Consider the following 114,997-nt stretch of genomic DNA (forward strand, 5'->3'; position numbering starts at 1 on the left):
CCTCGGCCCGGCACCAAGCGCCCCTACACACTGACAAGCCGGGTCCTGGCCACGCAAGGCTGATAGGGAGGAACGTATGCCGGCGCAAGTGACGGAACGGCAGTACCAGGGGCAGGTTCACGAGCAGTCGCGTCAGCTCATGTCCGCGTGGATGGACGAGCTGGCACGGGCGGAAGCCGAAGGGGTGGCCACCGGCGCCCTGATGATCTCGGGCAATTGCGTGGAGCTGCTCCGCGCCTGCCATGTCCTCCCCATGTTCCCCGAGGTTACGGCGCTCCAGAACGCCATCCGGAAGAAGTCGCTGCCGCTCATCCTCAAGGCTGAGCAGGCCGGCTACTCCAGCGACAACTGCGCCTACGTCAAGGCCGACATCGGGCTCTTCCTCGAGGGCGGCATGGGACCGGGCAGGCCGATCCCCTTCCCGACGATCACGGTCTGCAACTACGTGGGCTGCAACGTCTACGTCAAGTGGTTCGAGCACCTGGCTGACATCAGCGGAAGCAAACTCTTCATGCTCGATGTCCCCTTCGCCCGCACGGCCGAGCCCACCGAGCAGGACATCCGCTACGTGACCGCCCAGCTCAAGGAGCTCGTCGCGCTCTGCGAGAGCGTCTCCGGGAAGAAGTTCGACATCGACTACCTGCGGGAGATTCTGGCTCACGCTGCGCGGGCCGAGGCCGGATACGCCCGGACGAAGGAGCTGTGCAAGCGTCACCCGGCACCCTTCGACGCCTACTTCGACGCCATCAACATGATGGGCCCCATCAACGTGCTGCGGGGCACACGGGAGGCCGCGGACTTCTTCGACGTGGCCGTGACGGAGTTCGAGGGGCTCGTGGCCCAGGGGCTCGGGCCCCTGTCCGAGGAGCGCTTCCGCACGGTGGTGGAGGGGCCGCCGCCGTACCCCTTCTACAAGAGCTTCCGCAACCTCTTCGCCAAGTGGGGGGCCGTCGGGGTGGCCTCCACCTATTCCACGGTAGGCGGGATCTGGGAGTTCGGCTTCCGGCACGACCCCAGGCGGCCGCTGGAGTCCATCGCCGAGCAGATGCTCCGCGAGAATCTCACCAACCGCTCGATCGTAGCCCGCTACGCCCAGATCAAGCGCTACGTGGAGGAGTGGGAAGCCGACGCCCTCGTCATCCACTCGATCAAGTCCTGCCGGCTCTTCTCGGCGGGGCAGGGAGACATGCGGGAGTACTTCACGCGGGACCTGGGCGTGCCCACGCTCATGGTGGAGTCGGATCTCGAGGACCCGCGCTACTACGCGGAGGCGCAGATCAGGAACCGGATCGACGCCTTCTTCGAGTCCCTGGAGCACAAGAAACTCGTTGCCGCGGCTCGCTGAGGCGGTCGAGGGGAGCGGACCAATGGCGGAGCGCAGCGGGGCGGCGATCGAGAAGGTCCCGGTCTACTGCTACCAGTGCGTCGCCGGGCCGGACCTGCTCAAGGTCATCGTCAAGGACGGCGTCGCCGTCGGTGTGGAGCCGAATACCGAGTTTGCCGAGCAGCACCCGGCCTGCGGGAAGGTCTGCGTCCGCGCCTACGGGCTCATCCAGAAGCTCTACAACCCCGGTCGGGTCCGCTCCCCCATGCGGCGCACGAACCCGCGCAAGGGGCGCAGCGAGGATCCGGGATGGAAGCCCATCTCCTGGGACGAGGCGCTGGACATGCTCGGGGAGCGGCTCTCCGCGCTGCGGGCCCGGGGGCTGGTGGACGAGGCGGGCTATCCGCGGCTGGCGGTGACCTTCGGGGCAGGCGGCGTCGCCCCCGCCTTCCTCGGCACGATGGCGGCGTTCCTGGCGGCCTGGGGACCGGTGGACCAGGGGATAGGCAGCGGCCAGGGCGTCAAGTGCTATCACTCCGAGCACCTCTACGGCGAGTTCTGGCACCGCGCCTTCATCGTGGCTCCGGACACCCCCCGATGCGACTTCGTGCTCTCCTTCGGCCACAACGGTGACGCCTCCAGCGGGGTCGCCGGGGTCTACCGGCACTCCGAGGCGCGGGTGCGCGGGCTGCAGTGGGTGCAGCTGGAGCCCCACCTGAGCATCACGGGGGCGGGGGCGGTCGAGTGGGTGCCCATCCGGCCGAAGACCGACGCCGCCGTGCTCTTCGCCCTCCTGCACGCGATCCTGGTGGAGCACGACTGGCGGAGCGTCTGCGACGTGCCCTTCCTCACGAACATGACCAGCTCGCCCTACCTCGTCGGCCCGGGGGGGTACTTCCTCAGGGACCCGGCCACGAGGAAGCCGCTCGTGTGGGACCTGGACCGCGAGCGCGCCGTGCCCTTCGACGACCGGCTATGCGTGCGGCCGGCGATGGAGGGCGAGTACCTGGCGGCGGGCGTGGAGGTGGGCGCCGACGAGGCCGTCACCAGCGTGAGCGAGCGGGTGCGGCCGGCCTTCGCGCACCTGCTGGCGCACGTGGGGCCGTACACGCCCGAGTGGGCGGCCACCATCGCCGACGTCCCGGCGGACACCATCCGCCGCCTGGCGGCGGCCTACCTGCGCCACGCCCGCGTGGGCGCCACCATCGAGATCGAGGGTGCCACCTACCCGCACCGCCCCGTGGCCATCCTGCTCGGCAAGACCGTCACCAACGGCTGGGGCGGCTACGAGGCGTGCTGGGCCCGCACCCTGCTTGCGGCTCTCGTGGGCGCCCTCGAGGTTCCCGGAGGCATCCTGGGCACCGCGGTGCGGCTCAACCGCCCCGCGCAGAACCGCCTCGACTCCGTTCGGCCTGGGCCCGACGGCCTCATGGAGCAGTCGACCAACGCCACGACTCGCGAGGGCTGGAAGGGCTCGCCGCATATCCGGAACGCCTACCGGACGCTGGTCCCGCTGGCGAACAACTCGCCCTGGTCAGCGGCGCTCGGCCCCGCGCACCTGCCGTGGCTCTTCCTCGACAAGGACGCTGCGCCCGAGCACTGGCCGGCGCCCACGCTGCCCGAGGTCTGGATCACCTATCGAACCAACCCGGCCGTGTCGAGCTGGGAGACCGGCCGCATCGAGCGAGAGCTCGAGCGCTTCCCGTTCGTGGCGGCCTTCGCCTACACGCCTGACGAGACCAACTGGTACGCGGACCTGCTCCTCCCGGACGCCAGTGACATCGAGTCGCTGCAGCTCTACCGCATCGGGGGCACCAAGTACCAGGAGCAGTACTGGCAGCACTCGGGCTGGGCCCTCCGACAGCCGGTGGCGCCCACGCCGTTCGACACGCGAGACATGACAGACGTGGCCACCGAGCTGGCTGCCCGTGTCGGCATCCTGGACGGCTATCTCGACGCGGTGAACCGCGGGGCGGGGACGACGATCCCACTGCGCGACGCGGGGTACGACCACTCGTTCAAGCCCGGCGACAAGCCGGGCGTCACCGAGATCTGGGACCGGGTGTGCCGTGCGGCGAGCCGCGCCCTCACGGACGGCAAGGTCGAGCTGGACCTGGAGTGGTTCAAGCGCAACGGCGCCTTCTTCGTTCCGTTCTCCACGCGGCAGTACTTCCTGCACACGGCCATGGTGGCCCAGGGGCTGCGCTACGAGCTGCCGTATCAGGAGCGCATCAAGCGCATCGGCGAGGAGCTCGCCGCGAGGCTGCACGAGCGGGGCATCAAGTGGTGGGACGTCCAGCTCGAGGAGTACCAGGCGCTGCCCGGGTGGAAGGACTTCCCGGGCATCTGGCGGCAGACAGCGGTGGTGCGCGGACGCAGCCCGAAGGAGTTCCCGTTCTGGCTTCTGACCAGCCGGAGCATGCAGTACTCCTGGGGCGCGAACGTCTCGCTGCCCATCCTGGCCGACGTGGCGCGGCACGTGAAAGGGCATTTCGGCGTCATGCTCAACCGCGGGGCGGCGGCCCAGCTCGGCGTCCAGGACGGTGACTTGGTGGAGCTGGAGTCGCCCACGGGCAAGACCCAGGGGCGCGCGATCCTCCGGGAGGGCGTGCGCCCCGACGTGGTGGTGATCCTGCAGCAGTTCGGGCACTGGGCGACCCCCTTCGCGCGCGACCTCGGCATGCCCAACCTCAACCAGGTGGCGAGCATGGACCTCGCGCTCACCGATGCCACGGGCAGCGGTGCCGACCTCGTCCCCGTGGCGGTGAGGAGGGCCTCGTAATGCGCTGGGGCATGGTGATCGACGTCCGGCGTTGCGTGGGTTGCCAGACCTGCACGATCGCCTGCAAGCAGGAGCACGGCCTGCCGTCAGGCCAGGTGTGGCGCTTCGTCGCCGACTGCGAGGTCGGCGAGTATCCGGACGTGAGGCGGCTGTTCCTCCCCATGCAGTGCATGCACTGCGCCGAGCCGCCTTGCGTTCGCGTCTGTCCCACGGGCGCCTCCCGCCAGCGCCAGGACGGCATCGTCTGGGTGGAGTACGGCGCCTGCGTCGGCTGCGGCTACTGCGCGGTCGCCTGCCCTTACCATGCGCGCCACCTGATCCACGAGGCGCTGGGCTACTTCGAGGTCCTCACGCCGCCCGAGCGGGCGACGGCGCGCCCCGGGCGCACGGGGGTCATGACCAAGTGCACCTTCTGCCAGGAGCGGGTGGATGCCGGCCGGGCTCAGGGCCTCACCCCGGGCATCGACCCGGAGGCCACACCCAGCTGCGCCGTGGCGTGCATCGCCAACGCGATCACCTTCGGCGACCTGGACGACCCCAAGAGCCCCGTGGCGAAGCTCCGGGCGGAGACCCGGGCCCAGCCGCTCCTGCCCGAGTGCGGGACCGAGCCCTCGGTCTTCTACGTGGTGGAGTAGGCCATGCAGCCCTCCGGCACCGCCCGCTCCGTGGAGCTGATCCCGGCCACGCCCCAGAGGCTCTGGGGCAAGCCCGCCGTCGCCAACTTCGCCCTCGGCGGCCTCGGCGCCGGCCTGTACCTGGCAGCGACGGTCGAGGTCTGGCTCGGGGCCCCTGGCGCTGTCAACGTCGCCTCGTGGCTCGGCCCGGCGCTGGTCGTGGCAGGCTTCATCGCCGTCGCCACCGAGGCGGGGCGCCCGCTGCGCGGCCCCCGCGTCCTTGTTCGCCTGCGCACCTCCTGGATGTCGCGGGAGCTCTGGGTAGGCGGCGGTTTCATCGTCCTCGCGGGGGCGGAGCTGGTCTTCCGGCTGGTCTGGCTCCGCTACCCGGCGGCGGCCGCCGCCATCGGTCTCTGCCTCGCCCAGGGATGGATCCTGCGGCACGCCCGTGGCGTCGCCGCGTGGGACGTCCCGCTGATGCCGCTGGTCTTCCTCCAGTCGGCCATCGTGTCGGGGACGGGGCTGCTGGTGCTGGTCGAGGTGGCGGCCGGCCGCGGCCTCGACGGCGCATTCCTGATCGCCGCGGCGCTCGGCGTGGTGGCCGGCATGCTGGTCTGGCGGGGCTTCGTGGGCTGGCCCGGAGGGCCCGCGTTCGTCCGCTCCACCGCCGCGCTCAAGAGCGGCCGGGCGGGCGTCGTGATCCTCGCGGCGGGGTACCTGGCGCCGCTCCTGCTCGGCACACTGGCCGTCACTCTCCCGACCGGCGGGGCGGGCGCTCTCGCGCTCGGCGCGATCCTGATGGTCGCGGGCCAGGTCTACGCCAAGGCCGAGCTCATCCTGACGGCCGGTCAGCTCCGGCCGATCACGCTCGCGAACCTCACGCTTCGCAGGAGGACATCATGATATTCGGCGCGGGAGTCGATGTGGGCTCGACCCAGACCAAGGCGGTGATCCTCGATGAGTCCCGATCCATCGTGGCTCGATCGCTGATCGCCACCGGAGCCAATGTGACCCGGGCCGGCGAGAACGCCTTCGTCGAGGCCTGCAAGGCGGCGGGGCTGCCGCGGGAGGCCGTGGGGTACGTCGTCGGCACGGGGTACGGCCGGTACAAGGTGACCTTCGGGGATGCCCAGATCACCGAGATCACCTGCCACGCCCGCGGGGCGCACTCGATCTTCCCGCGCACCCGCACCGTGATCGACATGGGGGGCCAGGACACCAAGGCGATCAAGGTCGGGGCGGACGGCTCGGTCATGGACTTTTCCATGAACGACAAGTGCGCCGCCGGAACGGGGCGCTTCCTGTCGGCGGCGGCCGAGGTGACAGGGATGGGGCTCGACGAGATCGGCCCCATCTCGCTCGAGGCCAAGAACCCGGTGCGCCTGACGTCGGTGTGCACGGTGTTCGTCGAGTCCGATATCATGTCCTATCTCGCCCAGCGGAAGACGGTGCAGGACATCCTTGGCGGCGTTCACAAGGCCATCGCCACGCGGACCATGGCGCTCGTGCGCCGCGTGGGCGTGGAGGAGGAGGTCACCTTCACCGGCGGAGTCTCGCGCAACATCGGGATGGTGAAAGGGCTCGAGGCCGTGCTGGGCCGCTCGATCAACGTCCACGAGGAAGGGCACTACATGGGGGCCCTGGGGGCCGCGCTCTTCGCGCTGGAGCGCGCCGAGGTCGCCGCAACTGAAACCGCCGGGAGGGCCTAGCCATGCTCGTGGCCGGGATCGACATCGGATCGGGAACGACGAAGTGCATCCTCGTGGACGGCGACGGCCAGGTGCGTGGGCGCGCCGCCGTCCGGACGAAGGCGGACTTCGAGAAGGTGGCGCGCGAGGTGCTGGACGCGGCCCAGGCCGAGGGGGGCCTCGCCGGGGAGGAGGTGGCCTACGCCGCCACCACGGGGCTGGGCCGCTACGCGGTGTCCTTCCGGGACATCCAGATCACCGACCTGACGTGCGGCGCGCGGGGGGCGGCGACCGTGGTCCCCAGCACGCGGTACGTGCTCGACATCGGTGCGCAGTGCACGCGCGCCATCAAGCTGCGCGAGGGCGGGAAGGTGAAGGAGTTCCACATGAACGAGAAGTGCGCCGCGGGGTCCGGCGGCTTCCTCGAGCGGGCGGCCAAGTACCTCGAGGTCACCGTGGCGGACATCGGGCCGATGTCCATCAGGGCGGACAAGCCCCAGACGATCTCCAGCGTCTGCGCGGTGCTGGCCGAGTCGGAGATCATCAACCACATCTCGGAAGGCGCCGGGGTGGAGAACATCCTGCGCGGGATCCACAACTCGCTGGCGGACCGGGCCCTGTCCATGCTCAAGCGCGTGGGCCTGGACGGCGACGTCACCCTGATCGGCGGCGTGGCGCTCCAGGAGGGCATGGTGGCGGCGCTGCGCGAGAAGCTGGGCGTGCCGGTCCACGTGCCCGAGAACCCGCATCTCACCGCGGCGCTGGGGGCGGCCCTGCTGGGGCTCCAGCGCCTCCGGAAGATGTCCATGGCCAGTGCCGCCTGAGGAGAGCGCCATGAGCCGAAGCGATGTCACTGTCCGGGCCGTGGAGGCCTCGGACCTGCCCGCCATCATCCGGATCGACGAGAAGCTCTCGGGCCAGACCAGCAAGGAGTACTGGCAGCGCCGGCTCGAGATCTCGGCGCTGCGACCGCCGTGGATGTCCCTGGTGGCGGAGACCGACGGGCGGATCGGCGGCTTCCTGTTCGGCTGGGTGGCGGAGTCAGAGTTCGGCATGTCCCAGCCCACGGCGTGGGTGGACCTGATCGGCGTGGATCCGCCGTACCGGGGGCGCGGTGTCGCGCATGCGCTGATCGACCGGTTCGTCCGGAGCGGCCAGGAGCTGCGGGCGATCCAGAAGGTGGCCACCCTCATCGACCTCACGCAGGCCGACGTGCGCGAGTTCTTCCTGCGGCAGGGTTTTCACCACGGGCCCATGATCCAGATGGAGCGGGACGTCCAGTCCTGAGAGAGATCCTGCGCTCCTGCACGGCGAGGGGCGCCGAGGGTGACGGCGAGCATGGTCGAGGTGAGGGTTCACGGGCGGGGGGGACAGGGGGTCCAGGTCGGCTGCCAGATCCTGGCCGGGGCCTTCTTCCGGGCGGGGCGGCAGGTCCAGGCCTTCGCCGCGTACGGCGGGGAGCGCCGTGGCGCGCCCGTGACCGGCTTCGTCCGGGCCGACGACAGCCCCATTCGGCTCCGCTGCGACATCGAGCGGCCCCGCTACGCTCTCGTCCTTGATCCCACCATGCTCGACGGCGGGACCCTGGTGGCCGACGTGCCGTCAGGGGGCACCGTCGTCCTGAACAGCGCCGGGACGCCGGCGGTCACGCCGCCGCAGGGCGTGAGGCTCATCGTGGTGGACGCGACGGGCATCGCGGGCCGCGCCGGGCTCGGCCCCATCGTGTCCACGGCGCTGCTGGGCGCCTTCGCACAGGCCACGGGGCTCGTCTCGCTCGAGGGCCTTCTGGCGGCGGTGCAGGAAGGCAGTCCGGCTCGCCGGGGCGAGAACCTCGAAGCCTGCGCCGCCGGCTATCACGCTGCGGCCGGCGCCACGGCCGCCCCCGCCTCCGCCTAGCGCCATGCCCCGCGAGCTCGGAGCGCCGCGTCCCCTCGGCTGGTCTGAGCCGGGCCGGACGACGCTCGAGATCAAGACCGGCGGCTGGCGCACGAGGCGGCCCATGTACGTCGAGGCCACGGCGCCCTGCCGCGCGGCCTGTCCAGCCGGCGAGGCCGTCGCCCGCTGGATCGAGCTGGCGCGGCGCGGCGAACTGGCGGCGGCCTGGGCTCTGATCCGCGAGGCGAACCCTTTCCCGGCCATCATGGGACGCGTCTGCGCCCACCCATGCGAGTCGGCCTGCAACCGCCGCCAGCACGACGGCGGCGTGGCCATCAACGCCCTCGAGCGCTTCGTGGGAGACTGGGGGCTGCGCCACGGCGCCCGCGCGCTGCCGGACCTGCCGAGGCCAGGGCGGGTGGCCGTCGTGGGCGGAGGTCCGGCGGGACTTGCCTGCGCCCACGCGCTGTCCCGGCGCGGCTACCGGGTGCGGCTCTACGAGGCCGAGGCCGCGCTGGGCGGCCTCCTGCGGTACGGCATCCCGGAGTACCGGCTGCCGCGCGCGGTCCTGGAGCGGGAGATCGAGCTCGGCATCGGGCCTGGCGTGGAGGTGCTGACGGGCCAGCGCCTCGGGGCGAATCTCGCGTGGGAGACGGTGGCGGGTCACGACGCCGTCTTCCTCGCCACCGGAGCCTCGCTGCCGCTCGGCCTCGGCGTTCCCGGGGAGCAGGCGCAGGGGATAGGCAACGGTCTCGGGTTCCTCCGCGACCTCGCCTGCGGGACGCGCCCCACGCTCGGACGCCGCCTGGTGGTGGTGGGCGGCGGAAGCACGGCGATGGACGTGGCCCGTTCGGCCCGCCGCCTCGGCGTGCCATCGGTCAGCGTGGTGGCGCTCGAGGGGCGGGAGGAGATGCCGGCGCTTCCCGAGGAGGTGAGCCAGGCGCTGGCCGAGGGGGTCGAGATCAGGAACGGCCTCGGGGTGGCGCGTTTCGTGGAGGGGGGCGGCCGGGTCACGGGCGCCGCCGTGGTTCCGGCGCAGCTCGAGCGCGGGGGGGACGGCACGATCCGCCCCCTGTTCCGCCCCGGGCCGTCCGAGGTGATGGCGGCCGACAGCGTGCTCCTGGCCATCGGGCAGCGGACCGATCTCGCGGCGCTCCCGCCGCCGCTCAGGGGGGCGCGAGGACTGATCGCGGCGGGCAAGGACGGGGCGACGCCGACTGTGCCAATCTTCGCCGGGGGGGACGCGGCCTCCGCCGAGCGGACGGTCACGCACGCCGTCGCCGCGGGGATGCGCGCCGCCCGTCGGATCGACGCGGTGCTCTCCGGAGGGGCTCCGGCAGCGCCGGCTGCCCTGCCGGGGGTCAGGGCCCTGCCGGCTCACGTGGTCGCCTTCGCCGAGATCAACCTCGACTACTTCCCGCGCGCGCTGAGGGCCGGGCGACCCGAGCGACCGGCCCCAGGGCGGGTCGGTTCCTTCGCGGAAGTGGTGGAAGGGTTCAGCGCGGTCACCGCCCGGGAGGAGGGGGCGCGCTGCTTCACCTGCGGCCACTGCGTGGACTGCGACAACTGCCTGATCTACTGCCCCGACATGGCAGTGAGCCGGCGGGACGAGGGCGGCTACCGGCTCTCCACCGACCACTGCAAAGGCTGCGGTCTCTGCGCACAGGAATGTCCCCGCGGGGCGCTCCAGATGGTGAGCGAGCGATGACACCCATGCAGGCGGCCGCCCGCCAGCGGCGGATGCTGCTCACGGGCAACCACGCGGCGGCCTACGGCGCCCTTCTCGCGAAGCCCCAGGTGATTCCCGTCTACCCGATCACCCCCCAGACGCCTGTCCTCGAGAAGCTCCTGGAGCTGGCCGAGGCGGGTGAGCTCACCGGCGAGATGATCACGGTGGAGAGCGAGCACTCCGGCATGGCCGCGTGCATCTCGGCGTCCCTGGCGGGCGCGCGCGTCTTCACGGCCACGGCCTCGCAGGGCATCGCCCTCATGCACGAGATGCTCCACTTCGCGGCCGGCGCCCGGACCCCGGTGGTCATGGTGAACGTCAACCGGACCCTCGCCTCGCCGTGGGGGTTCTGGGCCGATCAGACCGACAGCCTCTCCCAGCGCGACACGGGCTGGATGCAGTTCTACTGCGAGTCGGGGCAGGAGGCGCTGGACACGGTGCTCCAGGCCTATCGCGTGGCCGAGTCCGTCCTCCTGCCGGCCATGGTGGTCATTGAGGCCATGTACATCTCCCATACGCTGGAGCCCGTGGAGGTGCCCGAGGCGGCGCTGGTGGCGGGGTTCCTGCCGCCCTTCGAGCCCACGCTGCGCCTGGATCCCGGGCAGCCACGCAGCGTGGGCGGCGTCACCACGCCGGCCCAGTGGCGGCAGAACCGACTCGCCATGCAGGAGGCCATGACGCTCGCCCTCGGCGCGGTGGCGGAGGCGGGCAGGCTGTACGGCGAGCTGACGGGCCGCGCCTACGGAGCCACCGAGAGCTACCGCACGGAGGACGCCGAGGTGGTGCTGGTGGCCGCCGGTGGCATGGCCGGCACGGCGCGCGAGGCGGTGGATCGGCTGCGCCAGGCGGGGATCGCCGCGGGGCTCCTGAGGCTGCGGCTCTTTCGCCCATTCCCTGGCGCCGAGATCGCCGAGGGGCTGGCCGGGGCGGCGCGGGTGGCCGTGGTGGACCGCAACTGCTCCGTCGGCAGTGGCGGGATCTTCTGCCAGGAGGTGCGGGCGGCGCTCAGCAGCCTGGGGCAGGGGGCAGTGCCGGTGCTCTCCTACATCGCCGGCCTGGGCGGGGTCAATGTCCCGCCCGAGCGCATGATGCGAATCGTCACGGACGCGCTCGGCCGCGACGGGATGAGCGCGGGGCCGATCCAGGCGGAAGAGCTCTGATGGAGCGCTTCCTGTCCGGGCACTCCTCCTGCCCCGGCTGCGCGGTGGCCCTGGCCGTCCGCTTCGTGCTGCGGGCGGTACCGGACGACGCCGTCGTGGTGGTGGCGCCCTCGTGCATCGGCCCCATGATGGGCCCTGTGCCGCTGTCCTCCGTGACGGTGCCGGTGTTCCACACCGCCTTCGAGACCTCGGCGGCCGCCGCCTCCGGTCTGGCCCGCGCCTATCGCGCCAGGGGGGAGCAGGCCACCGTCGTTTGCCTGGCCGGCGACGGGGGAACGTTCGATATCGGGCTGCAGGCCCTGTCCGGGGCGGCCGAGCGCAACGAGGACTTCGTCTACGTCTGCTTCGACAACGAGGCCTACCAGAACACCGGCAACCAGAAGTCCTCGGCCACGCCGTGGGGAGCTCGCACGGCCTCCACTCCCGGGGGCAAACGCACGCGCAAGAAGGAGCTCATGGAGATCATCGCCGCTCACCGGATCCCCTTCGCGGCCACGGCCTCGCCGGCGCACCCCGAGGACCTGATGGGCAAGGTGAGGCGCGCGGGCGCGCTGCGGGGGACGCGCTTCCTGCTCGTCACCTGCCCCTGCGTCCCGGGCTGGGGGATTGGCGATGAGGCGTCGCTGCGGATCCTGCGCCTCGGAGTCGAGTCGCGCGCCGTGCCACTGTACGAGATCGAGGACGGGACGCGCTACCGCATCACGCACGAGCCGGCGGGGATCCCCGTGGCCGAATATCTCCGCCCCCAGGCGCGCTTCGCGCACCTGGCGGAGGCGGACATCGCCGCGATCCAGGCCGAGGTGGACTGGCGCTGGGAGGGGCTGGTGGAGCGCGCCGGCCGCAGGGTGGCCGGAGGGGCGCCCATCGGGGAGGAGTCGCGCGCATGACTGATCTCACGCTGGTGGAGCGGCTGTCCCGGCCCGAGCTCGAGCGCCTGCAGGTGGCGCGGCTGCGGCGCCAGGTGGCGCGAGCCGCCGAGCGGGTGCCGCTCTACCGGGAGCGGCTCCGGGCGGCGGGGGTGACGGCGGCCGACATCGAGTCGCTCGGGGATCTCCGTCGCCTCCCGTTCACGGTCAAGGCCGATTTCCGGGACACCTATCCCTTCGGCCTCCTCGCCGTGCCCATGGACGAGATCGTCCGTATCCACGCCTCCTCGGGCACCACGGGCAAGCCCACCGTGGTGGCCTACACGCGGGGGGACATGGACACGTGGAGCGAGGTCATGGCGCGGACCCTCATGCTGGGGCGGGTGGGCCGGAGCGACGTGCTCCACAACGCCTACGGCTACGGGCTCTTCACCGGCGGGCTCGGCTTCCACTACGGCGGCGAGCGGGTGGGCGCCGCAGTGATCCCCATCTCCGGCGGCTTCACCGACCGCCAGGTCATGGCGCTCCGGGACTTCGGGAGCACGGTGCTCTGCTGCACCCCCTCGTACGGCCTCTACCTGGCGGAGGCCCTGGAGGAGGCCGGGATCGCGCCGAAGGACCTCCGGCTTCGCCTCGGTTTCTTCGGTGCGGAGCCGTGGACGGAGGGGATGCGGGCCGCGCTGGAGGCGCGGCTCAACATCGTGGCGCTCAACGTCTATGGCCTGTCGGAGGTCATCGGTCCCGGCGTCTCGTGCGAATGCCCGGAGAAGCAGGGCATGCACGTGGCCGAGGATCACTTCCTGCCTGAGGTGCTGGACCCGCAGACCCTGGAACCGGTGCCCGCCGGGGTGACGGGCGAGCTGGTGCTCACCACGCTCACCAAGGAGGCCCTGCCGCTGCTCCGGTACCGGACGCGGGACCTGACGACGCTCGTCACGGAGGCCTGCCCCTGCGGGCGGACGCTGACGCGGATCGGGCGAATCACGGGCCGCACCGACGACATGCTCATCCTGCGCGGGGTCAACGTCTACCCCTCGCAGATCGAGCACGCGCTCCTGCAGGTGCCCACCCTGGAGCCGCACTACCTGCTGGTGCTCAAGCGCGAGACGGCGCTGGACACGCTGGAGGTGCGGGTGGAGGCGACCGGCAGCGTCGCCGAGGCGGGGAAGGAGGCCCTCGTCGCTCTCGGCGCCGTGGCGAAGCGGAAGATCTACGAGGTGATCGGCGTCACGGTGGAGGTGACCGTCGTGCCGCCCCGCACCATCGAGCGCAGCGTGGGCAAGGCCCAGCGGGTGCTCGATCTCCGGGAGAAAAGGGAGAAGGTGCCATGAGCGACGGCCGCTTCATCAGGTACTCGGACGAGGGCGAGGTGGTCCGAATCACGCTGGCGCGCCCCCCGCTCAACATCCTCACGATCGACATGATCGAGGAGCTGGGCCAGACCATCGAGGCTGCCGGAGAACGCCCCGGCGTCAAGGCGCTGGTCTTCGCGGCCCAGGGGAAGGCCTTCTGCGCGGGAGTGGCCGTGGAGGACCACATCGGCGACCGCGCCAAAGCCATGATCGACGCTTTCCACGGCGTCTTCCGGCGGCTCCACGCCGTGGACTGCCTCACCGTGGCGGCGGTGCAGGGCGCGGCGCTGGGCGGGGGCGCCGAGCTGGCGACCTTCTGTGACGTGGTCGTCGCGACGGAGGACGCGAGCTTCGGTCAACCGGAGGTGAAGGTGGGCGTCTTTCCCCCGATCGCGGCGGCGCACTATCCGAAGCGCGTGGGGCTGGCGCGAACGCTCCGGCTGCTGCTGTCGGGCGAGACCATCAGGGCGGAGGAAGCGCTCCGCATCGGGCTCGTGGACCGCGTGGTCGCCCCCGACGCCCTGACGGCCGCCATCGCCGAGGAGCTGGCCCGGGTGACTCCGCAGAGCGCCGTCGTCCTGCGGCTCACCAAGCGCGCGGTGAAGGAGACCCTGGGTGTGGGCTTCGAGGAGGGGCTCGGTGCGCTCGAGGAGCTCTACCACACCGAGCTCATGACGACGGAGGACGCGGAGGAGGGCCTGCGCGCCTTCGTCGAGAAGCGCAAGCCGGTCTGGAAGAACCGGTGAGAGAGGGGAGGGGCACATGAACGGCAGCACGACGCTCAGGGGGAAGGCGGCCCTGGTGACAGGCGCCGGGCGCGGCATCGGCCGCGCCATCGCGGTGGCCCTCGCGCAGGCGGGGGCGCAAGTGGCGGTGCTCGACATCCTGGCGGACAATGCGGAGAGCGTGCGGCGGGAGGTCGAGGCGTGGGGCGTGAAGGGGCTGGCGGTGGCCGTCGATCTCACGAAGCGCGCCGAAGTGGAGCGCGCGGTGGCCGAGGTGGTAGGACAGTTCGGCCAGCTCGACATCGTGGTGAACAACGCCGGCTGGGACAAGATGGAGATGTTCCTCGACAGCGAGGAAGAGACCTGGGACAAGATCATCGCCATCAACTTCAAGAGCGTCCTCTACGTCTGCAAGGCAGCGCTGCCGCACCTGGTGAAGCGCGGTGCGGGGCGGGTGATCAGCATCGCCTCGGATGCCGGGCGGGCGGGGTCCACGGGGGAGAGCGTGTACTCTGGCACCAAGGGGGCCATCATCGCCTTCTCGAAGACGCTGGCCCGGGAGATGGCGCGCCACCAGGTCACGGTGAACGTCGTGTGCCCCGGCCTCACCGAGACGCCGTTGCTCCAGGGAATCCGGGCGCAGTCCGAGAAGACGGCGCGGGTGATCGACGCCGTCACCCGCGCCATCCCGCTGGGACGGGTGGGCCAGCCCGAGGACATCGCCGGCGCCGTGGCTTTCCTCGCGTCCCCCGCGGCGGCCTTCATCACTGGCCAGACGCTCAGCGTCTCCGGTGGCCTCACGATGGCCTGAGCCGCGGCGGGAGGAGGGACGAGCCATGCTGTGCGGACATTCGGGGAAGGGCATGATGATGGCCGGGCTGATCCTGACCGTGATCGGTGCCGTCATCGTGCTGGTCCGGACTTTCCAGGTTCCGGGGTACTGGATCCCCTTGCTGGTCGGCGTGGCGCTGCTGCTGATCGGCGCCCTCCGTCGCAGCCATGCGGGCGGCTCCTGAGGCGCCACACCCGAGCGCAGGCCGCGCTTCTGATGGAATCACGCCAAACCGAGAAAAGGAGACTGCGATGAGCGATCGACCGCAGGCCATCGACATCATGTACTACGTGGCGACGCCGGAGTTCATGGCCAAGTGGGCCGACGCCAAGAAGGGTGAGCTCGTCTGCCGCATGGAGCGCGCCATCGGCAGCCTGCCCCAGTTCGAGTCCATTCCGACGATGCTCAAGAAGATGGACGAAGCCGGGGTCGAGAAGGTGTTCATCACGCAGACCAAGATGTGGTCGTACTGGAACAAGTGGATGTACATGGACACGACGCTCGAGGAGGTGACGCAGTACACCGAGAAGTATCCGGACCGCTTCGTGGGGCTGGCGGGCTACAACCCCTTCCGCATCAAGGAGAGCCTGGCGGAGATCGAGCTGGCCGTGAAGAAGCACAACTTCAAGGGCGTGTACGTCCACATCTACGGCTTCGACATCCCGCTGCACGACCGGAAGATGTACCCGCTGTACGGGAAGTGCGTGGAGCTGGACGTGCCGGTGTCGATGCAGGTCGGGCATGTGCTCGAGTCCATGCCGAGCGAGCACGCCCGGCCGATGTACCTCGACCAGGTCGCCTGTGACTTCCCGACCCTGCGCATCCTGGGCGCCCACACCGGTTGGCCGTGGGTCGAGGAGCTGATCAGCGTCTGCTACAAGTGGGACAACGTGTGGTTCGGGGTGGACGCCTGGATGCCCAAGTACCTCAAGCCCGAGATCTTGAACTTCATCAACAGCCGCATGGGCATGGACCGGGCGGTGTGGGGCACCAACGGGCTGCCGTGGAAGGAGAGCCTCGACCAGGTGGACGGGCTGGGCTTGCGGCCGGAAGCCCGGCAGAAGCTGATCCGGGACAACGCCAGGGAGCTGTTCAAGATCTGACGAGGGGAGAGTCGATGCCGCTGCCGACCCAGATTCTGATCGAGGAGCACCGCGTGATCCTGCACGCGCTGGACACCCTTGCCCGCGGCGCCGACCACCTCCGTGCCGGCGGGGCGCTGCCGGACGCCTGGTGGGAGGAGCTGGTGGAGTGGTTCCGCGCCTTCGCGGACCGGAACCACCACGCCAAGGAGGAGGCGGCGCTGTTCCCGGCGCTGGTGAAGCACGGAGTCCCGCAGGAGGGAGGGCCGGTGGGCGTCATGCTGGAGGAACACAGGCAGGGGCGGGCCCTCATCGTCGCCATGGCGGCAGGGGACCCACTGCAGCGGGCGGACAAGGCCCGGCAGTACGTGATACTCCTGCGGCAGCACATCGACAAGGAGAACGACATCCTCTTCCCGATGGCGGACGAGGCGCTGGACGACGGGGCGAAGCGTGCCGTCGGGCGCCAGTTCGAGGCCATCAAGGCGGAGCAGGGCAAGACCGCCTCCATGGCCTGGGCCGAGGGCGTCGTGAGCCGGTTGGCCGCCGCGCTTGGCTAGGGTCTGTGCGCTCCGCTGGCCGGTGGCGGGCACGGCCTGCCAGGCGAGCGTCAGGCTCGACGAGGCCCGCTGAGAGCCCCTCGCGGTCAAGGGATCCCGCGGAGCTCAGGCGCGGAGGAGGGCGAGGCCGAGCATGACGATGGCCAGCGTCACCAGCACGTTGATCCGCGCCAGCCACGAGGCGCGGCTCCGCGCGGAGGGGTGTGCGCCCGGGGCGCCGGCGCGGGGGCCCAGAACGAAGTCGTGGAAGGCGCTCAGGATCAGCGCCAGGATGACGAGGCCGAGCTTCCAATGGAAGCGAGGCGAGGCCAGCAGGAAGGAGTAGAGCCAGAGGTTGACCAGGCCCGTCGCGACGAGCACGCCGATGGCGATCCAGCCCACGGTGCGGAAGCGCAGGCCCAGCTCGTGGACGAGCCTGCTCCTGAGCGCGGGATCCTCGAGCCTCCGGGTGACGGGGACGAGCACCAGCGCGATGAAGAACATGCCCCCGATCCAGGTGACCGCGGCCAGGACGTGAAGCCAGCGGACGACGAGGGACAGGGACATGCCGCGAAGGATAGCACAGCCGGGCTCAGGCGCGGCGGGCGCGGGATGCCACGTACCGAGTTCTGGACCGACCGCACCGTGGGCTGGTACGCCCGCGCCCTGGCGCGGAGCGACTTCGCCGCCAAGGTGGTCGCCGCCATCGGGCCCGCCCTCGCTGGCTGCCGTGACGCCCTCGACGTCGGCGCTGGCTGCGGCGCGCTGGCGCTGCCCCTGGCGCAGCGCCTCGAGCGCGTGACGGCGCTTGAGCCCTCGCCGGCCATGGCGCGAGGGCTCAGGCAGGCCGCTGCCGCGGCGGGGCTCGGCAACGTCACCGTCGTGGAGGCGGCGTGGGGAGAGGTCGACGTGGCGCCCCACGACCTCGTGGTCTGCGCCCATGTGGGCGAGCTGCTGAAGGCCGGCTCGGCCTTTCTCGCCGCCACGCCGGCCCTGACCCGCCGGCTCCTCGTTCTGGTGAGGGACGCGCCCCGGGCAGAGGACCAGGACAAGTTCTTCTACCGGGAGCTGTACCCGGCGCTGCTCGGCCGGGTCTACGAGCACCGCTCGCATGCCAGCGAGACGCTGGCGGGGCTCCGGGCCGTCGGCATAGAGCCCCGAGTGACGACCATCGAGTACTCCTCGGACCAGCCCTTCGAGGACCTCGACGAGGCCTGCGACTTCTGGATGACCTACATGGGGCTGGAGGGACAGCCGCCCCGGGACTACCTCAAGGGATTTCTGAGTGAGCGTCTCGTAAAGACTGACGGCAAGTGGAGAGCGCCGTTCAGAAAGACAGCCGTGCTCTTCATCTGGTCACCAGGTCACCCCGTGCGGCGTCCCGGGCGGCCCGGATGAGCGGGGGGAAGCTGTAGGTCGGCACGGCGCAGCCTGGGGCCACGAAGAAGCCCGAGGGCCCGGCCGCCGCCCTGGCGCGTTGCACCTGCTCCCGGATCACCGCGGCCGATACGTAGGGGAAGTTCACGTGGTCGATGCCGGCCATGAGGGGCAGCGGCGTGAGCTTGCGCACCTCGGCGATGCCGGGGCCCCCATGGAGATCGGACCAGGACAGTGCATGCACCGGGTAGTCGAGGAGCCGGTCGAGGTAGAGGGCCTCTCCATGAGCATGCAGTACGTGGCACTCGCCGAGCCCCCGCACCGTCTCCAGCAGGGCGAGGTCGAAGGGGCGCATGAAGCGCTCGAACTGCTCCCGCGTCAGGCTCTCGGCCGTGGCCGGCACCGAGAAGAAGATGCCGGCGGCGCCGCGCTGGAGACTCGCCCGGGCATAGGCGATGAGGTTGTCGTTGACCACCTGGAGGGCGCGCTCCAGCGCGGTGGGGTGATCGGTCATGAGGGCGCCCATGGCCTCCTTGACGAGGTTGCGGCGCAGCGTGTTCCACGCGTTGAAGACGGTGTCCACGAAGAGCGCCTGGCCCGACAGCGCCCGGGCGATCAGCTCGACGGCCCTGAGTTGAGTCCCCAGCGGCGTCTCCAGGGGATCGAAGGGGCCCAGGCGCGCGAGGTCCGCGGGCGTGGCCATGACCTCCAGCCCCGCGGGCATCGGGTAGTCGTAGTCGTTCATGACCTTGAGCAGATCCAGATCGTAATGGGCGAAGAAATCGAGATGCACCTGGGCCGCCCGCTCGGCGGGCGCGTGCTGGTTGCCGAAGTGGTACCACATGGTGAAGGGGGGCCGGTCTGGCGCCTTTCCGGCCAGGGCCGCTCGAACACGCTCGATCTTGTTCATGGGGCCTCCCGTGGCCAGAGCCTGGGGGTACGCCTTCCGCATCACGGGGTCGTTGACCCGGGTTCGCCGTCGTGTCGGCGAGCACGACGCGGCCGGCGTGGACGATTCTAGACCAGGGCGGTGAGGCGGACCAGCGTTGACGCGAGGCTACCGGAGCGTGAGGCCGGCATCCTCGGAGAACTCGATCAGCAGCGCCTGCCCCGGCTTGATCTCCACGTCCTTCTCGAGCGTGAAGCGGCGCGGCCGGTCCTGGTCGCGGTCGGCGTGGCCGTCGGCGAGGGTGACCTGGAGCCGGCGGCCGCCGGGAGCGACCGGGACTTCCTCGTAGGCGAAGGTGGGGCCGTCGCCGCGGAGGCCGCCAGGCGAATAGCTCTTCCGGAGCCGGGGTTGGCCGTCCACCGACGAGCGCAGGAAGGCCCGGAGGTCGTCGGCGTAGAAGAAGTAGACGACGGCGGCGAAGAGTGGCGGCTGGAGGAGGGTCAGGATCAGCGTGTCGAGGCGGTGCTGCCGCGTCTCGGCGTTCCAGCCGAAACAGGCGGTGAGGAGCGTGTCGGCCCACGGCCCCATGCCGGGACCCACGAGCAGGAAGGCCACGGTCAGGGCCCCGAGGCCGAACATGGCCAGGAGCAGACAGGGCGCGAACAGCCGGTGGGTGAAGAACTCCGTCGGCGTCGTCATCTCTCCCTCCCTCGCGCCCCAGTGTGCCCCCGGGGGCACACTGGCCGTTATGACGGAGATCATCCTCGCCCGGCGCGGGCACCCGGGCTTCGCCACGCCCGCCCCCGCCGGAAGCTCGGGTGGCGCGACCTACCTCGGGCGATTCGTGAGCCCGTCCGTTGACGGCCGGGGGGGGAGGTCCTCCCCGTGGAACCGTGGCTTCTGCGCGCTGCCGGAGCCGGCGCCCTCGATCTCGTGGCTCGTTCCGTGGCGTGGCAGCGGGTGGCGACTCAGCGTGTTCCGCGGGGAGGACCTCCCGCCCCGGCAGCGCGTCGGCAGGAGCTGGCAATTCCTTGCGTTGGGGCGGGGGGTCGGGTATGATCCGCGGGACCTCAGCGGGCGTGGGCTCTCCAGGCGCCGCGGGGGTCAAGACAACCACGTGAAGATCTGCCTGATCGCGCCGAGGAATCCCGAGTCCTTCTGGACCTTCGACCGTATCCTGCCGAGCCTCGGGAAGCGCTGTGCCTTCCCGAACCTCTCGCTGCCCACGGTGGCGGCGCTCACGCCGCCGGGTCACGAGATCGTCTGCTGCGACGAGAACGTCGAGCCCATCGACTGGGACACTGACGCCGACATCGTGGGGATCACCGGCTACGTGGTCCACAAGACGCGCATGTTCCAGATCATCGAGGAGTTCCGCCGGCGCGGGAAGTTCGTGGTGGCCGGCGGACCCTTCGCCTCGCTCTGCCCCGAGGAGTTGCGCGGGCGCGTGGACGTGCTCTTCGTGGACGAGGCCGAGTACACCTGGCCGCAGTTCATCCGGGACTTCGAGGCGGGCTCGTGGCAGGCGGAGTACCGGCAGGACGAGAAGCCGAGCATGCTGGACTCGCCGCTGCCGCGCTTCGATCTCCTCAAGGTCGGGCGCTACCGCAGCATGGCCATCCAGTTCGCCCGCGGCTGCCCCTTCAACTGCGACTTCTGCGACATCATCGTCATGTACGGCCGCCGCCCCCGGACCAAGTCGGTCGCGCAGGTCATGACCGAGGTGGGGGAGATCCACCGGCTCGGGGTGCGGAACATCTTCGTCGTGGACGACAACTTCATCGGCAACAAGAAAGAAGCCAAGAGGCTCCTCATCGCCCTCGCCGAATGGCAGACCGCCCGCGGGTACCCCGTGGAGTTCATGACCGAGGTATCGCTGAACGTGGCGCAGGACGACGAGCTGCTGGCCCTCATGAAGCGGGCCCACTTCGCGACCATCTTCGTGGGCATCGAGTCTCCGCGCAAGGCGAGCCTCGAGTCCACCGGGAAGACCCAGAACATGCGGGAGGACATCCTCACCTCGGTCCACCGCATCCAGGCCGCCGGCATCGAGGTCATGGCCGGCATGATCGTCGGGTTCGACGGCGACGACGCGGAGATCTTCGAGGAGCAGTTCCGCTTCATCCAGGACGCCCGCATCCCCATCTCCATGACGGGCATGCTCAACGCGGTGCCGAAGACTCCGCTCTACGACCGGCTCAAGAAGGCGGGGCGCCTCATCGCCGAGTCTGTGGGCGACCAGTTCGTCTTCACCAACATCGTGCCGAAGGGGATGTCGCGGCTCGAGCTGTACGAGGGGTACCGGCGGCTCCTCGAGCGGCTCTACGACTACGGCAACTACCGCCGCCGCTCCATGGCGCTGATCCTGGGGCGGGGGGCGCGCGACGGCTCCCGGCTCGTGGCGGCGCGCGGGGACCTGGCGCTCTTCCTCCGGATCGTCTGGGCCTGCGTGCTCAACGCCTCGCCCCGGCGCGCCTGGCTGACGGTGTCGATGATCCTCGAGACCGCTCTCCGGCGTCCGCGCCGCGTCCGTGACGCCGTGACGCTGGCGCTGATGCACAAGCACCTCTACGAGTACTCCCGCCACACGGCCACGCGGCTGGAGGCGCTGATCCGCGAGCTCCGGGAGCTGCCGGCCGCGGGGCTTCTGCCCCTGGCCGAGGCGAAGCCCGACCCCTCGTAGTCCCCCGCTACCGGAGCCTGAGCAGGAGGACGTCCCGGCCCATCTGGGCGTGCTCGTCCTTCTGCGCGTCGTCGTGGATGGACACCGCGAAGTGAAAGGGGCCGAGGGTGACGACGTACTCGTCGCCGCGCCTCAGCCACTCCTGGACGGGGAGCGTTCGCCCGTCCCAGAGATGCAAGAGCGCGGCCGCGAGGAGCGCCAGCCTCACGCGCCCCGCGCGGCGCGCGAGGTGCGCGGCTAGAAGCCTCGGGTGAGGATGACGATGAGGCTCCAGTCGACCTCCCTGGCGCTCGTCACCGGGAGGTGGATCCCGGCCCGGAGATTCCACCCCTCGGCGGGTTCCACGCTCACTCCGGGGGTGAGGTAGAGCTGTACCCGCTCCGTCAGAGGATCGCCCCGGTGGAGGACCGTCACGCTGTTCAGCTCGAGCAGCGCCGCCAGCCACTCCAGCGGGGAATAGGTCACCGTGAGATTGGCCGTGACGCCATGCTCCTTGTGCGGCCTTACCGGATCGCCACCCTCCTCCTCCGGCTCCTGCTCCCGCGGGCGGTTGATCTGCCAGCGATAGAAGACATCCGCCTGGACGCTCCACGCGCCCAGCCCCTTGCCCGCGGCGAGGAAGGGCGCCACGGCGAATTGCCCGCCCAGCTCCCGCCGCTCGCTCCCGGTGGGGAGGGTCAGGGCAAGGCCTCCGGCAAGGGCGAACTGCTTGGCGGGCAGCAGCACGGGGGCGTATTTCAGCATGAGGCCCACATCGCCCATGCCGGCCTCGGTGGGCTCCGGGCCCACGGGGTCGCGGACGACCACCGGAAGCACCAGCTTGACGCCGAAGGACGGCACGGGCGCGTACTGGAGACTGCTCAGGCCGAAGACGTATCCCCACTCCGTCTCGGACTTCGACATGGTGAAGCTTCCCTCGACCTCGGTGCCGGGCACGGCGCCCTCGGTGATCAGGGTCGCGGGCAGGCTCACGCTCTCGGCCTCCTCGCCCCAGGCGGCAGGAGCGTGGGGAGACATAGCAAGGACCAGCGCCAGGAGAGCTGCCGTGACGATTCGTGATGTCATCGAGCTCACTCCTATTTTAGCAGGAGCTTCAGTGCGTTCCGCCCCGTGTGCGAGTGCTCCTCATCCCCCTCGTTGTCCGAGAGGAGATGGGCGATCCGCCATCTCCCCTCCGTTGGGCGCGCCCTTGACGCTCAGCGAGAGATCGCCGGCTCGCTGGGCGGCGCCGTCCGGCCGAGAAGCACCCAGGCCAGGAGCCCGATCGCGTAGACCGCCAGCGTCGCCAGGACCTCGAACGGTCTCGGCGCGTACCCCCCGTTGCCGTAGAGCGGGTGTGCGTGGCCGAGGGCCGTCGTGATGACCAAGCTCCATCGCTCGACCAGTACGGCCACCACGACCAGGAGGGCCGCGAGCCCGATCCGGGCTGTCGTCGGACCCCGTGGCTGCGCGAGCAGGAAGAACGGAGCCATCACCCCTCCCAGGAGCGCAAACCAGAAGAACGGGGCATAGGCGCCTCTCACCAGCTCCGCGAAGAGATGGGCACCCGCCGGCTCCCGCGTCGCGATGACCAGCTGCATTTCGAGGAAGAGGCTATACCCCAGGATCGGGACGAGGAGGAGAAGAACGCGTCCCAGCCCGAGGATGATGTGCTCGCTCACCTGGAACCCGAGGAACGCCCGACTCACGACCGCGGTGACGACGACGAGCGCCAGGCTGGAGGCCAGGGAGGAGACGTAGAACAGGGCCGCGACGGCGACAGCGTACGCCCCGAGCTCGGCGTCCAGGAGGCCGATGATCCAGGCCGGGACCGAATGCAGGAGCACGACCGCCGGGACGAGGATCACGGTGAGCTGGCCGAGGGTCGGCCCGCGCGCCGGGGTCGTGTACGCGAGGGCGAGGCCGAGCGCCACCAGCCGGTAGACCATGCGTGCTGGCAGCCGCGGCGCGAGCGAGAGAAGCAGGTCCGCGCGGGTGGCGAGGTAGCCGAGGGCGAGGGCGTTGGCCAGGTACGTGGCGAGGATCATCAGGTGGAAGCCCGGGACCCGGGTGAAGCGGATCCCGCTCAGGAGGTGCCAGAAATGTCCGAGCTGACCCAGGTCCAGCGCGAGAAAGACCGTCGCCACGAGCAGGCTCGACATCGCGCCCAACTCGGCGATACGGGCCACCGGCCTTGCCCGCTCACCTCCGAGGGCGTGCGCCATCGTCCCGACGACGATGGCCCCCGCCCCGGCTCCAATGAAGAAGATGAAGTTGACGAGGAAGAGTGCGCAGGTCACGTGATCGCCGATCCGCGCGGAGGCCAGCCCCACTCTCGCGGGAAGGGAGTGGAGGAAGATCGCCAGCGTGAATCCGAGGAGCAGCGAGTATACCTTCCGGCCGCCGATCAAGGGGAGACAGCATTCCCGTCCCCGGGGCCCGGGCGACGACTCGGACTTGAGGCAGGCGAGCGGGTCAGGCAGCTGCGAGCCCCTGAAGGTGGGACGCTCCATGCATCGCCTCCGCCACGGCGATGGCCCCTGCCGGGTCACTCGTAGCTGATCGAGAGTCTCCCGAACAGCTCGTTTCGCCAGCCGACCGCCGAGCCTCGTGCTTCGAAGTCGGTCCCCCGGTACTCGACCCCCGTCTGAACCGTGAACCAGGGGCGCTTCGCCGCACTCCGAGGGCACGCCCGGCACCCAGCCCTCCGGCCGCGGCGTGCGACCCCCGCTCACTTCTCCGGCAGGGTCTGCGAGTAGGCCAGGATGTCGAGGACATCTTGCAGGCTCCACCCCAGCTCCACTCCGGTGAGCATCGGTGGATCCGACCCTGGCTGGCCGGAACGGACCTTGTGGATGAACTCCCAGGGATTCTCGTTGGCCACCGTCCCCACATACTCGGGTTCGGCCGGCTTCCCGAAGTTCAGCTTGGTTCCCTCGGGACCGTGGCAGGCGGTGCAAACCATGGCCAACTGCTTGCCATGGGCAACGTCCGCTTTCATCGGCTTCTTCGTCTTGGCGTCAACAACGCTGGCCAGATCGACCAGCCCGTGCTTCAGGAAGGTGGCGAGGTTGGTCAGCGCAGCCTCATCCAGCACCGGAGAGAAATCGTGCTTGGGATTGGTGGAGCCCTTCAGGATGGCCTTGAGCTGATCCACGCTCTTGGCCTGGGCGGCCAGGACCCCCGGGAACCCGGTCTTGTGGGAGCCGGACCCGTAGAGGCCATCCGTCCCCCGATAGTCCCAGCCATGACATTCCTTGCACCGCCACGTATCCAGCCCCTTCCGCTTGTTGGTGGTCTGCGTCGCCCACAAGGGATGATTGCCGGCGGGCTCCTTCACGCCGGCCACCGCCTTCCACCACTTGTCGTAGAGCTTCCCCCCCACGGCCACGCTGCTCGGCGACGGGCCCTGCGCCGCGGCGATGTTCGTGAGGGCGAGTCCGGCGGCCATGAGCCAGACGCAGATCCAAACGATCACGGTGGACTTCATCGTTCGTCCTCCCTTTCTCCGTCGTGCCCTCGAGACCGTCACGGCGACACCGTTCGGGCCAGGGCCAGTTTGACGCTCTCCTCCAGTCGGGCGATGGCGATGGGCTTCTCCAGGACCGCCCGCACCAGCCCCTGGGTCTCCGCCGCCCGGACCTCCGGACCGGAGATCGAGACCAGCGCGATGACGCCGAGGTTGGGGAACTCCGACCGCAGCCGGCGGACCTGGGCGAGCTCCTCCGGCCCGAGCTCCTCCAGGTCGGCGACCACCACGGACACCGGGAGGCGCCGGAGCCGGGACTCGGCCTCCGGCCAGCCGAGCGCCCGGGCCACCAGGAGCCCGTTCCCCGTCAGGGCCCGCGTCAGGCCCTCTAGGCTCGTTGCATCAGGCGAGACCACCAGCACCGATTCTGGCTGAACCATCGGGCCTTCACGGGCAGCACAGGTCGGGCCAGATTCGGAGGTGGCAAGGCCCCGGCGTGAAACGAGGCGTGAGACCCCTTCCGGAGCGGGAGGTTGGGCGACACGACTGGGGCGACGCCCGGGGGGAGCTGCAACGTCGGATCGGTCAAGACGACTCGACCGGTGGCCGGGGGCCGGTCAAAACGACAGGCTACGGGAGGGCGAACTCCTGGATCTTGCGGTAGAGCGTTTTGAGGCCGATGCCCAGGATCTCGGCGGTCTTCCGCCGGTTCCCCCCGGTCGCCAACAGCGTCCGCGCGATGGCCTGGCGCTCCAGCTCGCGCAGCGTAGCGCTCGGCGCGCGCTCGCCCGCCTCGGCGGTTCGCTCGTCGCCCCGCACGGCGGCGGGAAGATCGGGGGCGGTGATGGGCCCCCCCTTCGAGAAGACGAGCATCGATTCGGTGACGTGCTGGAGCTCGCGGACGTTGCCGGGCCAGGCGTAGCGGCAGAGGAGCGCCAGCGCGTCGCTGGTCACCTCGGGGACCGACTTCCCCCACCGCTCGGCGAAGACGCGGAGGAAGTGAGCCAGCAGCACGGGAATGTCCTCGGCCCGATCACGCAGCGGCGGCACGGGGAGGGGAACGACGTTGAGCCGGTAAAAGAGGTCGTCGCGGAACGCGCCCTCGGCGACCAGGCCCTCCAGGTCGCGGTTCGTCGCCGCGATGACCCGGACATCGACCCGGAGCGTCTCGCCGCCCCCCACCCGCTCGAACTCCTGCTCTTGGAGGACGCGAAGGAGCTTGGCCTGGGTCGGGGGGCTCATGTCGCCCACCTCGTCCAGGAACAGCGTGCCCCCGTGGGCCAGCTCGAAGCGGCCCTTCCTCCGATCCTGGGCGCCGGTGAAGGCGCCCCGCTCGTGGCCGAACAGCTCCGACTCGAGCAGCCCCTCGGGCAGGGCGGCACAGGACACCTTCACAAAGGGGCGGTCGGCCCGGCGGCCTCCGTAGTGGATGGCGTGGGCCACCAGCTCCTTCCCGGTCCCGGTCTCGCCGAGGACCAGCACCGCCGCGTCGGTGGCGGCGACCTGCTGGATCGCCTCTCGCAGGCGCTGCATCGGCGCCGACCTCCCGAGGAGATGCTTGAGGCCGGCCGTCTCGCGCAGGCGCAGCTTCAGCTCGCGATTCTCCTGGGCCAGCCTCCGGGACTCGAGGGCGTGGTGGAGGAGCAGCTCCAGCTTCTCCAGGTGGATCGGCTTCGTGAGGAAATCGTAGGCGCCCTTCTTCATGGCCTCGACGGCGACGTCCACCGTTCCGAAGGCGGTGAGGATGACCACGATGGTGTCGGGGAAGTCGGCGCGCACCCGCTCCAGGACTGCCAGGCCGTCGCCACGGGGCATCTTGAGGTCAGTGAGGAGGACGTCAACGGGCTCCGTCGCCAGGAGGGCCAGCGCGCTCGCGCCGTCCGGCGCCGTCAGGGTTCGGTACCCGGCCCGCGTCATGGCCCGGCTCAGGCTCTCCCGGGTCCGGGCGTCGTCCTCGGCCACGAGGATGACGTGGTCCGTCCGCTCAGCGCTCATGGCTCCTCGCCGCCGGGAGGCGGACGATGAAGGCGGCGCCGCCCTCGGCCCGGTTGTGGCAGGTGACGGTGCCCCCGTGCTCCTCGACGATCCGCCGGACGATGGGCAGCCCCAGGCCGAGGCCGTCCGCCTTGGTGCTGACGAAGGGGACGAAGATCAGCTCCTGCTGCGCCTCGGGGATCCCGGACCCCGAATCGGTGACCGTGATCTCCACCCACTCGCCGTTCTGTCCGACCTCCAGGCCCAGGCTCCCGCCGGTGGGCATCGCCTGGAAGGCATTGTGGGCGAGGTTGAGGAGCACTTGGCGGAGCTGATCCGGGTCCGCCCTGACCGGAGACACGGTCGCCCCCCGGGAGTCGACGCCGACGCCAGCAGCTGCCGCCCGGGGCCCCAGGAGCCCCAGGATCTCCCCGACCAGCGGGACGACCTCGACGTCCTCCAGCCGGGGCCGGGGCAGACGGGCGAAATTGACGAACTCCTCCAGGGTCCGGTTGATGCGGGTGATCTCGTACTCCACGCCGACGAGGGCGGCCAGGATCTCGCCCAGGGGAGGCGGCGCGGCCTCCGCCGAGAGCTCGCGGCGGAGGAGGTGGACGTTGATGGTGAGCGAGTTGAGGGGGGTGCGGATCTCGTGCGTCACCCTGGCCGCGATCTGGCCGGTCACCGCGATCCGCTCGGACCGGATGAGCTCGGCCTGCGTGGCCTGCAGTCTCGCTGCCGTGTCCTCGAGCTTGCTTGTCCTCTCCTTGACCTGCCGCTCGAGCTCCGCCTGGAAGTTCAACCGCTCGGCCTCGTGCGCCTCCAGCCGCTCCGTCATGACGTTGAACGCCTGGGAGAGGTGCCCCACCTCGTCCCCGGAGCGGACGGGAACGCGCGCGGAGAGGTCACCGGCGGCGACGCGCAGGGCGGCCCGGGCGAGACGGCCGATGGGCGAGACCAGGCGCCGGGACAGGAAGCGGTTGCCCAGGAGGAGAAGCGATGCGCCGCTCAGCGCGAACATCACGTAGAGGCTCGAGATCAGGAACATCCGACGCTGGGTTCCGTCGATGGCGCGCTCGACCTTCCGCTGGTGTACGGCGTGCAGCTCCTCGACGATTCCCGCGACCCGCTCATGGGCCAGATCGTTGATGGCCACCACCTCGGCGGCAGTGGGTGGCTGGGCTCGGCCCAGGGCCTCGAGCACCGCTCCGGAGGCGAGCTCGAGCTCAGTCACCAGGGCCCGTAGCTGCGAGAGGCGGATCAGCTCCTGGCGCGCCTCGTCGCTGCCCTGGGTCCGCTCGAAGGCATCGTATGCGGCGATCCGCCGCTTCAGCTCGTCGAGGATCTCTGCGGGAGACGGGTGCCCGGGCGCGGCATTGCCCAGGAGCGCCAGGTGGAGGTGAGCGACGAAGTGGTGAACGGTGTCGTGGATCCGATTGATGGCCTCGACCTCGTGCTGCCGCTGCCGTCCCTCTTCCACTCCCGCGGAGATGGTCCAGGCCAGTAGCACGGAGATCCCGCCCACCACGAGCACGAGGACGAATCCCGCCCCGATGGCGATGTTGATCCGCCGGCCGATTCCCGCGCGCACGCTTCGGTTTGCCCTCCCTGCTGTCTCGGGTCAACCCCTACCTTAGCAGGAAGCTGGCCTGCCAGCCGCATGAGCGTATGCGCTTGATTCGTGTGGCCTACACCTCCCCGGGCAGGAGCTTGGACCCCGTGACGCCCTTGCGCAGCACCCCGTGGCAGCCGGCGCAGCGGTCGAGAGGGCGTCCCCGGCCCACGCGGCGGTGAAGAGGAGAACCGTGAACGGGGACAGCGCGCGTCTCGTGACGACCTCCTTGGAACGGCGAGCGGAGGGACGAGGGTCTCCGTTACCAGCGTCGAGCCACGACGTCGATGACCACGCCCAGGAACAGGAGCAGGAGGAACAGGTTCGAGGCGTGGAAGTTCGCGAAGGCGAGCCGCCGGTCCGCCGGCCGGCTCGCGAGTTGAAGGTTGCGACCCAGCAGGAGTCCGCCGCCGCCGACCACCCCGACGAGATAGGCCCAGCCGAGCATGCCGAGGGCGAAGGGGAGCAGGCTCGAGGCCAGGAGCCCCAGCGTGTTGAGGAGGATGCTCCGGGCGGTGCGGGCTTCCCCCTTGACCGCCGGGAGCATGGGGATCAGGGCCCCCGCAGAGTCGGTCTTGTAGGCGATGGCCAGCGACCAGAAATGCGACGGGCTCCAGAAGAAGAGGACGGCGGCGAAGATCACCGGCGGCAGGCAGAGCTCGGGGCGGGCCAGCGCGCCACCGGCGAGCACCGCGAAGGAGCCGGCCAGTCCCCCGATGACCACGTTGAGCCAGGAGCGCCGCTTGAGCCAGATCGTGTAGACGACCACGTAGGTGAAGGCGCCGAGCGCCACGTGCAGCGCCACCAGCCGGTTGAGCTGCCAGAGGGCCAGGCTCACGGCCAGGAGCATCATCCCCAGCCCCAGCGCCACCACGTGCCAGCCGTGGCGGATGCGGCCCGAGGGCAGCGGGCGGCGCGCGGTGCGAGGCATCCGGGCATCCAGGTCCCGATCGAGGAAATGGTTGAGCGCCCCCGCCCCGCCGGCGGCCATCACGGTGACGACGAAAAGGAGCCCGAGCGACGGCAGCGAGAGCCCTGCGGGGGCTGTGGCCACGTAGCCCAGGACGGCGGACATGCCGATGAAGGATCCAACACGGAGCTTGAGCGACTCGAGGTAGGCGGCGATCAGCATTGGCGCCTCCGCGGGACGAGGGGGAGGCCCGTGTTGATCACGAAGGCCAGCCCGCCCAGGATCGCCAGGACGGAGCCTGCCCCCATGATGTTCATGCCCAGGATGACCTGCGCGCTGGCCCAGGTGAAGCCGAAGGTCTTGCGGGGAGCGCCATGCCCCCCCGCCCAGTGCATGCCGAGCATGATGCCCAGCACCCCGATGCCGTAGAGGTAGGGCTGCCACCGCGTGAGACGCTCGCTCCACGGGCGGCGGCCGCAGATCTCCAGCAGCATGGGCGCGAGCCCCATGTAGGCCAGCGTCACCGCGCCCACCATGCCGTGGTAGTGGGCCGGCACGCGCGTGTCCTGGGTGAAGCCGATGATCCCCATCACGCCGCCCACGGCGAAGAGCCCGAAGGAGACCACCGTGCCGCCGAACAGCGGACTTGCCCAAGGCAGCGGGCGTCGGGCCGCCATCGAGGCGGCCAGCGCCATGAAGAAGATGGGGACGCCAGCGGCGCCGAGGCCGCCGAAGGTGAGGACGGTAATGAGGTGGTTGATGAGCAACTCCTCCGGCCGCCACACGAGGTACGAGGCCGCGGCCGCCGTCATGAAGGGCAGAAGAACCCAGAGGAGCATCCGGAGGACGCGGCGCGCCGGGAAGGCGGTGCCGAGCGCCACGGCGATGGCGACCATCCACGCCGAGGCCATGCCGGTCACGTGCAGGTACTGGAGGATGTGGCCACCGCCCCAGACGAGAGCGCGGAGCGAGTAGCCGAACGGGAGCGAGGCGTCCAGGCGCGCCCAGGCCAGCGCGACGGCCGCGACTGAGAGCAGCATGGCCACGGCCCCCGCCGCCATGGCGAGCCCCTCCGGAGTCCCTGGGGGCGCCCCGTCGCGCCGCGCGCGCCGCTCCCCCTGGAGGGTCGCCGCCAGATAGGCCGCGGCCTGGAGGCTCACGCCCGCCGCCACCAGGACCAGGCCGCCCCAGAAGAAGGGCTGATCGATCACCGGGAGATAGTCGTTGAGGTACGGCTGGCCCGTGGCCAGGAAGGCGGGCACCGCCATGGCCGCCGAGCCCATGCAGGCCAGCCCGAGCGCGGCCCACGAGGCGCCCGCGCTCAGCGGGTAGTTGGCGCGCCAGGCAACGTAGACCATCACCAGGACCGTGGTGCGGCCTGCTTGCGCGCCATGGCTCTCGCCCTCCTACCTCACGTGGATGGGAGCTCCGGCTGCCGATGGCGACGAGGGTAGGAGGAGATGCAGGCCGCCCCTATGATTCACGTCATAAGGAGCGTGGACCTCCGGGCGCCGACCGGGCCCGGCCCGGACGGCGCCTCACCGCCAGGGGCGCTAGTGCCCGCCGCTGCCGTGCTGGCCGGGGGTGAGCACGCGGAAGAGGGCCGGCTGATCGGGCCCGCTGACCTCGATGGCGCCCAGCGCTCCCTTGTCCATCGCCCGGCTGATGCTGTGGTCGACCAGCAGGAAGCGGCCGGGGACATCCAGCTTCATCTCGACGACGGCGGCGCCGCCCGCGGGAATGAGCGTCGTCTGCACGTTCGTGTTGGGCGCGCCGCCGATGCCGGCCTCGGGATAGACGCGGTCGAAGATCTCGCCGATGACGTGGAAAGAGGAGATCAGGTTCGGGCCGCCATTGCCGACGAAGAGGCGCACGGTCTCCCCCACCTTGGCGGTGAGCGCGCCCTTGTCGAGGAGGGCGCCCATGCGGCCGTTGAAGACCACGTACTCGGCCTGCTCCTGGCCGAGCTTGGCCGGGTCGAGGGGTTGATGTCCCGGCTGGAGGGTCTTGCCCCTGGTGTAGAACTCGCCCTGCATGACGTAGTACTCGCGATCCACGCGCGGGAGCCCCTGCTCCGGCTCCACGAGGATCAGCCCGTACATGCCGTTGGCGATGTGAGTGGGCACGTGCGGGGTCGCGCAGTGGTAGACGTAGAGCCCTGGGTTCAGCGCCTTCCACTGGAAGGCGCCCTCCTGGCCGGGCCCGAGCTGGGTGACGGCGGCGCCGCCCCCGGGACCGGTGACAGCGTGCAGGTCGATGGAATGCGGGTTTCCGCTTCCAGGGGCGTTCCTCAGGCGCAGCTCGACGAGGTCGCCAGCGCGCACGCGGACGAAGGGGCCCGGGACGGTGTCGCCGAAGGTCCAGAAGGTGTACTGCACGCCGCTTGCGAGCGCGCCCTTGTGCTCCCTGGTCTCGATGCTCACCACGACCTTCGCGGGACCGGGGCGGTCCACGGGCGGGGGAACGAGCGGCGGCGCCGTGAGGATCGCCTGCACCAGCGGCAGGTCCGTGCCCTCGACGTCCTTCGCCGACGCGATCCTGCCCGGCTTCGGCGCCACCGCCACGACGAGCAGGCCCGCCGCGGCGAGCCCTGCGATGGCTGCGATCGTCCGTGTCATCTCTGTTGTCCTCCTGGAAGTCTGGGTTCGGTGTCCGCCAGGAGGTAATGCAAGCGATGTGCCGCCCGCCCGCCGTTTGCATAGCTGTCTGAATCAGGTGCTTGCGGAGCGTGGTGAAGGCAGTGCGGGAGGAGGTGTGGCGGCAGCGCCGCCCCGGCTGGGGCGGGGGAGGCCCCGGCAGACGGACTTGCAATGTGCCTAGGTCAATGGGGCCGCGAAAGGCTGATGCGATCGGGGGTCCACGGCGGGTCGAAGGTGAGCTCCACCTCTACCTGCTCGACGCCGGGAATGGCCATCACGGCGCCGCGGACCCAGCCTGGCATGACGTCGTGGATGGGGCAACCGGGGGTGGTGAGCGTCATGGTGATCCTGACGCCGCCCTCGCAGATCTCGATGTCGTAGACCAGTCCCAGCTCGACGACGGACATGCCGAGCTCGGGGTCGAAGACGGTGCGGAGCGCCTGCCTCACCTGCTCGGGCGTGACCCGGGGGCGCTGGTCGGAGCCGCCCGGCACGCCCACGCAGCCAGGATCCTCGGCCACCGGGCCCCGCGGGAGCGCGGAGGCGCGGGTCGTCTCCGAGATGGCGATGAAGGGCGCGCGGTCGGAGAGGCTCATAGAGCGGAGAGGCCGAGCGTGGTGGCGGGGGTGCCCGTCCTGCGGCTCGGGGCCAGATGCCTCAGCACACGGCCCAGGGACAGCGCGAAGGCCAGCGCCCCGAGCGTGACGATGGCGCCGGCGGTGCCGATCCACAGGGGATCGCCGGCGCCCACGGCCACGGCCAGCGCCGCGACCCCGACGGAGAGGAAGCCATGGGTCAGGCTCTCCCCGAGCGCCCACGGCAGCTGCGCCAGCGTCGGCACCGGCGCCTTGCCCACCAGGGGGCCGTAGACGCGATACCACACGAGGAAGGGGACGATCTTGAAGAGCATGCCGACGATGGTGAGGGAGGCCCACCCGCCGAGGGCGAGCACGCCGTAGGCGAGGGCCAGCCGTGGCCCTGCCAGGAGCCCGCCGGCAAAGCCGAGCCCCATGATGCCGGTCGGGACGAGGAAGGCCGTGCCGGTGAGGGCGCAGCGGAGTCCCCAGTCCAGCGCCGGGCGCTTCCGGTTCGCCACCATCCCCGCGACCCAGACCAGGTGGCCAACGGCTGCGGCCGCCACGCCCAGCGCCCCGGGGATCACGAGCACCGGCACGGCGAGGAGTCCGAGCACGACGGCGGCCCCGCCCAGGGGGAGGCCCCAGAGCTGCAGCGCGCCCGGCCAGCCCTTGGGATCGCGGGCGAGGAGGAACATCGGGTACACGCGCGCCGCCACGCCCAGGATCATGGGGGCCACCCAGCCGAGCAGCCCCAGGTGGAAGTGGGCGTGCAGGGTCGGGAAGAAGCCGCCCGGCAGGAACTTCCAGATCCGGTCCGCAGCCAGCCCGAGGCCGAAGAGGACGGTCAGTGCGAGACCGGCCAGTGCCACGGCCAGGAGGCGCGCGGTGAAGCTCCAGACCTTCACGGCGCGGAGGCTGGCCAGCGCATTGATCAGATGGACGGTGGCGCCGACGGCGACGACCCCCGCGGCCAGCGCGAGCCCGGGCCAGGTCCCGTTGTAGAAGTGGGCGAGCATGCCGGCGATGCCGGCGGAGAGGATGACGAATTGCCAGCGCGCGAGCCGCTCGCTCCAGATGGGCCGCTCGAGCACGATGGGGATGAGCTGGTAGCTGGCCCCCATGATGGTGAGCGTGATCCAGCCGAGCGTGACTGTGTGGACGAGCGCCACCACCCTCGGCTGGTAGTAGTGGCCCGACAGCGGGGCGGCGAACCACACGGTGCCGGCCGCGGCCAGGACGAAGGCCAGCGAGGCGGTGACCATGTAGCGCAGCGGCAGCGTGGGGGCCGACGCGCCGGCTCCCGGCCGGAGGGGCCTCACCCCGCGGCGCCCCGGCGCCGGATCAGGATGCGGACCACCCCGGCCTCGGGCTCGTCAGTCTCATGGGCGAAGCCGCGTTCGTCGAGCTGCGGGTAGAGGAAGAGCGGGCGACGGTCGTGAATCACCTCGATCGTGCCCCCACCGGCGAGCCCATCGAGCTGCTCGAGGACACGCACCATCGGCTGGGGCGGCTCGAGTCCCCGCACGTCGACGCGCACGAGGTGGCTCCCGCCAGCCGCCGCGCCTCCGGCTCCCGCCCCCTGCGGCGCCGGCCCGCTTGCCGCGGGCTCGCGGTAGAACCATATGCGCCAGTCGGCAGGGCCGAGGTTCTCCGTCCAGTGGGCGAGCCCGCGCTGGCCGAGCACGTCGTAGAGCGGGACCGGCTCGAAGGGGGCGCGGAGCACCAGGACGTCACCGTCGCGGAGCTCCTTCACTGCAGCCATGATGCGGGCGAAGGGCTCCTGGCCGCGCGCGATGTCCTCGCGGACGTCGGCGTGCACCTGCCGTGCCTGTGGCACTGCGGCCAGCGCCGGCGGCATGAGCGACTCGCCCCCGGGCTCCCCCGCGCTCGGCGCGGCAGCGGCGGCAGCGTGCGGGGGCGGCGCCGCCTCGCCCACCGCACCCCTAAGCACGCCGAGCATCTCGTCCAGCGACACTCCCGCGATGCGCGCGGCCTGCGCCACCGTCACGCGCGGAGCCATGACCTTGCGCAGGAGCTCGTTCCTGAGCTGCTGGAAGTGCGGGTGGTAGACGGCCAGCACTTCCACCAGCTGGGGGTGAGCGTCCAGGAGGCAGGCAACCGTCTCCTCCGCGGAGATCATGCCGCGGGGTCCTCGGCCCGGCGGAGCGCCTCGAGCAGGGCCTCGAGGGTGACGCCCGCCGAGGCTGCGGCCTCGCGGAGCGTCAGGTGGCCCCCGCAGCAGTGGTTGATGCCCATCTCTCGCATGACGTCGAGCGCGCCGGGATGGAGACGCGAGACAGCCTCCACCGTCTGCTCGCCGGTGATTGGCGGTAGCGCCTTGGCAATCTCCACTCGCCAGGTCTCGGGGCCCTCCTCCAGGGCGCGCCAGCCGAAGGTTCCGGGGCGCTCGGCCTGGAACTGGTAGAAGAGCGGCCTGGGGTCGTGATCGTTCACCAGGACGAAAGCCTCGCCGGCTGCCAGGGCGTCGAAGGTCTCGAAGATCCTGGGGTGGCGAATCCGCGGCGGGACCTCGCGCACGTCGAGAAGCGTCGGGTGAGCCATGGTCTGTGTCCTCCTTCTGCCCCAGGCTACACACGCTCCGCCGCGCCTCCTATGACCGTCGTCATACACAGCGAACTGCGGCACGAGCCGATCTAGCGGGCGGGCGGCGGGACCGCGGTGGGCCTGCGGACGCGCCACCACATGTTCAGGACGAAGAGCGCGGCGCCAGCCAGCTGCCCGAGCCCACCCACCGTGATCGCGAGCCTGAGCGGCGGGGCGGACGAGAAGCCCGCCCACACCTCGCCGACGGCGCGCAGCAGCGTCCCGGCCGTCATGATCCAGTACACCGCCTCGGCCAGCTCGGGCCGGTAGCGCGTGTCCTCGCGGCCCGGGCGCGGGAACATCCACGTGGCCACCCCCATGACGACCATGAGCATGAACCCCACGAGGAGCAGGTGCGCGTGGGCGGTGACCACGAGCCGCGGGGGATATCGGCCGAGCACGAACTCGCCGACGAGGATGTAGGCGCCGAGCAGGAGCCCGGCCAGGAGGAAGAGGAAGCTCGTCTTGATGTAGCGGCGGACCAGGGGGGGCACGGGACTAGAGGTGACGGCGCACCGTCTACGGCTCCTCGCCCTGGGCCAGCGCGCGGAGCGCCTCGATGTCCGTCAGGATGAGCCGGCCGCCGTCGTCCCGGATCAGCCCGTCCTTGTGCCAGCGGCTCACGACCCGGATGGTGGTCTCGACGGTGGTGCCGGTCATGTCGGCCAGGCCCTGTCGCGTCAGGTGGAAGGGCAGCGTGATCCCCTGCCGGCTCCTGGTGCCCTCGCGCTCCCCGAGCCGGACCAGCGTGGCGGCGAGCCGGGCCTCCACGGGATCCACGGCGAGGGACTTGACCGAGTCGTGGGCGGCCCTGAGCCGCCGGCCGATCATCAGCGCCATCTCCCTGATGACGGACGGGTAGCGGTCCGACAGGCCGGTGATGGCCTCGGCGGGGATCTTGAGGACGACGCTCGGCTCGGTCACCTGGGCGCTGGCGGGGTAGGGGCGCTTCTCGATCACCGCGACGCCGCCGAAGAGCTCGCCCGGTCCCAGCAGCTCCAGCACCACGTCCTTGCCGGCGCGCGAGTGCCTCACGATCTTCACCCGCCCCGACTTGACGATGCACAGCGCCAGCGACGGATCGCTCTCCATGAAGACGTACTCGCGGGCACGGTAGCTGTCCTCGGAGACGACGGCGCTGAGGGCTTCGATCTCTCGCGCGGGGAGCGAGGCAAAGACAGGACTCTGTCTGAGGAAAGCCTGTACCTCGCGAGCGGACATCGGTCCGAGGATAGCACAGGGGCGCGCGCCACTTCGACGGGCCCGGCACCCGAGCGGCCGGGGGGAGCCGGCGCCTCACGAGGGGCGGTGGTGCCCCAGCGACCCTCTCGGACCGCTCTCCGTAACGTCCCGGGCTGGCGTCGGTTCCCCGTGGCACCGGCGTTGCACCTCCTTCACCCATGAGCCCGCCCAGCGAGGCGCGGAGAGGGCTCTCGCCTCACGCCCTCGACCACGCTGAAGTGGTGGCCCTGCTCGGCACCCATGCCGAGGTGGGTCTCGCGCCGGACGAGGCGCGCCGCCGGCTCGAGCGCGTGGGCGAGAACCGGGTGGGCGAGCACCGCGCCCGCCCGCTGTGGAGGCTCGCGCTCGATCAGTTCCAGAGCCTGGTGGTGCTGCTGCTCCTGGCCGCCGCCGTCGTCGCGTGGCTGCTCGGCGAGCGGGTGGAGGCCGCGGCGATCCTGGCGGCGCTTCTCCTCGGCGCGGTCATTGGCTTCGTTTCCGAGTGGCGCGCGCGGGTATCGCTGGCCCGTCTTCGCGCGCTGGCCGTGCCCCAGGCACTATGCCGGAGGGGCGGCGACGTCCTGCGTGTGCCGGCGGCCCAGCTCGTGCCCGGCGACCTCATCGTGCTCGAGGCGGGCGCACAGGTCCCCGCCGACGCCCGCCTGGTGAGAAGCTCGGCACTCCGCGTGACGGAGGCGGCGCTCACGGGAGAGAGCCTCCCCGGCGAGAAGGATGCTGCTGCCCGTGTTGCGCCCGACACGCCTCTCGGGGACCGCCGGACCATGGTCTACCTCGGGACGGCAGTGGTCGCCGGCAGCGGGCTCGGCGTCGTGACGGCCACGGGGCTCGCCACGGAGCTGGGTCGCATCGGCCAGCTGGTCGCCCTGGCCGGGGACAGGGCGACGCCGCTCGAGCGCCAGGTCGAGGCCCTCGGGCGCCGGCTCATGGTCCTGGCGCTCGGGATCTGCGCGGTGGTGGGGATTGCGGGGATCCTTCACGGCGAGCCGCTGGGGCTCATGCTGGAGACGGCCATCAGCCTGGCGGTGGCCGCCATTCCGGAAGGCCTGCCGGCAGTCACGGCCGTGGCGCTGGCGGCCGGGCTCTGGCGGCTGGCGGCGCAGGGCGCGCTGGTGCGCCGGTTGCCGGCGGTGGAGACGCTGGGCTCCACCACGGTGATCTGCGCCGACAAGACGGGCACGATGACCGAGAACCAGATGAGCGTGGTGCGCATCCATCTCGGCGGCCGCACGCTGGCCGTGGAGGCTGACCCGCGCTCCCCTTCGGGAGAGTTCCGGGAGGACGGCTTGCGGCTCGACCCGCTCGCCGAGCCTGACCTCGTGACGCTGCTCACCGTGGCGGCGCTGGCCAATGACGCGGCCCTGGAGTGGCGCCCCGAGGGACTCCGGCTCCACGGCGATCCCACGGAGTCCGCGCTGCTGGTCGCAGCGCTCAAGGCCGGGCTCGACCCCGGCGAGATCGCTCGGGCCTGGCCCCGCCGGGGCGAGACGCCCTTCGACCCGGCGACGCGACTCATGGCGACGTTCAACGACACCCCTGGGGGTGGCAGCGCGCTGCTCGTCAAGGGCGCGCCGGCCGCGGTGGTGGAGCGCTCGAGCCGGTGGGAGGCCGCCGGCGGCAGCATCCCGCTCGACCCTGCCGCCCGGGAGGCGCTGCTGGAGGCGAACGGCGCCTTCGGGCGCGACGGCCTCAGGGTGCTGGCCGTGGCCTGGCGCCCCGAAGGAGCGCTTCCGGGGGGCCCCATCGAGGAGCTGACGCTTCTCGGGCTCGTGGGGCTCGCGGATCCGGTGAGGCCGGGAGTGAGGGAGGCGATTGCCCGCTGCGCCGCAGCCGGCATCCGCACCGTCATGCTCACCGGCGACCAGCGCGTCACCGCCGAGGCTGTCGGACGCACCCTCGGGCTGGCGCCGGATGCGATCCGGAGCCGGGTCAGCCCGGAGGAGAAACTCGCGCTGGTCCAGCGACTCCAGGGCCAGGGCGAGGTGGTCGCCATGACGGGCGACGGGGTCAATGACGCCCCGGCGCTGGCCAGGGCCGACATCGGCATCGCCATGGGCCGCCGCGGCACCGACGTCGCCCGGGAGGCCGCTGACCTCGTGCTCACCGACGACAACTTCGCCTCCGTCGTCCGGGCGGTGGAGGAAGGGCGCGTCATCTACACGAATCTGCGCAAGGTCATCCACTTCCTCTTCTCCTGCAACCTCTCCGAGATCCTGATCATCCTCGTGGGGATCCTGCTGGGGCTGCCGGCGCCGCTTCTGCCCTTGCAGATCCTCTGGGTCAACCTCGTGACGGACATCTTGCCGGCCGTCGCGCTGGTCCGCGATCCCCCCGAGCCCGACGTGATGCGGCGGCCGCCGCGCGACCCGCAGGAGGCGCTGGTGACGTGGCGCTCCGGCGGGCGCATGGTGGTGGAGGGGGCGCTCCTGGCGGCCGGGGTGCTGAGCGCCTACCTGTGGGCCGTGTGGCGGGAGGGGGCTTCGGCTCACGCGACCACCATCGCGTTCGTCGCGGTGGTCGTGATCCATCCGTTCCAGGCCATGAACTGTCGCTCGGACCGGGTGGGGTGGTGGCGGCTGCCGCCCAACTGGCTGACATGGGCCGCTCTGGGGGTGCTCCTGGGCTTGCAGTGGCTGGCCGTGTCCTGGCGGCCGCTCCGCTTGGTGCTGGGGGCTGTCCCCCTCTCCGGCGCGGACTGGCTCACGGTGATGGGCGCGGTCGTGTGGCCCGTGCTCTTGCTCGAGGCGGTGAAGGCCTGGCGGCGCTCGGGTGACGGGGTGGGGTGCCCTCGCCCCACCTCCTCGCCGGCCGGACCGGAGGCGGCGCGCGGAATGCCCCGAAATCCTTGAGGTCACAACTGGCATTGACGTTGCTCCTCGACAATGGAGGAGGGATCGTGTCCATCGAGATCAGCGGGATCGACCGGAACGTCGCGCTCCGGAGGCGCGTGGAGAGGCAGATCGGGGCGGCGCTCGGCCCGCTCCGCGTGGCGCCGGTGAAGGCGCTGGTGTCCTTCTTCGACGACAACGGGCCCAAGGGGGGCCTCGCGCTTCGCTGCGCCGTCACCGTGCGCGTGCCGTACCGCCCGGCGATCCGCGTGGAGAACACCGCGGCCACGGCCCGGGTGGCCTTCGACGGCGCGCTGGGCGTGCTCGAGCGCCAGCTCGAGCGCTACCGCGAGCGCGACAGGGACGTGCGCCGGCGGCCGAAGAAGTACTTCGCCGCGAAGCGCCTGCTGGGAGGAGGATGAGCCATGGCGAAGCGAATCCTGGTGCCACTCGATCAGTCGGCGCTCGCCGAGTCCGTGATCCCGCTGGTGGGGGACGCGGCGCGCGGCGCCGCGGCGACGGTGCGCCTCCTGCACGTGGCGCCGATGCCCCAGAACCGGGTGGACGACGAGGGCCGGGTGGTGGCGTATTCCGATCAGGAGATGGCGCGGCTCGAGGCCGCGGCGCTGGACTACTTGGGCGGGCTGGGGCTCGGGCTCTCGGGCGTGCCCGTGGAGTATGCGGTGCGCTTCGGCGAGCCCAAGCAGGAGATCCTCGTGGAGGCGGAGGACTGGGATGCCGACCTCATCGCGGTGACCACGGCGGGTCGGAGCGGGCTCTCGCGCACCGTGCTGGGCAGCGTGGCCGAGCACGTGTTCAAGAAGTCGGACGTCCCCGTGGTGCTGTTCCACCCGCGGCGGTCCAGGGATTGACAGGTACCCGATGCGGTGCGCGAAGAGACGATGGAGCCGGACATGCAGCTCAAGGCGCGGCTGGCAGAGCTGGCCCGGGTCAAGAGCGTGGCGCCGCCCGTGGTCAGCGTGTACCTGGACACCCGCTGGGAGGATGAGCACCAGCGCGACCGGGTGCGGCTCTTCCTCAAGAACGAGTTGAAGAGGGCGCGGCAGGGGGCGGGCCCCCGGTGCGCCGAGCCGGATCTCGGCTGGATCGAGGCCCAGGGCGAGGCCCTGGTGAGCCAGGAGCGCCTGCCGGCGGCCCGCGGCGTGGCGATGTTCGCGTGCGGGACGGCGGGGCTGCGCGAGGTCCTGCCCGTGCGGGTGCCCTTCGACAACGCCTTCGTGGTGGCCGAGGCGCCGCATCTCGCCCCGCTCACGGAGGCGCTGGAGGAGGCGCCGCCCTCGCTGGTCGTCTTCGTGGACGGCGAGAGCGCGCGGCTGGTGCCGCTCACCGCAGAGGGCGCCGGCGCGGAGATCCGGCTCGAGAGCGAGGTGCCGGGCCACCACCGGCGCGGCGGGTGGGCGCAGCTCGCCCAGTCGCGCTACCAGCGGCACATCCAGGACCACCGGGGGCGCCACTTCGAGGCGGTGGCCCAGAGCCTGATCGCGTTGGCCGAGGGCAATGGCGTCGAACGCATCGTGGTGGCCGGGGAGCCGCGGAACATCACCGCGCTCCGCCAGCACCTGCCCCCGCGCCTCCTGGACCGCGTGGCTGGCACGCTGTCCGCCGCGCGCCGGGAGGCGATGGGCGCCATCCTGGGCCGCGCCGCCGAGTTGCTCGTGCAGCTCGAGAAGGCCGGACTGGGCGCGGCCGTGGACGCGGCCCTGACCGAGGCGGCCAAGGGCGGGCGCGCCGTGGCCGGCGTCGGGCCGACACTCGAGGCGGTGGGCCGGGGCGCGGTGCGGCGGCTGTATCTCCTCAAGGGCTTCCGGGAGCAGGGGCGCGCCTGCGCCGGGTGCGGGGCCGTCGGGCGGGGCGTCGGGACCGTGTGCGCGGGGTGCGGCGGGCCGGCCGCCGCCGTGGAGCTGGGCGCAGCATGCGTCGACCGGGTGATCGCCGCCGGCGGTGGCGCCGACCTGGTCGAGCCTCACGAGGCGCTGGCGCGGGCCGGGGGAATGGCCGCCCTCCTGCGCTACCCGCTCTGACACCGACCTGGCTGGGGCACCGGAGGGCGCGGAGAGGGAGGCGGAAGCATGGTGGAGGCGATCCGCGATCAATGGGCGGTCGTGGCGGCCGTCGTCCTCCTCGTCGCGCTCTTGATCTGGCGGCTGGTGCGACGGTGAGGAGACGGATCCGCGCATAGCCCCGCGGCGGGGAAACGCGATGGCGATCGTCATCGAGGCACTGCAGGATGCTCCCGTGGCCCGCCGGCGCACCGAGCTGGTGGAGCGCAAGGGCATCGGCCACCCCGACACGGTCTGCGACTGTCTTGTCGAGGCGATCTCGCTGGCGCTCAACCGGATGTACCTCGCGCGGGTGGGCGCGATCCCCCACTACAACATCGACAAGGCGCTGCTCGCCGCGGGCCAGTGCGCGAAGGGCTTCGGGTGGGGAGAGCAGACGAAGCCCATGGAGCTCCTGGTGGGGGACCGCGCGACCTTCGAGGTGGACGGGGCGGCGCTGCCCGTGGAGGAGACCGCGCGGACGGCCGTGGACGAGTGGGTTGCCGCCCACCTGCCTCACGTGGAGCCGGGCAAGTGGCTCCGCACGCGCAGCCTGCTCCTGCCCGGATCGGCCGAACTGCGCGGGATCTTCGAGAGACAGGACGCCGAGATCGGCTCCAATGACACCTGCGGCGCCTGCGGCTACGCACCGCTCTCCCCGACGGACCACCTCGTCCTGGACGTCGAGGCCTTCCTCAACGACGCGGCGTTCAAGACCTCGTTTCCCGACACGGGGCAGGACGTCAAGGTCTTCGCCCTGCGCGAGGGCGACAGCGTCGAGGTCACTGTGGCCATGCCGCTCCTGGCGACATTCACCGCGTCGGAGCGCGCCTACTTCGCGCGGAAGGACGAGATCCTCGCGGCCCTCGCCCACCGCTTCGGGCAGGCGCCCCTGTCCATCGCGTGGAGCCTCAACAGCCTCGACCGCCCGGGCCGCGGGATCGAGGGTGTCTACCTCACGCTCACGGGCACCTCGGCCGAGGACGCCGACTCGGGCCAGGTGGGCCGCGGCAACCGCGCCAACGGGCTCATCGCGTTCTCGCGGCCCACAGGCGGCGAGGCGGCGGCGGGCAAGAACCCCGTCGCCCACACGGGCAAGGTCTACAGCGTGCTGAGCCACCGGCTGGCGCGGCTCGTCCAGGAGGGCTGCCCGGAGCTGCTCGAGGTGTACGTGACCCTGGCGGCGCGGATCGGCCACCCCGTGGACCGGCCCTGGACGGGCGTGCAGGTGATCCTGCCGCCCGGGATGGGGCTCCCCGACGTGGAGGTGACGATCCGCGAGGTGGTGGAGGCCGAGCTGGGGCGGATGGCGGCCTTCCGTGCCGAGCTCGCCCGGGGGGACTATCCCGTCTGCTGACCGCCGAGAGAAGGGAGAAGAGGAGCCATGAAGCGTCTGAGCCGGATGGTGTCGCTCGTCGCGGCGGTGCTCGCTGTCGTCGCGCCGCTGGCCGGAGCGGAGGAGATCACGAGGCACTCGGGGACGGTGCTGGCCGTCGACCCGAGCGCCGGAACGCTCGTGCTGGGCGAGGTGGGCCCATGGCGCCTGGAGCGCGGCGAGACCAGGATCACGCGCCTGGCCATCGCGACAAGCCCGACCACCGAGTTCAGCCTGGCCGAGCGCGTGGCTGACGGGTCCGGCGGGTTCCCGGGGGCATTCGCGGAGCGGCTGCTGGACCGGGGGCGGGTGAAGGTGGGCGACTTCGTCACCGTGAGCGGCCGGCGCCAGGGCAAGCGCCTGGCGGCACTCAAAGTGACCGTGTCGACCCTCGACGGGCCATAGGGACGTGCCCCGTCGACTGACGGCGGAGGAGCTGCGCGCGGTCTGCGATCCGGGCTCGCTGCCATTCGCGTCCACGGCGGAGCTCCTGCCGCTGGACGGCATGATCGGCCAGGAGCGGGCGGTGGGCGCCACCGCCTTCGGCATCGGGATGAAGCGCGTCGGCTACAACCTGTTCGTCCTGGGCGCGGCGCGCACCGGCAAGACCTCCACCATGCGCCGCGTGCTCAGCCGGGCCGCCGCCACGGAGCCGACCCCCTCCGACTTCTGTTACGTGTACAACTTCGCCGACCCCTATCGGCCGGTGGCCCTCGAGCTGCCCGCGGGTCGGGGGCGCGAGCTGCGGGAGGAGATGGAGCGGCTCGTGGAGGAATGCCGGTCGCGGCTGCCGCGCGCCTTCGAGAGCGAGGAGTTCGAGCGCCAGAAGGCGCAGATCCTGGAGGAGGTCGGCCGCCGGCAAGAGGCCGAGATGGAGCGCTTCGACGCCGTGGTGCGCGACGCGGGCTTCGCCCTGCTGCGCACGCCGCGCGGGCCGGTGCTCGCTCCGGCGCCGCGCGGGGAGCCGCTCTCCGCCGAGGAGTTCGCGGGGCTGCCCGGAGAGACGAAGAGGGAGCTGGAGGGGCGCGGCGCCGCACTTGGGGAACAGCTGGAGGCCATGCTGCGGCAGCTGCGCCAGCTGGAGCGGGAGGCGCGGCAGGCCCACGCAAAGCTGGTCGAGGACGTGGCCGCCGCGACGATCCAGCACCTGATCCAGGAAGAGCGCGATCGGTTCGCGGGGCTGCCCGCCGTGGACCGGTACCTGGGCGAGGTCGAGAAGGACCTCATGGCCCACGCCGAGGAGTTCAGGCGGCTGGACGAGAAGCCCGCGCTGCCGTTCCTGCCCGCCCCGGGGGCGTTCCTCGATCGCTACCGCGTCAACGTGCTCGTGGATCGCGCCGGAGGGCAAGGGGCCCCGGTGGTGCTGGAGACGAACCCGACCCACAGGAACCTCCTGGGGCGCATCGAGCACCGCGTCCACCTCGGCACGCTGGTCACGGACTTCACCCTCATCAGGGCGGGCGCGCTGCAGCAGGCCAATGGGGGCTTTCTCATCCTGGAGGCCATCGACGTCCTCCGCAATCTCTTCGCCTGGGAGGCCTTGAAGAAGGCGCTGAAGAGCCGGGCCGTGCGCATCGAGGAGCCGTTGCAGGAGCTCAGCGCCTTCAGCGCCGGCACGCTGGCACCCGAGCCCATCCCGCTGTCCGTGAAGGTCGTCCTCATCGGCAGCCCGCAGCTGTACTACCTCCTCTACGCGCTGGACGAGGACTTCGGCGAGCTGTTCAAGGTGAAGGTGGACTTCGACGACTCGCTGCCCCGCACCGGGGAGTACGAGGAGCTCTACGCGCGCTTCGTCGGCGCGGCCTGCGCCGAGGAGGGACTGCCGGCCTTCTCCCGCGAGGGTGTCGCCAAGCTCATCGAGCATGCCTCGCGGCTGGCCGGAGACCGCGGCCGGCTCACCTCCCGCATGGGAGACCTGCTGGACCTGATCCGTGAGTCAGCGTTCTGGGCGGGTGTGGGCGGGTGCGCTCTGGTGGGCGCCGAGGATGTCGGTCGCGCCATCTCCCGGAAGATGCACCGGGCAAACCTCCTGGAGGAGCGCTTCGGTCGGCTCATCCTCGAGGGCACCCACCTCATTGCCACGGACGGTGAGGCCCTCGGACAGGTCAACGGCATCGCGGTGCTCACGGCCGGGGATCACGCCTTCGGTCGCCCCTCCCGGATCACCGCGCGGACCTTCGCCGGCGAGCCCGGAGTGGTGGACATCGAGCGGGAGGTCAAGCTCGGCGGGCCGATCCACTCCAAGGGCATCATGATCCTCGCGGGCTTTCTGGCCGGGCGCTACGCGAGGGAGCGCCCGCTGGCGCTGGCGGCCTCGCTCACCTTCGAGCAGCAGTACGAGGAGGTGGAGGGCGACAGCGCGTCCTCGGCGGAGTGCTACGCGCTGCTGTCGAGCCTCACGGGGATCCCGCTCTCGCAGGCGCTGGCCGTCACGGGCTCGATGAACCAGCAGGGTGAGATCCAGGCGGTCGGCGGGATCAACGAGAAGATCGAGGGGTTCTTCGACATCTGCCGTGCCCGCGGGCTCACGGGCCGGCAGGGCGTGCTGATTCCGGAGTCCAACGCCCGCCACCTCATGCTGCGCGAGGACGTGGTGGAGGCCGTCGGCCACGGGCGCTTCCACGTCCACGCGGTGGGGACCGTGGACGAGGGGATGGCGCTCCTCACGGGGCGGGAGGCCGGGCTGCGCCAGCCCGACGGGGTCTTCCCCGAGGGCAGCGTCAACGCGGCCGTCGAGGCGGCGCTCCAGGCCAACATCGCCCGGCTCAAGGAGCTTCGGGGCAAGTGAGGACGCGGCCGCGCGTCAGGATTCCCTCCTGTCGAGCATCGCAGGCACGCCCGGGCCGCCGGCGCCGGGGCTGACCGTGACCCGCGCCGGCGGCCCCTCGTCGAGCGAGACCCGTGTCGGCAGGAGTTGCTCGACGACCCACGCGACCGTCCGGAGATGCTCGGAGATCGACGGGCAGGTGAGCACCGATGGGTGTTGCGCCAGCGCGAGAAACGGCAGGAGCTGATCGGCCAGGTGATCGTCCACGGCGGCGCCGCTGTCGAGATAGGCGAACAGCGGATCCACGGCGGCGTCGGCCACCGCCTCGGCCCTGAGGCCTCGGCGGCCCAGCGCGCAGAAGCCGGCGAGTCTGCCCGGCCCGGCGGCGGTGAGCAGGAGGGAGGTCCCGGGCCCCAGCGCGTCGTCGTCGCCGGCGACGGCGATGTCGGCCTGGAGGCAGCGCTCCTCGAGTCGCGCGAGGGCCCGCCGACGCTGACGCTCGGCGATGGTCACCGGCAGCCGCGACACCGTGGAGATGCCGGCGAGGCACGGCGGCCCGGCCGGGGTCTCCCAGCGGAGGGCGCGGAGCCCGCGGGCCGGAGTCATGGCAGCCTCGATCTCCCCGCCACCGGCGGGATACCAGCCCCGCCGGCGGAGCGAGACGGTGATGTCCACGCCGATCTCGCGCAGCACTGGCAGGAAGACGCCGATGAGATAGTCCACCGTCGGGCTCCACGGCACATGGGTGCCACCCACGAGCGTGAGGCGCGAGGTGGCCTCCGCGTGCGCCAGGGGGAGCAGGAGCGCCTGGAAGAGCAGTGACACGGAACCTGCGCTTCCCGTGACGGCGCCCACGTCGAACCGGTAATGCCCACCTCTGAGGATCCGCGGCTCGAAAGAGATCTCCATCGAGCCGAGCGCGTCACCCTGCACCCGTGCATCGCTGATGGCGGCCAGTGCCCGCACCACCGTCAGGTGCTGTGGCTGGAGGCCCGGTCTTGGCCGGCGCGCCCGGATGCGAGTGATGGTGAGGGGGCGGCAGAGCAGGACCGCGAGGGACAGCGCCGTGCGAACGATCTGGCCACCGCCCTCGCCGTGGGAGCCGGCGAGCGTCAGCGTGCTCAGACCGCGCCGTACCAGTAGGGGATGTCGGCCTGGACCACCAGGTGGTCCTCGATGCCCCGGACGCCCGGGACGGTCCGCGCCATGGTCCCGATGGCGGACCTCTCGGTCTCGCTGCTCACCAGACCCCAGAGGGCCAGGACGCCCTCCCTGGCCTGGACCACGATGGCGCGGCTGGACACCCAGGGCTCGCGGTCGAGCCGGGCCTTCATCTCCGACATCAGCGCAGCGTCGGAGGCGGTGGCGGCCGTCGGCGCCGGGGCCGTCGAGAGGGCCTTGACGAGATCCCCCCGGCTGACGATCCCCACGACCCGGCCATCCGCGACGACGGGCAGGCGGCGGATCCGGTGGCGGTCGAGGATGACCGCGGCGGATTCGATGGGGAGATCGGGGCTCGCCGAGATCACGGCCGTGCTCATCACCTCGCCCACCGTGGTCCCGACGGCTTTCTGGTACTCCCGGGCGAGCCGCTCGCCGTCCTCGAAGAAGAGGCGCCACCAGGACAGCCGCTCCCGGTGCTTCTGGCGCAGGATGAGATCGCCTTCGCTGATGACGCCGACCAGCTTGCCGGCATCGTCGACCACCGGGAGACCGCTGACGGTGTGATTCACCATGAGACGGGCGGCCTCGTGGATGGCAGTCCCGGGAGACGTCGTGATCACGTCGTGGGTCATGACCTCTTCGACCTTCATGGTCCACCTCCTCCGGGCCGCCGGCCCGGTCCATGGTTCCCGAGAAGGTTGCACAGCAAGCCTCGTGCCCCGCCCGGATGACTCGACGATGGCTCCCGGAGCAGGGCAAGTCAAGGAGAAGGCCGAAGGCCCGGCAGGTGGGCTGCGGCGGCGATGTCCCAGGTGAGACAGCGGCGCCCCGTCGGGCCGGAGCCGACAGCCGGAAAGGCCGCGAAATCCTGACGGGCCCGAGCGGCACCCAACTTGCTCGTCATGCGAGAGGGCCCAGACCCAAGTGCTGGCGGGAGGCAGCGAGCGTCATGGCCGACGGGACACTGGCCGGGCTCTCCTGGAACCGCGTGGACGCGAGCGGGTCATTGCCCGCTCGTTCGATGAGGCGCGGCGGCCGGTGGCTCACGCTCACCTGGGCCGAGGTCGGAGAGCGCGTCCGCGACGCGGCGCTGGCTCTGCCCGCCCTCGGCAGGAAAACGGGCGAGGCCGTGGCGCTCGTGTCCCGACGCCGCGCCCACCGGGTCTGGGCCGACTGCATCGTTCTCCGAGCCGCCCGCCTTACGGCGCGCACCCATTCGACATCGAGTCGCTCCACCGCCGGCAGCGCCCGGCGGGGCGCGGGCCCCGGTGGAGCCAGCATGGAGGAGTCGCCATGGCCACGTATGTCATGCTGACCCGGTTGAACCCCGAGGCCGTGAAGGTGCCGCAAGACCTCAAGAGGCTGGAGCGGGCCGTCGCCGATCACGTACGCAGAGACTGCCCGCAGGTGAGGTGGATCTCCAGCTACGCGCTGCTGGGCCCCTACGACTACCTGGATCTCTTCGAAGCCCCCGACGAGGAGACGGCCGCCAGGGTCCTGGTGATCGCGCGCTCCTACGGCCACGCCCAGACCGAGACATGGACCGCCGTGCCATGGGACCGCTTTGAGAGCCTCCTCTCGACGGTCGTCGTGGCAGCCTGACGCCGCTGCGATGCTCTGGGCCGTCGTGCTCGCGGGAGGCGAGGGGGTGCGCCTCCGGCCTCTCACGCGTCGTGTGGCAGGTGACGAGCGCCCCAAGCAATACGTGCGGCTCATCGGCCCGCACTCCCTGCTGCGGCAGACCATCGACCGCGTGGCCCGCCTGGTGGTGGCGGAGCGCACGGTCATCGTGACCCAGCGGCGTCACGCCGGCTATCTCGGCCCCGAGGTGTCCGGGGGCTCGGGGCTCCGGGTCCTGGCCCAGCCCGAGGACCGGGGCACGGCGGCGGGCATCCTCTTTCCAGCCCACTGGATCTCCATGCGGGACCCCGACGCCACGGTGGCCATCTTTCCCTCCGACCACTTCATCCGCGAGGAGGACCTCCTCATGGGGTGCGTGGCCGAGGCGGCTGCGGCCGTCGGTCGCGATCCGGGCCGTATCGTGGTCCTCGGAGCCCGGCCGAACGACGCGGATCCAGGCTATGGCTGGATCGAGCCGGGGAGCGCCCTGGCGGAGGCCGGGACGGCGCTCTACCGGGTGAAGCGCTTCTGGGAGAAACCCACAGCCGAACGGGCGAGGCGATGTCTCGACCAGGGCTGCCTCTGGAACACTCTCATCCTGGTCGCCCGCGCCTCGCTGCTCCTGACGGCGGGCGCGCGGTTGCTTCCGGCGCTCTCCGGGCGCCTGGCCCGCATCTCCGCCTTCGCGGGCACGGAGGAGGAGCCGTGGGCCGTCCAGCAGGCCTACGCGCTGGCGCCCCACGCCAGCTTCTCGCGCGCCTTCCTCGAAGCCGCACCCTTCCTGCTCGCGGTGCGCGCCCTGCCGCCCCTGCTGTGGTCTGACCTGGGAACGCCCGAGCGTGTCCTGAGGATGCTGGAGCGGCTGGGGCTGGAGCCGCCCTGGCTCGCGACCCTGGCGCGCCCAGCCTGACCGGGGTCAGCTCGTGACGGGCGGTCCGAACCTCCTGCGGGTGAGGTGAGGGGGGGCCCTTGACAGAGGCGGCGCCGAACCTGGGCGACTACGCCGAGGCGCGGAGAACCTTCTCGTGGGAGGCCGCGCGGGCCCAGCTCGACGGCCTACCGGGGGGACGCGGGCTCAACATCGCTCATGAGGCGGTGGACCGGCATGCCGCCGGCCCCCGCCGGGACCACCTGGCCATCCGCTGGCTGGGCAGGGGCGGAGAGGTCGAGGACCTCAGCTACGAGCGGCTCGGCAGACTCACGAACCGCTTCGCCAACGTCCTGCGGCTCCTCGGCGTCCGCCCGGAGGAGCGCGTCTATGCGCTCGCCGGGCGCATTCCCGCTCTCTACGTGGCCGCGCTGGGGACGCTCAAGAACCGGAGCGTCTTCTGCCCGCTCTTCTCGGCCTTCGGCCCCGAGCCCATCCGCGCACGACTCGGCATCGGCCGGGCTCGCGTGCTCGTGACCACGCCCTCCCTGTACGAGCGGAAGGTCGCCGGCCTTCGCGGCTCGCTCCCCGATCTGGAGCACGTGCTGCTCGTCGGGGAAGACGGCCGGTCGACGGCCCTGCCGGGGACGCTGGACTACGGCGGGCTCATGGATGAGGCTGGCGAGCAGTTCACGATCGGCCCCACGGATCCCGAGGACCCGGCGCTCCTGCATTTCACGAGCGGCACCACGGGCAAGCCCAAGGGGGCGCTCCACGTGCACGAGGCCGTGGTGGCGCACCACATCACGGGCCGCCTGGCGCTGGACCTGCACCCCGACGACATCTTCTGGTGCACCGCGGACCCCGGCTGGGTCACGGGGACCTCCTACGGGATCATCGCCCCCCTCACGAACGGCCTGACCAGCATCGTGGACGAGGCGGAGTTCGATGCGGAGCGCTGGTACGGCGTCCTCGAGGCGGAGCGCGTGACGGTCTGGTACACGGCGCCGACGGCCATCCGCATGCTGATGAAGCTCGGCGCCGACCTGGCCCGGAAGCGGGATCTGCGCGCGCTTCGCTTCCTCGCCAGTGTCGGGGAGCCCCTGAACCCCGAGGCGGTGGTCTGGGGCGAGGAGGCCTTCGGGCGGCCCTTCCACGACAACTGGTGGCAGACCGAGACCGGCGGGATCATGATCGCGAACTTCGCCGCCACGGAGATCCGGCCGGGCTCCATGGGGCTGCCGCTGCCCGGTATCGACATGGCCGTCGTCCGCAAGGTGGGCGAGGACGGCGCGGAGGTCATCGAGGCGCCCGACGTGCAGGGGGAGCTGGCGCTGCGCCCGGGTTGGCCGTCGATGTTCCGCGGCTACTGGCGCGAGCCCGAGCGGTACCGCAAGTGCTTCGCCGGGGGCTACTACCTGACGGGCGACCTGGTCCGGCGCGATGCCGACGGGTACGTGTGGTTCGTCGGGCGCGCCGACGATGTGATCAAGACCTCCGGCCACCTGGTGGGGCCCTTCGAGGTGGAGAGCGTCCTGATGGAGCACACCGCCGTGGCCGAGGCCGGGGTGATCGGCAAGCCTGACCACGTGGCCATGGAGGTGGTCAAGGCCTTCGTCGCGCTCAAGGATGGCCATGCGCCCACGCCAGCCCTCCGCCGGGAGCTGCTGGCCTGGTGCCGTTCGCGGCTCGGCGCGGTGGTCGCGCCCAGGGAGATCGACTTCCGGCCGAGCCTGCCGAAGACGCGCAGCGGGAAGATCATGCGGCGGCTGCTGAAGGCGCGGGAGCTGGGGCTGCCGGAAGGCGACACCTCCACCCTCGAGGAGGGCTGAATGCCGCTCGGCCTCGAGCGAGCCCACGCCCTCGATCTCTTGCGCCAGATGGTCCTCATCCGGCGCTTCGAGGAGCAGGCGGCCGAGCTCTACACGCTGGGCAAGATCCGCGGCTTCCTCCACCTCTACATCGGCGAGGAGGCCGTGGCCGTGGGAGCCATGCAGGCGCTCACGGCGGAGGACGCCATCGTGGCGACGTACCGGGAGCATGGCCACGCCCTCGCCCGTGGCATCCCGGCTGGCTCGCTGATGGCCGAGATGTACGGCAAGGCCAGCGGCTGCAGCCGGGGGCGCGGCGGCTCCATGCACTTCTTCGACGTCTCGCGGCGCTTCTACGGGGGCCATGCCATCGTGGGAGGGGGGCTGCCCGTCGCCGTGGGGCTGGCGCTGGCCGACCGGATGCAGTCGCGGGCCCGCGTCACGGCGTGCTTCTTCGGGGACGGCGCCGTGGCGGAGGGCGAGTTCCACGAGTCGCTGAACCTGGCGGCCCTCTGGACTCTCCCCGTGCTCTTCCTCTGCGAGAACAACCTGTACGCCATGGGCACGGCGCTCGAGCGACACCAGTCGCAGACCGACATCCGGCGCAAGGCGGAAGCCTACGACCTCCAGGCCGAGGCGGTGGACGGCATGGATGTGCTGGCCGTGGAGGAAGCCGCGGGCCGGGCGGCCTCCCGCGTGCGCGGGGGCCGCGGCCCCTTCCTCCTCGAGCTCAGGACCTATCGCTTCCGCGCCCACTCCATGGCGGATCCGGATCTCTACCGGACGAAGGAGGAGATCGAGGGCTGGAAGCAGCGCGACCCCATCGCCCGCTACGCGGATCGGCTGCGGGGGCGGGGGATGCTCGATGCCGCCGGCCTGGCGACCATCGAGGCCTCGGTGGCAGGCGAGGTCGGGGCGGCCGTCGCCGCAGCCGAGGCGGGGGCGTGGGAGCCCGTGGAGGACCTGACCCGGGACGTCTACACCCCGCGGACTCCGTCGGGCCCGAGGATGCCGTGGTCAAGCTGACCTATCGCGAGGCGGTGCGCTCGGCGCTCAGGGAGGCGCTCCGGAGCGACGCGCGCGTCTTCCTGATGGGCGAGGACGTCGGGCTTTACGGGGGCGCCTTCGCGGTGAGCCGGGGGCTCCTGGAGGAGTTCGGGCCGGAGCGGGTGCGGGACACCCCGCTGTCGGAGTCCACTTTCGTCGGGGCGGGCATCGGCGCGGCGCTGGGCGGGATGCGGCCCATCGTGGAGATCATGACGGTGAACTTCAGCCTGCTGGCCCTCGACCAGATCGTCAACAACGCAGCCACGCTGCGCCACATGTCGGGCGGCCAGCTCTCTGTCCCGCTCGTCGTGCGCATGGCGACGGGCGGCGGCCGCCAGCTCGCCGCCCAGCACTCGCACAGCCTCGAGGGATGGTACGCCCACATCCCCGGGATCACGGTCGTGACTCCCGCGACGCCGGCCGATGCCCGGGGCATGCTCCTCGGCGCGCTCGCCGAGCCGGACCCGGTGTTCATCTTCGAGAACGCCACGCTGTACCCCACGGAGGGCGAGGTGGACGAGAGCGCGGGGCCTGCGGATCTTCACCAGGCTGCGGTGAGGCGGGCTGGCGAGGCCCTGACGCTGATCACCTATGGAGGCTCGCTCCCGAAGACGCTGGCCGCGGCGGATCAGCTCGCGGCGGAGGGGATCGACGCCGAGGTCATCGATCTTCGCTCGCTGCGGCCTCTGGACGTGCCGACCATCCTGGGATCGCTGGCGAGAACCCACCGGGCCGTGATCGTGGACGAGGGCTGGCGGGCGTGCAGCTTCGCGGCCGAGGTGAGTGCCCGGATCATGGAGGGCGGCTTCTTCGATCTCGACGCGCCGGTGGGTCGCGTCTGCAGCGCTGAAGTGCCCATCCCCTACGCCAAGCACATGGAGGATGCGGCGCTCCCGCAGGCGCCGGCCATCGTCCGGGCCGCCCTGGAGGTGCTTCGCCGACATGGCTGAGCTCCTCATGCCCATCCTCGAGGCCGACATGCGCGCAGGCACCCTCGTGGCATGGCGCAAGCAGGCGGGGGACCGGGTGAGGCGCGGGGACGTGGTGGCCGACGTCGAGACCGACAAGGGGCTGATCGCGGTGGAAACCTTCCTCACCGGGACCATCGAGAGGATCCTCGTGGAGCCCGGAGCCACGGTCCCCACCGGCACGGCGCTCGCGATCGTCCGCGAGGACGCGGCGGCGCCGGGCGCCCCGCCGCCCCTGGCGGCATCTGCGGCCGCCTCCGCGGCGCCGGCTCCGGGCCGCGTCCGCATCTCCCCCCTGGCGCGCAAGGTCGCCGCCGACCTCGGGATCGATCCCGCGACGGTCAGGGGGACGGGCCCTGGCGGAGCGGTGACGCGCGACGACGTCGAGCGCGCCCGAGCGCCACGGCACGCAGCGAGCCCGCCGGGGGCGCCCGCGGCTCAGGCCGACCGCCAGGCCAGGCTCCGCCAGACCATCGGAGCGGCGATGGGCCGTTCCAAGCGGGAGATCCCCCACTACTATCTTGCGACCACCATCGACATGCAGCGCGCGCTCGGGTGGCTCGCGGAGGAGAACCTCAGGCGGCCGGTAGCCGACCGGCTGCTGTACGGGGTTCTCCTCATCAAGGCGGTTGCCAGGGCCGTGAGCGAGGTTCCGGAGCTGAACTCCGTGTGGCGAGGGGATCGGGCGGTCCGGAGCGACGCCGTACACGTGGGCGTGGCCATCTCGCTCCGGGGCGGCGGGGTGGTGGCACCTGCGCTGCACGATGCCGACGGCCAGCCCCTGGACGACCTGATGCGCCGGTTCCGCGACCTCGTCCAGCGTGCGCGCACCGGGGGCCTGCGCTCCTCCGAGATCGCGGACCCGACGATCACCGTGACGAGCCTCGGCGAGCAGGGGGTCGAGAGCGTGTTCGGGATCATCTTCCCGCCCCAGGTGGCCATCGTCGGCTTTGGGAAGATCGTCGAACGCCCGTGGTCCGTCGCGGGCGCGATCGTCTCGCGGCCCGTGATGACGGCCACGCTGTCGGCCGACCATCGGATCAGTGATGGACACCGTGGTGCGCGCTTCCTGGCGGCGGTGGACAGGCTGCTCCAGGAGCCGGACCGGCTATGACGGCCGGCGAGATCCGGGCGGAGGTCCTGGCAGCGCTCGGCGACATCGCCCCCGAGGCCGATCTCGCCTCGCTGCGCGCGGAGGTGGGGTTTCGCGAGCAGCTCGATGTCGACTCCATGGATCTCCTCAACTTCGTCGTCGCGCTGCACGAGAGGCTCGGGGTCGACATTCCCGAGGCCGACTATCCGAAGCTCTCCACGCTCGACCGGTGCGTCGAGTACCTGGCTGCCCGGACAGCCGCCGGGCGGGAGGCTGGAGGGGCCTAGACGGGCACCGGGGCGGTCGTGCCTCAACCGGGATCGGGAGTCCCAGCCCCGACTGAACCACATGGGGCCAAGTACCTGTGTGCATGGGGTTCTGGAGTGGCACCCGAGTTGCTCCTGGAGCTCCTTGATGGCTTGGGAGGGGACGAGGGAGGGGAGGAGACGCCATGGCTCACAAGAAGGTCCTGTTCCGGGCCGAAGCCCGCGAGCGCCTGCTGCGCGGCGTCGCCACGCTCACCGATGCGGTCCGCGTGACGCTCGGGCCACGATCGAAGTCGGTGCTCATCGAGAAGCGCTACGGCAGCCCCATCGTGTGCAACGACGGCGTCACCATCGCCAAGGAGATGGAGCTCGAGGACCCGGTGGAGAATCTCGGGGCGCACATGATCCGCCAGGCGGCGGAGCGCACTGGCGAGGCGGTGGGCGATGGCACGAGCACCGCCACGATCCTGGCACACGCCATCTTCGCCGACGGCGTACGGAACGTGGTGGCGGGGGCCAGCGCCATCGACCTCAAGCGGGGGCTCGACCGGGGGGCGCGGGTGGCCATCGAGGCGCTGCGCGGGCTCTCCCGCCCGGTGCAGAGCCGCAAGGAGAAGGCCCAGGTGGCCACCATCTCGGCCCACAACGACCCCGTCATCGGGGAGCTGGTGGCGGAGGCCACGGAGCGCGTCGGCGCGGAGGGCGTCATCACGCTGGAGGAGTCCAAGGGCACGGAGACCCAGATCGAGGTGGTGGAGGGGATGCAATTTGATCGCGGCTACATCTCCCCCTACTTCGTCACCGACGCGGAGAAGATGGAGGCGGTGCTGGAGGACGTGCTCCTGCTCGTCACGGACAGGAAGCTCGGCGTGATGAAGGACCTGCTGCCGCTGCTGGAGCAGGTGGCCCGCACCGGGCAGTCCATCCTCCTCATCGCGGAGGACGTGGACGGCGAGGCGCTGGCGACCCTCGTCGTCAACAAGCTCCGGGGCACGCTCCGCTGCGCGGCGGTCAAGGCTCCGGGCTTCGGCGACCGGCGGAAGGAGATGCTGCAGGACATCGCCACCCTCACCGGTGGCCAGGCGGTCACCGAGGAGCTCGGCGTCAAGCTCGAGAACCTCGCGGTGGAGCAGCTCGGCCGGGCGAAGCGTGTCGTCGTGGATCGCGAGCACACCACCATCATCGGCGGGGGCGGCGACAAGGCCGCGATCGAGGGGCGCAAGCAGCAGCTCCGCGCGCAGAAGGAGAAGACCACCAGCGAGTACGACCGGGAGAAGCTCGAGGAGCGGTTGGCCAAGCTCGCGGGCGGGGTGGCGGTGATCCGCGTGGGCGCGCCGTCGGAGGCCGAGATGAAGAGCCGCAAGGAAGCGCTCGACGACGCCATCGCCTCGACGAAGGCCGCCGTGCAGGAAGGGGTGGTTCCGGGCGCCGGCCTGGCCCTGCTCCGCGCCATGGAGGCGGTGGAAAAGGAGGAGCGGAGCGCGGAGGGCGACGCGCGCACGGGCCTCATGATCCTCAGGCGCGCCCTGGAGTCGCCCGCCCGGCAGCTCGCCGAGAACTCCGACGTGGACGGGGGCGTCGTCGTGAACGAGATGCGGAAGAGCGCGGGCACCCTGGGCTTCGACGCCGCGCGGCGCGAATACGTGGATCTCGTGGCGGCCGGCATCATCGACCCGACGAAGGTGGTGCGGGTGGCCCTCGAGAACGCCGTGTCCGTGGCGAGCCTCCTGCTGCTCACCGAGGCCACGCTGACCGAGGTGCCGGAGGAGAAGAAGGAACCGGCGATGTCGATGCACGAGTAGCCCACGCGCGAGGGGAGCCCGATGATCGTCGGCGTGCCGAAGGAGATCAAGCCGGGAGAGCAGCGCGCGGCGCTCACTCCCGCCGGGGCCCACGCGCTGTCCGGGGCCGGCCAGCGGGTGGTGGTGGAGGCCGGGGCCGGGGCCGGCAGCGGGATCCGCGACGAGGAGTACGCGGCCGTCGGCGCGGACATCGGCGCCGCTGCGGAGGTCTGGGCCGAGGCCGACCTCGTCCTGAAGGTGAAGGAGCCACTGCCCGAGGAGTACGGGCGCATGCGGCGGGGGCAGATCCTCTTCACCTACCTCCACCTGGCGGCCGTGCCCGAGCTGACGCGGGCGCTGCAGAGGGCGGAGGTGATTGCCCTCGGCTACGAGACGGTGCAGCGGGCCGACGGGAGCCTGCCTCTCCTGACGCCCATGAGCGAGGTTGCCGGGCGCCTCGCCGTGCAGGAAGGGGCGTACTATCTGAGCAAGGCTCACGGGGGGCGGGGCATCCTCCTGGCCGGCGTTCCCGGCGTGCCGCGGGGCAACGTGGTGGTCCTGGGGGCCGGCACAGTCGGGCTCAACGCCGCCAGGGTTGCCCTCGGTCTGGGCGCGGACCTGTCCATCCTCGACGTGAGCCTCGATCGGTTGCGCCACGCGGACGAGGTGTTCCGGGGGCGGGCCGTGACGCTGGCCTCGAACGCCTTCAACATCGCCCGGGTCGTGGAGCGGGCCGATCTTCTCATCGGCTGCGTGCTGGTGCCGGGCGCCCGGGCCCCCCTGCTCGTGACGCGGGAGCTGGTGGAGCGGATGAAGGACGGGGCCGTGATCGTCGACGTGGCGGTGGACCAGGGCGGCTGCGTGGCTACGATCCGGCCCACCACCTTGCTCGAACCCGTCTACCGCCTGGGAGGTGTCGTCCACTACGGCGTTGCCAACATGCCGGCGCTGGTGCCGCGGACCTCGACCTTCGCCCTCACCAACGCGACCCTGCCGTACGTCCTCACGCTGGCAGCCCTGGGACCCGCCCGGGCCGTTGCCTCGAGCCCCGAGCTGGCCCCGGGGGTCAACGTCTGGCGCGGCAGGATCACTCACCCGGCCGTCGCCGAGTCCGTGGGGGAGTCGGCGGTGCCCCTGGCGACATGCCTGTCCGAGGAGAAGCGGTGATGCTGGTCCGCGACGTGATGCAGTCGAAGGTGACTGTCATCTCTCCCGCGACGACGGTGCCGGAGGCGGTGCGCCTGGCCCAGCTGCGCGGCATCCGCCACCTGCCCGTCGTCGAGAACGGGGAGATCACGGGCATGGTGTCCGACCGCGACCTCAAGCGCGCCATGCCCTCGGGGGCCACGGTCCTCGAGGCTCACGAGCTGCGCTACCTGCTCGAGCGGCTGCCCGTGTCCGAGATCATGACCCGCGTGGTGATCACCACGGGGCCCATGTTCCCCGTGGAGGAGGCCGCGCGGCTCATGGTCGCCGAGAGGATCAGCGCGCTGCCCGTCACCGAGGGGGGGCGGCTCGTCGGCATCGTGACGGAGACGGACGTGCTGGAGCTCTTCGTGCGGGCCATGGGCGCCCATGAACCGTCGAGCCGGCTGGACGTGGAGCTGCCCGATCGTCCCGCGGCCCTGACGGAGGTGGTGCAGGTGGTCGAGGCCGCCGGCGCCACGATCTCGAGCGTCATCACCCTGGTCCACCGCGCCGGCCACAAGGAGGCGATCATTCGCGTCGCGACCATCAACCCGGGACCCGCCATCCGGGCGCTGGAAGACAAGGGATACACGGTCAGGGATTCCTGGCGGGGGTGAGCTCGCAGCTGGCAGGAGCACCACCGTCGGAGCCGGGGGCGCTGTGTGCGCCGCCGGGTCGCGGCGGGTCCGGGGGCGAGGGGCCCGGGGTGGGGGCGGAGGGGCCGCGCATCGGCTTCCCGGAGCGTGAGGAGGTGGCGCGCATGGTTGCGGAGGCCAGTGCCGGAGAAGAGAAGCCGGCCAGGGCCGAAGGCCTCGGCGTGTCGTTCAAGAGCCCGAGGGGGCTCAGGCTCGCCGGCGAGTTGCTGGTGCCCGAGGGGCCCGGGCCGCACCCGGTGGTGGTCGTGGCCGGCGCGGGCGTCGGAGGGACGGCCAGCCTGGAGAGCCGGATGCTGGCGCAGGCGCTCTTGGCCCACGGGCTGGCGGCCTTCCTCTTCGACTGGACGGGGTGCGGGGACAGCGAGGGCGACTCTGCGCAGTGCACGCCGGAGCAGCAGCTGGAGGATGTGCGCGCCGCGGTGGCGGCCCTCGACGCCTTCGACGAGATCGACGCGACGCGCGTCTCGCTGGCCGGGCTCGGCTCGGGCGTGGTTGCCGCGACCCGCGCGGTGGGAGCGGATCCGCGCGTGCGGGCGTTCATCGTGTTCACGGGCGACCTGGACGCTGCTGCTGCGGGGGCGCCGCCGCCAAGGGTGCCGGTGCTCAGGCTGGCTGACGCGCGGGAGGCGGCCCGGGCCGCCACGTGGCTGCGGCAGCGGCTGGGGTGAGAGGGAGGGTCATCATGGGGCTCAATGCTCGACTCAAGCAGTTCCTGGACGACCGCAACATTCCGTGTGTGACAATGCCGCACCGCGAGGCCTTCACCGCGAAGGAGGTCGCCACCGCCACCCACGTGGCCGAGCGCGAGCTGGCCAAGGTGGTGGTGGTCCGGGAGGAGGGCGCGGGGCACCTGATGGTGATCCTCCCGCCGGCCTGCCGCATCGACCTTCAGGCCGTGCGGCGTGCCAGCGGCCGGCGGCATCTGACGCTGGCCACCGAGACCGAGATCGGCTGGCTCTTCCCGGATTGCGAGATGGGGGCCATGCCCCCCTTCGGCAACCTCTACGGGATGCCGGTCTACGTCGATGCCTGCCTGCAGCGGACGGGCGAGATCTTCTTCCAGGCCGGGAACCATCACGAGGTTGCTCGCCTCCCCTACCGCGACTACGAGCGGCTGGTGACGCCGGTGGCGGGGGAGTTCTGTCTCCACGAGCGGGAGAAGGACATGAGCGGCTGAGGTCAGGACGGACTCGCAGGCTCCTCGCCGAGCCGGCGTGCGATCACCTCCCGCGAACGATCGCGCAGACGGACGAGGGCGGGCCAGCCGCCGCCCTCGGCCGGGATCGGAGCGCCCACCGCGATGGTGATCGCCCCCCGACGCGGTAGCCAGCTGTCCGCGGGGAGGATCTCCCGAGTCCCGCGGATCGCCACGGGGATTACCGGGCAGCCGGTCTCGGCTGCCGCCTTGAAGGCGCCCAGCCTGAAGGGCAGGAGCCCAGGGGGGCGCAGGAACGTCCCCTCGGGGAAGACGAGGAGGGAGAGACCGCCCCGGAGCGCAAGGCTGGCCCTGTCGGCGTCCTCGAGGCTCCTCGCCAGATCCGTGCGGTTCACGGTGAGATGACCGGCCTTGCGGAGGACGGTGCCGATGACGGGCGAGCGCAGGAGCTCGCGCTTGGCCACGAAGCGGAACTCGCCCGGGAGCCCCGCCAGGAGCGCCACGGCGTCGAGATAGCTCGAGTGGTTGGCCACCAGGACCGCGGGCCGAGCGCCGCCGAGATGTCCGAGCCCCTCCACGCGCACGGGGCAGCCGGCCAGCGCGAGGATGAGCTGGCACCAGAGCCGGGACAGCCCGTGGGCCGGCCGCCCGCGCGGCACGAGGATCAGCAGCAGCCAGAGCAAGGGCCAGGTCAGCGCGAGCAGTCCGCCCACGTAAGTGCCGTAGAGAAGGGCGCGCAACTGCTGCGCGGCCCGTGAGGCGCTGGCGAAGGCCCCCTCCAGGAGCAGGCGTGCCCACTGGGCGTGGGCCGATGGGCGGCCTCGCGCGAGATCTCCGGCGAGATAGGCGTCCCGCGTGGCGCTGCGCCGCACCTTGCCGCTGGAAGTCTTGAGCACGGTGCCGGGTCCGGCGATCACGACGGCGTCGGGCGGGATGCCGAGGAGCGTCGTGACCTGCTCGATCACGCTTCGCTCGAGGGGCTCCCTGGCCTCGCGGGCAGTGGCACGGCTCTCTGCCACCACGATCAGCCGCTCTGTCCCGAGTGCGGCATCCCAGACGCCGAAGGCCGCCACACACCCCTTGCGGATGCTCGGGATGTCGCCCACGACCTCCTCGACTTCCTGCGGATGGAGGTTGCGCCCCGCCTTGATGATGAGGTCCTTGACGCGGCCCGTGACGAAGAGCTCGCCTTCCGCGAGATAGCCGATGTCGCCGGAGTCGAGCCACCCGTCGCGGCGGACGGCCCGTGTGGCCTCGGGGTTGCGGAAGTAGCCGGCGGCGATCGACGGGCCGCGGATCTCGAGCCGGCCAGCGGCCCGTTCGGGCAGCGACTGTCCGGCGGCATCCACCACCCGCACCTCGTGCCCCGGCAACGGGAGCCCGCAAGAGGCGAACCTGAGGGGGCGGGGATCGGCGGGCGCGGCAGCCAGCGCCTGGCCATGCCGCTCGAAGGGCCCGCGAGCGACCCGGTCCACCCTGGGGAGCCTCCCGCGGGGCGAGGCCGTGAGACCCACTGCGGACTCGGCCAGACCGTAGACGGGGCACATGGCCTCCGGCTTGAAGCCGTAGGCCGAGAAGCGGCGCGTGAAGCGCTCGATAGTCTCGGGGCTCACCGGCTCGGAGCCGTTCAGCGCGAGCCGCCAGGAGGAGAGGTCGAGCCCCTGGAGCTCGTCGTCGCGCACCGTCCGCACGCAGAGGTCGAAGGCGAAATTGGGCGCCGGGGAGAGGGTAGCGCGGTGGGCGCAGACCGTCCAGAGCCAGCGCGCCGGCCGCGAGAGGAAGGCCAGGGGCGGCAGGATGGCGATGGGGATGCCGAAGTAGAGCGAGCCGAGCCACGAGCCTATGAGCCCCATGTCGTGATAGAGCGGCAACCAACTCGCGCCCACGTCGTCGGGGCGGATGGCGAGGGCTTCGCCGATGGCCCGGATATTGGCCAGGATGTTGGCGTGGGAGAGGAGTACGCCCTTGGGCTGGCCCGTGCTCCCGGAGGTGTACTGGATCAGGGCCGGGGAGTCTCCGCCGAGCGAGAAGGCGGGCGGGCGGGCGCCAGTGACGGCCAGCCGCTCCACGGTGGTCACCTCTCCGAGCGCCGGCGCGCGTCCTCGCAGGAGCCTCGCCAGGCGCTCCACCTCGGCGAAGGTGATCAGCAGCCGGGCCTCGGCATTCCTCAGGATGCCGGCCTGCCGGCGCGCATATTCCTCCATCCGATCCGCCCGGAGCGGGGGATAGATCGGGACGGGGACAGCGCCGGCCATGAGCGCACCGAAGAAGGCCTCGAAGAAGGCGGTCTCCGTCCTCAGCATGAGCGCCACGGATTGCCCGCGTGCGATCCCGCGCTCGGCCAGCCCGGCGGCCACGCGGCCGGCGCGGTCGAGGAGGGCCCCGTAGCTGATGGGTCGCTCGGCGCCGCCGTCGTCGCGGAGGAAGATGTGGATGCGGGCAGGATCCGCCTCCGCCTGATGCCGCAGGACCTCCACGAGGGTGGCGGCCGTGGCCGGTGCGCGCGGCCCTGCCGGCAAGGCGGGGAGCGGCTCGTGCGCCTCCTCGGGGACGGCAGGCGCCCCGCGCCCCACGGCGCGGGCCAGGTCGCGGGGGGTATCCGCTTCCGCCATCGTGGCGTCGGGCAGGCGCACGCCGAAGGCCTGCTCGATGCGCAGCAAGAGTTCGACACGCTCCAGGCTGCCCAGCGCGAGATCGCGGTCGAGGGAGTCATCGAGCCCGGGGACGCGGTGTGAGGGCAGCGCGCCCAGCTCCTCGCTGAGCGCGCTGACGATGGCGAGGACGCGCTCCTCGAGGACTTCCGCGGGAATCCCCTGGATCTCGGTGACCGCCATGGCCTCAGCCAGAATGACGCTCGAGCCCGGGATCAGGGGTTGCAAGGGAGGTGCCCCGCGCCGGCATCCCGTAAGTGAGCGAAACGGCTCTCGCGACGCGGAGCCCGACCGAGGGGACTCTGGAGTGGATGTCCCACCTGGGGCACGCTCACCCCGCGGCTGGCCCCGGAGGACCCGCCAAGCAGCGGGAAACGGCGGGAGATCCGGTGGCACCGGGCTTGCTGGGAGCAGTCGGCAGTGATCTTCAAGGCGCTGGCCTGCGACTACGACGGCACCCTCGCCTCCGAGGACCTGCTGGGCCCCGAGGCCCTCGCCGCCCTGGGCAAGGCGAGGGAGGCGGGAGTGCGTCTGCTGCTCGTCACGGGGCGGACCTTCTTCGAGCTGACGCGGGTGTGCGAGCGGCTGGATCTCTTCGACGCCGTTGTGGCCGAGAACGGAGCAGTGCTGTACTACCCGCGGGCAGGCATGATCCGGGACCAGGCCCCGCCGCCTCCATCGCGGCTCCTCGCCGAGCTGGACCGCCGCGGCGTCTACTACCAGCTGGGCCGGGTCATAGTCGGCACGGCCAGGAACGACGAGGCGCGGGTGCGGCAGGCGCTCCTGGACACCGGCGTGACGCTCGACCTGGTCTACAATCGCGCGGCGCTGATGCTCCTCCCCGCAGGCGTCTCCAAGGGCACAGGGGTGCGCCAGGTGATCCGCATCCTCGGGCTCTCCTTCCACGATGTGCTCGCGCTGGGGGACGCCGAGAACGACCTGGATCTCTTCGAGGTCTGCGGCTGGGCCGCCTGCCCGTCCAACGCCGTCGACGGCTTGCAGCAGCGGGCGGACTGGGTATTCCCCGGCACCGACGGGCAGGCCGTCGCGGGGGCCCTCGAGAACGTGATCCTGCCCGAGAGGCTGCCGGTGGCCAGCTCTCCTCGGCATCGCATCGCGCTCGGCTGGGCGGTGGGGAGCGCGGAGCCGGTGACCATCCCCGAGCGCGGCGTCAACGTGCTGATCCTGGGCGATCCTCTCTCCGGGAAGTCGTGGATGGTGGGCGCGCTCATCGAGCGACTGCTGGGGCGACGCTACGCCGTATGCGTGATCGACCCGGAGGGCGATTACCGGGTGCTCCGGCGGCTCGCCGGCGTGACGTGGACGGTGATCCGCGACCGGCGCTCGATGGAGAGGGTTCTGGGGCGCTTCGAGCGGGATCCTGCCGCCTGCGTCGTCGCCGACCTCTCCGACCTCCCGCACCACGCCAAGGTCGAGTGCCTCGCGGCGGGACTTGGCGCCATCCGCCGCCTGAGGGAGCGTTTCGGGCTTCCACACTGGGTGATCCTGGACGAGGCCCACTACTCGTTGCACTCGGCCGGGGTGGCGGCGGACAGGCTGGGCCTCGGGGACAAGGGATTCTGCCTGGCCTCTTACAAGGGGAGCTGGCTGGCGGACAAGGTTGTTCAGGCCATGGACGTGTTCGTCGTAGCACGGACCACGGCACCTGAGGAGCTGGACTTCCTGCATCGGCGCCTCGCGGCCCTCCCCGGAAACGGCGGGGAAGCGATCTGCGTGCTGCCGGAGATCTCCCGCGGCGAGTTCGTCCTCGTCGAGGCGGAACCTGGCGGTCCTCCGCGCCTCTTGAGCTTCTCGGCCACGCCGAGGGAGACGCCGCATGTGCGCCACCTGAACAAGTACGCCGATCAGCGAGTGGGGTCCGGGCGAGCCTTCAGATTCCGCCGGCCGGACGGCGCGCTCGCCGCGACGGCCGAGAGCCTCAACGAGTTCCGCGCGGCGGTCGCCTCCATGGACGGGGCGGTGCTCGCCGACCATGCCCGGCGCGGTGACTTCTCCCGCTGGGTGGAGCATGTCTTCTCAGACCTGCCGCTGGCACTGCTGCTGCGAAAGGTCGAGGCGCGCTTCACCCGGGGGGAGATCGCCGATCTCCGGCGCGCCGTGGCCGAGCCCATCGAGCTGCGCTACGGGGGGTGACGGAGGGAGGGCAGTGAGGCGCCCGCGCCCCACCTATCCCCCGCGGGGCCGCGCAAGCGGCTGATTCGGCGTCCCTCGCTCATGGCACCAGCGTTGCTAGGCTCATCCCCGCAGGAGGGCGTCGAAAGGGGAAGGTAGAATGCCGAGGCTCGATGACAAGGATGGAGAGAACTGCCCCTTCCTGACACCGGAGACGGTGGGACGGGCCCCGGCGCTCGATCTTCGCGTGTACTGCCGTCTCCCCGACGGGCATGTCCGGGTTCCCAGCCGGGGAGAGCTGGCGCGCCTCTGTACGGCCGGCCACTATCGCGACTGCCCTGCGTACGCCCACGCCACGCCAAGGGAGAGGCTGGGGTAAGCCTGACCCGTTTGGGGCAGGCCCTCCACAAACCTCGCAGGTGCATGGTGCCAAGCGCCCGGATCGTCAGCAACATCTCGTGGCATGCGCGTTGCAGCCACGGCCCATGGAGGCAGGTGCCCCGCGTTGCTCACGGCCTGCCAGCAGAAGGACAGGGGAGGGCATGGAGATGAGAGCGTTGGTGCCGTTCAGCGGCTTCCCGAGCCTCAGGAAGGAGATGGAGCGCTTCTTCGATCGCTTCGGGGACTGGGAGTTCCCCGAACTGCGCCCCTTCGGCGACTGGGCCCCGTCGCTCGACGTGTCGGAGACCAAGGAGGCCTTCGTGGTGAAGGCCGAGATCCCTGGCATCGAACCGAAGGAGATCCAGGTGAGCCTGGATAACCAGATGCTCACCCTCAAGGGGGAGAAGAAGCACGAGAAGGAGGAGAAGGAGGAGCAGTTCTACCGGATGGAGCGGGCCTACGGCGCCTTCGCGCGCAGCGTGAGGCTGCCGGCGCCGGTGGACGGGAGCAAGGTGACGGCAGCCTTCAAGAACGGCCTGCTCACCGTCACGCTGCCCAAGGCTCCGGGGGCCAAGGGCATGTTCATTCCGGTCAAGGCCGAGTAGAACTCTATCCCCATCGGCGAGAGGCGGGGCTGGACCGCGCACACCGCCAGGCCGGACTCGCGGGCTAGGACGAGGGGGGCACCTGTCCCCGCGGACCTGTCGGATGCGAGTCGCCGCCGCCTCCGCCGCCCCGGGGATTATGATGTCGGCGTGATCGAGGAGTCGAAGGCATTCCTCGCCTTGGCGGTCCTGCTGCTTGTGCTCGGCTGCCAGGGGGAGACTCCTGGCGGCGGCCCGAGGGTCGAGCCACCCACCGCCCGCGCCGTGCGCGCCCATACCATGGCCATCGAGTCAGTCCAGGTGACCCTCGAGGCCATCGGCACTGTCCGCTCGAAGACGCAGACTGTGGTGGCGAGCAAGGTCCTGGGCTATGTCCGCGAGGTCCGCGTGAACGAGGGGGAGCGCGTCCGCAGCGGTGACCTGCTGGTGGCGGTGGATCAGGCCGAGCACAGAACGCGGCTGGACCGGGCGCAGGGGGCGCTCTCGGAGGCCTCACGGAGCGCGGAGGAGGCGCAGCGCAACCTCGACGAGGCGCGTGCCGCGCTCGTCGCCGCCGAGGCCGATCATCGCTATGCCGAGGCCACGGCGACTCGCTTCCGCAGGCTGCTCGCTCAGGAGCTGATCAGCGTCCAGGAGTTCGACGGCGTGGAGGCCAAGCGCCAGAGCGCCCAGGCGCTGGTGGCTCAGGGGCGGGCGCGGATCCTCTCGCTGGGGGCGCGTGAGGCGCAGGCCCAGATGCGGATCGAGCAGGCGAAAGCCGAACTGGCCTCGGCCGGGCTCGGGCTCGAGGATACGCGCATCACGGCGCCCGTGGCCGGGGTGGTGGTGGAGAAGCGGGTGGAGGCCGGGAACCTCGCCTCCCCCGGTCAGCCGCTCCTGGTGCTCGATGACCCGCGGCAGTACCGGCTCGAGGCGGTGGTGGGGGAGTCCGCCACCGGGCGGGTGAGGCTCGGCGCCGTGGTCCCGGTGGTGATCGACTCCCTCCAGCGCCCGGTGGAGGGGCGAGTGGCCGAGCTGATCCCGGCCGCCGACCCGGCCAGCCGGAGCGTCATCGTCAAGCTGGACCTCCCGGCCGATCTCCCGTTGCGCTCGGGCATGTTCGGCCGCGCTCGCTTCCCCGCCGGCGAGCGGCCGGCCCTCGTGGTACCGGCGGCCGCCGTGCTCGAGCGCGGCCAGCTCTCGAGCCTCTTCGTGATCGGCGCCGACGGGGTCGCCCGCCTCCGCCTCGTGACGCTGGGCGAGCGGCACGGTCAGCGCGTCGAGGTGCTGTCGGGGCTCGCTGCCGGCGAGCGCATCGTCGTCGAGGGCGCCGAGGGTCTCAGCGACGGGAGCCGCGTGGACGTCAGGGGATGACGGGAGGGCTCGGCGTCGCGGGGCGGATCGCCCGCGCCTTCGTGGACTCCAAGCTCACCCAGCTGGCGATGGTCGGAGCCCTCTTCCTGGGGGCCTTCGCGGTGCTGGCGACACCCAGGGAGGAAGAGCCGCAGATCATCGTCCCGTTTGCCGATATCTTCGTGGAGATGCCGGGTGCCGGCGTGAGAGAGGTGGAGGAGCGGGTGGCCATTCCCCTCGAGAAGAAGCTGCGCGAGATCCCCGGCGTGGAGTATGTCTACTCGATCTCTCGGCCGGGGTCCACCGTGGCCATCATCCGCTTCCACGTCGGGCAGAACCTCGAGGACAGCCTCGTCAAGCTCTACAACAAGCTCCACTCCAACTTCGACCTCATCCCCGCCGGCGCCAGCCAGCCGCTGGTCAAGCCGCGCTCCATCGACGACGTGCCCGTCCTCGCGCTGACACTCTGGGGCCCCGCCGCCGACGGCTTCGCCCTACGCCGGATCGCCGCCCAGCTCGACGAAGAGATCAAGGCCATCCCGGACGTGTCGGAGACGAGGCTCATCGGAGGGCTGCGCCGCCAGCTGCGCGTGACGCTGAACCGCGACCGGATGGCTGGCTACGGAGTGGACGCGGGCGCCGTCCTCGCGGCGCTGGGCGAGAGCAACCGGCAGCTGCGGGCGGGGAGCTTCGCCCGGGACAACCGCGAGTACGTGGTGGACGCCGGGGCCTTCCTGGACCGGGCCGTGGAGGTGGGAGCCGCCGTCGTGGGCGTGGCCGGGGGGCGGCCCGTGTACCTGAGGGATGTGGCCGCGGTGGACGACGGCCCGGAGGAGCCGCCCGACTACGTGCTGATGAGCCCGGCCGGGCGCGGGCGCGACGGAGGAGAGACCGTGCCGGCTGTGACCCTCACGGTGGCGAAGCGTCAGGGGACCAACGCCGTGGTGATCGCCGAGCAGGTGCTCGCGCGGCTCCACGAGGTCCGGGGCGCCATCATCCCTGGCGATGTGGAGGTCACGGTGACCCGGAACTACGGGGAGACGGCCCGGGAGAAGTCCGACGAGCTGCTGAAGCATCTCCTTCTCGCCACGCTCTCCGTCACCGTGCTCATCGCGTTCTTCCTGGGCATTCGCGCCGCGCTGGTCGTGCTGGTGGCGGTTCCCGTGACGCTCTGTCTGACGCTCTTCCTCTACTACCTCTACGGCTACACGCTGAACCGCGTCACACTCTTCGCGCTCATCTTCTCCATCGGCATCCTGGTGGACGACGCCATCGTCGTGGTGGAGAACATCGCCCGCCACTTCCAGCTCCCGGAGGCCCAGGGCCGCCCGCGGATGCAGGTGGCCGTGGAGGCGGTGGACGAGGTGGGAAACCCGACCATTCTCGCCACCTTCGCCGTGATCGCGGCCATCCTGCCCATGGCCTTCGTCGGCGGGCTCATGGGGCCCTACATGCGCCCCATCCCGGTGGGCGCCTCGGTGGCCATGCTCTTCTCGCTGTTCATCGCCTTCATCATCTCGCCGTGGGCGGCGGCGCGGCTGCTGCGGCCGGGAGCGGGAGAGCCCCGGGAGGGCGGGGACCGCGAGGACCGGATGACGAGGCTGTACCGGCGCCTCATGTTCCCCCTCCTCGAGGACTGGAAGCGGCGGACGGTCTTCCTCTGCGCGCTGGTCGTCCTGCTCGTGGCCGCCTGCTCGCTGGTCCTGCTCAAGGTGGTCCGCGCCAAGATGCTTCCCTTCGACAACAAGAGCGAGCTGCAGGTGATCGTGGACATGCCCGAGGGGACGACGCTCGAGGACACGGCCCGGGTGACCCGGGAGCTGGCCCAGTCCCTCGCCTCAGTGCCCGAGGTGAGGGACCTCCAGCTCTACGTGGGGACGGCGGCGCCCTACAACTTCAACGGCCTGATCCGCCACTACTTTCCCCCGATGCGCCAGGGGCCCAACGTGGCCGACATCCAGGTGAATCTCCTGCCCAAGGGCGAGCGCCGGGCCCAGAGCCACGACATCGCCAGGCGCCTGCGCCCGGGGCTCCAGGAGATCGCGTGGCGCTCGGGGGCGCGCATCAAGGTGGCCGAGGTGCCGCCCGGGCCGCCGGTGCTCCAGACGCTCGTGGCGGAGATCTATGCCCCGGACCCGTTGCTGCAGATGGAGGTGTCGCGGCGCGTGCTCTCGATCTTCGCGCGCACGCCGGGCGTGGTGGACGTGGACTGGTACGTGGAGGCTCCGCAACCCGGCTTCCGCTTCGCGCTCGACAAGGAGAAGGCGGCGCTCTACGGCATCTCCACCGAGCAGATGGTGCAGGCGCTCCGGGTGGCGCTGGCCGGCGCGAGCCCCGGCCTCTTCCACCTGGTGACCGAGAAGGAGGACGTGCCGATCGTGGTCAGGCTGCCGCGGAGCCAGCGGAGCGGGGTGGAGGCGCTCCGCGACCTGAAGCTCCGCGGGCGCTCGGGCGTGCTGGCGCCGTTGTCGGAGCTGGCGCGGGTGGAGCCCACGGTGCAGCCGCCTTTCGTCTACCGGAAGAACCTGCAGCGCGTCGTCTACGTCACCGGCGACGTGGCCGGCCGCGAGGAGAGCCCGGTGTACGCGATCCTGACGATGAACGAGGCGCTCGGGGCGCTCCGGCTCCCCGACGGCCAGCCGGTGCCGGTGCATCTCTCCGGCCAGCCCGTGCCGAGCCGGGGGGCCGCCGTGAAGTGGGACGGCGAGTGGCAGGTCACCTACGAGGTGTTCCGCGACCTGGGGGCGGCCTTCGCGGCGGTCATGGTGCTGATCTACATCCTGGTGGTCGCGTGGTTCCGCTCCTTCAGGACGCCGCTGGTCATCATGGCGCCCATCCCGCTCACGCTGGTGGGGATCCTGCCCGCGCACTTCCTCATGGGGGCCTTCTTCACTGCGACCTCCATGATCGGGTTCATCGCCGGGGCGGGCATCATCGTCCGCAACTCCATCATCCTGGTAGACTTCATCGAGCTGCGTCGGAGCCAGGGAATGGCGCTCGCAGCGGCCGTGGTGGAGGCCGGCGCCGTGCGCTTCCGCCCCATGCTGCTCACCGCCTCGGCCGTCGTGGTCGGGGCCTCGGTCATGCTGTTCGATCCGATCTTCCAGGGCCTGGCGATCTCGCTCATGGCGGGGGAGGTGGCCTCCACGCTCCTCTCCCGCATGGCGGTGCCGGTGCTCTACTTCCTGGCCCAGCGTGGCCGGGAGCCATGAGGAGGCGAGCCATGCTTCACATCGTCGAGTCGAGGAAGTCCATGGACCAGCTCTCGAAGGACCTGGAGGCCGCCGTGGCGCGGCACAAGTTCGGCGTGCTGGGAGTCCACGATCTCCGGGAGACCATGGCGAAGAAGGGGGTCGAGTTCGCGCGCCCGTGCCGGATCTTCGAGGTGTGCAACCCGCACCAGGCCAAGAAGGTCCTCGAGGCCAACCTCGAGATCTCCACCGCGCTGCCCTGCCGGATCTCGGCGTACGAGGAGGGCGGCGGGACCAGGCTCGCGACCATCAAGCCCACCGCCATGATCGCGCTCTACCCGAACCCCGAGCTGCGGGAGGTCGCGGAGGAGGTGGAGCGGACGCTTGAGGCGATCATGGCCGAGGCGGCCCGGTAGCTCACGGCAACGCGGGGGGGAAGGCGTGGGGCGCTTCAGCGTGCTGGAGGAGATCGCGGTCGCCGACTGCGCGCTGGAGATCGAGGGCGACGGCCTCGACGACCTCTTCGAGACAGCCGCCCGGGCGCTCTGCGAGGTGATGGTGGACCCGGCCACCGTGGCGCCCACCGTCGAGCGCAGCGTGAGCCTCAGCGCCGGGGCCGTGGATCTCCTCTTCTACGACTGGCTGTCGGAGCTGATCTACCTCAAGGACCGGGACCGCGAGGTCTTCACAGAGAGCCGCGTCCGCGTGACGTCGGCCCCCCCCTGGCGGCTGGCGGCGCGGCTTCGAGGGGGGAGCATCGATCCGGAGCGCACGGCGCTCAGGGCGGACCCGAAGGCCGTCACCTTCCACCGGCTCGCCGTGGAGCCGGCCGGGCCGGGCTGGCGGGCCCGGGTCGTTATCGACATCTAGACCGCGTGGGGTCAGGTCTTGCATTCGCGCAAGTGCTGGATTGCAAGACCTGACCCCGGGAGGTGGGCGATGAAGGTGACACCGGCTGGCGACTGCATCTGGGAGATCCCACCAACCGAGAAGCCCGGCATGCGGGTGCCCGCGCGCATCTACGCTTCGGAGACCCTGCTGTCCCAGATGGACCAGGGGGTGTTCGAGCAGGTGACCAACGTCGCCTGCCTGCCCGGCATCGTCCGGGCCGCCCTCTGCATGCCGGACGGCCACTGGGGCTACGGTTTCCCCATCGGGGGCGTGGCGGCCTTCCGCGTCGACACCGGGGTGATCTCCCCCGGCGGCATCGGCTTCGACATCAACTGTGGCATGCGCGTGTTGCGCACCTCGCTCACGGAGGCCGAGGTACGGCCGAAGCTGCGCGAGCTGATCGGCGCGCTCTTCAGCGCCGTGCCGTCGGGGGTGGGCGCGCGGGGGTTGTTGCGCCTGAGCGACACGGGCTTCCGCCGGATCATGCTGGAGGGGGCCGGGTGGTGCGTGGCGGAGGGCTATGGCTGGCGCGAGGACCTGGACCACATGGAGGGGCGCGGCTGTCTGCCGGGCGCCGACCCCGGGCAGGTCAGCGCGCGGGCCGTCTCGCGGGGGCTCCAGCAGCTCGGGACCCTCGGCTCGGGGAACCACTACCTCGAGATCCAGGTGGTGCCGCCGGAGGGCATCCATGACGGCCGGCTCGCCAGGGCGCTCGGCGTCGAGGGGGCGGGGCAGGTGCTCGTCATGCTCCACTGCGGGTCGCGCGGATTCGGTCATCAGATCGGCACCGACTACCTGCGCCGCTTCGCCGAGGCGATGCCCCGCTACGGCATCAAGGTCGTGGACCGGGAGCTGGCCTGCGCGCCCTTCCGCTCCGCCGAGGGGCAGGCCTACTTCGGCGCCATGACGGCCGCCGCCAATAGCGCCTTCGCCAACCGCCAGCTCATCACCCACCGCATCCGCGAGGTGTTCAGCCGGGTGTTCGGCCGGGACCCGCACGCGCTCGGGCTGTCCGTCATCTACGACGTCTGCCACAACACGGCCAAGGTCGAACGCCACCGGGTGGACGGCGACTCGATGGAGCTCCTCGTCCACCGGAAAGGCGCTACACGCGCCTTCGGCCCCGGGGCCCCCGACGTGCCCGAGGCCTATCGCGACATCGGCCAGCCGGTGATCATCGGCGGCTCCATGGAGACGGGCTCCGCACTCCTCGTGGGCACGGCCCATGCCATGGCCGAGACATGGGGCTCCACCGCTCACGGCGCGGGGCGCACGATGTCTCGCGCGCAGGCGAAGAGGCGGGTGTGGGGGGAGAAGCTGCTCCAGGACATGGAGGAGCGCGGCATCCTGGTGCGGGCAGCCTCCATGTCTGGCGTGGCCGAGGAGGCCGGCTTCGCCTACAAGGACCTGGATGCAGTGGTGGACGTGCTCCAGCGGGTGGACATCTCGCGCAAGATCGTCTCGCTCAAGCCCATCGCCAACATCAAGGGGTAGAGTTCGCGCCCCCCGCGCCCCTCCCGTGGACGCCAGGCCCCGCTGGCTCGTGCCCCGGGTGGCGCGCGCCGTCTGGGTTCAGCGGTCGCCGGACAGGCCGTACTTGCGCAGCTTGTAGCGGAGGACGCGCTCGCTGATGCCGAGGAGCTCGGCGGCGCGCGTCTGCACGCCCCCGGCGCCGGCGAGCGCCTCCCGGATCATCCGCCGCTCGAGCCCCTCCACGCTGGCCACGAGGCCGGCGGGAGCAGCCTCGTCCGCCGCCGGCTCGTCCAGCGAGAGCGGCAGGTCGCTCTTCCCGATGACCTCGTCCCGCGTGAGCACCACGGCCCGCTCCACGAGGTTCTCGAGCTCCCGCACGTTGCCCGGGTAGTCGTAGCGGAGGAGCGCCTCCCGCGCCTCCCGGGTGAGGCCGCGGATCGTCTTGCCGTTCTTCTCGGCGAACCGCCGGAGGAAGTGGTCGATGAGCGGCGGCAGGTCCTCTCGACGCTCGCGCAGGGGCGGCAGCAGGATCATCACCACGTTGATCCGGTAATTGAGGTCGTCGCGGAAGCCTCCCTCGCGGACCAGGCCTTCCAGGTTCCGGTGGGTGGCGGCCAGCACGCGGACATCCACGGACACGGTGCGGACCCCGCCCACGCGCTCGAATTGCCGCTCCTGGAGCACGCGCAGGAGCTTCACCTGGAGGTGGAGCGGCAGGTCGCCGATCTCGTCCAGGAAGAGGCTCCCGCCGTCGGCCAGCTCGAAGCGTCCCTTGCGGGTCGCCGCCGCACCCGTGAAGGCGCCCCGCTCGTGGCCGAAGAGCTCCGACTCGAGCAATCCCTCCGGCAGCGCGGCGCAGTTGACGGCGACGAACGGCCCGGCGGCCCGCGGGCTGGCGTGGTGAATGGCGCGGGCGATCAGCTCCTTGCCGGTGCCGCTCTCGCCGCGAATGAGCACGGTGGCGTCGCTCCCCGCCACGCGCCGCACCAGGGAGAGCACCTCCTGCATGCGGCCGCTGTCGCCGACGATGCCCTCGACCCGGTGGCGCTCGCGGAGCGCCTCGCGCAGCTCTCGGTTCTCGCCGAGGAGCCGCTGGCGCTCGCGCACCCGCTCGATGCGGTGGAGCAGCTCGTCGAGGTTGAGCGGCTTGCTCAGGTAGTCCGTGGCGCCGGCCTTGATGGCCCCCACCGCCGTCTCGATGGTGCCGTAGGCCGTCATGACGATGACGGCCGCCTCCGGCGTGACGGCGCGCAGGCGGTGGAGCAGGTCGAGCCCGGAGAGATCGGCCATCCGCTGATCGGTGAGAACGAGGTCGAAGGGCTCCCGGGTGAAGCGCTGGAGCGCTTCCTGCCCGCCGGCCGCCTCGGCGGCATCGAAACCCCGCTTGCGGAGGAAGCCCGCCACGAGCTCGCGCTGGGCGGGCTCGTCGTCCACCACGAGGATCCGGAAGGGCTCAGTCACCCCTCGGCCCTCCGGTCGGGAGGGTGATGGTGAAGCGGCTGCCAGAGCCTGGCTCGCTGGCCGCCTCGATGCGGCCGCCATGGGCCTCGACGATCCGGCGGGCGATGGCGAGTCCCAGCCCGAGCCCCCGCGCCTTGCTCGTCACGTAGGGCTCGAAGATGCGCGGCAGGAGGTCAGCGGGAATGCCGGCACCCGTGTCGCTCACCGTGAGGGTGACTGCTCCGGCCGCGGACGTCGCGCCCAGGGTGAGGGTGCCGCCCCCGGGCATCGCCTGTAGCGCGTTGAGCGCCACATTGAGGAGGACCTGGGTGAGCCGCCCGCCGTCGGCCCGGGCCGGCGGGAGCCCGCCCTGGATCGAGAGCACTGTCTTCACCCCGGAGCGCGCCGCCTCGCCCTCGATCAGCGCGGCCACGGAGCGGAGCAGCTCGTGGAAATCCGTCGGCGCCAGGGCGAGCGACAGGGGACGGGCCAGGGAAAGGAACTCCTCCACGATCCCGTCGAGCCGCGCCACCTCGCCCCGCATGAGGCCCACCAGGCGGCCGTACTCCTGCACCTCGGCGGGCTGGAACTCGGCGCCGAGCCGCTGGAGCCCCATGGAGATGGCGTTCAGCGGGTTCCTCACCTCGTGGGCGACCGCAGCCGCCAGATCGCCGAGCCTGGCCAGGCGCTCAGTCCTGGCCATGGCCTCCTCGAGCTCGCTTACCTCGCGAAGGTGCCGGTGCTGGGTGTAGAAGATCAGCGCGAGCCCGACCGTCCCCAGGGCGAGCACGGCCAGGCCCAGCAGGAGGCCGGCGTCACGGTCCCGGCGCCACGCCTGGGCCATCGGCGCCGTGGAGAGCCGGATGCGGAGCAGCCCGGACGGAGCCGCCGCCGGGGCCACTGGGTGCAGCACCTCGAGGAGCCTCGCCCCTCCGTCGTCCTGGACGAGGCGTGCTGTGGCGTGACTGGATCCGAGAGCCGCGCGCATCGCCGGATCGTCCTCACGCTGCCCCACTCGCCCCGGCTCCGAGGCGGCGACCACGGTGAGCGCTCCATCGAGCAGCGCGATCGAGGCGACGCCGGAGCGCCGCGCCAGCTCCTCGATCTGCGCCTCGACCCCGATCTCCTTCCTGAAGTCGAGGACGAAGTCGGCATCGGCATGGACGGCGATGATGCCGGGAAAGGCGCGGGCGCCGACAGCGACGCCGAAGAGGCTCCCCTCCCAGAACGTCCGGTCCTGCACGGCGGGTGGCGCGGGGTGGGCGGCGTCCTCGTGCACGCCCCAGCGGCGCCCCCACATGTACATGCCCATGGGCGGATGCTCGGCCTGGCCGCCTGCCCCCGGGGCGGGGGACATCATCATCCCGTGCATCATGCCTCCCATTCCCGGCGGCGCACCCATGGGGGGGCGCAAGCCGGCCAGCGGATAGGGAGCGCCGCTCCGGTCCAGGAGATCCACCCGCCGGAGCCGGTTCATGGCGGCGATGCGCCGGAGGTCGGCGGGGTCGAAGCGCGGGGAAAGGAGAAGGTGGTCGATGAGACGGGCATTGTCGAGCAGGCGCTGGGCGATCATCTCCTCCATGAGGGCATTGCCCCGGATCGCGGCGCGGCTGGAGGCCTCCAGCGTCGCGGCCAGCGCGAATCCCTTCTCCTCGAGCTGGGCGAGGAGCTCGTGCTGGGTGCGGCGGGCGGCCCAGGCGGTGTGAAGCGCCAGGAGGACGAGCAGGAGCGCGAAGGATGCCAGGAAGTAGCGGGAGAGGGCGGCGGAGCGCTTCATGGAGCTCTCACGGCGGGATTCTAGCACCCAGCCGGCGCCCGTTCTGTTCCGCGGCCTGCCCGGTGGGCGCCGGGGTGGGGCTCGCTCCTCGACCACGACGGGACAGCAAGGGTCGCGGAGGAACCGCCAGCGTGGCTCCCGCCGGGCAGGCGTGGGGGCCCGTGCTCAGCGCGTCGCTGAGCCCGGGAAGGGCATCACGTTGCCCCACGGATTGACGTGAAGCGTCCGCGTCTCGCCCTTGGGGCCCTTCAGCTCCACCTGGTAGGCCAGCATTCCCCTGCCGCCGAAGGGCAGCACCTTCTCCACGGTGAAGCCAGGGAGATGCTCCTGCGCATACGCCTCGACCAGGGCCTTCGCCTCCTCCTGGGTGACCCGTGCGGGCGCCTGTGTCTGGGCCGCCGCCATGCCGGGGCACATCCCCGGCGCCGCGGCGCCGCCCATGGCGCCTGGCCCCATCATGCCCGGGCCCATCATGGAGCCGGGCCCCATGCCCATGCGTCCGGGCCCCATGTAGGCCAGCGCCGCGCCGGCCACGACCAGCACCGAGGCTGCCACCACTGCCGTGCTCAGAATCCGTCTCATGTTCTCTCTCCTCCTCTCGGGGTGTGTTCCGACACCTGGCAGGAGCATGGCGCGTGCCAGGGGGAGGCCTCAGGTGAAGTCGCGGGAAGTCAGCGACTTCCGCAGGGACCGGGCTGGCGGGTTCAGCCGGTTCGTCGAGAACGTCGAGAAGGCTCGACGACTCCGTCGAACGGACACAGGCGCCAGCGCGCCTGAGGTGCCGCATCCGTGTCAGGGCTTCTGGCGCAGGGCCTGCCTCGCCTCGCGGTACCACTGGCCGTGCGGCTCGAGGCGAAGGTACTCGCGCAGGTGCCTTCTGGCCCTGTCCCGCTCGCCGCGCTGCTGGTAGATCCGCGCCAGGCCCCAGTGTGCGCCACCGAGGCGCGGGTTCGCCGCCAGCGCGCGCTCTTCGAGCCGGAGGGCATCGTTCCCCTCGCCGAGCTCGAGCCGGCTGAGGCCAAGATACATCATGGCCTGGGCGCTCCCCGGGTCGAGCTGGAGCGCCGCCGCGAACTCCGCGGCGGCGGGCGCGTGGGCGCCCGCGAAATAGAGCGCCTCGCCCCGGCCGACATGCTCGCGGGCGCGCGCCCGCTGGAGCACCGACGGGTAGGCCGCCTCGATCTCGCGTGCCCGGTCGGGACGGGCGGTCCTTCGATAGGCCTCGACCAGGGCGGGGTAGGCCTGCAGGAACAGCTCGTCCCGCGCGCGGGCCCGCTCGAGGTAGCGGATCGCCTCCCCGTCGTGTCCGAGCTTGCTCCAGGCCAGGCCGAGGTTGTAGAGGACGCTCGGATCGTCGTCGAAGCGCAGCAGCTCCATGCTCTGCTCGATGGCGCGGCGCAGGTCCCCGCGCCGGGCATACGCGAACGCCAGCTCGCGATGGGCGACAGGACGCTCCCGGATGCTCCGGAGGACGTCGATGGCCCTGTCGTGGGACCCCAGGGTGTTGTAGAGCGCGCCCAGGAAGATGCGTCCGGTCAGCGATCCCGTCTCGACGATGTTGCGCCTCAGCTCGGCCTCGAGGGTCTGGGAGGCGAGCCCCTTGGCCAGCCGATGGTCGAGCTGGCGGACGCCATTGGCGGGCTTCACCTGCCGGTACTCGTCGCGCTCGACGACCCCGCGGAAGGGCCCGTCGCGTCGGAGGTAGACGAGCGCCAGGTCGTCCCAGTACACGAGTGCCCAGCCCGGATGGGCGAGACCGAGATCGACGTCCTGCACGACCGCGCCGTGAGACAGCTCCACCGCGGGATAGTCGAGGAGGATGATCTCGAAGCCGAGTCGCTCGCGCAGCCTGTCGAGGCTGCCGGGTCTCTCCCGGGCGAGGATCGCCTCCTCGAGCATCGCGGCGGGCCGACGCCACCGGCCGTCCACGAACGGCGCGCGCCGGGGCAAGTCCCTCCAGGCGATGTAGCCGCCCCAGTGGGGTGTGTTGAGGACGCGCCCGGTGACCCCCGCCCGGTCGAGATAGCGGAGCGCGCCTTCCGGGACCAGGGCGGTGTCGAATCCGATGCCGGGTCTCCACGGCCCTGCCAGCGGCTGGACGCCGGCCAGCGCCAGGCCCGTGAAGGCCGTGACGGCGAGCACACCCACGGTGCCCAGGGCGACGGCGAGCTTGCGCGCCGCACCGGCCGGGACGATCCGCGCGAGCGCCCAGCGCATATGCCGCGCCAGGATCGGTGCCCCCACGATCACCGACAGGAACATGAAACGGCGCGCCGAGAGGCCGAGGGAAAGGATCGGCACCGCGAGCGCGAGGGAGGTGAGCGATACACGCGGTGCGGCGAGGAGAAACGAGGCGCCGACGAGCGCGGCGATCACGAACGGGGCCGGGTCGCCGATCAGGGTCAGCGGTTGCAGCTCCTCGATGTCCGCGAAGAGCCAGGAGGACGCCCCCAGCCTGAACGGGGCGAGCAACGCCCCCGGCCCGTACGGGTTCGCCAGCGTGGCCACCAGCGAGGCCACGAAGGTCAGGGCGATGCCCCTGAGCTGCCGAGCGGTCGGGGTCCCCGGAAGCGTGGCGCCGTACCATCGCTGGATGGCGCGCTGTGCCCCTCCACCGACGAGGAAGGCCGCGAAGGGCGCCAGCCCGACCACCACGCTCGGGTGCATGTTCGCCCACAGCGCGTACAGGACGGGGATTCCCCAGAGCAGGCGACGGCCGGTGCTCACGTAGGCGTTGAGCGCGTACACCGTGACGCCCAGGAAGAGCATCAGGGCGATGTCGGGCCGCTCCACGAAGCGGTACCGCGCGACGGGAACACACGCCGCCAGCGCGATGCCCGCCACCACGGCGCCAAGGGCGCGGTGGGACGGCGCGTCGGGTGGCAGCAGCGCATCGCGGTAGAGGACGTAGAAGGTCGCGGCGAGGCCGACCGCCTTGAGGAGGATGACGCCCGCGAGGCCCGCCGCGGCGTGGGCCAGGTACAGGATGACGTCGAACAGCCACTCGTCGTTGTAGTAGGGGGCCGGCCCGTCCGGGAAATTCAGCGGCTCGCTCTTCGGGAAGCCGCGCTCGGCGGCGATGCTGCGCCCCAGGGCGAGGTGGGTCCACGCGTCGGTGTCGTAGACCTCGACCACCGCCAGAGCCAGCACCATGGTCGCGAGGAGCGCACCCACGCTCAGGCGCGCCGCGCGGTCGGTCATGCGCCTAGGCTTCGCCGGCCCCGTCCACCCGGGCCGACAGTAGAGCCACCTCCTGCGACAGGTTCTGCACCTGGGTGGTCAGCTTCGAGATGATCAGCGAGTAGTGGACGGCGATCATCAGCAGGAAGAGCGTCGAGAAGATCAGGAGCGTCGTGAGCGGGGCCACCGCTCCGATCATCCGCGTGATCCCGGCCAGCAGCCGGGGCCAGGCCACGAGCAGGATCATCGCCACGCCCGTCAGGAGCCAGAGCCATGCGTACTCCTCGCGCAGGCGCCGGCGCCGGATCAGCTCGAGGATCAGGACGAAGACGACGACGGACGTGAGGATGGAGAATACGGTCTGGTGCAGGGTCATCGGGACGTACATCTCACACCGCCTTTCGCGGGAGGGCCTCGCGCCGGGGCGGGCTCAGCAGCAGCGAGAGCAGCATCTTCATTGGCATTGCCGGCAGTGGCGCCGTCACGACCGGGCCGGCCCGCCCAGGTACGAGACGAGTGTCCTGGCGCGGTGGCGGTAGGTGTGCTCCTCCAGCACGCGCCGGCGGGCCGCCTCGCCGATGGCGCGACGGCGCCCGGGATCCGCGAGAAGGGCCCGGTACAACCCGGCGGCGGGCTCGTCCTCCGGGGCCACGACGACCTCGCGATCCGGCTCCAGCCACTCCTCGATCCCCGCGGTGGGGTTCGAGACGACGCAGCAGGCCATGGCGGCCAGCTCGAAGAGCCGCATGCACGACGAGGCCGCGAAGGTGGCATGCGGTCGGCGGACGATGTTCAGGTTGAGCCGGGACCGGCCGGCCCAGTGGCGGAGCCGGCTCGTGGGGACGGGGCCGATGCGCTCGGCCCGCCCGAGGTCTGCCACGAGGCGCGCGCCACCGACGACGAAACGCGCCGGCAGGTCCCGCGATGGCTGGGCCACCATGTGGCGGATGGCGCCCTCGCGCTGCTCCGCGCCGAAGCCGTAGAAGAAGACGTCGACGTCCTCGGCGACCGCGGCGGGAAAGAAGAGGTCGGCATCGGCCGCGAAGTGGAGCGTGTGCGCCTGCCGCGCGCCCATGCGGAGCATCTCGGCCCCGGCGGCGCGCGAGTTGGTGATGACGGCGTCGTACTCGGAGAGGTCCGCGAGGTCGTACCCGCGCACCCCCGAGGCATAGCCGCCGAAGGCCGGCAGGCTCATGGGCATGTCGCCGTCGAGGTAGAAGACCGGGACGGAGAACCGCCGGCGGAGCAGGGCGGGAAGCCCGGTGAAGTGGTTCGCCGGCACGTTTACGACCAGGACGGCGTCGACGTCTCGCTCGGCCTCGAGCACGCGCGTGAGGTGACGCTGCCAGCGGGGCAGGACCCAGCCCCGTACCAGCGCTCTCACGAGAGCAGAGGCTCTCGCCCCGGGCCGCGCTCGCCGGAGCCGGGCCTGCGCGGCCGCGAGCGCGACGAAGGCGCGAGCCTCGTGGCGGCACGGGTTCGGGTACGCGCGCCACCAGGGGCTCTCGACCGGCTCACCGGCGTAGGGGGTGGCGACGACCTCGGCGCCCACCTCGTAGAGGCCCTTGAAGAGCTGCCACCAGGCCGATGTCGCGCCGACGGCGAGCCTGAGGTCGAGCGCCGACACGACGGCGAGGATCTTCATCCGGACGATTGCGGCTCGGGTACCGGGTCCGTGGCCCGCATGGCGCGCTCATTGTAGCAGCGGCCCGAGGCGGCGGCTCGAGCGCCAGTCGCAGGCGGGCCCGTGGCGGCATCGCCCCACCGTTTCTCGTGAAGGTCCTCACATACGGCTTGGTCACCAATCGTAACGTGCCGGGAACAAGGCGATCTTGGGTGGCACCGCCCTTGCTAGCGTTCCAGCTACGGGGAGGGTTGCCTTGGACCGGACGCGATGTTGGCGCGCCTGCTGATCGGCTTCCTCGCCGTCATCGTCGCCAGCACAGTCCTGCTGGGCGCGGTGACGGCCTACTCCGTCGCCTCGCTCGATCGGGTCAACCATCAGCTGGTCCAGATCATGCGCTCGCGGGAAGCGGTGGCCGACCTGCGCCTCACGCTGGCCCAGGTCGGCGATCCGCTCGGCGGCCACATCCTCGGGCGCGATCCGGGGAGCCGGGAGCGGTTCGAGGGGCTCATCCGCGATGCCGAAGCGAAGCTCCGGTCGTGTTCGGCGGCGCCCTGCCACCTCTCCACTCGGACCCCCGAGAACATGGCGGAGGCGCTGACGCCCCTGATCGCGCGCGTCAAGGCGGAGGGGCGGCGGGTCTTCGAGGCAGGGCCGCAGCACGGGACGGTGCATGCCGAGATGGTCCGCCAATCCATCGGGCGCCTGAGGGATGCGGTCGAGCCCATGCTGGCCGCGGAGCGAGTCAGCGCCGACGAGCTGGATCGGGCGGCCGAAGCGGTGGAGTGGCGAGCGTGGTTCCTGGCCGGCCTGCTGACCATCGGTATCTCCCTCGGCGGGTCCACCGCCGCCATCATCCTCGCCCGGCGCATCTCGCGGCCTCTGTCGGACCTGGTCTCCGGGACCCGCCGGGTCGTGGCGGGCGACTGGGCCTACCAGGCGAACGTCGCGGCCCCCGCGGAGATCGGCGAGCTGGCGGTCTCGTTCAACGCCATGGTCCACGAGATCCGCCAGCAGCGAGAGCAGCTGGAGGAGCAGAACCGCACCCTCGAGGCGCGCGTGCGCCGGCGGACCGAGGCGCTGAGGCAGAAGGAGCAGGCGCTGGTCCAGTCCGAGAAGCTCGCCTCGCTCGGCCTCCTGGCGGCGGGCGTCGCCCACGAGCTCAACAACCCGCTCACGAGCATCGTGATGAACGCCAACCTGCTGAGCGAGGAGGTGGGCGAGGGCTCGCCGCTCCACAGGGAGCTCAGGAAGATCGACGCCGACGCGGGGCGCTGCCGGCGGATCATCGAGGATCTCCGGGCCTTCGCCCGCCTGCGACACTTGCAGAAGGTCCCCGGCGATGTGGCAGCCGTGGTCGACCAGGCCGTGTCGCTGGTGGCGCATGAGATGTCGCGGCGCCAGGTGCATGTCCGGAGGGACCTCGCGCCTGATCTTCCCAAGGTCGCCTGGGATCCCGACCGGATGGTCCAGGTGCTGAGCAACCTCCTGGTCAACTCGGCACAGGCCCTGGGCCGAGGGGGCCGCATCGTGATCAGGGGGCAGTGCGACGACGGCTGGCTGAGGCTCGAGGTCGAGGACAATGGGGTGGGGATTCCCGCCGAGCACCGGGGGAGGGTGTTCGACCCGTTCTTCACCACCAAGCCCGACGGCACCGGCCTGGGTCTGTCCATCAGCCACGGCATCGTGAACGAGCACGGCGGGCGCATCGAGGTGGACAGCCGCACCCGGGAGGAGGTGGGGGGCGGCGGGGAGACGGGGACCACGGTGCGGGTGATCGTGCCGATCGGGGAGAAGACGGCATGAGCCCACCCGATCCCGGCAGGGTCCTGGTGGTGGACGACGAGCCGAACATCACCGACTCGGTGAAGCGGGCGCTGGAGCGCGTGGGGTACGCGGTGGAGGTGGCGTCGGACCCCGAGCAGGCCTGGACCCGCGTCGAGCAGACAGCCCCCGACGTGGTCCTCTGTGACGTGCGGCTGCAGGAGGCCGACGGCATGGCGCTCCTCGGCCGGATCCAGGAGTGCTACCCCGAGATCGCCGTGATCATGATGACCGGGTACGCCTCCGTGGAGTCGGCGGTCAGCGCCATCAAGGCCGGGGCTCTCGACTATCTCGCCAAGCCCTTCAACCCGGACCAGCTGCGCCATGCCGTGGCCAGGGCGATGGAGCAACGGCGGCTGGTCGAGGAGAACCTCTACCTCAAGTCCGAGCTGGAGCAGGTCGCCCACGGCCGCTTCCTGATCGGCCAGAGCCTCACGATGCAGCGGCTCTTCGACAGCGCGCGGACGGTGGCCTGCACCGACAGCAGCGTGCTGATCACGGGCAAGAGCGGGACCGGGAAGGAGGTCCTGGCGCGGTTCATCCACGCCTCGAGCATCCGGCAGAACCGCCCCTTCGTCACGGTCAACTGCGCTGCGATCCCCGCCAACCTCCTCGAGTCCGAGCTCTTCGGTCACAGCCGCGGGGCCTTCACCGGCGCCGTTTCCAGCCGCCGGGGCTCCTTCGAGCTGGCCCACGGGGGGACGCTGTTCCTGGACGAGATCGGCGAGATGCCGCTGGACATGCAGGTGAAGATCCTGCGGGCGCTGGAGGAGCGCCAGGTCAAGCGGGTCGGATGGGAGGAGGCCATCACGGTCGACGTACGGATCATCACCGCCACCAACAAGGAGCTGGAGCAGGAGACCCGGGCCGGGCGCTTCCGCGAGGACCTCTACTGGCGGCTGAACGTGGTCCACTTCGTGGTGCCGCCCCTGTGCGAGCGGCCGGAGGACGTGATCCCGCTGGCCCGCCACTTCCTGGCCTCCTACGCGCGGGAGCAGAAGAAGCCCGTGGCTGACTTCTCGCCCGATGCGCTGGAGGCCTTCACCCACTACGACTGGCCGGGGAACGTGCGCGAGCTTCGCAATGCCGTGGAGCGCGCCGTGATCTTCGCGGAGGCCGGCAAGCCCATCCGGCTTTCCCACCTGCCGCCCCATCTCCGCCAGGGGGCCCCCAGGGCCACGCCGGCACCAGCGGCCAAGTCCTTCCGCACTCTGCGGGAGCTCGAGACAGATTACATCCGCGAGGTCCTCGAGGCCTGCGGCGGCAGCCGCACCAAGGCGGCCGAGATCCTCGGCCTGTCCGTCGTCACGCTCTGGCGCCGGCTCAAGAAGGAGGACCCAGAAGCCGACGAGGGTCTGATCGGCGCCTGACCCGCCCCTGCGTTCTGCAAGACCACCCCGCACTCGCGCGGGGCCCTCGCGGTGCTTTTCGAGCTGTTGCGCTCCTGCCGGGCTGCCGCCACTGGCGGGCCGACGGTGCCTGGATGCCCATTTCAATCTGCAAGCCCGGCCCCCGCTCGTGAAAGGTTCTGGCCTCCCGACATTTCAGGTGGTTAGAGGATCCCCATTTCAAAGTGAAGTGACCTCTCTCATTTGTATGCCGGGCTTTACACTTCACGCGCTCGCGATGCTTCACAAGTAGGTGCTTTATTGAGAGTTTCTCAAAGCATCCGCGTCGCCTGCGGCACCGATCTTGCCCTGTGAGGGGCGTATGAAGCCGGATCACGCGCCCGCGATGGCCGTGAAAGGGCAGGTGGGACAGGTGCTCAAGTCCATCGAGCATCCGGGAGGGAGGGTGAGCCTGCACTTCCGTCGGGGGGGGCTGGACGTCATGGTCGTCGAGGTCGAGGGGGGCAGCTCACTGGTCGAGGCCACGCTCTGGGGCCACAGCTCGTGGCACCTGGTGCTCGAGGGCCAGGCCGCCTTTCACCTCGGGGACAAGTGCTGGGAGCTCCTTCCGGAAGAATCCCTCCGCGTCGACGGGTCCACCCCCTACACGATCGTGAACCCGTCCCCCGACCGTGTGAGGTTGCTGAGCATCGTGGCGACCGGCGATCCGGATGGCCCGGAGGAACCATGGTGAGCGGGGCCGGGACAGCGGCGCGTGCCCGGACTGCGCTGGCGCTCCTCGGACTGGCCTTCCTCATGCTGGGAGCGGGGCCGCCCCGGACGGTGGTGGCAGTGGCGGCTCCCGCTGCGACGGCGACCACGGTCGCCGCGGCGACGCCTGTGCGGTTGCAGCCGGTGCGGCTGGTGTACCGCCAGATGGAAGGCACCTATCTCAAGGCCCCCCGCGGCGTGTTCGTGGACCAGCGCCGCGGCGAGGTCTATGTCGCCGACACGCTGAACGACCTGGTCGCGGTCTATGACCGCAACGGCCTGCCGCTCTTCGCCTTCGGTTACAACGGGGAGTTCAGGGAGCCCATGAAGGCCGTCGTCGACGGCCGCGGGCGGATCTACGTCCTCGCCGGCATCGGCCGGAAGCTCTCGGTGTTCAGTTACCGCGGCGAGTTCCTGCACGCCTTCCCTTTCGCCGGCCTCACGGGAAAGCCCGTGCCCACGGCTCTGACCGCGGATAGCGAGGGCAACATCTATATCGCCGATCAGACGAGCGGGCAGCTCCTCGTCTACGACGCGGATCAGCGCCTGCGGGTCAGGTTCGGGAGCGGCCGGGACGGGGATGGTCGCTTCCAGGCCGTCCAGGCCATCGCCGTGGACCGCAAGGGCCAGATCTACGTGGCCGACGCCCAGGGCATGCCGGTGCAGGTCTTCAGCCCCGAGGGGCGCTTCTTGCGGGGCTGGGGCGAGCATGCCACCGGCCCCCAGAACTTCTCACTCCCCGCCGGTCTGGCGGTGGATGCCGAGGGGCGGATCATCGTCGTGGACACGATTCGGCAGGTGATCAGCGTCTTCAGCCCTGACGGTGTCTTCCTCGGCCGTCACGGGGGCATGGGCTTCGCCCCCGGCACGATGGCCTTTCCCACCGACATCGCCAGCGACGGGGAGCGGCGCCTCTACGTGGTGGAGCGCGTGGGGAGCCGGCTCCAGATCCTGGACGAAGAAGCGGGGCCGGCGTTCCGGCCGCCGGCCGCCGGGGACAGACAGGCGCCCCAGCGCACGCGGGAGGAGATCAGGCGCTCGCTGGGCGACCTCGTGAGGACGACGCCATGAACCGCCGCCGCCCGCCTCCATTCAAGCGCGAGGATTTCCGGCGCTCACGCAGTGACGAAGTGAGAGTCCACAAGGAGGGACAGACGATGAGACGACTACTGATCGCGCTTGCCGCCTTCGCTGCCGTCGCGCTGTGGGGCGGGATCGCGATGGCCGGCGAGTACCATTCTGGCCAGACCCTCTACTGCTACGACTGCCACACCATGCACTTCAGTCAGGCCCACAAGTTCGGCAGCGGGGACGCTCCCAGCAGCACTCCGGCCCCCGGCGGCGACTGGCTGGGCACGACGGGCCCCAACCACTTCCTCCTCAAGGCGCCGGCCAACGAGCTGTGCATGGCCTGCCACGACGGCCAGAGCTTCGCGCCGGACGTGGTGGCAGCCAACGCCAATGCCTCGCCCACGCAGGGGCGCCAGGCGGGCGCTGTGAACAGCGGCGCAGCCTCGGGGGACTATGCGGCGTGGAAGGGCCACACGCTCGGCGCGACGTCGGCACCGCCCGGATATAACCCGAGCGCCATCGGGGCCGCGGACTGGTACAACGCCGCCGGCGGCCTCGAGTGCATCAGCTGCCACGCCCAGCACGGGCCGGCCACCTCCTACAGGAACCTCGGCCCCTACGCCCTCGGGGGTGTGGCGAGCAGCGCGCGGCCGACCTACACGATCAACACCGCCAATGACACCACCAAGGACGTGTGGGTCAATCTCGCGTCCTACGCGGCGGGCTCCGGCGCCGCGGCGACGTTCAACCCCTACTACGACAGGGCCACCGTCAACTTCAACCGGAACGACGCCACCGTGGGCAGCCTGAAGACCAGCAACAAGCTGGGCACCTTCTGCGCCGCCTGCCACGCCAACTTCCACGGGGGGCCGGGCGACGCGAATATCGGCGCCAGCGACGCGGCGCTGGACGGGTTCATCCGCCACCCGACCTCGCAGGTCACCATCGGGGCCGCCGGGGCGCAGGGCTACGGCGGGCACTCGAGCTTCAACCGGTACCGGGACGCGACGACGAAGGTGAAGACCTTCAGCAACAACAGCGACTGGACGAATGCGTCGCCGGGCTGCATCACCTGCCACAAGGCCCACGGGAACAACAACCCGTTCGGCCTGATCTTCCTGAACCGCGCGGCAGCCTCGGTGGACGAGGAAGGCGGTCTCGGCGCCGGGCAGACCGCGAGCCTCCCGACGGGCATGCGGAATCTCTGCGGCCAGTGCCACGGCCAGGGGAACTAGCCCGGCAGCCGCGTAGCAGATAGACGCTGAGCGGGGCGGGGGCCCTCGGGCCTCCGCCCCGCCCGGAGGCGTGAGGGGGCGATGGGAAAGCGCGGATGTGCCCTGGTCCTGAGCGCGGCCCTCGGATTGCTCGCCGCGACGGCCGCCGTGGCCGGCGAGTACCACTACGGCGCGACGCTGGTGTGCGCCGACTGCCACACCATGCACTACAGCCAGCAGCATGCCTACGACAGCGGCGACCCCGCCACGCCCGCGCTTCCGTCGGGGGGGCCGCGCGAGTACCTGCTCCGCAACCGCGACAGTCTCCTCTGTCTCAGCTGCCACGACGGGCAGACCTTCGCCCCTGACGTGCTGGGCGCAAACACGGGCACCCATGTGCGCCAGGCGGGCGCGCTGCCCACGGGTGCGCCGCCCCACGAGGCGTGGAAGGGGCACAGCATCGGCGTGACGGCCGTGCCTCCCGGCGGCGCCATGAGCCTCAAGCTGCAGTGCGTGAACTGTCACGAGCCCCATGGCTCCGCCTACTACCGGAACCTCGTCGGCAGCGCCGCCCAGGTCACCTACGCGAAGGGGACCAACGACACGACGAAGGCGGTGTTCCTGCGCTCGTGGACGCTCGGGGCCATCGCCACCAACTACTCCGTCGACAACGTGGACTACAACGAGCCCAACCCGCAGCAGTCCGCCATGGGGCGCCTCTGCAAGGGCTGCCACACGGACTTCCACGGCGTCCAGGGCGACTGGAACATGGGCGGCGCCGGCGGCACCGAGTGGCTGCGCCATCCCACGGGCGACGTCAACATCGGCGCCGCGGGTGGCGGGCACTCGAGCCTGGACCGGTTCAGGAACGGCCTCTACCGCGTCAAGGTGCTGAGCCCGTCGGGGGACTGGGGCAGTCAGGGCGCGCCGTGGCCGGCCGCGCCGGCCACCCTCACGCCGACCTGCATCAGCTGCCACAAGGCGCACGGCAACCAGAACCCCTTCGGCCTCATCTATCTCTCCCGGTCCGCGACCTCAGTGAACGAGGAGGGCGGCTACGCGGCGGGACAGAGCGCCGACACGGCCACGGGGATGCGCAACCTCTGTGGCCAGTGCCACACCCAGGGGAACTAGCGCAGGGTCCTGCGGCGATGCGCTAGAATCGGTGCTCGTGAGAGCCCCCTCGCTCCTCGCCGCCGTCATCGCGGCCGCCCTCGTCTCTCCCGTCCCGCTCCTGCATGCCGGCGACTTCCACCATCTCGGCTCCCTCGTCTGCTCCGACTGCCACGTCATTCACTACAGCGAGACCCACTTGCAGAGCGGCGCGCCCGGCCCCGACCCTCTCCTGGCCCCCGGCGGCCCCTTCCCCTATCTGCTCAAGTCCGGTCAGGGGCAGCTGTGCCTCGCCTGCCACGACGGGAGGGCGGACATCGCGGACGTGCGCGGCGCCCACACGGGCACTTACGACAGAGCGGCGGGGCAGCTCAACGTCCTGGGGGACGGGGCGGCGGTGGAAGGGACGGGGCATACCATCGGCTCCACGGCGACCCCGCCCGGCGGGACATCAGCACCCTCGGGGCTTCAGTGCCGGCACTGCCACGCCACGCACGGCAACGCCTACTATCGGAACCTCGTGCCCAACCCGGGCGGCGCGACGGGGAAGTACGTCACCTACGTCAGCGGCGGGAGCTACAGCGGGACGGCGGCCGTGCAGCAGCTCGCCACGGCGCCCATGGCCAGCCACTACGCGACCAGCAATATCCTGTACCGACGGAGCGTGGTGGGAACCACGGATCTCGGGCTGTCCGAATGGTGCGGCGGCTGCCACCGCGACTTCCACGGGGCGGGAGGTGCCGCCAACATGGGAGGTTCCGCCAGCGGGGACGCGGGCGCCGCGCCGTGGCTCAGGCATCCGACCCGGGATGTGACCATGGCAGAGGCGGCGGCCAACGGGCGCGTGAATGCGACCCACTGGTTCTCCACGCTGGCCTCTCGGGTCCCCGTCGTGTCGCCCGGCGGGAGCATTCCGGGCGCCGCGGGGACCAGCGACAACGAGGTGTTCTGCGGCTCGTGCCACAAGGCGCATGGGTCCACCAACCGCAAGGGGCTGATCTTCGACGACGAGACGACGGCCGCGCCCGGGGACGGGAGCCAGCAGAGGGACACATGCCAGCAGTGCCACTACCAGTGATGGGTCGGGGGGTGAGAGGGGCGTGGGGGATCCTCGCCGTGCTCCTCCTCGCGGCCTGCAACGTCGCCGGCCCGCCCCTGCCCGCCGGACCACGCCCCGGCGAGGGGCGCGTGTCGCTCTACCTCAACGGGCCGGCCGCCGCCCCCCTGGAGATCACCTTCGAGCTGACCTCGATCGGCGCCCTGATCGACGACGGGCTCCCCGCTCCCCTTCGCGCCGCCCCGCGCCGGATCGCCTCGCTGGAGGTGGTCGAGCGCCAGATCCTGCTCGCCGAGGCTTTCCTCCCCCAGGGCCGCTACCGGAAGCTCGCGCTGGGTATCACGAAGGCGAGGGTGCGTCAGGAGGGCAGGTGGGTGGACCTCTCCACGCCGCCCGAGGGGGTCCGGATCGACACCGACTTCGAGATCCGGCGCGGCGAGGCCACCGCCCTCTTCATGACCTGGGACGTGGGGCGCAGCATCGAGCGGGAAGCCTTCTTCCGCCCTGCCTTCGCGCTGGAGGGCAGGGGGCAGGAGCTGCGGCGCGTTCTCGCCTACGTGAGCAACGAGGGCTCCGACACCGTCTCGGTGATCGACCGCTCGCTGGACCGCGTCGTCGCCGTGCTGGCCGTGGGGCGGGCCCCCCGCGGGCTCGCCGTCACCCGCGACACCTCCCGGGCCTTCGTCGTCAACTCGGGCGAGAGCACGCTGGGGGTCATCGACGTCAACAGCAACCGCGTGATCCACACGACGAACCTGGAGGTGGGGGCCGGCGCCTCCGATGCGGTGATCACCCCGGACGGGCGGACGCTCTACGTGACGAACACGGCGCTCAACAGCGTGTCCGCCATCGACGCCCAGAGCTTCCAGACCGTCAGGGCCGTGCCCGTCGGGCTCAGGCCTGCGGGGCTGGCCCTGATCCCGCCGCGCGCCGGGCTCCTGGTGGCCAATGGCGGATCCAACACGGTCTCGCTGATCGACACGTCGCGCAACGCCGTGGCGGCGACCATCCCCGTGGACTTCCAGCCGTCCAACCTGGCGGTGGACGCGACAGGCGGCCAGGCATTCGTGCCTCACCTGGGCTCTCCGCGCCTCTCCGTCGTGTCGCTGAGCGCCTTGCGTTCCGTGAGGACGGTCACGGTGGGTGTGGCGGCTGCCGTGCTCCCCGAGGGCGAAGTCGGGGGGACCCGGCTCCTGATCGCCAGGCCGCGCGAGGCGCGCGTGTCCCTCTTCGACGTCGGGCTCAACGCCGAGGTGGACTCCATCGCCGTGGGCGAGGAGCCCCGCTATCTCGCCCTGGAGCCCGACCGGGAGAAGCTCTACGTGGTGAACCGGGGCTCGGACACGGTCACGGTCATCGATCGCTTCTCGCGCCGGGTGCGCGCCACGATCCAGGTGGGCAAGCGCCCGTACGCGATCGTCCTCGTCCCGTGAGCCCCCGCATCGCGCCCCTTCTCGCCGTCTCCGTGCTGGGGGGCGCGCTTCTCGCCACGCCCGGCTCGATGCACGGCCGCGGCGGCGTGTACAACCAGACGCGGCACGCCGATCCCGTCACCGGCGTCTTGCGGATCTCGGACTGGGCCCGGGGGGACTGCGGCCAGTGTCATGCCCCCCACGACGGCAGCGCGCCGACCGCCTTCGCCCTCTTCGCCCCGAACACGAACGGGCTCTGCTACACCTCGGGCTGCCACTCCGGGAACTCGGCGAATGCCATCTACCAGGGCCCGGGGAGCTACGACGCCTCCACGCACGCGACCCGGAGCGGCATGGTGTGGCCTGGAGCGGATGCCACCCTGGATGCCGCGGCGCCGCGCGCGCGCCCCGCGGGCGACTGGGGCAAGTGCGTGAACTGCCACGACGTGCACGGCTACAACATGGACGGCGCGGGGCTGATCCCGAGCCTCGCGGTGTCCCGCGAGGAGAGGCTCTGCCTCGTCTGCCACGACGGCTCGCCGGCTGCCAGGAACATCAAGGCCGAGGTGAACAAGGCCGCCAGGCACCCCGTCGCCTCCTCCGGCAGACACAGCGCCGCCGAAGCCGGGACGCCTGGCGCGTACGGGGCCGGGCCCCCGGACCGCCGCCACGCCGAGTGCGTGGACTGCCACAACCCCCACTACGCGCGGGCTGGTTCCCCGACCCCGGCCACGACGTCCTATCCGATCATGGGGGTGGGGCGCATCTCCGTGCTGAACGGCCCCGCCGGGAGCACGCCTGCCTTCACGTATGTCCCGGCCTCCAGCGTCACGCCGCCGGTGGCCGAGTACCAGCTCTGCTTCAAGTGCCACTCATCGTGGACCAGCCTGCCGGTCGGGGCCCGGGACACGGCCGTGGAGTTCAACACGAACAACGAGTCGTTCCACCCGGTCGAGGGAGCGGGCAGGAACACGACGGCCGCCATGACGGCAAGCCTCAGCGGCGGCACCGGCACCCCGCGCCTCACCACCTCGAGCACGATCTGGTGCAGCGACTGTCACAACAGCGACGCCATCCCCACCACCGTCAGCACGCTGTCGGGCTATTCCGGGGCGGTTCCCAAGGGGCCCCATGGATCGAATGTCGGCTCGGCCGATGTGAACCTGAGCCGGAAGATCCTCCGGGCGAACTACCGCGTGACCCTGCTGCCGAGCAACGCCGCCTACAGCGCGAGCAACTTCACGCTGTGCTTCATCTGCCACGCCTCGGCTCCCTTCGCGGACGCCAGCAAGCGCAGCCGGCCGGACACGAATTTCCGCCTCCACGGCTATCACATGACGGACATCGCGGGGGAGTCCGGTGGCGTCGCGGGCAGCCTCGACACGCCGGGCAACGGGAGGGCGGGTCAGGGCAATGCCGTCTGCAAGGAGTGCCACTACACGCTGCACGGCACCAGGCTCACCTATCACGAGGCCAACCGGAGCTACAGCCGGCTGGTGAGCTTCTCGCCGAGCATCTCGGGTCCCGGGGGAACCGGGGCGCCCTCCTGGACCGGCAAGAGCTGCAGCCTCAGATGCCACGGCAAGGCCCACTCTCCCAAGACGTACTGAGTGCTCACGGACCGGGAGCGGGGCGGACTACGATGCTGGCCAGGCAGGACGAGGAGGATGAGCGGCAGCGGGACGGGGAGAGGACATGCGCTGCGGCGGGTCTTCGGAGCCGCGGTCGCACTCCTGTCCCTGTCGTGGGTTCCGGCCCATGGCCAGGAGCTCCACGGGCTCTTCACCGGCTCCACCAGCGCCACGACGAGCGAGTCCTCGCAGGGGACTCGCGCCGAATTTCAGAACACCCGGGAGGCCGTGGACCTGAACTGGAACAAGCCCATCTCCCCGACGCTCGGGTACCGGCTCAGCTTGCGCTCCGAACGCGTCGATAGCACGAGCAGCCTCAGCGGCGCCGGCCAGCAGACCACGACCGACTCCTCGTCGCTGCTGGTCCAGCCCGTGCTCGACGTCACCCTGGCCTCGCCCGGCTACACCCTCAGCGCCGGATTGCGGCTGCGCGAGCTGTTCACCGAGGAGGACAAGGCCGAGGAGGTGACGCTCAGCGAACGCACCGCCTTCGCCCGCTTCAGTTACAGCCCGGAGCAGCTCCCGTCGGTGGCCCTCATGCTGGAGCAGTCCACCTCGGCGGACGACCGGAGCCCGCAGACCCGGGACGAGACCGATACCCGGTACCAGCTCTCGAGCCAGTACACGCTGGGGGGCCTCGCCAACCTCGCCTACAACTTCAGCCGGCAGGTCCACGAGGACCACCTGGAGGCGCGCACCCAGACCCAGGACACCCACACCGGCTCCGCGGGGTTCGCCCAGAAGTTCCTCGGCGACACGCTGTCCGTCCAGGCCGATCTCTCTCTGAACTACAGCAAGACGCTCGAGGAGTTCTTCGTGCCGGGCACGGCAGAGATTGGCCGGACGCTGGCCAGCGGGCTTCGGGCCGGCCCGGATGCCTCGCCCGCCAACTCCGCGGATGTGCCGCTGGTGACGGAGCCGGCGCTGCTGAGCGGTGCGGCGAACGTCCCGCTGACGCTGCTCTCGGCCATCGGCTTCGGGCTTGTGGCGCCCGAGACCGTGTCGGAGATCGAGATCTCGCTGGCGGCCGAGCCTCCCTTCGTCCTCCCCGCCACCCTGACGTCGTCCGTGACGATTCGCGTCTTCTCCACCGACGACCCGACCCTCGTCACCTGGACGGAGGCTGCGGGGGTGGCGGGGAGCTTCGATCCGCTGCAGAACCGCCTCACGCTCACCTTCGCCAGCACCACGGCGCGCTTCTTCAAGGCCTATGTGAGCCGGAACGACTTCGGCGCGCTGCTCAAGGCCACCGGCATCGCCGCGCCCAGGACGACCACCGTCGTCGCCGGAACCACGCTGTCCCGGAGCACGAGCGGCGGCACGGTCAGCGCGGGACTCTCGTACACGCCGATCCAGATGCTGACGGCCGCGTACAACGTCAGCCTGACGCAGAACACGCAGGACCCCGAGGCGATCGAGTCGACGAGTGGGTCGCACTCGTTCAGCCTGACGGCACGGCCTCATCGCCTCGTGAACACGGCGGCGACGTACCAGTACAGCTGGAGCGGCACCAGCCAGGCGGGGGCCCAGGACACGACGCAGACCTCCTACACGCTGAGCGCCGGCTGGACGCCCCTGCAGACGCTGAGCACCACGCTCACCCTGGCCCGGAACGAGAGCGAGGTGGCAGGGGTGCTCGAGAGCCGCAGCGACACGGCCAGCCTCGGCGCTGCCGCCAAGGTCTTCCCCGGGCTGAACCTGGACTCCTCGTTCGCGCTCTCCAGGGCCCAGAGCTTCACCTCCGAGCAGGAGATCGTCGGCCAGGACGCCCTGTTCCGGGCGACAGCCCAGATCACACCCTGGATCAGCACGGTGGGGAATTACGGCATCCAGATCAGGGAGACCACCCCGGCGCCCGCCGGATCGGACGCCGTCGCGGTGACCCACAGCGTGGGCGGTGGCACCGTGTACACCCTGTCGCGGCTCGTCAACTTCACGACCCGCTTCGACTACGTGGCGAGCCCGGACGGGTCGAGCCTCTCCCAGCAGTACAAGGTCGACTGGGTGCCGACCTCGAAGACCTCGTTCTTCGTCAGCTATGGCACCACGCAGCAGCACATGGGGGAGATCCAGGGCGGCTCGGATACGATCACGCTCAACGGGCGGTGGAGCATCAACCGGGCCGTGGATCTTAGTGCAGACTACTCATTCTCCCGGACCACCAGCGGGACCACCTCGCAGGAGGTACAATCCATGAGTGCATCCGCGAGCCTGCGCTTCTGATGGGGCCGAGGTGACACGCCCCGTCGCCTGGGCCGCGCTGCTCGCTCTCCTCGTCCTGGCGGGCTGCGCCCGGCCGCAGTTCTTCATTCATCAGACCTACGATTTCAGCATCGTGAAGAAGGTCGCGGTCCTGCCGCTGGAGAACCTCACCGCCGACCAGCTGGCCGGCGAGCGCGTGCGGAAGGCGGTCATCGCAGAGCTGCTCGCGGCCGGGGTCGTGGACGTGGTCGAGCCGGGGCAGGTCAACCGTGCGCTGAACCAGCTCAACATCCAGGCCGTGACGGCGGTCTCCGCGGACGACTTCAAGAAGCTGGGGGCGAGCCTCGGCGTCCAGGCCATCTTTCTGGGCTCGCTGGACGTCTATGACCGGATCAGCCTGGGAGGCGGCTCGTTTCCCGAGGTCACGATCAGCCTGCGGGCCGTGGATCCGGCCACCGGGACCATCGTGTGGTCGGCGACCCACAGCGGGGGAGGCGTGGGCATCGTGGGCCGCCTGTTCGGCTTCGGCGGCGACACCATGAGCGAGGCGACACAGAAGACCATCCGCGCCGCCCTGGCGACCCTGTTCAGGTGATGCGGCCGGCGCGCGGACGGTGCATGCGGTGGCCGGGCGCGTTCGCGCTCGTCACGCTGGCCGCGCTGGGGGGAGGGGCTGCGGCCAGCGCCCAGGAGCCGGCGGTGCTGGCGCTGCTGCCCTTCGAGAACGTGAGCGGGCATGTGGCCGGCGCGCGGGTGATCATGCCGATCCTGGAGCGGGCGCTGGCCGACAGCGGGTACCGGGCGCTGGGCCCGGGGCAGCTGGAGCCCTTCCTCGCGCGCCAGCGGATCAGGAACACCGGCCAGCTCAGCCGGACCCATCTGGCCGCCCTCCGCCGCGAGCTCGGGGTGGCCCGGGCGCTGGTCGGGTCGGTGGCGATCTTCAACGACTCGGCCGAGAACCCCCAGTGGGGGCTCTCCGCGCGGATCCTGGCGACGGACTCGGGGGCCATCCTCTGGGCGGCCAGTGCGGGGCTCACCGGGGACGACTTCACCATCGCGCTCGGGCTCGGCACCATCACCTCGGCGGAGCGGCTGGCGGCCGAGACGGTGAAGGCGCTCCTGCGCGACCTCCCGGGCGCGGGTGAGCCCCTGCGGCTGCCGCCGGGCCGGGCGCCGCTGCTGCCTCGGCTGTTCGGCGTCAAGGCCGCTTTCCGCAGCCCGGTGCTGGACTCCGATCCTCCGAAGCGTGTCGCTGTGCTGCCCTTCGAGAACGTCTCCGACCGGAAGGGAGCCGCGCGGATCGTCGCCGACGTCCTCACCACCGTCCTCGCCCGGCGCGGGCGCTTCGAAGTCGTGGAGCCGGGCACGGTGAGCGAGGCGCTCGTCGCCGTCGGTGCCGCGCCCTACGGGACCATCGACCTCGACACGCTGGGCGCCCTGCGCCAGCGGCTCGAGGTGGACGCCATCATCCTGGGGACGGTCTTCAGCTACAGCGAGGGACTCAAGAAGGCGGCGACGACCTCACCGGAGGTCGCGCTCGACGCCCGGATGCTGGACGCGCACAGCGGCCGCATCCTCTGGGTCGCGGAGCGGGCGCGGGCCGGCGAGGATTCCCGCATCGCGCTTCACTTCGGCACGATCCGAGCCATGGTGCCGCTGGTCTTCCGGGTCGTCAGCGAGATGCTCGGGACGCTGTGATGCGCCACGCCCTTTTCGCGACGCTGGTGGTGACCCTCGCTGCCTGCGCGCGGCCGTCTCCCTCCGACCTGATCCTCGCCAGGGTCAACGGCGAGGCGATCACTGCCGCACAGCTGGACGAGGGTTTCACCGCGAACCACCAGGGCCATGGCGTGTTGCTGGCGGGACGCGGCGCGGTGCGCGACTTCCTCGAGCAGGTCATCGACAGGCGGCTCCTCGTCCAGGAGGCGCGGCGCATCGGCGGAGAGGAGCAGCCGGACATCCAGAAGTGGCGGGCTGCGCTGCGGGCCAAGCGCGCCGGGGAGGGACTGTTCAGGGCCGAGGTGACGAACAAGGTCGTCGTCCGGGAGGAGCAGGTGGCGGCGGTGTACTCGCAGCTCGGGGAGCGGTTCAGCGCCCGGCACATCCTCGTGAGCAGCCGCGAGGGAGCCGAGCAGGCCTTCGCGCGCATCAAGGCGGGCGAGGAATTCGGCGAGGTCGCCCGCCAGCTGTCCCGGGCCGCGACGGCGAACCGCGGCGGCGATCTCGGGATCGTGCAATGGGGGCGGCTGGACCCGACGCTGGAGAAGGCCCTGTGGGCGCTCGGGCCGGGGGACACGAGCGAGCCGTTCGAGTCCGAGGAAGGGTGGAACCTCCTGCACGTGACGGACCGGACATCGGAGGAGCTTCCGAAGCTGGGGGAGGCGCGTTCCCGGATCCGGGCCACCCTCGTCCAGCGGTTGACCAGGGCGGGGGCCGGGGCGCTCTTCCGCCGGCTCATGACGCAGTCGGGAGCCGTGATCGACGAGGCGCCCCTGGTCGCCGCGCTCGTCGCGGCCCCGGGGGCAGGCTCGGCCCCGACGGCGGTCGTCGTGGATGCCGCGGGTGAGCGGATCACCGTCGACCGGGCCCTCAAGCTCGTGAACGTCGAGGCCGCGAGGAAGCTGCCGCCGGACCGGATGCGCCGGCAGGCGCGAGGGGTGCTCGAGGCGGAGGTGTTCAGGATCCTCCTCGAGAAGGAAGGCTTGGCGCGCGGCTATGGGGACACGCCGGCGGTGCTGCGCGAGCTGGACGAGGGCACGGACGAGGCGATCTTCGAGCATCTGCTCGGCAGCGTGGTGCTGGCCAGGGTGCAGGTAGGCGACGCCGAGATCGAGGCGTATTACCGGAGCCACGCCAAGGAGTACACCGAGCCCGAGGCGATCCAGATCTCCGCCCTGCTGGTGGAGGGCGAGGACGAGGCGCAGGAGGTCCTGCGGGAGCTCCGCGGGGGAGCGGAGCTCGGGGCGCTGGCCCGGAGACGGTCCAAGGACCCGTCCACGGCGGCCTCGGGCGGGGAGATCCCGGGCTGGCTGACGCGGGGCAAGCTCGACCCCGCCGTCGAGGCGGTGGCCTTCTCGCTGAGGAGAGAGGGAACGCTGGGAGTCGCCAAGGTGTCGGCGGGGTATTTCGTGGTGCGGCTGGAGCGGCGCCGACCCGAGCGAGTCAAGCCGCTGGACGAGGTGAGGGAGGCGGCCAGGACAGCGGCTCTCCGCCAGCGTTCCCGCGAGGCGGTGAAGGGCTGGGTCACCAAGCTGCGCCAGGCCTCGACCATCGATGTGGATGACGCCGCCATCGATCGCGCCATCGCCTCCTACGAGGCGTCTGCCGCGGAGAGGGCCCGGAAGGCCGAGGAGATGGAACGGGCGCACGGCGGCCGGGCGGCGCCGAAGCGATGAGGCCGTGCCTCTGGGGGCTGCTGGCACTGGCGGCGCTCGCGCTCGCCTCCTGCGCGCCGCCGGCGGGCGAGGGCCGCTTCGGTCGGCCCGCCGAGGGAGAGCGCCCCGCCCGCTTCGCGCCGAAGGCCTGCGTGGAGTGCCACGCCAAGCAGACGGCCGCCTACGGCGCCGAGAAGGTCGTGCATCGCCCCGTCAAGGAGGGAAAGTGCGAGAGCTGCCACCAGCGCCACGGGCTGGTGGGGGCCGCCATCATGGTCAAGGAGGGCCCTGAGCTCTGCTACGGCTGCCACGCACGAGAGAAGCAGGCGTTCGAGCGCGGCAGGCTTCACGGCGCGATCAAGGGCGCAGCGAAGGACTCCACGCAGAAGCGGACGGGATGCGTCTCCTGCCACGATCCCCACGCCTCCAGGGAGACAGGGCTGCTCCGGACCGCCGGCAGCGAGCTCTGCTTCACCTGTCACCAGCGGGCCCCGTTCGTGAAGAAGGTCGGTCACGCGCCGGTGACGCAAGGCTGCCGCACCTGCCACGACCCGCACGCCTCGCCCGAACCCAAAGGGCTCGTGAAGGCGGCCGGGGCGCTCTGTCAGGACTGCCACAGCCTCGACACCCCGAAGGCGCAGGCCGCGCACGGCGGCTATCCCATGAAGGGGACCGTGTGCACCAGCTGTCATGCCCCCCACTCCTCGGTGCACCCGAAGCTGATCCGGGACGCGGCGCACGTCGTGATGGGCGACGGTGGCTGCTCCAACTGTCACGTGGACAGCAAGTCCGCGGCCCCCTTCAAGACCACGGGCGAGCCGCCAGCGCTCTGTCTCTCCTGCCACGGGGACGCCGAGAAGGCGCTCACGATGAAGGTCGGGCACGCGCCGTTCAAGAACGGCCAGTGCACGGTCTGCCACAGTCCCCACGCGACGGACTTCAAGGCGGTCCTGCTGTCGCCCGAGAGAGCGCTGTGCGTGACCTGCCACGACAAGGTGGGCGAGGCGCTCGCGGCCAGGGCGGTGCACAAGCCTGCCGGCGAGAAGTGCACCTCCTGCCACAACGCGCACGCCGCCCCCCAGAAGGGGCTGCTGGCCAGGAGCCCGGGCGAGGTCTGCCTCGGCTGCCACGTCAAGCAGGCAGCCGATCTGAAGCGGAAGTCGTCCCATCTCCCGTTCGCGACCGGCGACTGCACCTCGTGCCACAACCCGCACGGCTCCCGGGAGCCCAGGCTCCTGACGGCATCGGCGACCACCCTCTGCTACACCTGTCATGCCGACAAGGAGAAGGAGTTCGACAAGCTCACGGTGCACCGCCCGGTGGCCGCCGGGGAATGCATCCGCTGCCACAGCCCGCACGCCGGTGACCAGAAGCCGATGCTGGTCGCTCTCGAGGGGGAGCTCTGCGTGAGCTGCCACGGCGCCCTGCTCGCGAAGGCGAAGGGGGGCAAGAGCCACTTGCCCTTCGAGGCCCGCCAGTGCAGTGCCTGTCACGTGCCCCACGCCAGCGACACGAAGAGCCTGGTCGCCGGGAAGGGGACCGAGGTGTGCACAGCCTGTCACGACGATCTCCTCGGGAAGGCGACGCCCGTCCTGAGCACGCACCTCCCGGTGAAGCAGGACTGCACGGCCTGCCACGAGCCCCACGCGAGCGTCAACGAGGCCCAGCTGAAACGGCCGCCGAAGGAACTGTGCCTGACGTGTCACACGAAGCTCGGCGACCGGATCAAGAAGGCCAAGGCCACGGTGCATCCCCCGGCGGCGAAGGGGGAGTGCGCCCAGTGTCATGCGGGCCACGAGTCGCGCCAGCCGAATCTGCTCAAGGCCAGCCCGCCCGCCGTCTGCACGACCTGTCACGCGGTGGCGGTGGCGAAGATCGTGAAGGCGCACGGGGGGGTGCCCATCACGAACGCCTCGTGCACCGGCTGCCATGATCCACACGTGTCGGACGGCGCCGGGCTCTTCCATCCCGTCGGCCACAAGCCATTCCTCGGAAAGGTGTGCTCGGCGTGCCACAAGTGAGCCTGCGCTGGTCGCGTCTGCTGCTGTTCGGCCTCGCCATCGGCACGCTGACGTTGCTGGGGCGTTCGGTGCCCGTGCCGGCCCAGGTGGAGCTCAAGGCCAAGGGGGCGGATCTCTGCCTGCCCTGCCACGCCGAGCTCAGGCAGAAGTTCAGCGGCCCCTACGTCCACACGCCGCTCAAGACGGGGAACTGCGAGGGCTGCCACAATCCCCACGCCGCCAGGTTCCCGAAGCTCCTGGCGAAGCAGGGCGGCGAGCTCTGCTTCGCCTGCCACGCCAAGGCCAGGGCGGCCTTCGCCAAGAAGGTGGTGCACCGGCCGGTGCGGGACGGGCAGTGCACCGCCTGCCACGACCCGCACGCGGGGCGCGAGAAGTTCCAGCTCACCCGGGCCGGCGGCGCGCTCTGTCTCACCTGCCACGCGCGACTGGTGGAAAAGCCGAAGGCCGTCTCCCATGCGCCGTTCAAGGACGGGGAGTGCATGCTGTGTCACGACCCGCACGCCTCCGATGAGCGCGCGCTGCTCACGGCGCGCTCCGGGGACCTCTGTCAGTCCTGCCACGACCTCAAGGCGCCCCGCGTGAGCAGAGCGCACGGGCCCTTCTCCGTGGAGAAGGCCGCGTGCGAGCAGTGCCACAGCCCACACGCCTCTGACGGGAAGGCGCTGGCGAAGCCCGTGAGCCACAGGCCCTTCGCCCAGGGCCGCTGCGGTTCCTGCCATCAGGTGGGGTCTCCCGACCCGCGGCAGACGGTCCTGATCGGAAAAGACCTCTGCCTCACGTGTCACCCGGCGATGGCGCAGGAGATGAAGAAGAAGACGGTGCACGCGCCCGTGAGGGCGGGCCAGTGCACGGCCTGCCATCAGCCCCACGGCTCGGAGGTGAAGGGCCTCCTCGTGTCCAGCGAGCGGGAGGCCTGTCTCACGTGCCACCAGAAGGTCCAGGAGCGCATCAAGGCGTCACGGTCGGTGCATCCCGAGAAGGCCGGTGAGGGGCGATGCACGATCTGCCACGCTCCGCATGGCTCGGAGCAGCCGAAGCTGGCTTCGGGCGAGCCGCTCAAGGTCTGCGCCTCCTGCCACGCCTCGCACGCGGGATTGTCGCACCCGATGGGCGCGGGCATCGTGGACCCGCGGACGAAGACGACGCTCACGTGCCTGTCGTGCCACGACGTGCACGGCACGGCGCTGCCGAACCTGCTGACCTTCGCCAAGGAGCGGGCGCTCTGCATCCAGTGCCACAAGGCCCTCCGCTGACCGCCATCTAAGGCCGGCCCTGGGGCGCACGCGCCCCACGGTGGCCGGGATGCCTCGCCGAGGCCTGCACTTTCCTCCCCCGGAGCCCTATCTTTCAATCTGTTAGAGCCCGTCCAGCCTGGCACAGAGGTTGCGTGGAGCCTCTACGAGCGGCTCCCAACAAATAGGCAGGAGGGCGGAATGCGGAAAGGCGGAGAAGCAGCTTCGGAGGCGAGGCCAGTGGGCGCGCGTTCTCGGCTCGTGGGGGCGATCGTCGCCGCCGTCGCGGTCGCGGCGTTGGCGGCGGCTGTCTGGCGTCCCGACGCTTCGCCGGCGAGGGCGGATGGCCCGGCACTGGCGCGGGGTGCGCCCGCGGCGGTCGTGGCGCGCCGGGAGACGCGGCCGACGCTGGAGCCGGCGCGGTTCGTCGGCAAGGCGCGGACCGCACACCAGGTCGCCCGCGACATCCCCGACGTCCTCGACCAGCTGTACTGCTACTGCGAGTGCGACAAGCACATGGGGCACAGGAGCCTGCTCTCGTGCTACACCGACGGGCACGCCGCCACCTGAGACATCTGCATGGACGAGGCGCTGGATGCGTCTCGCATGGTGAAAGCCGGGTACCCCGTGACCCGCATCCGTGCCGAGATCGACCGCAAGTACGGACGATGATCCGCGGCCTGCTGGTGACCGCGCTGGTGACGCTCCTGCCCGCCCTCGTGGCGGCCCATGGCGAGCACGGCCCGGCGGCCCCGCTGGGCGCCTCCGCCACGGTGGCCGGGTACGAGATCGAGCTGCTGAGCGGGAGGGGTGCACTCCGGCCGGGAGAGCAGGGGGAGGTGGTGGCCAAGGTCGGCCGCGCCGGCTCTTTCGCGCCGATCTCGGGCGGCACCGTGCTGATCGGGTTCGGCGCCGATGGCGCGCTGCAGGAGCCGCAGGCGGCCCGCGAGGTGACCTGGGCGGGCAGCTACGTCGTGACCGTGACCCCCGCGCGGAGCGGGGAGCATCGCGTGCGCGTGGTGCTGGCGGCCCTCGAGGGGCGCCGCTTCGAGCCTGCCCTGGTGCTGGAGATGCCGATCACCGTGTCGGGCGCCGCGGGCATGGGCGCGGCCGCGTGGACGCTGGTGGCCTTGCTGGGCGGGGGCGCGCTGGCGGGGCTGTACCTGGTGGGGATGCGGAGCCGGCTCGGCGTGGCCTCGCGAGAGCCCGTGAACCTCTTGGCCGTGCCGTGGCTCCGCCGGACCCTGACCTCGCGCGTGTTCCAGCCTGCGCTGCAAGTCCCGCTGCTCCTGCTCATGGGCGTGATCGTCGTCCTGGGCTTCGTCGATGTCCAGGAGGGCGGCGTCAACCTCGCCACCAAGCTCACCTGGACGATCTGGTGGGCCGGCATCATCTTCACCTTCGTGCTCGTCGGGCGCGTCTGGTGCCTGGCCTGTCCCTTCGGCGCGCTCAACGAGTGGACCTCGCGGCTGGCGGGGGCGGCCCGTCGGCTGCCGAAGCCCTTCCGCAACATCTCGTGGGCCACGGGAATGTTCGTCCTGCTCACCTGGGCCGACGAGCAGCTGGGGGTGGTGCGCTCCCCGCAGGTCACGGCGTGGATCGTGGTGTTCTTCGCCGTGTTCGCGGTGGCGGTGGGCCTCGTCTTCGAACGCCGGAGCTTCTGTCGCTACCTCTGCCCCATCGGCGGGCTCATCGGGATCTACTCCATGACCGCGCCCGTGGAGCTCCGGAGGAAGGACGAGGCGCAGTGCCGGAGCCACCGCGACAAGGAGTGCTATCAGGGCGGCGCCGGCGGCCGGGGCTGCCCCATGCTGGAGTTCCCGCAGGCGCTCGACCGCAACAATTACTGCACGCTCTGCGGGGAATGCCTCAGGGCCTGCTCGCGGGACAACCTGGCGCTGCGCTTCCGGGCCTTCGGCAAGGATCTCTGGGCCTCAGGGCGGCGGCTCCTCGACGAGTCGTACCTTGCCGTGGCCCTCGTGGGCATCACCCTGGTGGTGACGGCGCAGATGCTGTCGGCCTGGCCGGGCCTGATTTCCCAGCTGGCCCGCTGGCTGCCGGGCTGGGTGCGCGGCGCGCTCAGGCCCGTCACCTATCTCGGGATGATCGAGTCTGGCATTCTCCTGGTCGGGGCGCTGGTGATCGTTCCCGCCCTGGTGTACGGGGGCGCCCGGCTGGCCGATCGGCTTGCGGGCGCACAGGGGCTCGGGTCCCGGCGCACCTTCGTCACGTTCGGCTACATGTTCGTCCCCGTGGGGCTCGCCCTGCACCTGGCCCACAACCTCGCCCACCTGCTCCTCGAGGGCGGGGGGATCGTGCCCGCGGTCCAGCGGGCGGTGGCGACGTACACGCCGCTGTCGCTGGGCGCTCCCGGCTGGATGCCGGCGCCGCTGGCCTCCGAGGCGGTGGTCGGGCTCCTGCAGATGGGCATCCTCGCGGGCTTCTTCGTGCTGTCGCTGGTGGCCGGACAGCGGATCGCGCTCCGCGTGTACGCCGATCCGCGAGCCGCCCGCCGCGCGCTGGCGCCCATGGCGGCGCTATCCTTCGCGTTCACCGTGGCGGGCATCGTGCTGCTGAACCAGCCGATGGGCATGCGCCACGGGATGTGATGGATGCCCCTTGGGACAAGCCTTCCCACCGGGAGTGGGTTCGAGGTACAGTTCAGCGGTCCGGAAACGGATCGCCCCTGTGGCGTGGCGGTGCTCGACGACGCGCGCGTGCGTCACGCCCGCACGTCGGGGGCGCTCCCGCCGACGCTCGAGTGGCGTCGGTCGAGGCAGTATCAGCCAGCCGCCGGGAGGCCGGCCTCGCGGCGGCTGCCGGCCCCCCCGGCGGAAAGGGTTGACCATGCTGAGAGGCGCGAAGTGGACCGCCGTCGCCGCGCTCGTGCTCCTGCCTGTCGGGGCAGTCTGGGCCCAGCCCGTGTTCAGCCCCAGCCAGGATCCGCTGGCCGGTTCCCGGGTCTTCGCCAGCAAGGGCTGCTCCAAGTGCCACTCCATCCATGGCCTCGGCGGAAAGGTGGGGCCCGATCTCGGCCGCATCCAGCGACCCCGGTCTTTCTACGATCTGGCGACCGCCATGTGGAACCACCTTCCGAAGATGGCGGACCGCATGCAGCGGATGGGCATCGCGCGGCCGACCCTTGATGGGCGGGAGGCGGCGGACCTGATCGCCTTCCTCTACACCCTGAACTACTTCGACGCCGCCGGCAGCCTGGAGACCGGGAGGAAGCTCTTCACGGAGAAGAAGTGCATCATCTGCCACACGGTCGGGGGCACGGGCGGCGTGGTGGGCCCGAATCTCGACTTCCTGAGCCAGCTCGCCTCCCCGATGTTCGTGGCAGCCGCGCTGTGGAACCACGGACCGCAGATGGCGGAGACCATGAAGGCCAGGGGTATCGACCGGCCGGCCTTCACCGGCGCCGAGCTGCGGGATCTGCTCGCCTTTGTCGTGCCGGCTTCTGCCGGGCCGCGCGAGGGACCGCTCTACGTGCTGCCGGGTCGGGCCGACGTCGGGCGCCAGCTCTTCTCGGAGAAGCGCTGCATCGAGTGCCACGCCCTCGGCGGGGCTGGCGGCAAGGGCGGCCCGGACCTGCTGGAGCTGGGGGTGAGACGGAGCCCGTTGGAGTTCGCGGCGGCCATCTGGAACAAGGTGCCCGCCATGACGCGCCTCATGCAGGTGCGGGGCGTGCCTATTCCCCAGCTGCGCGCGGAGGAGATGGCGGACATCGTCGCCTATCTCTACGCCGTCCGCTACTTCGCCGAGCCGGGCAGCATCAGCCGGGGCTGGGCGCTGGCGGTCCAGAAGGGGTGTCTCTTCTGCCACGGGGTGTACGGAGAGCGCGGCAAGCCGGCGAGCGACCTCACGCGGGCCAAGCAGGTCGAGACACCTGCGGGGGTGGTGGCGAGCCTGTGGAACCATGCCGTGGTGACGGCCGCGGAGCCGGGAGGCAAGAAGCGGCCGTGGCCCGAGTTCCGCCCGCAGGAGATGGCGGACCTGGGCGCGCTCCTCCAGGCCCTGGGGCGCCCCCAAGAGACACCGAGGAGGTAATCCATGCGTCTCTCTGAGGCGATCCTGGGGGTCGCGGCTGTCCTGACGCTGGCCGCCTCACCCGGGGCGGCGGCGCCGGCCCCGCCGGACAAGTGCGCTGCCTGTCATCTGGACACGGGCGACGAGCGACTCGCCCAGCCCGCGAGGGACTTCCGCGACGACATCCACGCGGCGAAGGGTTTCGGCTGCGTCGCCTGTCACGGCGGGGACTCGAAGGAAGAGGGGATGGAGGCGATGGATCCCAAGAAGGGATACATCGGCAAGCCGGGGACCCGGCAGATCCCGGCACTCTGCGGACGGTGCCACGCGGACGCGCAGTTCATGAAGCAGTACAACCCCTCGCTGCGCGTGGACCAGCGGGCCGAGTACGCGACCTCGGTGCACGGCCGGCGGCTGGCAGGGATGGGCGATCTGAAGGTGGCGACCTGCATCTCGTGCCACTCGGCCCACTCGATCCGGCCCCCGTCGGATCCGAAGTCGACCGTCCATCCCCTCAAGGTGGCGGACACCTGCGGCCGCTGTCACGCCGACGCCAAGTACATGGGGGTCTACAAGATCCCCACCGACCAGCTCCAGAAGTACAGGACGAGCGTCCACTGGCGGGCCATGTTCGAGAAGGGCGATCTGTCGGCTCCGACCTGCAATGACTGCCACGGCAACCACGGCGCGGCGCCGCCCGGGATCTCCTGGGTCGGGAACGTCTGCGGCCAGTGTCACGCGGTCCAGGCTGATCTCTTCAAGCAGAGCGTGCACGCCTCGGTGTTCGCGCAGATGGGCAACCCGGGCTGCGCCACCTGCCACGGGAACCACGACGTGAGCGAGGCGCGGGACACCCTGCTGGGGCTTGGCGAGAAGGCGGCCTGTGCGGCCTGCCATACCGGGAAGGATGCGGGCGGCAAGAGCGCGACGGAAATGGGAGCGGCCATCGGGGGCCTCAGCGCGGAGTGGGAGAAGGCCCGCGCGCTCCTGCTCCGGGCCGAGCATGCTGGCATGGAGGTGAGCCAGCCGCAGTTCGATCTCAACGGGGCCAAGGATGCGCTGGTCAAGGCGCGGGCGGCTGTCCACAGCTTCCGCACGGAGGCGGTCAAGAAGGAGGTGGAGCCCGGGCTCGCGATCGCCTCCAAGGCCTACGCGCGCGGCGTCCGAGCGCTGGAGGAACTGGGGTTCCGGCGCAAGTGGCTCGCCGTCTCGGTGATCGTCATCCTCGCTCTCATCGCGGGCATCGTGGTGAAGATCCGGGCCGTGGACCGCCGCCAGCAGCTCGGCGCGCCCGGCCACTGACGAGGAGGGACACAATGGCGGAGGGAGCGTTCCCGGAACCCAGCCGGCGGGGGTTTCTCAACTGGTTTCTCGGCACGGCGGCGGGAGCCTTCGTGCTCTCGGTGCTCTACCCGGTGAGCCGGTATCTCGTGCCGCCGGAGGTCACCGAGTCCACCGCGGGGACGGTGACGCTCGCCATCAAGCCGGAGGAGGTCAAGCCGAACAGCGGCCAGATCTTCAAGTTCGGAAGCCGCCCGGGGATCCTGGTGCGGACGTCCCAGGGCGAGCTGCGCGCCTTCACGGCGGTCTGCACCCACCTCAACTGCACGGTCCAGTATCGGCCGGACCTGCAGCACATCTGGTGCGCGTGCCACAACGGCCACTTCGACCTCAACGGCCGGAACATCGAGGGACCGCCGCCGCGTCCGCTCGACGCCTTCGTCGTCAACGCGCGCGGCAACCAGATCATCGTGAGCAAGGGCGCCTGACGATGCCGGGGGAGGAGGAGCGGCACGGCAGGCTGTGGACGTGGCTCGACCAGCGCGTCGGTCTCGCCGAGATCGAGTATCTCGCGCGCAAGAAGGAGATCCCGATCCACCGCCACACCGCCTGGTACTACCTCGGCGGCATGACCCTCTTCCTGTTCCTCGCGCAGATCGGCACGGGCATCCTGCTGCTGTTCTACTACCGGCCGAGCGCCGAGGAGGCCTTCGAATCGATCCAGTTCCTGATGGCGGAGGTGGAGTTCGGGTGGCTCATCCGCTCGATCCACTCGTGGGCCGCGAACCTGATGGTCTTCACGCTCTTCCTGCACCTCGGGAGTGTCCTGCTGCTCAAGGCCTACCGGCCGCCCCGCGAGGTCACCTGGGTCTCGGGGGTGTTGCTCATGGGGCTGGCCATGGGCTTCGGCTTCACTGGCTACCTGCTCCCGTGGAACGAGCTGGCCTACTTCGCCACCAAGGTCGGGAGCGAGATCACCGGCGCGGTCCCGGTGGCCGGCGGCTTTCTCCGCCGGCTGCTGCGGGGGGGCGACGAGGTGACGGGGGCCACGCTCACGCGCTTCTACGGCATCCACGTCGCGGTGCTGCCGGCGATCACGGGCATGGTCCTGGGACTGCACCTCTACCTCGTGCAGCGGCACGGGATGAGCGTCCCTCTCGCGGTGGAGCGCAGCGGCGAGCCTCGGCGGATGATGCGATTCATGCCCAACTTCCTGCTGCGCGACCTGGTGGGGTGGCTCTCCGCGCTGGCGATCCTCGCGGCCCTCGCGGCGTTCCTCCCCGCCGAGCTGGGGCGGAAGGCCGATCCCTTCCTCCCGGCCCCCATCGGGATCAAGCCCGAGTGGTACTTCATGTTCATGTTCCAGACGCTCAAGTACCTGCCGGCCCACATCCTGGGCATCGAGGGCGAGGTCGTCGGGATCCTGGGCTTTGGGCTCGGGGGGCTCTTCCTGCTCCTCGTGCCGTTCCTGGACCGGCGCGCGGCCAGGGGGGAGCGAAGCCTGCTTTTCACGTGGATCGGGCTCGGCATCATCGTCTACATGATCGTGCTGACGTACCTCGGCTACACGGCGAGCGCGACCAAGTGACGCGTGCGGGAGACGGGTACCGTGGTGGGGTGTCTGTGCAGTGAGGCCCGATGACCCCGGAAGGGGAGCAAAGGAGAGGTTGGCCATGCGATTCGGTCGGCTCGGGACTGTCGCCCTCATCGTGGGATTCGGTCTGGGGGCGCTCTTCGCATCGCCGGGTGAGGCTCAGCCGAAGATCCCCCCGGACTTCGCCTTCGAGCAGGGCAAGGACAGCCCCGGCGTCGCGAGCTTCAGCCACGAGAAGCACAAGGAGAAAGTCGAGAAGTGCACGGGCTGCCACACGAAGGTCTTCAAGATGAAGAAGGGGCAGACGGGCAAGCTGACCATGGACAAGATGAAGGCCGGCGAGCTGTGCGGCGCCTGCCACAACGGCAAGACGAAGGTGGGCAGCACGGTCGTCTTCAATGTGGACGACAAGGCCAACTGCGAGAAGTGCCACAAGAAGAAGTAGCCTCGGACCCCCACTCGGCGCGTTCCTGGCAGTCGCCACCCTCGTCCTGATCCCAGGCGCGCCCGGGGCCCTTGCGGCCCCGGGCGCAGCCGCGGCCACGGTGGAGGACTGCCTGGCATGCCATGCCGACAAGGGGCTCGCTCGAGGCGCGCCCGTCCGGGGCAAGACCCTGTCGGTCTTCGTGGACGAGGCGGTTCTGCAGGGCTCTGCCCACGCGAGCCTTCCGTGCGTGGCCTGCCACCGGAGCGCCACCGCGCCTCACGACGAGCGGCTGCCAGCGGTGTCCTGTGCCGGGTGTCACGCGGGGCAGCGCGCGGCGCTGGGCGAGGGCATCCACGGCAGCCGCAAGGCGGAGGCCGCGCGGCCCGCGCCGAGTTGCGCCGCCTGCCACGGGACCCATGACGTCAAGGCTGCGGCGTCGCTCTCGACGCAGACCTGCGTGGCCTGCCACGCCAGACAGGTGGACCTCTACCGCAGCAGCGTGCACGGGCGCTCCCGCGCGCGGGGCGACGCCGAGGCCGCCACCTGCCGCTCCTGCCATGGACCGGCCCACAAGGCCCTGGCGAAGGCCGACCCACAGTCCCCGACGTATCACCTGAGCCTGCCGCGCACCTGTGCTCAGTGTCACGCCGACCCCGAGCTGGCGCGGCGCCATGGGATCGAGGTCGGCGCGGTCTACCAGCAGTACATGGATTCCATCCACGGCCGCGCCGTGACGCGGAGCGGGCTCCTCGTGGCCGCCAACTGCTCGGACTGCCACGGGGCCCATGAGATCCGGGCGCGGACCGACGCCGGCTCCCGCGTCTTCCGCGCCAACATTCCCAGGACCTGCGCGACGTGTCACGCGGGCGTCTACCGGGACTACGCCGAGTCCATCCACGGCAAGGCGGCGGCCCATGGGGCCGCTGGGGCCCCGGTCTGTACGGACTGCCACAGCGCCCATCAGATCCGGCGCGTCGAGGGAGCGCCCTGGCAGCTGGACGTGATCCGCGAGTGCGGCACCTGCCACAGGGAGTCGCTCAGGACCTACCGGGACACCTTCCACGGCAAGGTGACGCAGCTCGGGCTGACGCGGGTCGCGAAGTGCTCGGACTGCCACGGATCGCACTCGATCCAGCCGGCCTCCGACCCGCGCTCCCGGGTCTCTCCGGGGAACATCGTCTCCACGTGCCAGCAGTGCCACCCCGCGGCAGGCAAGTCCTTTGCGCAGTTCCATCCGCATGCGGATGCTCGGGACAGGGTCCGCTTTCCCCGGCTCTACTACGTCAACCTCCTGATGATCTCGCTGCTGGTGGGGACCTTCGCCTTCTTCGGGGTGCACACCGTGCTCTGGCTGCCGCGCTCCCTGGTGGAGCGCCTCCGGCGCAGGTCGGGCTCCGGCGAGGAGGGGCCTGACCGGTGAGCGGCGGCGAGCGGCACTACTTCAGGCTCAACCTCTACCACCGCGTCCTCCACGGGATGGTGATCGCGAGCTTCCTCGGTCTGGCCGTCACGGGACTGCCTCTCAAGTACGCCCACACGGGGTGGGGCAAGGGGCTGTCGCTGGCCCTCGGCGGTCCGTTCACGACCGGGTACCTGCACCGCTTCTTCGCCCTCGTCACCTTCGTCTACTTCGCCCTGCACCTGGGCTACCTGGTCCGCCTGGCCCTGGCGGGCCGCCACGGGATGTTCTGGGGGCCGGAGTCCATGGTGCCCCAGCCCCGGGACCTCGTGCAGATGGTGCAGCACATGCGCTACTTCGTGGGTCTGGGCCCGCGACCGCGCTTCGACCGCTGGGCCTACTGGGAGAAATTCGACTACTGGGCCGTGTTCTGGGGCATCGCGATCATCGGCAGCAGCGGGCTGCTCCTGTGGTTCCCCGCGTTCTTCTCGCGGGTTCTCCCCGGCTGGACCTTCAACCTGGCCATCATCATCCACAGCGACGAGGCGCTCCTGGCCGTGGGCTTCATCTTCACCATTCACTTCTTCAACACCCACCTGAGGCCCGAGAAGTTCCCCATGGATCCGGTGATCTTCACCGGGCGGGTCTCCGAGGAGGAGTTCCGGCGCGACCACCCCGCCGAGTACGAGCGCCTGAAGAGGCAGGGGCGGCTCGAGGGGCTCCAGGCCGATCCGCCGCCGCTCTGGCTCAGGAACTTCTCGCGGGTGGTGGGCTTCAGCGCGCTTGCCATCGGCCTCGTGCTGATCTGGCTTATCATCGGCACGGCCCTCCGATGATGACGACGGGGGAATCGATGGGCGAGCCCAGGCGGGGGCGGCGCCGGCGGCGTCTCACCGCGGTCCTCATCATCGGGGGAATCCTGCTGGTGGCGGGAGCGGCGGGGTTGGCGGGGCTCTGGCATTTCAGCACGAGCCCGCTGCTCTGCAATTCCTGCCACATCATGAAGCCATACGTCGAGGCCTGGAAGACCTCCAAGCACAAGGACGTCACCTGCGTGAAGTGCCACTACCCACCGGGCTTCCGCGAGACCATCTGGGTCAAGTTCCAGGCGATGACCCAGGTGGTGAAGTGGGCCACCCAGACCTACTCGTCCAAGCCCTACGCCGAGATCGAGGACGCCTCGTGCCTGCGCTCGGGCTGCCACGACCGGCGGCTGCTGGACGGCAAGGTGGTGTTCAAGCGCGGAATCATCTTCGATCACAAGCCGCATCTCGAGGAGGAGCGGCGGGGCCGGCAGCTGCGGTGCACCTCCTGTCACTCGCAGATCGTCGTCGGCAGCCACATCGAGGTCACCGAATCGTCGTGCTTCCTCTGCCACTTCAAGGGGATGAAGACGGCCCGCACGCTCCAGCCCATCGCGGGCTGCACCGGCTGCCATCAGGCCCCCAAGGGGGATATCCGGGTGGGCTCCGTCACGTTCAACCACGAGGAGGTCACGAAGCGCGGCATCGCTTGCCAGAACTGTCACCTCAACGTGGTGGAGGGGGAGGGGGAGGCACCTCGAACCCGTTGCTTCACGTGCCACAACCAGCCGGAGAAGCTCGGGCGCTACCCCGACACGCCCTTCCTTCATGATTTCCACGTGGCCAGGCACAACATCGAGTGCGAGCGCTGTCATACCGAGATCAGGCACAGGCTGCCGCCGAGGATCGGCGCGCCGACGGCAGCCCGTGAGGGCGACCTCACGCGGGGTGCGGCCCTGGTGACGCCGTGAGGGCCGGCTGGCTCGTCCTCGCAGCCGCGTTGACCTGGCTTGCCGGCGCCACGCCGGTGGACGCAGCGCGCCCGGGCCAGCTGCTCGCCCAGATCCCCCGGCTGCCGCCGGCCGGCGGCAAGCCGGACGAGCCGCCGCCGCACCGGGCCGGGGAGCTGGAGTGCCGAGGCTGCCACGAAGGCGAGCACCAGGGGGTCGTGCGCATGTATCTGGGCATGGGCGGACGGGGCACGCCCATGATCCCCAGCCACATGTTCCAGGTGCGGGTGGAGTGCGTGGCCTGCCACGTGGCGCCGAAGGAGGCGGCGGGGCGAGCGAGGATCGTGGGGCAGACGTTCAGGCCGAGCGAGCAGGCCTGCGTCAACTGCCACGGGGAGAAGTACCGGGGGATGCTCGATCGCTGGAACGGGACGCTCGGCAAGATGCGTGACATCGTGACGCCGAAGCTGGCGGCTGCCCGGGCCGGCCTGGCGGGGGGGAAGGTGAAGAACCCCGCGCGCGCGCGCGCCGCGAAGCTGGCGGAGGACGCCGAGTTCAACCTGCAGTTCGTCACCTTCGCCAAGGGCATCCACAACGTCTTCTACGCCGCCGACCTGCTCAAGCTGGCCAATGTCTGGCTGGACGAGGCCGCACGGCTCACGGGGCAGGCGCCGGCGAAGGTGGACGACGCCCTGGTGCGCGGGGGATACTGCGGCGTGATGTGTCACGCGCAGGCGGGGGTGAAGCTGCCGGAGACCGTCACCTTCGCCAAGCAGCGGGTGCCGCACGCCAGACACGTCACGGAGTTCGGGGCCGTGTGCACCGTGTGCCACTCGGCCGAGGTCCACAAGGCGGTGACGGCCACGGCCGCGACCTGCACCTCCTGCCACCACAGCCCGCAGAACGAGCGGTGCGAGGGCTGCCACCGGACCCAGAGCGCCTTCTTCCGGGGGGAGGCCAAGAGCGCGCTGGCCAAGGCCGAGCCCGACGTCATGGCGAAGGCCGTCGGCTGCACCGGGTGCCACGATCTGTCGACGAAGCATTCCCGGCGGGCCGTGACGGAGAAGTGCGTCGGCTGCCACGACGCCGGCTACAAGGGTTTCGTGGACGAGTGGACCACCGGTGCCGACAAGGAAGTCGCGAGTGCGACGGCCGCGCTCAGGCAGGCCGAGTCCCGTCTGACGGCGGTGCGGCGCAGCGGGCGGAAGGCCCCGGAGGCCGAGACGCTCATCCGGGGGGCGCGCGAGGCGCTGGCGCTCGTGCGGAAGGCGCGGCCCGCCCACAACCCGGCGCTGGCCGACGCGCTCCTCGACAGCGTCCGGAAGAGGAGCGCCGAGGCCGTGTCGAAGCTCGAGCGGCCGTAGTCCCGGATGCGTGCCGAGGACCCGTTCGGAGCTGCCAGGGCCGGCCGAAGGTAGACGGGCACCCCGGTGTCACCTCGGCTGAAGATGATCCTCGGGATGGAGGCGATGCTCCTGGCGGTGATGCTCGCCTACACGGTCATCACGGTGCGGGGCCAGGCGAGCCATCTCTTCAATCCGGCCAGGCGCGAGGCAGAGCTGATCCTCGCGCTCGCGGAGCGGGCCGTCGCCCGGGCCATGATGGAGGGGAAGAGCGCGGAGGTGCAGGCCATCCTCCAGGAGATCGGCGAGGTCCCGGATGTAACGGGGATAAGGATCGTCGACCCCGGGGGCACCATTCTTCGCTCCGCCAAGTGGGCGGAGGTGGGACGCACCCTGCGGCCGCGAGAACGGCGGGCGGAGGGCAAGCCCGCCGAGCCGGTCTGGGACTACGAGGCCCGCACGATCGGGGTCTCGCGCCCCATCCTGAACCGCCCGGTGTGCCACGCCTGCCATTCGCAGGACCAGACGACCCTCGGCTTCCTCGAGGTCTTGCTCACCCTGCCCAGTCTCGAGGCGGAGATGGCCCGGCGGTGGACCATCACGGCCCTTCTGGGCATCCTCGCCGTGGTGGCTGGCGGAGGCCTGCTCGCCATGTACTTCACGCTCACCATGGGCCGGCGGATCGAGGCCATCGTCCTCGCCATGACCCGGGTCGAGGCCGGTGACTTCAGCGCCAAGGTTCCGGAAGACGACCGTGACGAGCTGGGTCGGTTCGGCAGGAACTTCAACGCCATGGTGTCCCGGCTCGCCGAAGCCCAGCGGCGCCTGCGGGACCGCCACGCGGAGGAGATCCGGCGGGCAGAGCACCTGGCCTCCCTCGGACAGATGGCGGCCGGGATCGCCCACGAAATCAACAACCCGCTCGCCGGAATGCAGAACTGCGTGCGGACCCTTCTCAAGCATGACCGCGACCCGAACCGGCGGGTCCAATACCTGGAGATGCTGCGGGAGGGACTGGGCCGGATAGGCCGGACCGTGAGGCAGCTCCTGGACTTCGCCCGGGAAGTCAGACCACAGCTCACCCGCACGGCGCTCGCCCCGCTCGTGCACCGGTGCCTGGCCCTCGTGGAGCACGAGCTGGCGGCACGGCGGATCTCCTCCGCAGTGTCGGTGGACCCGGCGCTGCCGGCGCTCGTGGCAGATCCCCACCAGCTCGAGCAGGTCTTCCTGAACATCCTGATGAACGCCCTGCAGTCCATGCCGACCGGCGGGAGCCTCACGGTCAGCGCGGGGCCGCGGGAGTCGGAGGCCGGGTCGTTCGTGGAGGTGAGGATCGCGGACACGGGCGGGGGAATTGCGCCCGACACGCTGCCTCGGATCTTCGATCCGTTCTTCACCACCAAGGAGGTGGGGGAAGGGACCGGTCTGGGGCTCTCGGTGAGCTACGGGATCGTGCACGCCCACGGGGGGGTCATCGAGGTGGAGAGCGAGGTCGGCAAGGGGAGCACCTTCACCATCGCCCTGCCGGTTGGTGGGGCAGGGAGCAGCGATGCGCCCACGGATTCTTCTGGCCGAGGATGAACCGATCCTCCGGGTGACGCTGGCCCACGACCTCGCCGACGCGGGGTACGAGGTCAGCGCGGCGGCCGACGGTGTCGAGGGGCTCCAGCGCCTCCAGGAGTGTTCATTCGACGCGGCTCTGCTGGACCTGAAGCTGCCCAAGGTGGATGGGCTGGCCCTGCTCGAGCGCTTCAAGACGGTGAACCCCACAGGGGTGGCCGTCATGATGACCGCATACGGGACCATCCACACGGCGGTGGCGGCGATGAAAGCGGGGGCCGCCGACTACCTCCTGAAGCCTTTCCCATCGGAGGAGCTTCTCCTGCTGCTCCGGGGACTCCTCGCCTCGCGCCCCCGCCTGGAGGCGCCGGGGCCGAGACCGGCAAGCGTCCTGCAGTTCGGGGAGCTCATCTACGCCAGTCCGAGCATGGCACGCATCGCGGACCTCATCGCCACGGTGGCACCCAGCGACGCCACTGTCCTGGTCCAGGGGGAGACGGGCACGGGCAAGGAGCTCGTGGCGCGGGCCATCCACCAGCACAGCGGGAGACGGCAGCAGCCGCTCATCACGGTCGCCTGCGCGGCGATTCCCGAGACCCTGCTGGAGTCCGAGCTTTTCGGGCACGAGCGCGGGGCTTTCACCGGCGCGATCCGGGAGCGCAAGGGGCGCTTCGAGCTGGCCCACCGGGGCAGCCTCTTCCTCGACGAGGTGGCGGATCTGGGGCCGGCGGTTCAAGCCAAGCTGCTCCGGGTGCTCCAGGAGCGGGAGTTCGAGCGGGTCGGCGCGACCCGCACCCTCAAGGTCGATGTCCGACTGATCTCGGCCACCCGGAAGCGATTGGAAGACGAGGTGATGGCGGGGCGGCTCCGCGAAGACCTCTACTATCGACTCAAGGTGATCACGGTCAACCTGCCGCCACTGCGCGAGCGGAAGGAAGATGTCCTCCCGCTGGCCGAGCGGTTCCTCGAGAAGTATGGCCGGCCCCTGGGGAAGGACGTGCACCAGTTCACCGCCGAGGCGTGCTCTCACCTCCTGACCTACGCCTGGCCCGGAAACGTGCGGGAGCTGGAAGCCTGCATCCAGAGGGCGGTCACGCTGACGAGGAACCCGCTCGTGGGGGTGAAGGACGTGGCCCTGGAGGAAGGTTCCGCGCCCGGAAACCAGGCCTGCGGCCTGGCCTCCTCCCTTGGCGCGACGATCCGGGACGCTGAGCGGCGCTACCTCGAGGAGATCCTCCGGAGCGTCGGCGGCCAGAAGACGCGAGCCGCCGAGATCCTCGGCATCAGCCGGAAGACCCTCTGGAAGAAGCTGAAGCTGCTCCACCTGGAGTGACCGCTCAGCAAGACGATGTAAGGCCTCGGCCCCTGGCGACGTTCTTGCAGCCTCCGCTGGAGGGATGAGCAAGCGTGCGCGGGACACCGGAACGGCCGCCCGATGTGCCGGGGGGCAACCTCTCGAGAAAGTGCGCGAAGAAGCCGAGCGCCGGCACATCCTCTCCATCCTCCAGATCACG

The 114,997-nt window shown here is 71.1% G+C and carries 102 protein-coding genes (1 of these 102 cut by a window edge); 74 read left to right on the plus strand and 28 right to left on the minus strand.

Features of this window, described 5'->3' with window-relative positions:
* The first annotated feature begins 76 nt into the window (after window positions 1-76).
* From HYV93_20300 to HYV93_20380, 17 genes are all read left to right on the plus strand, one after another.
* Window positions 77-1,345, plus strand: coding sequence for a 2-hydroxyacyl-CoA dehydratase (locus HYV93_20300; protein MBI2528308.1), 1,269 nt, complete (start codon window positions 77-79; stop codon window positions 1,343-1,345).
* A 22-nt stretch (window positions 1,346-1,367) separates the two neighbouring features.
* Window positions 1,368-4,106 (plus strand): molybdopterin-dependent oxidoreductase, encoded by a 2,739-nt coding sequence (locus HYV93_20305; protein MBI2528309.1) that lies wholly within the window; start codon window positions 1,368-1,370, stop codon window positions 4,104-4,106.
* A complete protein-coding gene (locus HYV93_20310; protein MBI2528310.1) occupies window positions 4,106-4,741 on the plus strand; it encodes a 4Fe-4S dicluster domain-containing protein in 636 nt (211 codons plus the stop codon). The genes HYV93_20305 and HYV93_20310 overlap by 1 nt, the downstream gene beginning before the upstream one ends.
* Window positions 4,742-4,744: 3 nt before the next feature.
* Window positions 4,745-5,623 carry a dimethyl sulfoxide reductase anchor subunit gene (locus tag HYV93_20315; GenBank protein ID MBI2528311.1) on the plus strand — a complete coding sequence of 293 codons (879 nt, stop codon included), beginning with the start codon at window positions 4,745-4,747 and terminating at the stop codon, window positions 5,621-5,623.
* A complete protein-coding gene (locus HYV93_20320; GenBank protein MBI2528312.1) occupies window positions 5,620-6,429 on the plus strand; it encodes a 2-hydroxyglutaryl-CoA dehydratase in 810 nt (269 codons plus the stop codon). Before HYV93_20315 ends, HYV93_20320 begins: the two co-directional genes overlap by 4 nt.
* A 2-nt stretch (window positions 6,430-6,431) precedes the next feature.
* Window positions 6,432-7,232: a 2-hydroxyglutaryl-CoA dehydratase gene (locus HYV93_20325; protein MBI2528313.1), complete on the plus strand. Its 801-nt coding sequence runs from the start codon at window positions 6,432-6,434 to the stop codon at window positions 7,230-7,232.
* Between the two features lie 10 nt (window positions 7,233-7,242).
* Window positions 7,243-7,695, plus strand: coding sequence for a GNAT family N-acetyltransferase (locus tag HYV93_20330; protein ID MBI2528314.1), 453 nt, complete (start codon window positions 7,243-7,245; stop codon window positions 7,693-7,695).
* Between the two features lie 39 nt (window positions 7,696-7,734).
* Window positions 7,735-8,304 (plus strand): 2-oxoacid:acceptor oxidoreductase family protein, encoded by a 570-nt coding sequence (locus HYV93_20335; protein ID MBI2528315.1) that lies wholly within the window; start codon window positions 7,735-7,737, stop codon window positions 8,302-8,304.
* A gap of 4 nt (window positions 8,305-8,308) precedes the next feature.
* Complete coding sequence (locus HYV93_20340; protein MBI2528316.1) at window positions 8,309-9,991, plus strand: FAD-dependent oxidoreductase; 1,683 nt, start codon at window positions 8,309-8,311, stop codon at window positions 9,989-9,991.
* On the plus strand, window positions 9,988-11,172 hold the full coding sequence (gene porA, locus HYV93_20345; protein MBI2528317.1) for a pyruvate ferredoxin oxidoreductase: 1,185 nt from the start codon (window positions 9,988-9,990) through the stop codon (window positions 11,170-11,172). Before HYV93_20340 ends, porA begins: the two co-directional genes overlap by 4 nt.
* The gene (locus tag HYV93_20350) at window positions 11,172-12,059 is read left to right on the plus strand and encodes a pyruvate synthase subunit beta (GenBank protein ID MBI2528318.1); all 888 of its coding nucleotides are present in this window, start codon (window positions 11,172-11,174) and stop codon (window positions 12,057-12,059) included. Before porA ends, HYV93_20350 begins: the two co-directional genes overlap by 1 nt.
* Complete coding sequence (locus tag HYV93_20355; protein MBI2528319.1) at window positions 12,056-13,369, plus strand: phenylacetate--CoA ligase; 1,314 nt, start codon at window positions 12,056-12,058, stop codon at window positions 13,367-13,369. The genes HYV93_20350 and HYV93_20355 overlap by 4 nt, the downstream gene beginning before the upstream one ends.
* Window positions 13,366-14,136 (plus strand): enoyl-CoA hydratase/isomerase family protein, encoded by a 771-nt coding sequence (locus HYV93_20360; GenBank protein ID MBI2528320.1) that lies wholly within the window; start codon window positions 13,366-13,368, stop codon window positions 14,134-14,136. The genes HYV93_20355 and HYV93_20360 overlap by 4 nt, the downstream gene beginning before the upstream one ends.
* A gap of 16 nt (window positions 14,137-14,152) precedes the next feature.
* Window positions 14,153-14,926, plus strand: coding sequence for a glucose 1-dehydrogenase (locus HYV93_20365; GenBank protein MBI2528321.1), 774 nt, complete (start codon window positions 14,153-14,155; stop codon window positions 14,924-14,926).
* A 25-nt stretch (window positions 14,927-14,951) separates the two neighbouring features.
* On the plus strand, window positions 14,952-15,131 hold the full coding sequence (locus HYV93_20370) for a hypothetical protein (protein MBI2528322.1): 180 nt from the start codon (window positions 14,952-14,954) through the stop codon (window positions 15,129-15,131).
* Between the two features lie 67 nt (window positions 15,132-15,198).
* Window positions 15,199-16,050 (plus strand): amidohydrolase, encoded by an 852-nt coding sequence (locus HYV93_20375; protein ID MBI2528323.1) that lies wholly within the window; start codon window positions 15,199-15,201, stop codon window positions 16,048-16,050.
* A gap of 14 nt (window positions 16,051-16,064) precedes the next feature.
* Window positions 16,065-16,589, plus strand: a complete 525-nt coding sequence (locus tag HYV93_20380) for a hemerythrin domain-containing protein (GenBank protein ID MBI2528324.1) — start codon at window positions 16,065-16,067, stop codon at window positions 16,587-16,589.
* Window positions 16,590-16,694: 105 nt separating this feature from the next.
* Here HYV93_20380 and HYV93_20385 read toward each other — a convergent pair whose 3' ends face one another.
* A complete protein-coding gene (locus tag HYV93_20385) occupies window positions 16,695-17,135 on the minus strand; it encodes a DUF4149 domain-containing protein (GenBank protein ID MBI2528325.1) in 441 nt (146 codons plus the stop codon).
* Window positions 17,136-17,180: 45 nt separating this feature from the next.
* On the opposite strand from HYV93_20385, the gene HYV93_20390 reads away from it, so the two are divergent.
* Window positions 17,181-17,966: a class I SAM-dependent methyltransferase gene (locus HYV93_20390; GenBank protein ID MBI2528326.1), complete on the plus strand. Its 786-nt coding sequence runs from the start codon at window positions 17,181-17,183 to the stop codon at window positions 17,964-17,966.
* Here HYV93_20390 and HYV93_20395 read toward each other — a convergent pair.
* On the minus strand, window positions 17,917-18,855 hold the full coding sequence (locus tag HYV93_20395; protein ID MBI2528327.1) for a hypothetical protein: 939 nt from the start codon (window positions 18,853-18,855) through the stop codon (window positions 17,917-17,919). The two genes, HYV93_20390 and HYV93_20395, sit on opposite strands and share 50 nt — an antisense overlap.
* A 147-nt stretch (window positions 18,856-19,002) precedes the next feature.
* Window positions 19,003-19,533: a hypothetical protein gene (locus HYV93_20400; GenBank protein ID MBI2528328.1), complete on the minus strand. Its 531-nt coding sequence runs from the start codon at window positions 19,531-19,533 to the stop codon at window positions 19,003-19,005.
* A gap of 418 nt (window positions 19,534-19,951) precedes the next feature.
* Here HYV93_20400 and HYV93_20405 point away from each other — a divergent pair, with 418 nt between their 5' ends.
* Window positions 19,952-21,517, plus strand: a complete 1,566-nt coding sequence (locus tag HYV93_20405) for a B12-binding domain-containing radical SAM protein (GenBank protein ID MBI2528329.1) — start codon at window positions 19,952-19,954, stop codon at window positions 21,515-21,517.
* 7 nt (window positions 21,518-21,524) lie between these two features.
* Here HYV93_20405 and HYV93_20410 read toward each other — a convergent pair whose 3' ends face one another.
* The 16 genes from HYV93_20410 to HYV93_20485 all read right to left on the minus strand — a co-directional run bounded on the left by HYV93_20410 (window position 21,525) and on the right by HYV93_20485 (window position 36,503).
* The gene (locus HYV93_20410) at window positions 21,525-21,725 is read right to left on the minus strand and encodes a hypothetical protein (GenBank protein ID MBI2528330.1); all 201 of its coding nucleotides are present in this window, start codon (window positions 21,723-21,725) and stop codon (window positions 21,525-21,527) included.
* 29 nt (window positions 21,726-21,754) lie between these two features.
* A complete protein-coding gene (locus tag HYV93_20415; protein MBI2528331.1) occupies window positions 21,755-22,582 on the minus strand; it encodes a hypothetical protein in 828 nt (275 codons plus the stop codon).
* Window positions 22,583-22,713: 131 nt separating this feature from the next.
* A complete protein-coding gene (gene nrfD / locus HYV93_20420; protein ID MBI2528332.1) occupies window positions 22,714-24,009 on the minus strand; it encodes a polysulfide reductase NrfD in 1,296 nt (431 codons plus the stop codon).
* 218 nt (window positions 24,010-24,227) lie between these two features.
* Complete coding sequence (locus HYV93_20425) at window positions 24,228-24,986, minus strand: hypothetical protein (protein ID MBI2528333.1); 759 nt, start codon at window positions 24,984-24,986, stop codon at window positions 24,228-24,230.
* A 38-nt stretch (window positions 24,987-25,024) separates the two neighbouring features.
* A complete protein-coding gene (locus HYV93_20430) occupies window positions 25,025-25,405 on the minus strand; it encodes a hypothetical protein (protein MBI2528334.1) in 381 nt (126 codons plus the stop codon).
* A 190-nt stretch (window positions 25,406-25,595) separates the two neighbouring features.
* The gene (locus HYV93_20435; protein ID MBI2528335.1) at window positions 25,596-26,960 is read right to left on the minus strand and encodes a sigma-54-dependent Fis family transcriptional regulator; all 1,365 of its coding nucleotides are present in this window, start codon (window positions 26,958-26,960) and stop codon (window positions 25,596-25,598) included.
* Entirely contained in the window at window positions 26,950-28,530 is a 1,581-nt protein-coding gene (locus HYV93_20440) for a HAMP domain-containing protein (GenBank protein MBI2528336.1), read from the minus strand. The genes HYV93_20435 and HYV93_20440 overlap by 11 nt, the downstream gene beginning before the upstream one ends.
* Window positions 28,531-28,813: 283 nt before the next feature.
* On the minus strand, window positions 28,814-29,683 hold the full coding sequence (gene cyoE / locus HYV93_20445; protein MBI2528337.1) for a protoheme IX farnesyltransferase: 870 nt from the start codon (window positions 29,681-29,683) through the stop codon (window positions 28,814-28,816).
* The gene (locus HYV93_20450) at window positions 29,677-30,819 is read right to left on the minus strand and encodes a cbb3-type cytochrome c oxidase subunit I (GenBank protein MBI2528338.1); all 1,143 of its coding nucleotides are present in this window, start codon (window positions 30,817-30,819) and stop codon (window positions 29,677-29,679) included. The genes cyoE and HYV93_20450 overlap by 7 nt, the downstream gene beginning before the upstream one ends.
* 195 nt (window positions 30,820-31,014) lie before the next feature.
* Window positions 31,015-32,079, minus strand: coding sequence for a nitrite reductase, copper-containing (gene nirK, locus HYV93_20455; protein ID MBI2528339.1), 1,065 nt, complete (start codon window positions 32,077-32,079; stop codon window positions 31,015-31,017).
* Between the two features lie 203 nt (window positions 32,080-32,282).
* Complete coding sequence (locus HYV93_20460) at window positions 32,283-32,696, minus strand: metal-sulfur cluster assembly factor (protein MBI2528340.1); 414 nt, start codon at window positions 32,694-32,696, stop codon at window positions 32,283-32,285.
* Complete coding sequence (locus HYV93_20465; protein MBI2528341.1) at window positions 32,693-33,997, minus strand: hypothetical protein; 1,305 nt, start codon at window positions 33,995-33,997, stop codon at window positions 32,693-32,695. The genes HYV93_20460 and HYV93_20465 overlap by 4 nt, the downstream gene beginning before the upstream one ends.
* A complete protein-coding gene (locus tag HYV93_20470; GenBank protein MBI2528342.1) occupies window positions 33,994-34,818 on the minus strand; it encodes a DUF2249 domain-containing protein in 825 nt (274 codons plus the stop codon). Before HYV93_20470 ends, HYV93_20465 begins: the two co-directional genes overlap by 4 nt.
* Window positions 34,815-35,240 carry a DUF542 domain-containing protein gene (locus HYV93_20475; protein ID MBI2528343.1) on the minus strand — a complete coding sequence of 142 codons (426 nt, stop codon included), beginning with the start codon at window positions 35,238-35,240 and terminating at the stop codon, window positions 34,815-34,817. The genes HYV93_20470 and HYV93_20475 overlap by 4 nt, the downstream gene beginning before the upstream one ends.
* A gap of 92 nt (window positions 35,241-35,332) precedes the next feature.
* Window positions 35,333-35,776 (minus strand): hypothetical protein, encoded by a 444-nt coding sequence (locus HYV93_20480; GenBank protein MBI2528344.1) that lies wholly within the window; start codon window positions 35,774-35,776, stop codon window positions 35,333-35,335.
* Window positions 35,777-35,801: 25 nt separating this feature from the next.
* Window positions 35,802-36,503 carry a Crp/Fnr family transcriptional regulator gene (locus tag HYV93_20485; protein MBI2528345.1) on the minus strand — a complete coding sequence of 234 codons (702 nt, stop codon included), beginning with the start codon at window positions 36,501-36,503 and terminating at the stop codon, window positions 35,802-35,804.
* Window positions 36,504-36,682: 179 nt separating this feature from the next.
* On the opposite strand from HYV93_20485, the gene HYV93_20490 reads away from it, so the two are divergent.
* The 7 genes from HYV93_20490 (at window position 36,683) to HYV93_20520 (ending at window position 45,572) form a co-directional block, all read left to right on the plus strand.
* Window positions 36,683-39,370, plus strand: coding sequence for a cation-transporting P-type ATPase (locus HYV93_20490; protein MBI2528346.1), 2,688 nt, complete (start codon window positions 36,683-36,685; stop codon window positions 39,368-39,370).
* A gap of 47 nt (window positions 39,371-39,417) precedes the next feature.
* Entirely contained in the window at window positions 39,418-39,771 is a 354-nt protein-coding gene (locus tag HYV93_20495; GenBank protein MBI2528347.1) for an HPF/RaiA family ribosome-associated protein, read from the plus strand.
* A 3-nt stretch (window positions 39,772-39,774) separates the two neighbouring features.
* Entirely contained in the window at window positions 39,775-40,221 is a 447-nt protein-coding gene (locus tag HYV93_20500) for a universal stress protein (protein ID MBI2528348.1), read from the plus strand.
* A gap of 42 nt (window positions 40,222-40,263) precedes the next feature.
* Entirely contained in the window at window positions 40,264-41,391 is a 1,128-nt protein-coding gene (locus HYV93_20505) for a hypothetical protein (protein ID MBI2528349.1), read from the plus strand.
* A gap of 178 nt (window positions 41,392-41,569) precedes the next feature.
* Window positions 41,570-42,766: a methionine adenosyltransferase gene (locus HYV93_20510; GenBank protein ID MBI2528350.1), complete on the plus strand. Its 1,197-nt coding sequence runs from the start codon at window positions 41,570-41,572 to the stop codon at window positions 42,764-42,766.
* Between the two features lie 27 nt (window positions 42,767-42,793).
* Window positions 42,794-43,189 (plus strand): hypothetical protein, encoded by a 396-nt coding sequence (locus tag HYV93_20515; GenBank protein MBI2528351.1) that lies wholly within the window; start codon window positions 42,794-42,796, stop codon window positions 43,187-43,189.
* A gap of 4 nt (window positions 43,190-43,193) precedes the next feature.
* Window positions 43,194-45,572 carry an AAA family ATPase gene (locus HYV93_20520; protein ID MBI2528352.1) on the plus strand — a complete coding sequence of 793 codons (2,379 nt, stop codon included), beginning with the start codon at window positions 43,194-43,196 and terminating at the stop codon, window positions 45,570-45,572.
* 15 nt (window positions 45,573-45,587) lie between these two features.
* Here the strand turns inward: HYV93_20520 and rtcA are convergent, their stop codons facing one another.
* Both rtcA and HYV93_20530 read right to left on the minus strand, forming a co-directional pair.
* Window positions 45,588-46,520 (minus strand): RNA 3'-phosphate cyclase, encoded by a 933-nt coding sequence (gene rtcA, locus HYV93_20525; GenBank protein MBI2528353.1) that lies wholly within the window; start codon window positions 46,518-46,520, stop codon window positions 45,588-45,590.
* Between the two features lie 152 nt (window positions 46,521-46,672).
* Window positions 46,673-47,365 carry a CBS domain-containing protein gene (locus HYV93_20530; GenBank protein MBI2528354.1) on the minus strand — a complete coding sequence of 231 codons (693 nt, stop codon included), beginning with the start codon at window positions 47,363-47,365 and terminating at the stop codon, window positions 46,673-46,675.
* 643 nt (window positions 47,366-48,008) lie between these two features.
* Here HYV93_20530 and HYV93_20535 point away from each other — a divergent pair.
* From HYV93_20535 to HYV93_20590, 12 genes are all read left to right on the plus strand, one after another.
* Entirely contained in the window at window positions 48,009-48,317 is a 309-nt protein-coding gene (locus HYV93_20535; protein MBI2528355.1) for a GYD domain-containing protein, read from the plus strand.
* A 10-nt stretch (window positions 48,318-48,327) separates the two neighbouring features.
* Complete coding sequence (locus HYV93_20540; GenBank protein MBI2528356.1) at window positions 48,328-49,245, plus strand: NTP transferase domain-containing protein; 918 nt, start codon at window positions 48,328-48,330, stop codon at window positions 49,243-49,245.
* Window positions 49,246-49,304: 59 nt separating this feature from the next.
* Window positions 49,305-51,035 (plus strand): acetate--CoA ligase, encoded by a 1,731-nt coding sequence (acsA, locus tag HYV93_20545; protein MBI2528357.1) that lies wholly within the window; start codon window positions 49,305-49,307, stop codon window positions 51,033-51,035.
* Window positions 51,036-52,040, plus strand: coding sequence for a pyruvate dehydrogenase (acetyl-transferring) E1 component subunit alpha (gene pdhA / locus HYV93_20550; protein MBI2528358.1), 1,005 nt, complete (start codon window positions 51,036-51,038; stop codon window positions 52,038-52,040).
* Window positions 52,028-53,011, plus strand: coding sequence for an alpha-ketoacid dehydrogenase subunit beta (locus HYV93_20555; protein MBI2528359.1), 984 nt, complete (start codon window positions 52,028-52,030; stop codon window positions 53,009-53,011). The genes pdhA and HYV93_20555 overlap by 13 nt, the downstream gene beginning before the upstream one ends.
* Window positions 53,004-54,143 (plus strand): 2-oxo acid dehydrogenase subunit E2, encoded by a 1,140-nt coding sequence (locus HYV93_20560; GenBank protein ID MBI2528360.1) that lies wholly within the window; start codon window positions 53,004-53,006, stop codon window positions 54,141-54,143. Before HYV93_20555 ends, HYV93_20560 begins: the two co-directional genes overlap by 8 nt.
* Window positions 54,140-54,409 (plus strand): acyl carrier protein, encoded by a 270-nt coding sequence (locus HYV93_20565; protein MBI2528361.1) that lies wholly within the window; start codon window positions 54,140-54,142, stop codon window positions 54,407-54,409. The genes HYV93_20560 and HYV93_20565 overlap by 4 nt, the downstream gene beginning before the upstream one ends.
* A gap of 164 nt (window positions 54,410-54,573) precedes the next feature.
* Window positions 54,574-56,190 (plus strand): chaperonin GroEL, encoded by a 1,617-nt coding sequence (gene groL, locus HYV93_20570; GenBank protein ID MBI2528362.1) that lies wholly within the window; start codon window positions 54,574-54,576, stop codon window positions 56,188-56,190.
* 21 nt (window positions 56,191-56,211) lie between these two features.
* Window positions 56,212-57,336, plus strand: a complete 1,125-nt coding sequence (gene ald, locus HYV93_20575; protein ID MBI2528363.1) for an alanine dehydrogenase — start codon at window positions 56,212-56,214, stop codon at window positions 57,334-57,336.
* Entirely contained in the window at window positions 57,336-57,974 is a 639-nt protein-coding gene (locus HYV93_20580) for a CBS domain-containing protein (protein MBI2528364.1), read from the plus strand. The genes ald and HYV93_20580 overlap by 1 nt, the downstream gene beginning before the upstream one ends.
* A gap of 89 nt (window positions 57,975-58,063) precedes the next feature.
* A complete protein-coding gene (locus tag HYV93_20585) occupies window positions 58,064-58,681 on the plus strand; it encodes an alpha/beta fold hydrolase (protein MBI2528365.1) in 618 nt (205 codons plus the stop codon).
* 14 nt (window positions 58,682-58,695) lie between these two features.
* Complete coding sequence (locus HYV93_20590; protein ID MBI2528366.1) at window positions 58,696-59,190, plus strand: YbaK/EbsC family protein; 495 nt, start codon at window positions 58,696-58,698, stop codon at window positions 59,188-59,190.
* 2 nt (window positions 59,191-59,192) lie between these two features.
* Here HYV93_20590 and HYV93_20595 read toward each other — a convergent pair whose 3' ends face one another.
* The gene (locus tag HYV93_20595; protein MBI2528367.1) at window positions 59,193-62,003 is read right to left on the minus strand and encodes an AMP-binding protein; all 2,811 of its coding nucleotides are present in this window, start codon (window positions 62,001-62,003) and stop codon (window positions 59,193-59,195) included.
* 237 nt (window positions 62,004-62,240) lie between these two features.
* Between HYV93_20595 and HYV93_20600 the strand changes: the two genes are divergently transcribed.
* From HYV93_20600 to HYV93_20630, 7 genes are all read left to right on the plus strand, one after another.
* Window positions 62,241-63,974, plus strand: a complete 1,734-nt coding sequence (locus HYV93_20600) for an HAD hydrolase family protein (GenBank protein MBI2528368.1) — start codon at window positions 62,241-62,243, stop codon at window positions 63,972-63,974.
* 521 nt (window positions 63,975-64,495) lie between these two features.
* Entirely contained in the window at window positions 64,496-64,939 is a 444-nt protein-coding gene (locus HYV93_20605) for an Hsp20/alpha crystallin family protein (protein MBI2528369.1), read from the plus strand.
* 150 nt (window positions 64,940-65,089) lie between these two features.
* Window positions 65,090-66,292 (plus strand): efflux RND transporter periplasmic adaptor subunit, encoded by a 1,203-nt coding sequence (locus HYV93_20610; GenBank protein MBI2528370.1) that lies wholly within the window; start codon window positions 65,090-65,092, stop codon window positions 66,290-66,292.
* A complete protein-coding gene (locus HYV93_20615) occupies window positions 66,289-69,483 on the plus strand; it encodes an efflux RND transporter permease subunit (protein MBI2528371.1) in 3,195 nt (1,064 codons plus the stop codon). Before HYV93_20610 ends, HYV93_20615 begins: the two co-directional genes overlap by 4 nt.
* An 11-nt stretch (window positions 69,484-69,494) precedes the next feature.
* Window positions 69,495-69,878 carry a DUF302 domain-containing protein gene (locus HYV93_20620; protein MBI2528372.1) on the plus strand — a complete coding sequence of 128 codons (384 nt, stop codon included), beginning with the start codon at window positions 69,495-69,497 and terminating at the stop codon, window positions 69,876-69,878.
* Between the two features lie 25 nt (window positions 69,879-69,903).
* The gene (locus HYV93_20625; protein MBI2528373.1) at window positions 69,904-70,332 is read left to right on the plus strand and encodes an archease; all 429 of its coding nucleotides are present in this window, start codon (window positions 69,904-69,906) and stop codon (window positions 70,330-70,332) included.
* A 69-nt stretch (window positions 70,333-70,401) separates the two neighbouring features.
* Entirely contained in the window at window positions 70,402-71,847 is a 1,446-nt protein-coding gene (locus HYV93_20630) for an RtcB family protein (GenBank protein MBI2528374.1), read from the plus strand.
* Window positions 71,848-71,925: 78 nt separating this feature from the next.
* On the opposite strand, the gene HYV93_20635 is transcribed toward HYV93_20630, so the two are convergent.
* From HYV93_20635 to HYV93_20660, 6 genes are all read right to left on the minus strand, one after another.
* Window positions 71,926-73,368 (minus strand): sigma-54-dependent Fis family transcriptional regulator, encoded by a 1,443-nt coding sequence (locus HYV93_20635; GenBank protein ID MBI2528375.1) that lies wholly within the window; start codon window positions 73,366-73,368, stop codon window positions 71,926-71,928.
* The gene (locus tag HYV93_20640) at window positions 73,280-75,043 is read right to left on the minus strand and encodes a hypothetical protein (GenBank protein ID MBI2528376.1); all 1,764 of its coding nucleotides are present in this window, start codon (window positions 75,041-75,043) and stop codon (window positions 73,280-73,282) included. The genes HYV93_20635 and HYV93_20640 overlap by 89 nt, the downstream gene beginning before the upstream one ends.
* Before the next feature lie 165 nt (window positions 75,044-75,208).
* Entirely contained in the window at window positions 75,209-75,625 is a 417-nt protein-coding gene (locus HYV93_20645; protein ID MBI2528377.1) for a PepSY domain-containing protein, read from the minus strand.
* A gap of 210 nt (window positions 75,626-75,835) precedes the next feature.
* A complete protein-coding gene (locus tag HYV93_20650) occupies window positions 75,836-78,244 on the minus strand; it encodes a hypothetical protein (protein MBI2528378.1) in 2,409 nt (802 codons plus the stop codon).
* Window positions 78,245-78,248: 4 nt separating this feature from the next.
* On the minus strand, window positions 78,249-78,599 hold the full coding sequence (locus HYV93_20655; protein ID MBI2528379.1) for a DUF2304 domain-containing protein: 351 nt from the start codon (window positions 78,597-78,599) through the stop codon (window positions 78,249-78,251).
* 105 nt (window positions 78,600-78,704) lie between these two features.
* Entirely contained in the window at window positions 78,705-79,868 is a 1,164-nt protein-coding gene (locus HYV93_20660) for a glycosyltransferase (protein MBI2528380.1), read from the minus strand.
* A gap of 249 nt (window positions 79,869-80,117) precedes the next feature.
* Between HYV93_20660 and HYV93_20665 the strand changes: the two genes are divergently transcribed.
* The 29 genes from HYV93_20665 to HYV93_20805 all read left to right on the plus strand — a co-directional run.
* Window positions 80,118-81,653, plus strand: coding sequence for a HAMP domain-containing protein (locus HYV93_20665; GenBank protein ID MBI2528381.1), 1,536 nt, complete (start codon window positions 80,118-80,120; stop codon window positions 81,651-81,653).
* On the plus strand, window positions 81,650-83,041 hold the full coding sequence (locus HYV93_20670) for a sigma-54-dependent Fis family transcriptional regulator (GenBank protein ID MBI2528382.1): 1,392 nt from the start codon (window positions 81,650-81,652) through the stop codon (window positions 83,039-83,041). The genes HYV93_20665 and HYV93_20670 overlap by 4 nt, the downstream gene beginning before the upstream one ends.
* Window positions 83,042-83,381: 340 nt before the next feature.
* Window positions 83,382-83,753 (plus strand): cupin domain-containing protein, encoded by a 372-nt coding sequence (locus HYV93_20675; protein MBI2528383.1) that lies wholly within the window; start codon window positions 83,382-83,384, stop codon window positions 83,751-83,753.
* On the plus strand, window positions 83,747-84,841 hold the full coding sequence (locus HYV93_20680; GenBank protein ID MBI2528384.1) for a hypothetical protein: 1,095 nt from the start codon (window positions 83,747-83,749) through the stop codon (window positions 84,839-84,841). Before HYV93_20675 ends, HYV93_20680 begins: the two co-directional genes overlap by 7 nt.
* An 86-nt stretch (window positions 84,842-84,927) precedes the next feature.
* Window positions 84,928-86,076, plus strand: coding sequence for a hypothetical protein (locus HYV93_20685; protein ID MBI2528385.1), 1,149 nt, complete (start codon window positions 84,928-84,930; stop codon window positions 86,074-86,076).
* 81 nt (window positions 86,077-86,157) lie between these two features.
* Window positions 86,158-87,189, plus strand: coding sequence for a hypothetical protein (locus HYV93_20690; GenBank protein ID MBI2528386.1), 1,032 nt, complete (start codon window positions 86,158-86,160; stop codon window positions 87,187-87,189).
* Between the two features lie 37 nt (window positions 87,190-87,226).
* Window positions 87,227-88,246, plus strand: coding sequence for a hypothetical protein (locus HYV93_20695; protein MBI2528387.1), 1,020 nt, complete (start codon window positions 87,227-87,229; stop codon window positions 88,244-88,246).
* Window positions 88,247-88,257: 11 nt separating this feature from the next.
* Complete coding sequence (locus HYV93_20700) at window positions 88,258-89,658, plus strand: beta-propeller fold lactonase family protein (protein ID MBI2528388.1); 1,401 nt, start codon at window positions 88,258-88,260, stop codon at window positions 89,656-89,658.
* A complete protein-coding gene (locus tag HYV93_20705; GenBank protein ID MBI2528389.1) occupies window positions 89,655-91,247 on the plus strand; it encodes a cytochrome c3 family protein in 1,593 nt (530 codons plus the stop codon). The genes HYV93_20700 and HYV93_20705 overlap by 4 nt, the downstream gene beginning before the upstream one ends.
* Before the next feature lie 57 nt (window positions 91,248-91,304).
* Window positions 91,305-93,491 carry a hypothetical protein gene (locus HYV93_20710; GenBank protein MBI2528390.1) on the plus strand — a complete coding sequence of 729 codons (2,187 nt, stop codon included), beginning with the start codon at window positions 91,305-91,307 and terminating at the stop codon, window positions 93,489-93,491.
* Window positions 93,492-93,501: 10 nt separating this feature from the next.
* Complete coding sequence (locus HYV93_20715; GenBank protein MBI2528391.1) at window positions 93,502-94,065, plus strand: hypothetical protein; 564 nt, start codon at window positions 93,502-93,504, stop codon at window positions 94,063-94,065.
* 23 nt (window positions 94,066-94,088) lie between these two features.
* The gene (locus HYV93_20720; GenBank protein MBI2528392.1) at window positions 94,089-95,168 is read left to right on the plus strand and encodes a DUF799 family lipoprotein; all 1,080 of its coding nucleotides are present in this window, start codon (window positions 94,089-94,091) and stop codon (window positions 95,166-95,168) included.
* Entirely contained in the window at window positions 95,168-96,865 is a 1,698-nt protein-coding gene (locus HYV93_20725; protein MBI2528393.1) for a peptidylprolyl isomerase, read from the plus strand. The genes HYV93_20720 and HYV93_20725 overlap by 1 nt, the downstream gene beginning before the upstream one ends.
* Entirely contained in the window at window positions 96,862-98,865 is a 2,004-nt protein-coding gene (locus HYV93_20730) for a cytochrome c3 family protein (GenBank protein MBI2528394.1), read from the plus strand. Before HYV93_20725 ends, HYV93_20730 begins: the two co-directional genes overlap by 4 nt.
* Window positions 98,853-100,118, plus strand: coding sequence for a cytochrome c3 family protein (locus HYV93_20735; GenBank protein MBI2528395.1), 1,266 nt, complete (start codon window positions 98,853-98,855; stop codon window positions 100,116-100,118). Before HYV93_20730 ends, HYV93_20735 begins: the two co-directional genes overlap by 13 nt.
* A 219-nt stretch (window positions 100,119-100,337) precedes the next feature.
* Complete coding sequence (locus HYV93_20740; GenBank protein ID MBI2528396.1) at window positions 100,338-100,667, plus strand: hypothetical protein; 330 nt, start codon at window positions 100,338-100,340, stop codon at window positions 100,665-100,667.
* A 98-nt stretch (window positions 100,668-100,765) separates the two neighbouring features.
* Window positions 100,766-102,706, plus strand: a complete 1,941-nt coding sequence (locus HYV93_20745) for a 4Fe-4S binding protein (GenBank protein MBI2528397.1) — start codon at window positions 100,766-100,768, stop codon at window positions 102,704-102,706.
* Window positions 102,707-102,944: 238 nt separating this feature from the next.
* Window positions 102,945-104,147 carry a c-type cytochrome gene (locus HYV93_20750; GenBank protein MBI2528398.1) on the plus strand — a complete coding sequence of 401 codons (1,203 nt, stop codon included), beginning with the start codon at window positions 102,945-102,947 and terminating at the stop codon, window positions 104,145-104,147.
* 3 nt (window positions 104,148-104,150) lie between these two features.
* Entirely contained in the window at window positions 104,151-105,428 is a 1,278-nt protein-coding gene (locus HYV93_20755; GenBank protein MBI2528399.1) for a cytochrome c3 family protein, read from the plus strand.
* 14 nt (window positions 105,429-105,442) lie between these two features.
* Entirely contained in the window at window positions 105,443-105,895 is a 453-nt protein-coding gene (locus HYV93_20760) for a ubiquinol-cytochrome c reductase iron-sulfur subunit (protein MBI2528400.1), read from the plus strand.
* A 2-nt stretch (window positions 105,896-105,897) separates the two neighbouring features.
* Window positions 105,898-106,995 (plus strand): cytochrome bc complex cytochrome b subunit, encoded by a 1,098-nt coding sequence (locus tag HYV93_20765; GenBank protein ID MBI2528401.1) that lies wholly within the window; start codon window positions 105,898-105,900, stop codon window positions 106,993-106,995.
* A gap of 85 nt (window positions 106,996-107,080) precedes the next feature.
* Window positions 107,081-107,446, plus strand: coding sequence for a hypothetical protein (locus HYV93_20770; GenBank protein MBI2528402.1), 366 nt, complete (start codon window positions 107,081-107,083; stop codon window positions 107,444-107,446).
* Window positions 107,447-107,546: 100 nt separating this feature from the next.
* Window positions 107,547-108,848, plus strand: a complete 1,302-nt coding sequence (locus HYV93_20775; GenBank protein MBI2528403.1) for a hypothetical protein — start codon at window positions 107,547-107,549, stop codon at window positions 108,846-108,848.
* Window positions 108,845-109,663, plus strand: coding sequence for a hypothetical protein (locus HYV93_20780; protein ID MBI2528404.1), 819 nt, complete (start codon window positions 108,845-108,847; stop codon window positions 109,661-109,663). Before HYV93_20775 ends, HYV93_20780 begins: the two co-directional genes overlap by 4 nt.
* 17 nt (window positions 109,664-109,680) lie before the next feature.
* Complete coding sequence (locus tag HYV93_20785; protein ID MBI2528405.1) at window positions 109,681-110,601, plus strand: NapC/NirT family cytochrome c; 921 nt, start codon at window positions 109,681-109,683, stop codon at window positions 110,599-110,601.
* Window positions 110,598-111,944, plus strand: a complete 1,347-nt coding sequence (locus HYV93_20790; GenBank protein ID MBI2528406.1) for a hypothetical protein — start codon at window positions 110,598-110,600, stop codon at window positions 111,942-111,944. The genes HYV93_20785 and HYV93_20790 overlap by 4 nt, the downstream gene beginning before the upstream one ends.
* Window positions 111,945-112,010: 66 nt before the next feature.
* On the plus strand, window positions 112,011-113,504 hold the full coding sequence (locus HYV93_20795) for a HAMP domain-containing protein (GenBank protein MBI2528407.1): 1,494 nt from the start codon (window positions 112,011-112,013) through the stop codon (window positions 113,502-113,504).
* Window positions 113,473-114,816, plus strand: coding sequence for a sigma-54-dependent Fis family transcriptional regulator (locus tag HYV93_20800; GenBank protein ID MBI2528408.1), 1,344 nt, complete (start codon window positions 113,473-113,475; stop codon window positions 114,814-114,816). Before HYV93_20795 ends, HYV93_20800 begins: the two co-directional genes overlap by 32 nt.
* 64 nt (window positions 114,817-114,880) lie before the next feature.
* A protein-coding gene (locus HYV93_20805) for a hypothetical protein (GenBank protein ID MBI2528409.1) crosses the window boundary here: on the plus strand, window positions 114,881-114,997 show its 5' portion. Its footprint extends 111 nt past the window's final position; 117 of the gene's 228 nt are visible here — the first part of the coding sequence; it begins with the start codon at window positions 114,881-114,883; its stop codon lies beyond the right edge, outside the window.

The organism is Candidatus Rokuibacteriota bacterium (assembly GCA_016188005.1).
GTDB lineage: Bacteria > Methylomirabilota > Methylomirabilia > Rokubacteriales > CSP1-6 > UBA12499.

Excerpts from the sequence above, each read along its gene's own strand:
- HYV93_20300 (MBI2528308.1), top strand. The coding sequence starts at position 77 with ATGCCGGCGCAAGTGACGGAACGGCAGTACCAGGGGCAGGTTCACGAG.
- HYV93_20305 (MBI2528309.1), top strand. The coding sequence starts at position 1,368 with ATGGCGGAGCGCAGCGGGGCGGCGATCGAGAAGGTCCCGGTCTACTGC.
- HYV93_20310 (MBI2528310.1), top strand. The coding sequence starts at position 4,106 with ATGCGCTGGGGCATGGTGATCGACGTCCGGCGTTGCGTGGGTTGCCAG.
- HYV93_20315 (MBI2528311.1), top strand. The coding sequence starts at position 4,745 with ATGCAGCCCTCCGGCACCGCCCGCTCCGTGGAGCTGATCCCGGCCACG.
- HYV93_20320 (MBI2528312.1), top strand. The coding sequence starts at position 5,620 with ATGATATTCGGCGCGGGAGTCGATGTGGGCTCGACCCAGACCAAGGCG.
- HYV93_20325 (MBI2528313.1), top strand. The coding sequence starts at position 6,432 with ATGCTCGTGGCCGGGATCGACATCGGATCGGGAACGACGAAGTGCATC.
- HYV93_20330 (MBI2528314.1), top strand. The coding sequence starts at position 7,243 with ATGAGCCGAAGCGATGTCACTGTCCGGGCCGTGGAGGCCTCGGACCTG.
- HYV93_20340 (MBI2528316.1), top strand. The coding sequence starts at position 8,309 with ATGCCCCGCGAGCTCGGAGCGCCGCGTCCCCTCGGCTGGTCTGAGCCG.
- porA (MBI2528317.1), top strand. The coding sequence starts at position 9,988 with ATGACACCCATGCAGGCGGCCGCCCGCCAGCGGCGGATGCTGCTCACG.
- HYV93_20350 (MBI2528318.1), top strand. The coding sequence starts at position 11,172 with ATGGAGCGCTTCCTGTCCGGGCACTCCTCCTGCCCCGGCTGCGCGGTG.
- HYV93_20355 (MBI2528319.1), top strand. The coding sequence starts at position 12,056 with ATGACTGATCTCACGCTGGTGGAGCGGCTGTCCCGGCCCGAGCTCGAG.
- HYV93_20360 (MBI2528320.1), top strand. The coding sequence starts at position 13,366 with ATGAGCGACGGCCGCTTCATCAGGTACTCGGACGAGGGCGAGGTGGTC.
- HYV93_20365 (MBI2528321.1), top strand. The coding sequence starts at position 14,153 with ATGAACGGCAGCACGACGCTCAGGGGGAAGGCGGCCCTGGTGACAGGC.
- HYV93_20370 (MBI2528322.1), top strand. The coding sequence starts at position 14,952 with ATGCTGTGCGGACATTCGGGGAAGGGCATGATGATGGCCGGGCTGATC.
- HYV93_20375 (MBI2528323.1), top strand. The coding sequence starts at position 15,199 with ATGAGCGATCGACCGCAGGCCATCGACATCATGTACTACGTGGCGACG.
- HYV93_20380 (MBI2528324.1), top strand. The coding sequence starts at position 16,065 with ATGCCGCTGCCGACCCAGATTCTGATCGAGGAGCACCGCGTGATCCTG.
- HYV93_20385 (MBI2528325.1), bottom strand. The coding sequence starts at position 17,135 with ATGTCCCTGTCCCTCGTCGTCCGCTGGCTTCACGTCCTGGCCGCGGTC.
- HYV93_20390 (MBI2528326.1), top strand. The coding sequence starts at position 17,181 with ATGCCACGTACCGAGTTCTGGACCGACCGCACCGTGGGCTGGTACGCC.
- HYV93_20395 (MBI2528327.1), bottom strand. The coding sequence starts at position 18,855 with ATGAACAAGATCGAGCGTGTTCGAGCGGCCCTGGCCGGAAAGGCGCCA.
- HYV93_20400 (MBI2528328.1), bottom strand. The coding sequence starts at position 19,533 with ATGACGACGCCGACGGAGTTCTTCACCCACCGGCTGTTCGCGCCCTGT.
- HYV93_20415 (MBI2528331.1), bottom strand. The coding sequence starts at position 22,582 with ATGACATCACGAATCGTCACGGCAGCTCTCCTGGCGCTGGTCCTTGCT.
- nrfD (MBI2528332.1), bottom strand. The coding sequence starts at position 24,009 with ATGGAGCGTCCCACCTTCAGGGGCTCGCAGCTGCCTGACCCGCTCGCC.
- HYV93_20425 (MBI2528333.1), bottom strand. The coding sequence starts at position 24,986 with ATGAAGTCCACCGTGATCGTTTGGATCTGCGTCTGGCTCATGGCCGCC.
- HYV93_20430 (MBI2528334.1), bottom strand. The coding sequence starts at position 25,405 with ATGGTTCAGCCAGAATCGGTGCTGGTGGTCTCGCCTGATGCAACGAGC.
- HYV93_20435 (MBI2528335.1), bottom strand. The coding sequence starts at position 26,960 with ATGAGCGCTGAGCGGACGGACCACGTCATCCTCGTGGCCGAGGACGAC.
- cyoE (MBI2528337.1), bottom strand. The coding sequence starts at position 29,683 with ATGCTGATCGCCGCCTACCTCGAGTCGCTCAAGCTCCGTGTTGGATCC.
- HYV93_20450 (MBI2528338.1), bottom strand. The coding sequence starts at position 30,819 with ATGGTCTACGTTGCCTGGCGCGCCAACTACCCGCTGAGCGCGGGCGCC.
- nirK (MBI2528339.1), bottom strand. The coding sequence starts at position 32,079 with ATGACACGGACGATCGCAGCCATCGCAGGGCTCGCCGCGGCGGGCCTG.
- HYV93_20460 (MBI2528340.1), bottom strand. The coding sequence starts at position 32,696 with ATGAGCCTCTCCGACCGCGCGCCCTTCATCGCCATCTCGGAGACGACC.
- HYV93_20470 (MBI2528342.1), bottom strand. The coding sequence starts at position 34,818 with ATGATCTCCGCGGAGGAGACGGTTGCCTGCCTCCTGGACGCTCACCCC.
- HYV93_20475 (MBI2528343.1), bottom strand. The coding sequence starts at position 35,240 with ATGGCTCACCCGACGCTTCTCGACGTGCGCGAGGTCCCGCCGCGGATT.
- HYV93_20485 (MBI2528345.1), bottom strand. The coding sequence starts at position 36,503 with ATGTCCGCTCGCGAGGTACAGGCTTTCCTCAGACAGAGTCCTGTCTTT.
- HYV93_20490 (MBI2528346.1), top strand. The coding sequence starts at position 36,683 with ATGAGCCCGCCCAGCGAGGCGCGGAGAGGGCTCTCGCCTCACGCCCTC.
- HYV93_20500 (MBI2528348.1), top strand. The coding sequence starts at position 39,775 with ATGGCGAAGCGAATCCTGGTGCCACTCGATCAGTCGGCGCTCGCCGAG.
- HYV93_20505 (MBI2528349.1), top strand. The coding sequence starts at position 40,264 with ATGCAGCTCAAGGCGCGGCTGGCAGAGCTGGCCCGGGTCAAGAGCGTG.
- HYV93_20510 (MBI2528350.1), top strand. The coding sequence starts at position 41,570 with ATGGCGATCGTCATCGAGGCACTGCAGGATGCTCCCGTGGCCCGCCGG.
- HYV93_20515 (MBI2528351.1), top strand. The coding sequence starts at position 42,794 with ATGAAGCGTCTGAGCCGGATGGTGTCGCTCGTCGCGGCGGTGCTCGCT.
- HYV93_20530 (MBI2528354.1), bottom strand. The coding sequence starts at position 47,365 with ATGAAGGTCGAAGAGGTCATGACCCACGACGTGATCACGACGTCTCCC.
- HYV93_20535 (MBI2528355.1), top strand. The coding sequence starts at position 48,009 with ATGGCCACGTATGTCATGCTGACCCGGTTGAACCCCGAGGCCGTGAAG.
- HYV93_20540 (MBI2528356.1), top strand. The coding sequence starts at position 48,328 with ATGCTCTGGGCCGTCGTGCTCGCGGGAGGCGAGGGGGTGCGCCTCCGG.
- pdhA (MBI2528358.1), top strand. The coding sequence starts at position 51,036 with ATGCCGCTCGGCCTCGAGCGAGCCCACGCCCTCGATCTCTTGCGCCAG.
- HYV93_20560 (MBI2528360.1), top strand. The coding sequence starts at position 53,004 with ATGGCTGAGCTCCTCATGCCCATCCTCGAGGCCGACATGCGCGCAGGC.
- HYV93_20565 (MBI2528361.1), top strand. The coding sequence starts at position 54,140 with ATGACGGCCGGCGAGATCCGGGCGGAGGTCCTGGCAGCGCTCGGCGAC.
- groL (MBI2528362.1), top strand. The coding sequence starts at position 54,574 with ATGGCTCACAAGAAGGTCCTGTTCCGGGCCGAAGCCCGCGAGCGCCTG.
- ald (MBI2528363.1), top strand. The coding sequence starts at position 56,212 with ATGATCGTCGGCGTGCCGAAGGAGATCAAGCCGGGAGAGCAGCGCGCG.
- HYV93_20580 (MBI2528364.1), top strand. The coding sequence starts at position 57,336 with ATGCTGGTCCGCGACGTGATGCAGTCGAAGGTGACTGTCATCTCTCCC.
- HYV93_20590 (MBI2528366.1), top strand. The coding sequence starts at position 58,696 with ATGGGGCTCAATGCTCGACTCAAGCAGTTCCTGGACGACCGCAACATT.
- HYV93_20595 (MBI2528367.1), bottom strand. The coding sequence starts at position 62,003 with ATGGCGGTCACCGAGATCCAGGGGATTCCCGCGGAAGTCCTCGAGGAG.
- HYV93_20605 (MBI2528369.1), top strand. The coding sequence starts at position 64,496 with ATGGAGATGAGAGCGTTGGTGCCGTTCAGCGGCTTCCCGAGCCTCAGG.
- HYV93_20615 (MBI2528371.1), top strand. The coding sequence starts at position 66,289 with ATGACGGGAGGGCTCGGCGTCGCGGGGCGGATCGCCCGCGCCTTCGTG.
- HYV93_20620 (MBI2528372.1), top strand. The coding sequence starts at position 69,495 with ATGCTTCACATCGTCGAGTCGAGGAAGTCCATGGACCAGCTCTCGAAG.
- HYV93_20630 (MBI2528374.1), top strand. The coding sequence starts at position 70,402 with ATGAAGGTGACACCGGCTGGCGACTGCATCTGGGAGATCCCACCAACC.
- HYV93_20635 (MBI2528375.1), bottom strand. The coding sequence starts at position 73,368 with ATGGCGGCCGCATCGAGGCGGCCAGCGAGCCAGGCTCTGGCAGCCGCT.
- HYV93_20640 (MBI2528376.1), bottom strand. The coding sequence starts at position 75,043 with ATGAAGCGCTCCGCCGCCCTCTCCCGCTACTTCCTGGCATCCTTCGCG.
- HYV93_20645 (MBI2528377.1), bottom strand. The coding sequence starts at position 75,625 with ATGAGACGGATTCTGAGCACGGCAGTGGTGGCAGCCTCGGTGCTGGTC.
- HYV93_20650 (MBI2528378.1), bottom strand. The coding sequence starts at position 78,244 with ATGACCGACCGCGCGGCGCGCCTGAGCGTGGGTGCGCTCCTCGCGACC.
- HYV93_20655 (MBI2528379.1), bottom strand. The coding sequence starts at position 78,599 with ATGACCCTGCACCAGACCGTATTCTCCATCCTCACGTCCGTCGTCGTC.
- HYV93_20660 (MBI2528380.1), bottom strand. The coding sequence starts at position 79,868 with ATGAAGATCCTCGCCGTCGTGTCGGCGCTCGACCTCAGGCTCGCCGTC.
- HYV93_20665 (MBI2528381.1), top strand. The coding sequence starts at position 80,118 with ATGTTGGCGCGCCTGCTGATCGGCTTCCTCGCCGTCATCGTCGCCAGC.
- HYV93_20670 (MBI2528382.1), top strand. The coding sequence starts at position 81,650 with ATGAGCCCACCCGATCCCGGCAGGGTCCTGGTGGTGGACGACGAGCCG.
- HYV93_20675 (MBI2528383.1), top strand. The coding sequence starts at position 83,382 with ATGAAGCCGGATCACGCGCCCGCGATGGCCGTGAAAGGGCAGGTGGGA.
- HYV93_20680 (MBI2528384.1), top strand. The coding sequence starts at position 83,747 with ATGGTGAGCGGGGCCGGGACAGCGGCGCGTGCCCGGACTGCGCTGGCG.
- HYV93_20685 (MBI2528385.1), top strand. The coding sequence starts at position 84,928 with ATGAGACGACTACTGATCGCGCTTGCCGCCTTCGCTGCCGTCGCGCTG.
- HYV93_20690 (MBI2528386.1), top strand. The coding sequence starts at position 86,158 with ATGGGAAAGCGCGGATGTGCCCTGGTCCTGAGCGCGGCCCTCGGATTG.
- HYV93_20710 (MBI2528390.1), top strand. The coding sequence starts at position 91,305 with ATGAGCGGCAGCGGGACGGGGAGAGGACATGCGCTGCGGCGGGTCTTC.
- HYV93_20720 (MBI2528392.1), top strand. The coding sequence starts at position 94,089 with ATGCGGTGGCCGGGCGCGTTCGCGCTCGTCACGCTGGCCGCGCTGGGG.
- HYV93_20725 (MBI2528393.1), top strand. The coding sequence starts at position 95,168 with ATGCGCCACGCCCTTTTCGCGACGCTGGTGGTGACCCTCGCTGCCTGC.
- HYV93_20730 (MBI2528394.1), top strand. The coding sequence starts at position 96,862 with ATGAGGCCGTGCCTCTGGGGGCTGCTGGCACTGGCGGCGCTCGCGCTC.
- HYV93_20745 (MBI2528397.1), top strand. The coding sequence starts at position 100,766 with ATGATCCGCGGCCTGCTGGTGACCGCGCTGGTGACGCTCCTGCCCGCC.
- HYV93_20750 (MBI2528398.1), top strand. The coding sequence starts at position 102,945 with ATGCTGAGAGGCGCGAAGTGGACCGCCGTCGCCGCGCTCGTGCTCCTG.
- HYV93_20755 (MBI2528399.1), top strand. The coding sequence starts at position 104,151 with ATGCGTCTCTCTGAGGCGATCCTGGGGGTCGCGGCTGTCCTGACGCTG.
- HYV93_20760 (MBI2528400.1), top strand. The coding sequence starts at position 105,443 with ATGGCGGAGGGAGCGTTCCCGGAACCCAGCCGGCGGGGGTTTCTCAAC.
- HYV93_20765 (MBI2528401.1), top strand. The coding sequence starts at position 105,898 with ATGCCGGGGGAGGAGGAGCGGCACGGCAGGCTGTGGACGTGGCTCGAC.
- HYV93_20770 (MBI2528402.1), top strand. The coding sequence starts at position 107,081 with ATGCGATTCGGTCGGCTCGGGACTGTCGCCCTCATCGTGGGATTCGGT.
- HYV93_20785 (MBI2528405.1), top strand. The coding sequence starts at position 109,681 with ATGGGCGAGCCCAGGCGGGGGCGGCGCCGGCGGCGTCTCACCGCGGTC.
- HYV93_20800 (MBI2528408.1), top strand. The coding sequence starts at position 113,473 with ATGCGCCCACGGATTCTTCTGGCCGAGGATGAACCGATCCTCCGGGTG.